Source organism: Christiangramia fulva, assembly GCF_003024155.1.
GTDB lineage: Bacteria > Bacteroidota > Bacteroidia > Flavobacteriales > Flavobacteriaceae > Christiangramia > Christiangramia fulva.
In genome coordinates this window covers 3,399,584-3,514,926 of the sequence record NZ_CP028136.1, presented here as the reverse complement: position 1 = coordinate 3,514,926, position 115,343 = coordinate 3,399,584, and the positions used below count along the sequence as shown (strand labels likewise).

Here is a 115,343-nt window from a genome sequence, read left to right as displayed (position 1 = left end):
AAGCATTACTTTATTTAGGCTGTCCTTTATTGTTGGTCAATACGGTATTTTACGTTTTTCGGCATAAACCGGATTTAAAGCAAAATACCTCTGAAAAATATCGGGTAACTTTTAAAACAGACAAGAAAAGTTTTAAAATTGAAAACATCAGACGCGGTGCATCCATTATTGGGTCTGCCGGAAGCGGAAAAACCGAAAGCGTCGTTTACGGATTTTTAAAACATTTCCAGGAACATAACTTCTGTGGGGTTATTCACGACTACAAGGATTTTGAACTTACCGAAATGGCCTACCCGCTATTTAAAAATCCGGATATTCCTTTTCGTATTATCTCCTTTGACAAAATTATTCATAGGGTCAATCCCATTGCACCCCGGTATCTTGAAAACGAAGAAAGTGTGAATGAGATTTCGAGAGTACTTATTGAAAATCTTCTGGAACAGCGGGAATCGGGAACTACGGGAACCTCTAAATTTTTTAACGATGCAGCTGAAGGACTGATTGGCGGATTGATCTGGAAACTGAAAACATCCTATCCTAACTTTTGCACTTTACCCCATCTAATCGCTATTTACCAATTTTTGGATACCGATAGTCTCATAAAATTTTTAGAGACCAACACAACATCCAGGGCAATGGCAGACGCGTTTATTAGCGGCAAAGATTCTGAACGACAGACTGCTGGAGTGAAAAGTACTCTGGCCAATGCTCTGAAACGCATAAGCACCCAAAATATTTTTATGGCCCTGTCTGCAGATGAAGTGCCATTAAATATTAATAATCCGGAAAATCCTGCTGTAATTTCAGTCGTGAACAATCCAAAATTTGAAACATCCTATTCTCCTGTTATTGCCGCGATTATCCATACGGTTATTAAACAAATGAGTGTGCGCAATTCTAAGCCGTCTTTCTTGTTGATGGAAGAAGCACCAACCATTCGGTTATTGAATATGCATCGCATTCCGGCTACCTTGAGAAGTTACGATATAGCGACCATTTACGTAATGCAGGACAAGATTCAAAACGATATGATGTATGGTGATAAAGCTAGTAAAGCAATTTTAAGTAACCTTTCCTATCAATTTTTCGGGAAGGTGAATGATCCAAACACGGCTAAATATTATGAACGCTTCTTCGAAATAGTGAAAAAAGAAACTACCAGTATCAACCGAGGATACAGCCTTGATTTTGATACCCGAATTACTATCGGGGAACGGGAAATTCCTAAAATAAGGGCAGATGCCTTTTTTCGTTTAAAGCAGGGAGAGTTTATTACCTATGCGGATGGGGAGGATAAAAAGGTCCAGTTCAAACTTCCTGATATTTCAAGACAGCTTCCTGAGAAATATAGAATATTTTCGCAGGCTGAACTAAAGGAGAATTTTAATAAAATTTATTCTGAAGCAAAGTCTATTTTTGGTGAATGAAGACTTGCCTAAAGATTCCTTCTTCCAAAATTCCCGGACTGGAGCAAAAGAAAAGACATGAAATTGGCCCTAAAGTCGGACTTTTTATTGCCTGATCAACATGGTTATCCACCGATAGAACGAGATGAGATTTGTGAGGAAATCTTTGAACAAGTGGAAAATTTTAAAAAAAATAGAGCGGTGTAAACGAGTCTTTAAATTGTAGTTTGACTGTGCTTAAATTGACCGATCTCATTCTATTAAATAGGATAAATAATCTATATCGATATAATAAAAAGTGAAAATTGTAAAAAGGAGTAATAACATTATTAGTACAAAGTATAACACACCAATGATAAACCGAAGGTTTAATATTTTATGCTTAATTTTTTTAAAATCTGATTTGAACCCCTCATAAATTACTCCATAAGATTTTTGAATCGTTAGTTCTTCGTCGTTAACGTCTTTACAAAGGCATTTTACATTATAAGCGGTCATTCTTAGGATTAGAAAAGCTATAATTGTATAGAGTAAATATGCCGCAAGTATGAGAATTAAAAATTCAGGTTGATCCTTTACCTTATAACTTGCGAATACGGTCGCCCCAAACGTAAGAGGGAATGATATTACTTGCTTACCAATCGAATCTATATTTCGATCGATAGTTTCAAAATATTTCCCTCTCTCTTCTTTAAATTCTGATTTGATTTTATCAAAAGCAAAATTTGAGACGTAGGTTTCATAATCTCTTTTAGCGAGATTCAGAAGACTATTATGTTCTCTGATAATTTCATTATACCGTTTTTCTTCAGGAGTATTATGTACTCCTGCTATTACAATCTCCTTAAAAAATTGTATAAATTCTTTCTTTTCAAATTGTTCTTGGAATCGGCTGAATAAGCCGTTTAGATTCACGTTCTGAAAGAAAGTAACATCAGGCAAGTTGTATCCTACATTAAATACGCCGTGGGTTTTACTTATCAGGGTAAATTGATTATCTGTATCGCTCTTATATGGAGTAAATTCCGGGGTACGTAAGAAGTAGTCCAAAATCTGATGATACTCATGAATATTGTAAATGACAGCATTGCCTTCGTCATAGGTGTCATATTCTTTCTTCAGGATATGATGTCCGCTACTATTTAATATAATTATATTTTGAAGAATGAAGTTCTTTTTTATGCGGTCATATTTTTGAGAAAAATCATTCGTGCCAAAAAAAAAGCTGACATTGGTAATTTTACAAGAAGATAACTTAATTTCAATTGAACCTGCCACCAGCGTGTTCACCTCATAAAAAACATTTTCAATATTTGATATTGCTTCCTGAAAATCAGACTTAATATTTAGTATCAATCTACTACCATCATATCTGGGTGAACCAGATTTAAGGTTCTTATTATAACATTCTAAAAATGTATCAATATTTTTATTTCCGGTCTTAGTATTGATCATATTGCTCCTGCATAGAGTTAGCCAGTTCTTCGGAATTTATAATCACCTTACCATTTTTTATTTGCACTCCATGTTGCCCAAATTGATCAAAGTCAACATTTATATTAATTCCTGGAACTGATGCCTTTATGGAAATCAACGATTTCCATTTCGGTGCGTCTCTTTTGAATTCAGAATCTATAGTTATCCCGTTAGAATCGGCAAAATCTCGAAGAGAATTTCTGTTTTCTTCGCCATAGAAAGTAGCCCCTAGTTCAAATAAATTAACACGCTTATCTTTTCTATTGTTTACCTGCTCAAATATAGCTTTATTGAATTCTCCGCGACTAAAAAGTTCTTTGCCCTCTTCGTCCACTGGTAAAGGAATTGTTTTAATTAGCTTAATCATGTTTTCAGTATTTACAGAATTCTTAATTAAGCCTGCTGCAAGTACCCAATCTTTAAAATAACCTGACACTTCCCCGTCTTGTTGAGTGGTTATTAAAGCTAAATAATTGCGATCATCTGATTGGGAATTGTAGATACTGAAGTTAAGCCTCACTCCCATCGCTATTTTCTCAATATTTATGTTTTCAGTACTATCTAAAACGTAAGCCCCTTCCTTTTTAATAATGTTTATCCCGGATTTTTTTCTAAGCAGTATTACTGAAAGATATCTGACTTTTTGAATAGTATAATCCGCGAAGAGATAATATCCCCCTACCGCAAAAGGTTCTTTGGCAACCTTTTCTCTCAATATATCTAAAGAATGTGTAAATGAGGAAAAATTATCATCTGATGGATTTTCTATATAATCCTTTAGTGTGAGGGTAAATTTATTTTCTTCATCTTCCTTAAAGGATGCATTTTTTAAGCTTGGACTGATATTTACTGCCTTATGGACTTGTTCAATAAGATTTAAAGCAAATTCATTTTTTTCCAACGGCTGGTCGGAGTAATCAATATCAGCCATCGTTTTTTTAGCTTCTTTTTCTAAATAATGTATGGCAATTTGTCGGATTTCTAATTCCATAAAGTGGAGGGTTTCTATCATTTAGGGCCACTAATGTAATTTAAAATCACAGCACTCGAAAATCGGATAGCAAAATGTTAAATTAAAATGGTTCTTCCTCCCGCGGTTTCTGCTCTGTTACCTTCCACTGCCCATCTTCTTTAACTAACTTGAAAATGCTCGGTTTTTCTTCGAACGAAGTAGAATAGCGCACCCAGGCTACGTCACTATTAATGGATCCTCAATGACTTCAAAGTTGATTTCGGATTTTTCATCTTCAGCAAATAAATCCTGGAGGCTTGATAAAATGGCATAACTTTCGGTGGTGGTATGTTTTTTCAGGGTAGCATTGTCCTTGTAGTAGAAACTTTCTGCAACAATTTTAGCGGTCTCTGTGTGGGCCATTTTCTTTTCATTACAACCTACCAAAGCTAGAATGACAGAATAAAGGAGGATTCTTTTCATGACGCTTTTTAATTAGGATTATTGATATGTTTATGTGGTACTTTTAATTTAATATTTCTCCCGCCATTTTTTTCATTCAGTTCCAGTACTACCCTACGGTCATCTCCCAAAGAAAATTTTGGTAGCACATAGATCAGTTTCTCTGTTTCACCTTCTTTGACTCTAGTGGGCAGACCATATGTAAATATTGGTTCTTGATAAATGGTCTGAGAAGATTTCTTTTTACCTTTTTGCCTGGTCTCAATTCCCACATTCAGAAAATTTAAATCATAATCCAGGGACGATTTATTTTCTATATGGATAACGAAATACAGTTCTTCTTTATCAAATACAATATTTTCAACAGTTAAGACGATATCCTGATTCCGTTTTTTTAGCCCCCCTATTTTCTGTTTGCGTTCAACCAGAAAGGAGCAAAATTTGTCGTAGTAGTAGGTTTTGTCGCTTTCTTTAGGCTCTTCCTTGGTTACCCGCGATTCACCGATGACCTCAGGTTTTTCATTGCCTATGGTGTCAGATTTTAAAACAAAATAATTCAGCTGATCAAGGTGTTCCTTATATTTTAAAATATAAGAAAAAATAGAGCCGTTTGAGTTGATTACCAGAAGATTACTTTCTTTTCCGGGTTTGGCCTGTAAGAGTCCAAAATGCTGTTCCGCTTCCCGGTTATATGTAAAAACAAAATTGTCAGAACCTGTTATTCCCTGCCTTATAGGTTTCGGAAAGAACAGAGCCACATTCTTTTGGTCATTTGCAAAAATGGTGTCGAGGATTTTTCTTTCTTGTGCCAAACTGGGGTGAAATGCACAAGCGGTGAGGAACAATAGAAATAATACATTTGTTTTCATAAACCTGGTTTTAAAATGAGTTTGTAATCATTGAGTACGGTTACTTTTACGTTCCGGTTGTTGCGCCTAAGTACCTTGGTTATTCCACTAATTTGTGGCACACTTGGAATGTTTATGTCCTGAATAATATCATCCAGGACTTCACTGGTTGCCTCGGCGCGGAAACTGTTTTCCACGTAAATACCTTCGCTGCCATCCTGGAGGTCGAACGACTTCAGGTTTACCGGATGATGGTCTATATTTTCAACTTCGACCAGTGTCCTGTTCGGCTGAAAACTGATAAAACCATAGACAACAGTATTTTTGGGAATCCATTGATCATTGATCTTTGCAGTGGATGTCAAGCGCATCCGGAGTCTGGAATTGGCTTTTACGACCTGGTTTCCATCCACCACAGCATATACAACCGAAGGGATATCCGAAGCAATAAGCTTACTATCTGAAGTAGGGGAGGAGGCAAAGAACAGTTGATGCTCCAATCCCATCTCTTTGGTCTCGATTTTCTGCTCTTTCTCTGTCTCCTCACTTGCCACTCGAGCAGTGGGGGTATCTAATTTTTGTTCTGGACTGAATTCCTGGTGTATTCCTTCTGAATATTTTATACGTCCGGATTCATAGATACTGTCAACAATCCTTTCCTTTTCCTTTTCGGTTAAATCTGAGTCATAAAAACCCAGGGAATCTATCAGCTTCTCATCGTAGATACTGGGAGCGTTGGTTTCCCGCACTTCCCTCAAATCATTTATGGCATCAAGTTTAGAATCGTATTCCTTCGATTCCTGTTCTAGTTCAGGCACCAAGGTTTGTTTCAAATTTTGGCTTTCACTTTTGTCATCGCCAAGAATCATAAGCGAATAGGAAATTAGAAATATGAATATTACTGCGATTACAGTCCCAAACACTATTTTATTCTTCTTAATTTTCATTATCTAGTTTCTTTAAAGTGTTTTCAAAGTAGTTGGTGATAAGCAACCCGTGTGGGTTGTTTGGGAAATTTCGATCTACAGTGATCAGGTTTCCTGTGGAAACCAGCTCATAAGTGTCAATTACAGATCCGCGGTTGATCTCAAAAATTGTTGTGGTTTTAAAGCTGTACTTTTCTTCTTGTTCCTCCAGTTCAGAGTTAACACTAAGTACCTTTTGAACCAGTGAATATTGAATTAATCTGTTGTAAACACCATCAGCTTTCTTCTGACGGTATAGATTATCGACAGAGCTATTTCCCAGCCAAAGTGCTTTTTCAAGATTTTTCTCATAATTGCTGGCATCGATGTTATAGAAGTAATTGTGAAATAACTCCAAATGTGCCAGTGCTTCCACCTTGAAGTTTTCTTTTTGGGAAACCAGTTTTAACGGGATTACCTCTCCGTTTGTATTAACCGCAAAGGCACTGTTTAGTGCTTTTTTATTGATTGAAAATGCTATCCATCCCGAAAAGATGCTCGAAGAGAATGCGCAAATAACTACAGCAATAATTACAAACCTGTTTAACTTTAACACGGAATATATATTTTGATAAGGTGTTTTCATGATGTAAAAAGTCTTAGTGTAAAAGAAGTTGCCCGCCTGTAAAGTTTAAACTTCAGGAAAAAGATAAACCCGATGGATCCCAGTTCAACTACCGGGGCAAAAAAATCACTACCCACGTCAGTACCGAAAAGGTTCGTCCAAAAATTGGTATTAATTTCCGTGTATATGGCATTAATAAAAACGTTTACCAGGAAAAATGCCGGAACGAGCATATATTTACGTGCTGCTTGTATTATTTTCCACAAGTGGGATGCAGGCGCAACATGAAAACCACCAGGCCGAAAAGGTGGCAACACAAAAAAAAAGGTGTTAAGTCCGCATACCAGTACCATGGCCATAATTGATGGCGCTCATATTCATATAGATTATTCTTCACCACGCGTGCGTGACAGGATAATTTTTGGCGGACTGGTTGGCTACAACACAGTTTGGCAAGCTGGGGCACACAAAGCTACCTGGATAGAAACCAGTAAGGATTTGCTAATTGGTGATAAAATATTGCCTGCCGGGAAGTATGCTTTTTTTACAGTTCCCGGAAAAGAAAATTGGAAAGTCATGTTCAATTCCCGTTGGGATCAGCATGGAAAGGATGAATATGATGAAAAAGAAAACGTAGTTGTTTTGGAAGTTCATTCTGAGACGCTGGAGAATGTCCAGGAGGCGCTGACTTATGAAGTTGAAAAAATAGAAAGTGATGAAGGAGCAATTTCTCTCACCTGGGAAAGAAAGAAAATTAGTATTCCTTTTCAGGTCAGGACCGAGTGACAGTGAATGAATGACTAAGCGTACAACCTAAAGAACTAACTAACCAACCATCAACCATGAAAAAGGAAATTTTAATTGACAGGAATTCGATCAATATTGAAAATCATAGAGTTATTCAGATTAAAAATGTGGTTTGCCAGCGATGCAAGAGGAGCGTAAGAGAAATATTGACTGCATTAAAAATTCCTTTTAAGAGAGTGTCTTTGGGAGAAGCAGAGTTGGAAAGGGATCTCTCTGATCTTGAGTTCCCGTTGCTCCAGGAGCAATTGCACAAAGTGGGATTTGAGCTTATTTTTGAAAAAAATGAGCGACTGGTGAATCAGATAAAATCAATAATAATTGCGCGCATTTACAAGGAGGAAGATTTTGGAGAACAGAAGATTTCAGATCTGTTGATCAACCGTTTGCACTACGATTATAGTCATCTTACTCATATCTTTACCAAACTTGAGGGAAAGAATATTCAGAAGTTCCATAGTGAAGTAAAAATAGAAAGAATAAAGGAGCTATTGGAGTATAACGAGCTTACTATTTCAGAGATTGCTCATGAGATGGGATATAGTAGTGCTACTTACTTATCAACTCAGTTTAAAAAGCCTACAGGTGTAATTCCGTCAGATTATAAAAATAAAGAAGAAAAACGAAAAATAGATTTGAATAGGTTCTGAGGTAAAACTGAAATTGAACCGCTTGGATTATCTGAATTTGTAGATGCTGTTTTTTCAGCTTCAGAATCTTCATTCACCTATATTTCCCAGGAGCAACATTTTCCTTTTTTTCCTCTACACAGGAAATTGTGGTGAAGGCCAATAAGGATAAATAAAAAATACTAAATGTTTTTGTGAATTTCATTATTTGAAATTTTTATTATTAAGGTGCTTTGAAATCTTTTCTGGTGTAAATGGATAAATCCTGTGCTCAAATCTTTACTCAAATTAAACCAATCCAAAAAATAACTAGTTTCGTTCTATGGCGAACTCCCCTTTACAATTTTTTTCTAAAATTTTTATGAGGCATGTCCTATATGGTGATTTACGTTCACAGGCAGGATTTTGCACAAAATGAGAAAATTTTCTGCCATTCATTTCTCAAAACATGATATATGTCATGTTTTAAAGAGTAAAAAATATATAATTTTGGAAATATCGCTGGTAAAAAAGCCGGCTTTTAATTCATAAAGCAGTCAAAAATCTCTTTTTGGCGTAAAAGGAAGGAACATAGTGAAATCTTCACTCTACAAAATATCATCTTCGGCTCTGGCATTTTTAATGTTCCTGTCTACAATGTCTTTTACCGTACATCAACATTTTTGTGGTGATTTTCTTGTGGACCAATCAGTCTTTTTTGAAGCTGATACCTGCGGAATGGAACATGATTCCGGAGTAGCTGATGAGAAAGGTTGTTATGATGATTCTATAGCTATTGATGGTCAGAAAGATTTGAAGATACCCTTTTACGATCTTAGTTTTGATCAGCAAGTATTTCTTGTAAGTTTTGCTTATTCATTTAGCGGGCTTTTTGAAGAACTGCCTGCGAAAGATATTCCTTATACTAAGTATATACCTCCCTTAATCGTTCAGGAAATCCACATATTGAACGAGACCTTCTTAATTTGATTCTGAATTAATAATTAGGCTCTGGTGCTTTACCGCCGGAGCAGAGTTTTTTTTGATGTTGCAACCGTGCAGCTTCAAAAGAGTATTAATTCAGAATTAAAACGAAATGCTTAATAAAACTATAAAGTTCTTTTTAGAGAACAAATTGGTGACCGCTTTACTTACGGTTGCCTTAATGGCCTGGGGAGTAGCTACAGCACCTTTTAACTGGAACCTTGACTGGATGCCAAGGGATCCCGTTCCCGTAGATGCTATACCCGATATTGGTGAAAATCAGCAGATTGTCTATACGGAGTGGATGGGCAAATCGCCCCAGGATATTGAAGATCAAATCACCTATCCCCTCACTACTACACTTTTAGGAGTTCCTGGAGTTAAAACAGTACGCAGTAGTTCCCTCTTTGGCCTCTCTAGTATATATATAATTTTTGAAGAAAATGTAGAATTCTACTGGAGCCGGTCCAGAATTTTAGAGAAGTTGAATTCTCTCCCTGCCGGCACCTTGCCACCCGGCGTTCAACCTGCATTAGGACCGGATGCCACAGCCCTGGGGCAGGTTTACTGGTACACCCTGGAAGGTCGGAATCCTAAAACAGGAGAGCCAACCGGAGGATGGGAGCCTCAAGAGCTTCGCTCTATTGCAACAGGCTTAAATCACAAATAGCAGGAAAGACCATCAAAAATGAAGGTCTAGTCAATTGGCCTAACAGGCTGACTTAAGCTTCAGGGTGGAAGGAGATAAGAACTGGTTTTAGTTAGAAAAAAAACAGGTCCTAAATTATGTTCAGGAACGTGATATCTCTGAAGGTATCCTGAGAAGGGAGATATATTTCATCGATGAACAACAGCCTTTGGATGAAGTTGAATGTGATTTAAAGATTCAATTTAAGAATCAGTCTTTTACATTTTTCGATAAATCAATTAAAGTAATTGAATATTTATAAAACTAAGGTAAATAGATGAGAATACCCAAACCATACAGATGTAAAAAAATATTTAATTTTTAACATTAGTGAGCATTATCATATTTAAAAAAATAACATTTTAGTTAACTTGTTGATATACTATCTAAATAAATTGTTTAATAATTAAAAATAAACTAAAATGAAAAATCACCGGTTGTGGATGATCATCGGATGTGTTTTACCTCTTTTGCTCATCTTTCTGGCGCCATCAATAGGATTAGGTGGCGATGTCTGGCTGTTTACATTTATCATCGTAATGTTCGCCATTCATTTAATGATGCCTATGCGGCATGGAGATCACACTCACGGCTTATCTGATGAGAACTTAAGGGAAAAGAATAACAGCAAAGATCAGGTAAAAAAGGAACCTCAAAAAAAATAAAGCTATGCACGATTATGATGGATTTTGGGGAGGAATGCACCTCATTTGGTGGTTTATCTGGATAGCCTTTCTTATTTGGGTTTTCCTGATACCTACACAGTGGGGAAAAAGAACCAGAAGAGACGAACCGCTGGATATTCTAAAAAGGCGATTTGCACGGGGTGAAATTTCAAAGGAAGAGTTTGAAGAACAAAAGAAAGTATTAGAATCGAATGAATAAATTAAATTCCAATATTATGTATCAATTAAATGTAAAAAAATTCGGTTTGGCCCTTGGCCTCACAGGAGCGCTCCTTTATCTGGGGTGTATATTAGTGATGGCCACTATGGGCCGCGAAGGAACAGTACTATTCTTTAACAGCCTCTTACATGGCCTGGACACCTCCACTATAATCCGAATGGATATACCCCTTTGGGAAGCCGGTTTAGGTCTGGCTCAAACTTTCATTATTGCCTGGCTTATAGGGGCTTGTGTGGCTGGATTTTACAATGTGACAGTAAAGGCCAAATAATTCGGGAGCTACTTCAATAGCGACATGAGTAGGCTGCTTTTTATCAATTATTCGCAACAACAGCTCACAATGTGGAAGAGTTATAAGATATTAAGTACAGGTTTGACCATTATAGGGTTTACCAGCGATTTCTCCGGTTGGATGAAGTCGCCCGGACCCGATCTGCTGCTCCGGACATGCTGGTGAAAGGCAACAATCTCATAATTCTTCTATTAAATTCAAGGAGCATAAAAAAAGAAAGTTGAATAATCATTAAAATTTCGAACAATGGAAAGTATAACTCCTTTAAAAAATAGTCTTAGGTCGAAAGGGAATCTTGGGAGAGAGGTTGTGATTGTAACAGGAAGCAGTGGAATGATTGGCTCAGCTTTAATTCACAAGCTTGCTAAAAAATACGACGTCGTGGGATTTGATCAGGATGGTTATCCTTTTCCACCGGTAGAAGCCGAATGTGTTTGTGTGGATCTCACAAGTGATAGCCGAATGGCCTTTGCTTTTGAAAGGATCCGTTATGCCTACGGTAACAAAATCGCCTCAGTCGTACACCTTGCGGCTTATTATGATTTTCTGGGGAGACCCTCTGATCTGTACGACAAAGTGACTGTAAAAGGTACTGAGCGTTTGCTTAAATACCTGCAGGATTTTGAGGTTGAGCAATTTATCTTCTCGAGTAGTATGTTGGTGTATAAACCTTCATCTCCCGGGGTGAGAATAACAGAAGATTCGCCTCTGGAACCTAAATGGGATTATCCTAAATCGAAGGTTACAACTGAAAAAGTAATGCACGAAAAACGGGGTGAAATTCCTATAGTGATGATGCGTATAGCCGGAGTTTACAGTGAAGAGGGGAGTTCAATACCCATCACCAATCAGGTTCAGCGAATTTACGAGAAACAAATTACAGCAAAACTATATCCTGCCAATACAGCCCATGGCAGCACCTATGTACACCGGGATGATGTTATCGATGCGATGACTTTAGCTGTTGAAAAACGAAAAGATCTCCCAGCCGAAGTAATCCTGAATATTGGGGATGATGAAACCCTCACTTACCAAGAACTCCAGGATATAATAAGCACTGAAATCCATGGAAAAAAAATGCCCATTATCGGCATTCCAAAGTGGTTTGCCAAAGCCGGGGCATTTATGCAAAATCTGTTCGGCAAAGCTTTTATAAAACCCTGGATGATCGATCTCGCAAATGACCATTTTGAGATGGACAGCTCCAGAGCGCAAAAATTGTTGGGCTGGAAACCCGAACATAGTCTTCGTGATACTTTGCCAAAAATGGTAAAAAACTTAAACGACGATCCAAAGAAATTTTATCGGGAGAATCATTTGAATAAATGATCAGGAATGCAGATTCATTAACCAAAATTCAATCGTATTATGAAAAAAAATGATCCTTCCTCAATGGCCCACCCGGGTAATGATGATAAATCTTCAAAAAAGGTTCAGTACACCTGTTCTATGCATCCTGAGGTCCTGAGTGATGAACCGGGCAAATGCCCGAAATGCGGAATGACGTTGGTGAAAAAGGAGGAAGCAAAAAACGAAATGTCAGGCCACAAAATGGAAGGTATGGGTTCACGGGGCGTCACCCGTCCAATGATGCACATGGAAAGCCGCGAACACAAGGATATGGGTGGCATGAAAATGAGTACAGAAGATCGTATGAAAATGCTGGTGAATCACCACAAGCAAACGCTTTGGGTTTTTTGGGCGGTGGTATTACTGGGATTTTGGATGATCATTTCTCCCCTCACTTTTGATTATGGAAAGAATGTGGTTGAACCCAGTGGCGGAAGAGATGTATGGTTAACTCTTGCCGATAGGATAGCTGCAATGCGCTGGAGCGATATTATTAGCGGAATACTATTGGTGTATTTTGGATGGCGTTCTCTTAAACCAAACCGCCCCTACAGCGTCTGGATATGTTGTTTTATTGGGGTGTGGATCAGTCTAGCTCCCTTTGTTTTCTGGGCGCCAACTGCTATTGCTTATTATAACGGAACCATGGTGGGCGCCTTAATTATTGCGCTGACCATTCTTATTCCGGGGATGCCAAACATGATCACATTCATGAAAATGGGAGGCGATGTACCTATGGGGTGGAGTTATAATCCTTCAAGCTGGCCCCAACGTTCGATTATGATTGGGCTGGCGTTTTTAGGATGGTTAGCCTCCAGGTATCTGGGAGCCTTCCAGTTGGGATATATAGACTATGCCTGGGATCCCTTTTTTGATAACGGCACCATGACCGTTCTAAATTCTGATATGTCTCATTCCTTTCCTATATCTGATGCTGCCCTGGGGACCTTTGCATACACTCTGGAATTTCTGATGGGATTTATGGGCGGCACGTCCCGTTGGCGCACCATGCCCTGGATGGTAACTCTTTTTGGAATTTTGGTCATTCCACTTGGATTCGTAAGTATTTTTTTGATCATTTCTCAGCCGCTGTCGGTAGGCGCCTGGTGTGCTATCTGCCTCTTTTCAGCTATAGTTATGCTTCCAATGATCCCTTTGCAAATTGATGAGGTAATCGCAATGTGGCAACATATGGTTCAAAGAAAACAAAAAGGAGATTCCCTATGGAGGGTGTTCTGGAAAGGTGGTGAAGCATTATCCACAGAAACAGATGTACGCTCCCCTGAAATAGCAGAATTGAATGATAATCCCTGGAAGGTATTTAAATCTTCAATCTGGGGAATGAGCTTCCCCTGGAGGTTGACAGTATCGACCTTTTTAGGAATCTGGCTGATGGTCTTTCCTACAGTCTTCGGAATTGGAATAGAAACTCCGTTTGCCGATTTGAATCATCTGGGTGGGGCTCTTGTAATTGTATTTGCTGTGATGGCCATGGCTGAAGTTATTAGAAGCTTACGCTACTTAAATGTTTTACTCGGGCTGGTATTGGCCGTGATGCCGTGGTTTATTGAAAGTGTGAGTTTAGCGTTCATGTTAAGCACAAGTATAACTGGAATTTTAGTAATAATTCTCTCTTACTCAAAAGGAGAAATAAAGGAAACCTATGGACTTTGGGATAAATATGTTGTTTAAGACGGTTCACTGTGAAACGTAAATTAACCCACCATTCCGAAACAAAGAGATTTATAATCAATGATTAACCAGAAAATCTAAGATAATGAAAAAGATAGCAGTAGTAGGATACGGGGTTATTGGCAAAAGAGTTGCCGATGCCATTGACAAACAAGATGATATGGAGTTAACCGGCATTTGTGATATCATAAGTGACTGGCGCATAGAAAATGCGGTAAGAAAGAACTACGATATTTATAGCGCCACACAAGAAGCAGAAAAGGAAATGAAAAATGCCGGATTCTCCGTTAAAGGCGGAATGACAGAGCTTTTAGATCAGGTGGACCTGGTTGTGGATTGCACCCCTAAAAAAGTTGCCGCAAAAAACGTTGAACGATACAAAAGTCAAGGTAAAAAATTTATTGTACAAGGAGGTGAAAAGCATGAAACTGCGGGCCATTCATTCAGTGCCGAAAACAATTACCAAACCGCTCTAAACATAGATGCTACGCGGGTGGTTTCGTGCAACACCACCTCCATTTTAAGAACTCTTACGGCCCTCAAAAGAGCAGATCTATTACTAAGTGCCCGCGGTACTCTATTGCGAAGAGCAACAGATCCCTGGGAAAGCCATATGGGGGGAATCATGAATACAATGGTTCCTGAAAAAGATATTCCCAGTCATCAGGGTCCCGATGCTCAAAGTGTAGATCCCGAACTGGATGTTATTACTGCTGCAGTCAAAGTACCTGAAACCCTGAGCCACATGCACTATTGGAATGTAAAACTGAAGAAAAAGGCCTCAAAAGATGACGTTTTAAATGCTTTTAAAACCTCGACAAGAATAAAGATGATCCGGTATGACCAGGGTTTGGTTTCCAATAACACCATTAAAGAATTTTTTCTGGATATGGGTCGACCTTGGGGAGATATGTACGAAGTAGCACTTTGGGAAGATATGTTGAAGGTACAGGGGGATGAACTGTTTTATGCATATGTAGTAGATAATCAGGCGATTGTAATCCCTGAAACTATTGACGCCATAAGAGCACTCACAGGTCTTGAAAAGAATGCTCAAGATTCTATTATAAAGACTAACCGTATTTTAGGAATATAATTAATCCTTAACGGAATAAATAAAAAACTAAGATTATGAAAGAAATAAAAGCATTCATTCGGCCAAATAAAATCAAGGAGGTGATTTCTTCCTTGAGAAGAGAAGGACACTGCTGTTTAACAGTCTTCGAAGGAGAAGGAACCGGAGATTATACTGATCCCGAAAAAGAATGGCCTTCCCTCAAACTACCATTCCTCCACAGCAAGATGTTTAAACTGGAAATCGTTTGTGAGAATAGTAAAGTTGAGGCTATTTGTGAAATCATTCGTCAAAATGGCAAAACAGGAAAGAGTGGTGATGGTTTAATATATGTTTCTGATGTGCAGGATACATTTAAAATAAGAGATACCAAAAACGATAATGTGAAGTAACTAATAATGTGAAATTATGAACAATATACTCGTACCTACCAATTTTTCTGAAAATTGTCGAAAAGCAGAGGAGCTGGGGCTCAAAATGGCCGAATTTTATAACTCGGAAATCCATTTCTTCCATTTGATTAAAACTCCCGTAGACTGGGTTCGACTGGACAAACAGAAGGAAGATCGATATCCTGAAACAAAATTAGAGATTGGCAGTGCAAAAGCCGATTTGAGAGAGTTAGAAAAAAAAGCAGAGGGACAAGGACTCAAATGCAGGACCTTTTTGGAATTTAATGGTGAGATCAACAACATACTAAGCCACTGCGGTCATTTTGAACACGACTTTATAGTTACCGGTAGTAGTGGCACAAAAGGAGGAATTCGTGAATTACTTGGAAGCAACGTGGAAGAAATAGTGAGAAAAGCCGAGGTGCCTGTCATCGTAGTCAAAGATAAGGAAGTTTCTTTTCCTTTTAAAGATATTTTATTTGTCTCAGATTTTAAAGAAGATGTGACAGAAGAATTTCAACACGTAAAATCACTTGCTGAAAAATGTGATGCCCGCGTCCATTTATTAAAGGTAAATACTATAACCGATTTTAATAGTATTGAGCAGGGTCTGCAACCTATTAAAGATTTTCTTAAAAATTTTCCAGGGTTCACCGCTTACACAATGAATGTCTATAACGAATCGGGTGTAGAGGAAGGCATAAATGATTTTCTGGCATACAAGAATGTGGATCTTATTGCTATGTGTACTCACGGACGTACGGGATTTCTAAGCCTCTTCTCCAGTAGCACTGTTGAAAAGATAACCAACCATTCTGAATTGCCTGTAATGACTATAAAAATGTAACTATGAAAAAATCAGTCATGGTTCAAAAGTCTTCGGGTGAGTATGAGGAGTTCCGTATTGACAAACTCATCAATTCCCTGAAACGGTCTCAGGCAAGCGATAGTTTAATTCAGCAAATACTTGAACAAGTTGAAAGCCAGCTTTATGATGGAATTACCACAAAAACGATCTATCAGATGGCATTTAAAATTCTTAAGAATAAAGCAAGGGTAAATGCTTCAAAATACAAGCTCAAAAATGCCATTATGGAATTAGGGCCATCAGGATTTCCCTTTGAAAAATTTGTTGGTAAGATTTTGGAGATGGAAGGCTTTAGCGCAAATGTGGGAGTTATTGTTCAAGGTAATTGTGTACAGCACGAAGTTGATGTTATCGCCCAAAAAGGCGACAAACACTATATGATTGAATGTAAATACCATAGCGACCAAGGCAGGTTTTGCAACGTGAAAATCCCGTTGTATATCCATTCCCGTTTTTTGGACGTGGAAAAGCAATGGGAAAACCAAAAAGGTCACAGGGCTAAACTTCACAAAGGTGGGGTGTACACCAACACGCGTTTCACAACCGATGCCATTCAGTACGGAAAATGTGTTGGATTACTGATGACCAGTTGGGATTATCCAAGAGGAAATGGCCTTAAAGATAGAATAGACCAATCTGGCCTGCATCCATTAACAGCATTAACAACCCTTACCAAAGCTGAAAAAACAAAATTATTAGATGAAGGTATCGTGCTCTGCAAAGAGCTTCACGAAAATCCCGAATTACTAGATAAAGTAGGAATTCCCAACTCCCGACACAAAAGAATTCTGGAAGATTCACTTGAACTATGCAAAATCTAATCCTACAACAACCAATGAAAACTAATCAAATAAACATCCACTTTTTAGGGGCGGCAGGTACAGTAACCGGCTCAAAATATTTAGTGAATACGGGAGAGAGAAAGATACTCATAGACTGTGGCCTTTTTCAAGGTTTGAAGGAATTACGCCTTAAAAACTGGGAGTATCCACCATTTGAAGTTTCAGAAATTGATATGGTATTGCTCACACACGGTCATATGGACCACACAGGATATCTACCCAGATTGGTAAAACAAGGCTTCAATGGTCCCATTTATGGTACGAATCCTACTTTGGACATTGCAAAAATCATTTTGAATGATAGTGCAAAAATTCAGGAACAGGAAGCCGAACGTGCCAACAAAGAAGGTTATTCCAAACATAATCCTGCGGAACCGCTTTACGATTTAAAGGATGTAGAAAAAACCATTCCGCATTTCAAGGGCATTCCACAAGCACAATGGATTACGTTATTTGATGGTATCAGGGCTCGCTTCCAGTACAGCGGGCATATTCTGGGTGCAACTTATATTGAGTTGGATATTTATAGAAAACGCTTTGTCTTCTCTGGAGACATTGGTAGAACCAATGATTTATTGCTCTATCCACCCCTTAAACCAAAAAAAGCGGATATACTTTTCGTTGAGTCCACTTACGGAGGAAGGTTTCATCCTGATGAAGTAGAAGCGCTTCCAAAAATTGAAAAATTAATCAACGATACCATCAATAGAGGTGGCAGCTTATTTATTCCCAGTTTTTCGGTAGAGCGTGCCCAACTAATGATGCTTATCTTTTGGAAATTACTCAAGGAGAACAAAATCCCTAAAGTTCAAATGATTATGGATAGCCCAATGGGTGCCAACGTATTAGAACTGTTTCATAGAACTCGTGATTGGCACAGATTGGAAGAGAATGAATGCGATGAAATGTGTTCGCACTTTACAGTAGTAAGTAGTTATCGTGAAACAATGGAATTACGAACTGATAACAAACCAAAAATTGTAATTGCAGGGAGTGGAATGCTCACAGGTGGAAGAATGCTCAACTATCTTGAAACACAGGCACAAAATCCGAATAACACCTTGCTTTTTGTAGGCTATCAAGCTGAAGGCACACGTGGTAGAAAGCTGTTGGAAGGTGAGAAAGAACTAAAAGTCTATGGAATATGGGTGCCTTTCAATATGCAGGTCGCTGAAATTGAAGGTCTCTCGGCACACGGAGACCACGCAGAACTTATAGAATGGATGGGCGACATTAAAAATAAGCCCGAACGTATATTCATTGTCCACGGTGAAAAAGAAAGTGCAGAAGCATTACAAAAAGGTATCAAGGAAACCTATGGATGGAATACAGAAATTCCGCAATTATACACCATCGAAGAAATAGAATAAATCCCAGCAATCAATAAAATAATGGACCCACACTCAAACATACTAAAATACAAACATCTCGGGATTTACACCCAAAACGAATATGTAGTGTATATGCGTGAGGATTGCCACGTCTGTAGTTCTGAAGGGTTTGTAGCACTAACAAGGATCAGGATATCAAATGCAACCACCTCAATCGTCGCAAGCCTTAACGTTTTGAGTTCCGGCCTTCTTTTACCAAATGAAATAGGCCTTTCGGATGCTGCAGCAAAAAAACTGAATGTTTCCCAAAATGAAATGCTGTATGTTTCCCATTTGGAGCCTATTGAATCGTTAAGCCACGTAAGAGCTAAAATCTATAATCAAAAACTGGATTTTAAAGCCTATAACAACATCATCAACGATATCGTAGAAGGCAATTATTCTAACATTCACCTATCGGCATTTATTACAGCCTGTGCGGGCGACCGAATGGATATTGATGAGATAGCAGACCTTACTAAAGCGATGATAGCTTCAGGAAAACAATTGGATTGGAGTAAAGATATTGTGGTCGATAAACATTGTATTGGTGGTTTACCAGGCAATAGAACAACCCCATTGGTAGTAGCTATTGTTGCCGCTTATGGACTTACAATGCCTAAAACTTCGTCACGTGCCATCACTTCACCAGCTGGTACAGCAGATACAATGGAAGTATTGACCAATGTAACGCTCTCTTCCAAAGAAATAAAAGCTGTAGTCGAAAAAGAAGGAGGATGTTTTGTCTGGGGAGGTACAGCGCAATTAAGTCCTGCCGACGATGTGCTCATTAAAATTGAAAAAGCTTTGGATATCGATAGTGAAGGTCAGCTTATAGCTTCTGTACTTTCTAAAAAGGCTGCAGCAGGATCCACTCACGTTGTCATTGATATTCCAAGTGGTGAAACCGCCAAGGTTCGCAGTACTGAAATGGCTCTAAAATTAAAAAATCATATGGAAACCGTTGGCACTGCTGTTGGGTTGAAGGTAAAAGCTGTGGTTACTGATGGCACGCAGCCTGTTGGAAGGGGAATCGGTCCCACGTTAGAAGCTATTGATATATTAAAAGTTTTGAAAAATGAAGCTGATGCACCTAAAGACCTAACAGAAAGAGCATTGCTTTTAGCCGCTGAACTATTTGAGCTTTCTGGAAAAGAAGAAAAAGGATTGGGACTGGAAACAGCACGTCAAATTCTCAAATCTGGAAAAGCATATGAAAAGTTTATCGCCATTTGTAAAGCACAAGGTCGCTTTTCAAAACCAGTTTTAGCACCTCATAAAATTGAAATTACAGCCGAAAGATCCGGAATTTTAAAAAGAATTGATAACCGAAAAATCGCAAAGCTCGCAAAGCTTTCAGGAGCACCTCAATCTATTTCGGCAGGAATTCTATTAAACATCCATTTGGGAGAACAAATAGAAAAGAATCAATTGCTATATACTTTATATGCTGAATCCAAAGGCGAACTTAACTATGCATTGGAATATAAAAATAACCATAACGACATCATAACCATAATTTAAACGTGCTATGAAAACAATATTATTTAGCCTTCCCGGAAATGAAATACTTACAGAACTTTTAGCAAAAAAAATGGATGCTGAAATAGGGAAAGCCAACGTGCGTAAATTCCCTGACGGGGAGTCGTACACGCGTATATTATCTGATGTTAAAGAAAAATGTGTGGTACTAGTATGCACCTTGCACGAACCGGACGAGAAACTGTTGCCTCTATATTTTTTAAGCCACACAGCCAAATCATTGGGAGCAATGTGTACCTGTTTGGTAGCACCTTATTTGGCGTATATGCGCCAGGACAAAGTTTTTAATGAAGGTGAAGGCGTTACTTCCGGTTTTTTTGGAAAATTGATTTCAGGCTTTGCCGATAGCATTACCACAGTTGACCCTCACTTACATAGAATTAGTTCTTTGGGAGAAGTATATCAAATACCTAATAAAGTGATTCACGCAGCCGATGCCATTTCAGAATGGATCAAGGAAAACATCAAAAACCCGGTACTTATCGGACCTGATTCGGAAAGCGAACAATGGGTTTCCAAAGTCGCCAAAAATGCTGGAGCACCATTTATAGTATTACAAAAGATGCGCCACGGTGACCGTGATGTAGAGGTCTCTGTTCCAGATGTGGATAAATACAAAGATGCTACACCTATTTTGGTTGATGATATTATTTCCACAGCCCGAACAATGATTGAAACCGTACAACATTTGAAAAAAGCAGGAATGAAACCACCTATCTGCGTAGGCATTCACGCCGTTTTTTCAGGAAATTCCTATAAAGATTTATTGGGTTCCGGGGTGGAAAAAATAGTGACTTGCCATACCATCCCGCATCCTTCAAATGGAATAGATTTAAGTGATATTATGGCAAAAGAGGTGAAAAAATTAATGCACCAGATATGAGAAAACAAGGATTTATAGTATTATTTATCTTATTCAGCATCACAATGAATGGACAAACTGAAATGCTTATTGGACAGATTTCGGGCAGAGTTATCGTTCGGGAAAATTTTGATGAAAAAGGTGGTTTTCTGAACAAACAAACTTTTAAAGCTGAGGAAACAATAAAGAAAAATGGATCCTATGAAATTGAGGTAGTTACTGAGCTGTTTGATAAAGACAAAAAATTGACCGACAAATACACTACAACCTATCGCTGTAAGCCTGATGAAGCAAGTGTAATGGTAATGGCTTTTCCATTCTCGAATCCAAATTCAAAGGAGACCGAAATCAATACCACCTCTGAAAAATTTAAGGAGCTCTACGATTTGGACAATCTTCAAGATATAGAATTGGAAATGACTTTTGATTCAGGGCTGTTGAATTTTTTTGGTTCCAAAAGCATTATAAAGATTTATGACCGAAAGTTAAACGAAAACAAAAACATTATTACTTCAAAGATCAATATTAAGGCCTATGCGTGGGGGATTCGCATTAAGCAACTCAATTATACTGTTAACGAGAAATTAAATGCACAAGGTCTATTGAACTTTCAAAAATTTACCGAAGAAGACAACAGTTATTTTACAATGACTTATAAATAAAACGAAAATGAACAATTACGACACCCTTTCAGAAGCTGTGAATGGCCTCCAGGCCAGAGGTTACAAATACGATTTTAACCTAAAGACCCACTGTCTGGAGTGCCCCTCTTTAAAGCTGGAGATACACCCACAGGATTTTTTGGTCAATGAAGTATATAGATTCGAAGGGATGAGCAGTACAGATGACAGCAGTATATTATTTGCTATCTCTTCCCGTTACGGGGTCAGGGGGATTTTGGTAGATGCATACGGTATCTATTCAGAGAATATTTCGGAAACAATGAGAACCAAACTAAAACAAATTAATCAGTAAATTCAGGGTTATGGAACATCACGACGAACACAAGGAGCAGTCAAAGAATAAAGCGAAGCGGGAAGCCAGAAAAGAAGAAACCAACTTAAAGGATGATCTGACCGAAAAAACGAAACATGGGCATAATGAGGCGATGGACCGGGATGTGATGGATCATGACAAGGGTAAGCATGGCGATCATGAACCCGCTCATGGCCATGCAGGCCATGACCACCACAAAATAATGATTGAAGATTTCAAGAAGCGTTTTTGGATAACTCTTGTTCTAACTATCCCAATCCTCTTCCTGTCGCCAATGATCCAGGATTTTCTTGGGTACGAATTTCTTCTGCCTGGAAATAAGTACATCCTTTTTGCCCTCTCCACTGTTGTTTACTTCTATGGAGGCTGGCCATTTTTAAAAGGCTTTTGGTCCGAAGTGAAAAAAGCTGCGCCCGGAATGATGACCCTTATTTCTATGGCAATTACAGTGGCCTATCTTTACAGTTCTGCTACAGTCTTTGGTCTTGAGGGAGTTGACTTTTTCTGGGAACTCGCTACCCTTATAGCTATCATGCTGGTAGGGCACTGGATTGAAATGAAGTCTGTTTTGGGTGCTTCTAAAGCTTTACAGCTTTTGGTGAGTATGATGCCTGCGGAAGCGCATCGGGTAAACGGAGATCAGGTTGAAGATGTAAAGCTGGATACTTTAAAAAAAGGAGATATAATTCTTGTGAAACCCGGTGAAAAGGTGCCTGCAGATGCTATAATCGTAGAAGGCGAAAGCTACCTGAATGAATCGATGCTCACCGGAGAATCAAAACCGGTAAAGAAAAGTACAGATCAAAAAATAATCGGAGGATCCATTAATGGCAATGGGTCTTTAAAGGCTAAAGTAGAACACACAGGGAAAGATAGTTACCTCAATAAAGTGATCACTATGGTGGAGGAAGCACAAAAGTCCAAATCCAAGATGCAAAATCTTTCTGACAGAGCCGCAAAATGGTTAACCTACATAGCCTTGGGTATCGGTTTTGGCACCCTTGCGGTTTGGTTGATCTTAGGCTTTCCTTTTGTATATGCACTTGAGAGAATGGTCACCGTAATGGTCATTGCCTGCCCTCATGCATTAGGACTGGCAATTCCACTTGTAGTTGCAATTTCTACAGCAGTATCTGCTCAAAATGGGTTGTTAATTCGTAACAGAACGGCTTTTGAAGAATCCCGAAAAATTACCGCCTTACTTTTTGATAAAACCGGAACCCTTACCAAAGGAGACTTCGGCGTCACCCGTATCGAATCTGTGAATGATCAATTCTCCAAAGAAGAGGTTTTACGACTCGCCAGTGCGTTGGAACAGAGTTCTGAACACCCTATTGCTGTTGGGATCATCAAAAAAGTAAAAGATGATAAAGTCGCTATTCCTAAGCCCGAAAATTTTAATGCAATTACAGGTAAAGGGGTGGAAGCGATTGTAGAGGGAAAAGAGGTGAAAGTAGTAAGTCCCGGATACTTGCGAGATGAAAACATTAACATCCCAGAAGATGCCTATAGTGATGCAGCCGAAACCGTGGTTTTTGTACTGATCGACGGGGTATTAGCAGGGTATATAGCACTTGCCGATGAGATTAGACCGGAATCGGCAGATGCCATCAGGATATTTAAAAAGAATAATATTAAAGTGTTCATGGCCACAGGAGATAACGAGAAGACCGCTAAAGCAGTTAGTGATAAACTCGGGCTGGATGGATATTATTCGGAAGTCTTACCCCATCAAAAGGTAGAAATTGTCAAAGAATTGGAAAGTAAGGGAGAATTTGTAGCCATGACCGGTGACGGGGTTAACGATGCCCCGGCTTTGGCTCAGGCAAATGTGGGTATTGCCGTTGGTTCGGGAACAGACGTGGCCGCAGAAACTGCCGATATCATCCTGGTGAACAGCAACCCTCAGGATATTGCCAATCTTATCCTCTTTGGAAAAGCTACTTATGATAAGATGATTCAGAACCTGATTTGGGCAACGGGTTATAATGTAGTTGCCATTCCATTAGCTGCCGGAGTGTTATATTCCACAGGATTTATTTTAGGACCTGCTGTTGGAGCCGTGTTTATGAGCCTGAGTACAGTTATAGTCGCAATTAATGCGCAGTTACTAAAGAAAAAGATTGGAAAATAAAAAAAAGTCCTTAGAGAAGATCATTTTAAATACCAGAGAAACTGCTACGGCTAAAATGTCTGTATCTCAATGATTAAAAATTTTAAAATAACATTAGGAGTCCTATTTTTCCTTTCAAAAACAATATGTTTAATTTTAAATGATTGCGCGATTAAAAAATTGAACCTGATTAAAAGAAAGCTATGACGAGACACAGAATAATGATAGAAAAATGGAAATACGATGAGGCTGGTCAGGATGTAAAAAGAAGTACCTCAAGAGATCCTAACGAAATTTCTGCACCACTTGAGCATTTAGAAGAGCTTAAGAAGAGTGACTACAAGATTTCTGATCATCTGTCGGGAATTTACGGTTGGCAAGTCCTTTTAAATACAGGAGGTAAAGTGGGAAGACTGAAGGATTTTCTGTTCGACAGAAATCACAAAAGAATAAGATATTTAGTTGTGACCCTGGAGAAAGGCAGAAATACAAAAGAGAATAAAAACATTTTGATTCCTGTAGGAAAAGCAGAAATAAATCAACAGCCAGAAAAGATAATAATACAAAAAGAAATTACTTCAGAAGAACTATTGAACTTACCAGAATTCACAAACGTTAAAAGCCTGGCAATTGAAGATGAAAAAGAAACAGTAAGAGCCTTTGCTGGTTCTTCTACAAAAGAAATTCCGTACACCGAAGAGAATTTTTATGACCGTGAAGAGTTTAGGGAGGAAAACTTCTTTGGTGATTTACATGACAAGGGTTAGGATCGGTTTTCAATTTCTTTCCTCTATCTATGCTCTTAAAGTTTACAACAATTCATTCCATCACATCGAATCCTGCCTAAAGACGACAGAAGAAGACATTCAAAACTTGATGCCTGGCCTCATTCACTCATCATTTTACTAAGGATAAAAATTTTTACAGAACTCATACAGGTTTATGATAAAAGTTGTTGATGATTAATTAACAGTGATCAGAAAAAAAGAAGAAAGACGAATTTTACTTCTGATTTTTGCAGCAATTGTAATTGTGGAAATGGCGTGGTACATAGGTGGAGAAATACTCTGCCAGTCAATCACAACAGAGAATCAATCTGAAGAAATTTTAAGGGTAAACCCAGTACAAAGCCTTTTTTGTAGGTTAGCAGGTATTAAGGATACTTCTATTGAACAGACACAATAAAATTCGGGTGTTGTCAGCCAGACAGCAGAGGGAGAAATGCCTATAGATTCCTATACATCGCTTCATCCAGATGCCTATTTTTCTATAGAGGAAAAAAGCCGAGATCATAAGTTATACAACCGGGCTGAAAAAAATTTGAACTGTCTCTTTTGGAATTGATAAAAGCTGAAGATCTGAAATCTTCGGCTTTTATTTTTCGTTGTAGAACCCATTCCAAAAGATTACAAAAATATTTCTTAGCTTCAATGACCGGATGAATCTTCGTCCTCATCTGTCCCCTTTCCCTTTAAGAACAATTTTTCTCCCACAAACGTGATCAGGATGAGTGCTAAAGAGACAAGGATCACGGTGAGATTGGTTTGAATTTTCACCCACACAAAACCGATGAGGACCACCGCATCTAGTACAATAGCAGTTATTACCACAAATCGATTCGCCTGCACTTCCTCTCGCATGCGATTTAAAACCCCCACGTGGATAATCATATCCATGATCAGGTAAAAAATGGCACCCATTGCCGCAATTCCCGAGAGGTCAAAGAGCACGGTCAGTGCAATTGAAATTACAATAACATAAATCAACATATGCTGTTGGATATTACCTTTCATTCCAAAATGAGAATGTGGTACCAGTTTCATGTTAGTCAGCATAGCGGTCATACGAGATACAGCAAAAACACTAAATATCACCCCTGTTATTGTTGCAACCAGTGCTATTCCTACTGTAAAATTAAGTCCCCAATTCCCAAACAAAGGCCTTGCTGCTTCGGCCAGGGAGTAGTCTTTCGCTATTATGATTTCTGATATCTCCAGATTGGCACCCACGGCTAATGCGGTAAGAAAATATACTACCCCACATATTATCAGCGAGTAAATAATTGCCTTCCCGATATTTTTCTTCGGATTCACAATTTCACCTCCACTGTTGGTGATGGTGGTAAAACCTTTGTACGCAAGAATCGAAAGCGCTAAAGAAGCAATGTAATCAGTCAAGGAATTAGTGGGTGCAGAAGAGGGCAAGGCTGAACCTACGGCAAAATCTGCTGCCCAAAGTGCTCCAATTGCAAAAATCAGGATTCCTCCAATCTTTATTGCAGCAGTAGTCATTGCGGTTTTTCCGATGACTTTGTTACCTAAAATATTAATAATAAATGCAACCACTAAAAGAGCCACAGCTAATACCGGCACCCAAAAACTGTCTTCGCCACCATCGAATAGCTGCATTGCATAAGATCCAAAGGTTCTCGCCACAAGACTTTCATTAAGGATCATTGAAAAAGCCATCAAAAGTGCTGCGGAAGCTGTGATAGTGCCTTTTCCGTAAGCTTTTTGAAGAAACATAGCAATACCCCCTGCAGACGGATATGCCTTCGCCATCTTCACATAGGAATAGGCGCTAAAACCAGAAATTATACCGCCCACTACAAAGGAAAGAGCAAAATATTCTCCCGAAAGTTCAGCCACCTGCCCCAGTAAAGCAAAAATACCGGCACCTATCATTACACCTGTTCCCATGGCTACGGCATTACCAAGACTTAAGCTGTTTTTCTTATAATCATTCATTCTAAACAGATTTTGGATAAATAGTGGAGAAATTCGCAACAGGAAAAAGAAAACCCATGGAATTAATCTCCCTCATTCGAAATTACAATTAGTGAACAATTATTTTCTTAAGTTTATTGTAAAAGCACCTCCTTTCATTGCTGGCGTTCAATATCTAAAAGGCATCATAATCTTCTGTGAAAACTTGTTAAGGCTTTTGTTCAGCTTCTGCTTCGTCCTTACCTTTAAATAGCGAACCAATCATTAAAGACAATGAAGAAATTTTCCCCATTTTTTTTCATTCTTCTTTTCCTGGTTTTTTTTCATTCTTCTTTTCCTGGTCTTTTCCTGTAAAAAAGCCGAAGAAGAAAGAGGAGACGAAGAGGAAGTTATTTCTGAGATTTCCCAGCCTGGACAACGAGAAGTAAATGCAACAGATATTGCCGTACCCGAGGGATATAAGATCGAAGCGCTCGTAGAAGGTCTCACCTATCCTGTGGACATCACTTTTGATGAGAATGGAAATTACTATATCGCCGAGGCCGGCGGCCACACCTATGGCACCAAACCACCAAGAGCTCCCGAAGCGCGAATTTTAAAGGTCGCCCCCAATAAAAAACCCGAAGTGTTTTTTGACCAGGTGGTACCCATGACAGAGATTAAGGAAGAAGATTCTTCCGAAGACATGGAAGAAGGGTTGATCCCTCCTGTCACCGGAGTTACCTTCTACAAAGGAAACCTGTACGTTTCCCACCGCAGTAGATATTCAGTTTATAATCTTGAAACAGGAGAATTTGAAACGATAATTAACGGTCTGCCTTCCTGGGGAGAATTCCTCAACGCCAAGCCCATATTTAAAGACGATAAAATGTACTGGTTCCTTTCCACCCAGGGAAATAGCGGAGTTATTGAAGCCCATTGGGTGCGGGTGATCGACCAGTTTAATAAGCCCGAAGCAAGGGAAATCCCCGGAGAGGATGTTACCCTTACCGGACAAAATTTCTGGGTTCCTACCTCTAAAGTTAAACTCACTGAGGCCGATTCGATCAGGACCGGCGCCTATTCCGCTCTGGGGGATACGACCACAGCCGGACAAGTGGTACCGGGAGAAAAAATAGCTAATGGAGCTTTCTTTGTAAGCAACCTGGATGGATCTGACATAAAGAGAATTGCCTGGGGCTTGCGCAGTAGTTTTGGTTACCGTTTTAGCCCCGACGGCAGACTTATTACAACGATGAACAGTGCAAACCCAATGCCGCCAAGAGGGCTAATGTTTGACTGGGAACCTATTTATGAGGTAGTACAGGATGAGTGGTATGGCTGGCCCGACTTCTATAGCGGGCTTCCTATTACCAATGAGCGCTTCGGCGTGAAAAAGGAGGAAAGAAAATTTGTACTTACACCCGAAACCCATAAAAAGTTGTTAAAGGGGAAAGACAGACCAAGACAGCCCCTCGCCAAGTTATCCTCACATTCGGCGACACAGGGAATGGTCTTTGGCCGTGGAAATATGAATATTCCTGAAACAAATATACTTGTAGCCGAATTTGGTACCATAGTACCGGTTTTTAAAGGTGAGAAATTCCACCCCAACCGGCCTCCAGGAGTACCACCTGAATCTGAGGCGCCAGAAGATGTCAAATACAACTGGCCGGGTTTCAAGGTACAGCAAGTCAATCTTTCTACAGGGAAAGCTACAGACTTTATCTACAACAAATCAGGGCTGCCGGCCTCGGCTGATCAAGGAGGTGGCCTGGAAAGGCCCATTCAGCTGGAATGGGACAAAGAAGGCAATCTTTATATAGTCGACTTCGGCGTTGTTGAGTTTGACGATACGGGTATGAACGCACATCCTTTTACCGGCGTAATTTGGAAAGTAAGCAAGAAATAATATGGAACTAACCGCTACGATCTTATTATTCATAGGTGTAGTATTCGGCTTTATGGCCTTTACCCACCTCAGCATGAACATGAAAGTACCCAGGATGACCTGGATGATCCATTTGATCATGGTTATTCTGGGAGTAGTCGCCCTCATCATTTACGCATTGGCCACAGAAAAAGTAGAAAAACATTATAACATACTCGTCATCTTTGGAATAGCAATGATTCCGGGCCTTTTGATCCTGTTCGGTAAAAGAGATATGGCCACCAAAAAAGCCCTCGCCATGATGTACGGGCTAATTGGTCTGTTCGGATTTTTCTGGCTGCTAACCTACGTATTACCTTAAAACAAAACTATGAAGTGGACCTATCCTGTAGTAGCTTTTATTGTCGTTTTCGTTCTCGGCTTTGGATTGACCAACCTGATAAAGGAAGAGCTGGAGGTCTCTCCCTGGTCTGAATCTGGCGCTGAAGAAGGAAGGTTAATGGCTCATACCAAAAATGTGACCCGATTGGTCAATGCCGGTGCCGCAGATCTTCATGCTTACCTCAAGACTGCGATTCCCTATGAAGAGGCCAAGACGGCAGAGATGTCCCCTTCTGAAAAGAACTGGCAGACCTTTTTTTCTCAATCCCTGCAAGTGGACCCTGAAGCAAAAAATGTGATCATTGTACCCGGAGGGGGAAAAGAAGCCCTGGAATGGGCGCTTCCGGCACTCTACTACGCCTACTTCAATGGCTCCCCGGTTCTATTCTATGAAAATGGACAACTCTCCGGAAGTAAAGAGCACCTGGAAAACAAAAAAGCCTTCGTTATAGGTTCTACAGATATAATTCCTGAACTCGATGATTTTGCGGAAGCAGAGAGGGTCACAGCCAGCTCGCCTCAACAACTGGCGCTAAAACTTGCCGAATATCGTGATGAAGAAGCTGAATTTGGATGGGGTCGGGAAGTGGATCGTGACAACGGATATTTTCATTACGTGCTCACTACACCCGATGATGCCTTACTGGGACTGGCAGCTCTTAGTTACGCACGGAGTAATAACGCCACTTTATTATATGCCGAGGAAGATGGCGGTATTTCAGGAGAGTTGGATCGTTATGCTTTTGCCCAAAGATCTGACTGGTTTGTCACTCCGTCTGAAGGACCCTTTCGTCATTTTTGGATCGTAAGTAACCGGATTAGCTATGCAGCCCAGGGGCGTATGGATTTTGCCGTGGAGAAAGCAGAATATGCGAGTATGGGCCCTGTAGCTTTAGGTGATATGGAAGCCTTATTGGTGATATTGGTGATATGGGGAATTGCCTCGGCCCTTTTCGTGTGGATTCATTCAATGTATACCCTCCCCATGGTCAAAATGCCGATAAAAATATCCTGGGCCCTTGCTTCTTTACTACTCCCAATTCTTGGTCCCGTACTATATATAAACTCCTACAGGAGACCCGCCAAAGAAGTCGAAAAAGGAGACTGGAGATGGATCAGGTCTCACAACCAGCAAAGTGCCACAGCAACCGCTATGGGATTTGGTTATGGAGCCAATTTAATGATCGTGGTAGGTTTTATCCTGGTATGGTTCGGCTTTCCACTTTTCTTTGGAGAGGGCATGGAAGGTCCGTTCTTTTGGCTGGGGGCGGGAATGCCAATCATGATGATCGCCATGTACGTTTTTGCCGTACTTATTGCCTGGGCACTTGTTCAATATCCGATGAAGAAAAGCATGATGCCGGGTATGTCAAATAAACAGGTCTCAAAAATGGCCTTTATCACTACTGCCCTCAGCATGCTGGCAGTGAGTTTAGGAATGATGACCACTTCCTGGTTCATGCTCATGAACAAAATCCCCATGATGCCTAAGGAAGATGATGTCCTTTGGTTCGCCAGTATGTGGCTCGCATCTTTTGTTGGATTCCTTATTGCCTGGCCCATCAATTGGCTGCTGATTAAAAAACAATTAAAACCGGGAAATGTATGATAAAATATATTTGTAGCATCTTAATAGGAAGCCTGTTGATCTCCTGCGGAAATACCGAAGGGGGACCTGGCGGTGGCAGCCATCCTTTACAACAGGAAGCTACGGCCACTGCGTATACAGTTCGACTGCCGGGAAGTAATCCGGAAGAACAGGCAATTCTCTTGACTCAAACGGTGTATCCCGCCACCAGGGAAGATAATGCAGTTGGAGCCATTATTTTAGTTCCCCAGGACGAACAGATAGCTTTTACTGCTATGCACCGTATCACTCATATGCCTGTCAATGCCCCTATGCTATACCTTTCACAGGACAATACAGTCTCAGAGCAAACGCTGCGGGAAATGAAGCGGCTTAAACCCGATGGTGTCCTACAGGATGAACGAACAGATGTCTATGCTGTCAATGTTCCGGCGAAGGAGGTAGAAAAAGTAAGGGAAATCCTGGGCTATAGGGTGCGTACCTTTTATGAAGAAGACCCTATACAACTTGCCTCTGTGCTTGACAGGTGGCAGGCAGCATTGAAAGCCGATCATCCCGATGAGGTGATCATTTCGGCCATAGACCATCCTAAAGGAATTGAGCACGGAATTGGTGCAATGGGCTGGAATGCCCATATGGGAAAAGGTTTTGCCTGGGTGTATAAAGATTCCATTCCCCAGGCTACCAAAGATATTCTGGAGAGAAGGTATGGGGATTTTGGCGCTTTCATGTATTTGACCGGAGGTTCTGATGTCATCTCAGACAAGGTCGCCAAACAATTGGGCCGCTACGGACTGGTTCGAAGAATTGCGGGCAAGAATGTCTTCGCCTCCAATTCAGTGAACGCCGGGTACAAAGACTTTGGCCGCAACTGGGGCTGGTGGTGGGACTGGTCTCCCAGATCCCTTGGTTGGGGAATTGCGCAGGCGGGCCACAACTACATTATCGGAAATCCGGATGATATGCTGTACATGATCCCCGCAGCTGTCCTGGGACACATGGGAAAACACGGTCCTATCCTACTGGTAAAACCCGATAGCGTGCCAAAGCCTACAGCAGATTATTTAAAAATGGTAAAACCTTTTAAGACCGGGCCTCAGGAAACAATTCTAAACTTTGCATGGATCATTGGTGACACTACCTCTGTTAGTACAGCTACCCAGCAATCGGTAGATAGGTTGCTATCTCCCTTTGATATTCCCGTGGACACTACAGCATATTTACCCAAAGCCCCTATACTGCAGGAAAAAAAAGATTAATATGGAACACGAAAAAAATCAACATAAGCCGCATAAAAAACCGGGTCCCGATCTCGTACTGGAAACCACAGACAGGGATCCTCACGGCAAGCTTTTTTATCACCCCTCCATTTTCACTTTTGCCGTAATAGGCGCTATTGTGGGAGGGCTTATTGTTGCTTTTCTTGCCTGGATGGTTGCCGATGGCAGCTGGGCAGTAGTGGGCCTCGGGCAGATGTCTTCAGGCAATCGCGGGCCGGGAGCTTTCTTCGGATTCGTCGTGGGAAGTGGGATAGGTGGTTTGTTAGGAAGTGTAATGGGAATTCGAAAAATGTTGCGCCTGTCGCCTCCGCTTCATAAGGAGAATCAGCAACACAAAAAAGAAAAAAATTAGATTATCCTAAATAGCAAAAAGTGAAATTTCTTAATGCATTCTTTGTAATCATCTTCACTATTTCTGCCGTTATACAATATAATGATCCCGATCCTCTCTTGTGGATGGTTATCTATGGGTATGGAGCCCTTGTTTGTCTGCTCGCAATATTTAGAAAGGACAACAGAATGCTGCACTACGCAGGAATTCTTATTTTCCTTGCATATGCCCTCTATCTTTTCTTTATACCTGATGGAGTTCTCTCCTGGATAACCAGGCATGGTGCTGAAAATATTACCGGATCAATGTCAGATGAAAAACCGTGGGTCGAGTACACCCGGGAATTTTTCGGATTACTCATCCTGAGTTTCGCCCTTTTTTTAAACCTGATCTTCCGTAAAAATAAAATTGAATAGAAGTTAAAAGCCATGTAATGAAACACTGTCTACTCTTCAGCATATTTTTTTCTCTTATTTCTATGACCGCAGGCGCACAGGAAAGAGGGCGCTTAACGGGAAAAGTTCTTTCAGAATCTGGAGAACCGCTTGAAAATGTAGAGGTCAACCTGCTGAATTCCTCCTTCCAAACCAAAACTTCCGGAGACGGAACCTTTTCATTTTCGGCAGTGCCTTATGGTTCTTACATCCTTAGTGTAAGCAAACGCGGATATTCAGAAACTACCCGCACAGTAAAAATTGATTCCGAAGAAATTGAGCTGGAAATCATTCTCTCTTCCGAAGGGGAGCGTTTAAAGGATGTAGTTGTAACTGCTCAGAAAAGGGAAGAGCGCATCCAGGAGATCCCATTGAGTATTATAAGCCTGTCCTATGAAAATGTAAAGCAGAGCCAGATCCAGAATGCAAATGATCTCACCGCTGTTTCGCCGAATCTGTACGCCAGTGATCCCGGAGATAGAAGAACCGTGACCTCAATCAGGGGAATTGTTACTACCTCCTATGATCCTGCCGTTGCAACTTATATAGACGGAGTAAATCAGTACAACCTTGACACCTATATCACCCAGCTCTTTGATATTGAAAGAATAGAAGTGTTGCGGGGACCGCAGGGAACTCTTTACGGAAGAAATGCTATGGGCGGGGTAATCAATATTATTACCCGGGAGCCGCAAAAAGAAACGACAATTTTTGGAGAGGCCAGTTTGGGAAATTATAACCAACAGCGATATATGGCAGGAATAAGAACGTCCTTAACTGATAAGTTATTTTTTGGTGCAGCCGGATTGTATGAGGAAAGGGAAGGATTTTACACTAATGAGTTCACCGGTTCCAGTTATGATGATCAGCAAAATTTTTCCGGAAATTATTATTTAAAATACCTTTTTAGCCCTACCTGGAATGCTACCTTAAACCTTAAACATTTTTCAGCCGAAAATGAAGGAGCTTTCCCTTTGAACATGGGGATCGAGGCCGCGCGGGAAAATCCTTATACCCTCAACCAGAACCAGCTTTCAACAATGAAAGACAACACCTTTAATACTTCTTTGGTCATCGACAATAAAGGGGAAAACCTCAACTTTAGCTCACAGACTGCCTACCAGCAGAATTACAGATATTACCAAAATCCTATTGATGCAGACTTCTCTCCTTTGGACGCGATGTCGATCATCAATGACTACGGAAAGGACTGGAATACGGTGAAAGTAGCGACCCAGGAGTTCAGGCTCTCCTCTGCCAGCGGACCCGGCAGGGACCTGGAATGGACTGCTGGAACTTATATGTTCTACCAGGAAAGTCCGGTGAAACAGGCCACCCATTTTGGGGAGGATGCTGCGGTAATGGGATCTGAAGAAACAAATTATTCCCTCATCAATATAAGTGAGGCAACAGGAAAAGGAATTGCCTTTTTTGGACAACTGAATTATCAGGTTGTAGAAAAACTGGGTCTGATCGCCGGTTTAAGGTATGACCACGAATTTAAGAAGCAGTCTGTGCTTGGGGAATACCAGTTGGATTCTGATACCGAACCGCTTTTCGAATATCAGCCGGATACTACTGCCACTGCCAGCTTCAATGCCTTCTCGCCAAAAGCCGGGCTCACGTATGATCTTTCAGAAGAAAACCTCATCTTCCTTACCTACAGTCGCGGTTTTAGGGCGGGAGGACTCACTCCTTTAAGCGCAGATCCTACACAACCACCGCTGTACGAATACCAACCGGAGTTCAGCGATAATTATGAAATAGGTACTAAAAATTCCTTTTTGGAGACTAAGCTGCTGGTGAATGCCACTGTTTTTTATACCGAAGTGACCGACGTACAGGTGCCGACCCTGGTCATGCCCGATGGAGTTATCGTTACCCGAAACACAGGAAAGCTAACCAGTAAAGGTCTGGAAGTAGAACTAAAAGCTTTATTGACCACCGGCCTGGAATTCAGTTATGATCTTGGTTTTACAGACGCTGGTTATGAATCACTCCTCATTGCACAAGATGGCGAGGAAGTCAATCTTGAAGATAACAAGCAGATCTATACTCCGGAAGTAACTTCAATGCTCGCTCTACAATACCGGTCAAACCTCGGCCTGAATGAGAATTGGGAATTCACGGCCCGTGCAGAATGGAAGTACCTGGGGGAACAGTATTTCGATCTTGCAAATAATCTAAAGCAGGAGCCGTACAGCCTGTACAATGGCAATATTGGTGTCTCTTACCGGGATATTAAGCTCATGCTATGGGGCCGAAATATTTTTGACACAGAATACATTAGCTACGGCTATAACTTTGGAGCAGTTCACCTCGGAAATCCCGCTACTACGGGAGTGACTTTATCATTCAAGATTTGATTGAAAAATCCAGGATCTTCGTCAACCTGTCCCGAAGCTTCGGGAGTTTCAGGTTCTATTAAGACTAATGCCAATTTCAAAAAGATTCTGAAATAAATTCAGAATGACGTTTACTCCGAATTATTTGCCCGCAACCATTTTAAAAACTTTCCCGGTGTTCCCTGTAGGTCCTTCTTCATCGGTTGTAAGCACGAACATTTCTTCTTCGTTGTTCTGGCCAAAAGACAACAGATAGTGACCAATAGAATTGGAATTAGTCTGAATTATTTTGAGCTCTTTAAAATCCCACATTCCGGTTTCTTTCGGAGTTGCCACAAACACTGCCCCCGCAGGTTTTCCATGGTGCTGTGTCCAGGTTCCAAAAATGTATTTCCCCGACAGATTTCCAATCATTTCAGCTCTGTAGACATAACCCCCTATTACCACCAGGCCTTTTCCTCCATGGTCAAGTCCGCCTTGTTTAAATTCGATGACGGGATCTATCAGAGGGTTGCCCATCTTATCTTTTTCGGGACATTCCTTTTTCTCTTTATCATTGTTGTAGGAATTGAAACAATGAGTTCCTTCTTTCACATTCCACCCGTAATTGCCGCCTTTAGTAATTACATCAATTTCTTCCCACAAAACCTGCCCGGCATCTCCGGCTATGAGATCATTAGTTCCCTCCAGATCAAAGGAAAATCTGTATGGGTTCCGAAGCCCATAGGCATAGATCTCATCCATTCCGTCTTTATCTACGAAGGGATTATCTTCAGGAATTCCATAGGGAGAATCTCCGTTGACATCTACTCTTAGAATACTCCCAAGCAAATTTTGTTCTACATCCTGCCCGTTTCCGCCCGCATTCTTGTCATACCAATCGGGTACATGGCCCCTATCAATATCGTTTGCACCTCCACCGTCGCCAAGGGCAATGTAGAGGTAATTGTCCGGACCGAATGCCAAAGTTCCCGCATTGTGATTATCCTGCGGCTGATCGACCTTCAGAATGATCTTTTCTGAAGCCTTATCAGCTATATCGGGATTATTCGGAGAGACTCTGAATTCTGAAATGTGGCTGGTGTGATCCCAGTTTTTTGGACCATCCTCACTAAGGGGTGCACTGTAGTACACGAAAAATCTGCCGTTCGTGCTGTAGTCGGGATGAAAAGCCAGACCAAGAAGTCCCCTCTCCTCATGAGCGTCCTTAAGAGAAACTATTTTATCCTTAAGGTCCAGGAAAGGCTCTTGCAGAAGACCCTTTTGAGGAGTATGTAGTCGGATTACCCCTACCTGATCAACAATGAAATACCTTCCCGACTCATCAGGCGATTCTACCAAAGCCACAGGTGAAACCAGGTTATCAGCTACTACTTCCAATCCTATCGATTCCTGTGAGGAACCCGTTAGCACCCAACCAAGACTAAATAATACGAAGAGCAATTTTAATTTCATAACTATAGTTTTTAGATTTTTTCCTAAGGATCTATAAGTTAAGTAATTTAGCCAGGCTAACGGGTTAAATACCTGTTAATCAGTCATAATACGACAGGTTATATTTGGATTTTTTCTTATGCTCCGGATACTTTATACCCGGCTGAATTTTAACAGTACTTTCATACAGAAAACGGTAGAAGCTGACTAACTTGTAAGTAATCGCTTTTCCTGTAATCCTGAAGAAATTGTAATGAAAAATCTTCTCTTCACCCTTTTTTTCACTGCCACCCTTTCTCTTCCTTTACTTGCTCAACGTCCTCAATCTGTTGAAGGTAATGTCGATAACTGGCCGGTACACGAATATGAACTGACCATAGATGAAGAAATGGTCAATCTCACCGGGGATCCGGTAAAGGCCATGACCATCAATGGCGGTATTCCGGGTCCCATCTTGGAGTTCACAGAAGGAGAGTATGCGAAGATCCATGTTACCAACAAGATGGACGTAGAGACTTCAGTACATTGGCACGGACTTTTGCTTCCCAATTTCTATGACGGCGTGCCTTACCTCACCACACCTCCCATAAGACCGGGAGAGACCTTCACTTACGAATTCGCCCTGAAACAGTCAGGTACTTACTGGTATCACTCCCACACCGGGCTTCAGGAGCAACGTGGGGTATATGGGTCTATCCAGATCAATCCGCGGGTGCAAACTATGGAATACGATAAAGATCTTGTGCTGGTACTTTCAGACTGGATGGATGAAAAGCCTCATGAACAGCTTCGGAATCTCAAAAGAGGGAATGAATGGTACCTGATCAAGAAAGGGCAGGTGCAAAGTCTGAACAAAGTGCTGGCGAAAAATGCCCTGGGAGCCAAGCTGAAAATGAGCTGGCAACGTATGCCCGATATGGCCATTTCTGATAATTACCACGATCTTTTCCTGGTCAACGGCCTTCCTGAAAAACAGTACCCGGATTTCGAAAATATTCTGGTAAAGACCAACTATTGGTAAAAGTACTGAAAATCAATAGATTACAAATTTTTAATAAATTTTGATATCATATAATATGGCTTAAAATCAACGGATTCTGTACTTATTCTGTACTAGTTTTTGGAGGTAATTTATTATATTACAAGGTGTTAAATTTTAAATGAATGGCAAATTTGAAGATTGTTTTGAGAAAAAACATGAAAAAGAAGGATGGAAGAATACCTCTAGCCTTGAGAATTAGCGAAAATTATAAAACGAATTATGTCTGGCTGGGACATTCTGTTTTTGAAAAGGATTGGGATGAGACTGCTGGTAAGGTAAGAAAGACTCATCCAAACTTTAAAAAGTTAAATCATTTTTTGATGAAAAAAATGATTGAGGTCAATGATATTTATTTCAATTCAGAGACTAAAATTACTCCGAATCAAATAAAGCAAAAATTAAAAGGTCCAGATGGTTTAAAATCATTCTTTGCTATTGCTACTGAACATATACAGAGTAAATATGATACAAGGGTGTTTTCAGTTGCAAAAGCACAATTATCAATACTTTATAATATTGAAGAATTTATAAATCTAAAGAGTTCCAGAAACAAATCAAAAGCCATTCGAGAGATTAAACAACGTCGTTTAAAGCGAATTAGTGATGCACGAAAGTCTAAATATCATTGGATGGATGGAGTTGCCTATTTTAAAAAAAATGATAACCTGAAATTCCGGGATATAGATGAGTCATTTATAAGAAAATATAAAACATTCTGTACTTCTTATCTGAATCAAAAACCAAGAACGATAACCAACCAGCTTATTTTCATAAGAACTCTCTATAATATTGCTATTAAAGAAGGAATAATTGCGCAGAAGTATTACCCTTTTGCTGGTGAAAAGGAAAAAATTAGAATATCCTCAGGTAATAAAATAGGATTGAATGTAGAAGAAATTGAGAAGATTGAATCACTCGAGCTAGAGGAATATTCAACTATATGGCATACTCATAACATATGGTTGTTTTCATTTTATTTTGCTGGGATGCGAATTTCAGATGTAATTAAATTAAAATGGTCTGATTTCAGGGACGACCGGTTATATTATGTCATGGAAAAAAATGGAAAACCATTAAGTTTAAAAATACCGGATAAGGCTAAGGCTATTATTGAATATTATAGGCCTGATAAGAAAATCAATAATGGATATTTATTTCCTTTCTTACGGGAAGTAGATAAAACCCAAGCCGAACAAATTTATACCCGGACAAAAAGCACTACTAAACTTCTCAATAAATATTTAAAAAGGATAGCTAAACTCTGTGGTATTGATAAAACATTATCGAATCATATAGCCCGACATAGTTTCGGAAATATTGCAGGTGATAGAATTCACCCTTTAATGCTACAGAAATTATATAGGCATAGTGACTTAAAAACAACGCTAAATTATCAGGCCAATTTTATTCATCGCGAGGCTGATGAAGCCTTGGATAGTGTAATTAATTTTTGAGATTGCATAGAAATTAAAAAGCAGTTCATTGCCTTTTGCACACCCTATGCATCACTATTTTGTTATCTTTGCAACGTGAAATTATTAGCATTCATATTCGGTCTATATGTTTTAACACTCAATGCGTTTCCCTGTACTGATGTTAATGCGGATGTGGTTTCCGATAATTCTCAAACTGAGGTCATAGTCGCGTCAAATTTGAATCACGAACATAGCGCTTTAGACCTTTGCCCTCCTTTTTGTACCTGCCATTGTTGCCACGTACATACGGTGGATTTTGGCTCTGTTATCTTTAAGCCAATTAACCAGCAAATTTCTTCAAAAGTATTCCTTCATTTTGACAGTATAGGTGAAGAACCTATTCTCTCCCTTTTAGATCCTCCAAGGGTTTAATTCAGTTTTTATAGGATAGCTATATCCTATTTTCTTTAGGTCAATACTGTTTTGACCCCATTTTCATTATCAAAAACTGAATTAAATTTTTCTTTTCTATGATTAATAAAATCATCGCTTTTTCCATACGGAATAAGCTTATCGTTGGACTATTGGTACTTGCACTCGTGGGGGTAGGCCTGTATTCGATGTCCACCATCAATCTGGGCGCTCAGCCCGATATTACCAATAACCAGGTACAGGTAATTACCCAGTCCCCCAATCTGGCCACCGAGGATATTGAGCAATTTGTAACCTATCCCGTAGAACTAGCAATGGCCAACCTGCCGGGAGTTACAGAGATCCGCTCCGTTTCCCGGTTCGGGCTTTCTGTGGTGACCATTGTCTTTAAGGACGATATGGGTACCTATTTGCCCCGCCAACTCATTTCTGAAAAACTGAATGAGGTTAAATCTGAAATCCCCGAACAGTTCGGTAGTCCCGGGATGGGCCCGATTACCACAGGCCTGGGGGAAATCTATCAATATTCCCTGGTGCCACAGGAAGGCTATGAAAATGAATATTCCCCTACCGAACTGCGTACCATACAGGACTGGATCGTAAAGCGGCAACTGGCGCTTACCCCAGGAGTAGTGGAAGTAAACGCCTTCGGTGGGAAGATCAAGCAGTACGAAATAGCAATCGATCCTGCAAAACTCAATGCTATGGATGTTACAATGACGGAGGTTTTTGACGCCCTTCAGGAAAATAATGTAAATACGGGTGGTGCTTATATTGAAAAGAACAAAATGGCCAATTTTATCCGTGGGGAAGGCCTGGCACGTTCGCTGGATGACATCCGACAAATTGTTATCAAAAACGAAAACGGACTGCCAATTTTAGTAAAGGACGTGGCCGAACAAGTACATTTTGGCAATCAGGTACGTTACGGAGCTTTTACCCAGGATGGTGAGGAAGCCGTGGGGGGAACAATTATGATGCTACGGGGAGATAATCCTAATTCCGTTGTCAATACTGTTAAAAAACGTATTAAAGAGGTACAGAAATCCCTGCCGGAAGGATTGAAGATCGTGCCCTTTTTAGATCGCAGCGAACTCATAGGAAGGACTACGGCAACTATTGAAAAAAACCTTATTGAAGGGGCACTAATCGTAATTTTTGTACTGGTATTCCTCCTGGGAAGCTTCCGTGGCGGACTGGTTACCGCATCTTTGATACCACTCTCTTTATTGTTTGCCTTTATTTTGATGAAAGCCTTTGGAGTCTGGGCCAACTTGATGTCCCTGGGGGCCATTGACTTTGGGATCATCGTGGATGGGGCCGTGATCATTGTGGAAGGAACGGTGCACGAAATAGAAAAACGCATCAAGGCCGGAAAACAGAAATTCGATCAGCCACAAATGGACGAAGTGGTGTATGATGCAAGTAGTACGGTAATGAATTCTGCTTTCTTCGGCCAGATTATTATACTAATCGTATTTACACCGATTTTGTTTTTAACAGGGATCGAAGGAAAAATGTTTCGTCCAATGGCCTTTACCTTTGGTTTTGCTGTATTGGGAGCGATCATTTTGTGCCTTACTTATGTGCCAATGATCACTTCACTTACGATGAAACCGGCAACCAAAAAGAAAAACTGGTTTCATAAAGCGGAAGATAAAATTTCCAGCTTCAGTAACGGGATGATGAACCGCATCAATAACGGTTACCGACCGGTTATCCTGAAATCACTGAACCACCGTGTCATCGTTTTGGTCATAGCTGTCCTGCTGTTGGTAGGTGCAGGTTATTCCTTTAGCAGAATGGGAGGTGAATTTATCCCCAGCATCGATGAGGGAGACATCGCCATGCAGGCTTTATTGAGGCCAGGTAGCTCGCTGAGTGAATCCATTGAAACTTCCAAAAGAATTGAAAATATCGTTTTGGATAATTTCCCCGAAGTGGAAACAATGGTGGCCCGAATAGGGGTAGCAGATATACCTACCGACCCGATGCCGATGGATATTGCCGATACGTATATCATTTTGGATAAAAATAAAGACAATTGGGTCTCTGCAGAAACCAAAGAAGAACTGATTGCAGAAATAAAAGAAAAATTATCAGTGGTGCCCGGGGTGAATTTTGTGTTTAGCCAACCTGTAGAACTACGGTTCAACGAACTCCTTACCGGTGTTCGTGAGGACGTAGCCATCAAATTATATGGTGAGGATCTGGATGTACTTACCGAAAAAGCCTCCAAAATGGCAAATATCATTAAAACCGTTCCGGGAGCTGGTGACGTGAACCTGGAGGCCACTTCAGGATTGCCCCAGATGACGGTTCGCTTTAACAGGCGGAAAGTGGCCCAGTACGGCCTAAATATTCAGAAATTAAATCAATATGTGAGTACCGCTTTTGCCGGGGGTACCGCGGGGGTCGTTTTTGAAGGTGAAAAGCGCTTTGATATGGTGGTACGCTTGGATCAGAAACACCGCCAGAGCATCGATAATTTAAAAAACCTGTTGATCGACCTACCGGGCGGAAACCAGATTCCCATTAAAGAGGTGGCCGACATCAGTTATCAACCAGGCCCGATGCAGATTTCCCGGGACAATACATCGCGTAGAATTTACGTGGGAGTTAATGTCCGCGGACGGGATGTGGAATCGATGGTAAATGATATTCAAGCCAAACTGGATGCTCAGTTGGATTTGCCGCCCGGCTACCATATTGAATACGGCGGGGCTTTTGAAAACCTGCAACGTGCAAAAGACCGGTTGACCATAGTAGTACCGATTGCTTTAGCGCTTATTTTCCTATTGCTGTATTTCGCCCTGGGCTCATTCTCTCAATCCATTATGATTTATATGGCAGTACCCCTTGCAGCGATCGGTGGCATTTTTGCCTTGGCCATTCGGGGGATGCCCTTTAGTATCTCCGCAGGCGTTGGTTTTATAGTGCTCTTTGGGGTTGCGGTTTTAAATGGTCTGGTGCTCATCAGCAGGTTGAATTCATTGAAAGAAGAAGGAGTTATGGATATACAAGAACGTATTTTAATAGGAACACAGGAACGGATTCGTCCTATTTTACTGACGGCACTAGCCGCCATAATGGGGTTTTTCCCAATGGCGCTTTCTCACGGGGCGGGAGCTTCGGTACAGCGACCGCTGGCAACGGTAGTGATTGGAGGCTTAATAACGGCGACCTTGCTCACGCTTATCATAGTTCCCATTTTATACAGTTTTGTTGAAAAAACGGGAAAAGACAACAATGGAAAAACGGATAAAGTTGCCATAAACCCTGCACTCATTGCCGTCTTACTGGGTCTTGGATCAATGGCTATCCCTACAAGTGCTAGTGCACAAACGCGGGATGGTCTACAACAAAATGAGGTCCTGCAGGATACCCTTCAGGTTGAACATGGCTTTACCCCGATTTCCTTAAAGGAGGCGGTGGAAAAAGCCAAAGCGAACTATCCGAGGTTAAAGTCGGCCCAATTGGAAATAGAAAACCAGGAAGCCCTGAAAAAAACCGCTTGGGATTTAGGGACTACCCAAATTTTTACGGGGGGCGAAGAACTGCCGGACAATGGAACAAGTGATGAAGGTGTTTATCAAACTATCGGAGTCCAGCAACAAAATATCGATGTGTTTGGTATTGGCGCTAAAAACAAGCTTCAAAAGGAGAAAATAGCTTTGAGTGAAACGGCACTCGACCTTACTTCCCTTCAGGTGAAACGTGAGGTGAGCAAAGCTTGGGGCGATGTATATACATCCAAACGGAAATACCTTTTGTATGTCGAGCTCGATTCTATCTTTAGCGATTTTGAACGCGCGGCTCGTATCCGTTATGAAACTGAGGCTTCTTCAAAACTGGAATATCTGGCGGCCACGAATCAGGCTCGCCAGGTAACGCTCCAGAGGAATCAGGTGTACCGGGATTACTTGGGCAACCTGCAAAAACTGAACCTCTGGTTAGTGAGCGATTCACTTTATACGGTGACGGATGAAAGCGTCGATGCAATTGACGATCCCATCCTCCAACGCAAGGATTCAATAAGCGACCACCCGATGCTCAATTATTATGAAAGGCAGATCGAGGTGGCCGATGCCGAGCATAATTTGCGTACCAAGGCATTTTTCCCAAAATTCAATGCACAGTATGGACGGCAGAAAATAGCTGGGCAGAACGGTTTCTTCAATTTTCAGGTTGGAATATCTATTCCGCTATTTTTTAGTCCTGAACTGGGGCAGGCGCAATCGGCCAAAATACAGACTGAGATTGCCGAGCAGAATTTCAGAGAAAAACAGCTCCAGGTAAATTCCGAATATCAGGATCTGCAACAGGCCTATTTAAAATGGCTGGAATCCTGGCAGTACTATTTACAGGAAGCCCTTCCATTGGCGAAAGAGCAGCGGGACGGGGCGGTATTTGCGTATAAGGAAGGAGGGATCGATTATACAACTTTCCTTCAAACGGTACGGGATGCCATCGGTATCCAAAGCAAGTCCTGGGATGCGCTCAACAATTATTTGCAATCAAAATACGAACTGGAATTTTTCCTCAATTCCGCTAAACAATAAAAAGAGAAACTATGAATTTCAATATAAAATCGATTTTTTTCGCAGCCCTGGTCATATTCAGTTTAAATTCCTGTAAGCAGGAAAAAACGGCTGATGGGCATGACGAACCGGAAGCTTCCGAAAATGGTGGGGAACATCAGGAACAAAACGCAGGCCTGGAGGGCAAAAAACTGCACTTATCGCAACAAAAATTTGATGCAATGGGATTAAAGGTGGACAGCCTGCCCACCAAAAGCCTGACTGGGCTTGTAGAGGCCAATGGACAACTGGAAGTACCCCCACAGAATGAAGCTGCCGTTACCGCCATTATTGGAGCCAACGTTACGAGCATAAAGGTGATTGAAGGGGATAAGGTAAGCAAAGGGAGTGTGTTGGCTTATTTGAGCCACCCGGACCTTGTCAAGTTGCAGACCGAATATTCCAATGCCTACAACAGGATGCAATTCTTGGAAAAGGAATATAACCGGCAAAAACGCCTGTACGAAGAAGAAGTTGCTTCCGGTAGAAAATTTCAGGAAACGGAATCGGAATACAACAGTATAAAAGGAATGGTGAACGGGTTGGAATCGCAGCTCAGGTTACTGCGCCTTAACCTGGACCGCCTCAGGAACGGGAATGTGTATAACCAGGTTCCTGTAATCAGCCCTATTGATGGCTATGTAGAAAAAGTGAATATCAAGGTAGGGCAATTTGTCCAGCAACAGACCGAAATGTTCGAGATCGTAAATACTGATCATATCCACGCCGACCTGATGGTATATGAAAAAGACGTAAGTAAGGTTAAAGAGGGACAAACGGTACAATTTAATGTTGAATCCCTGCCAGAATCTGATCTGACTGCCAAAATTTATTCCGTAGGGAAAACATTTGAGCAGAACCCCAAAGCGGTTCATGTGCACGCCGAGATCGAGAACAAGCAGGGCAATCTGTTTCCTGGTATGTACATTACGGGTAAGATAGCCACTTCAGAGAATCAGGTACCCGCCCTTCCGGAAGAAGCGGTCATTACCGAGGATGGGGAGCCTTATATCTTCACGGCCAAAAAAGTAATGGAAGGCGGCAAGGAAGAATGGGCCATAAGCCCCTTAAAAGTCGCAACCGGTCAGGAAGATGACGGCTGGGTGGAGATCAAATTGTTGCAGCCTCTGGAAAAAGGACAAATAGTAGTTTGGAATAAAGCCTATTACCTGATCTCCGAAATGAAAAAAGGGGAAACCGAGCACGGCCATTAAGCCCCTGAAGTATAATTGAACTATGCCGGGCTTGCCAAAGACTGTTTGTCAATTGGTTGTTAAAGATTTTGGTAAGTCCGGTTTTTTACAAAAAAGTTTAACAGATAAAATCATAAAAATGAAAGAAATAAAAGCATTTATAAAGCCAAAAAGAGTTCAAAAAGTAATCGAAGCACTTGGTAATAGTGGTTTTAAGAGTATGACCCTATCACAAGGCGAGGGAACGGGCAAGTTTAAAACTAAGGGGGCATCACCATCCTTGGATTTTCACGTAACGGATAGCCCAGTGGTCAAATTGGAACTGGTCTGCCAAAATGAAGAAGCAGAATCGGCCATCGAAATCATCCTTGAAAACGGGAAAACCCCTACGCCCGGAGACGGGATTATTTATATCTCCAGTGTAGAGGATGCTTTTCAGATCAAAACAGGAGAGTCCCTAAAAAAACTCCGGCAATAAAACCAATTTAGGATGAGCGATATTGAAAAATTATTAAACAAGCACAAGGTTCGCCCCACTGCGATGCGTATTCTTATCTACAAGTTTATGGCCAAAAAAGAAAGGGCCGTAGCATTGACCGAGATCGAAAATGCCTTTGTAAAGGCTGATCGTGCCACATTATCCCGTACCATTAAGACTTTTGAAACGAGCGGAATCGTACATCAAATACACGATGGAACGGGAATACCAAAATATGCACTTTGTGAAGTAGGATGCAATTGTGAAATTGACCAGGATCTCCATATCCATTTTCATTGTACCAATTGTGATGAGACGGGTTGTTTGACCGAACATAAAATTCCACATATCAACTTGCCGGAAGGTTATATGGCCGAAAATGTTAATTTGGTGGTTAAAGGAATATGCGAAAAATGTAGTGCCGTTTGATTATTTACAGATGATAGTAGCTGAAAAAATACTTGCTGGTAAAGGAATTAGACCTACCGAAACAAGGTCAACTATTTATAAATACCTTAAAAGGAAGTTTTATGCCATAACATTAAGAGAAATAGAAAAGGCACTCATCAAGAAGAACAATTACACCGGAGACAGAACAACAATATATAGAACTATAAAACTATTTCAAGAGAAGGGCATCGTCCATCAAATAGATGATGGAACAGCTATTGCTAAATATGCTCTTTCCGATGGGAAAAACCTGGATTTACATCTGCACTTCCATTGCACCCATTGTAGCAATACATTCTGTTTACCCAATAAAGTAGGTCAGGATAGCCTACCGGATAAGTACGAAATAAATGATGTGAATCTGGTTTTAAAAGGGGTATGTCTAAAATGTAGAAAAAAATAGTCAATACTTATAACAATTTAAAATTATGATACAGATATTAAATTCAGGAAATGAACAGGTTATCGCGGTAAAAATCACAGGTACCATTAATGAAAAAGATGTTCAAAAGATTCATCCACTGATACATAATATTCGGAATAAGGGATTGAAGGTGCGTTGGTATTTGGAACTGGAAAATTTTACAGGATATACATTAAGTGGCCTGTGGGAAGATTTAAAAGTGGATGCCGCCCATTCTAAAGAATATGGAAAAATGGTAATGGTGGGTGATAAAAAATGGCAGGAGCTCGCTACGGGAGCTACCGAATTTTTTACCAGTTCAGAAGTTCGGTTTTTTGAACCGAGACTAAAAGAGCAGGCTAAACAATGGATAAATAAATAATTATGGCACACGATCATTCACACGGTTCACAGAACTACGGAAAAGCCTTTGGTATAGGCATCGCCTTGAACACTATTTATGTAGCAGTAGAGCTCTACTACGGATTTGTGGCAAATTCATCTGCGCTCTTGGCGGATGCAGGCCACAATGCGAGCGATGTATTTAGTCTGATCCTGGCCTGGGCGGCAATTAAAATAGCTACAAAAAGACCATCAAAACATTATACGTATGGCTTACGGAAAACGACCATTTTGGCCTCGCTGATCAATGGGCTTATCATCATTGCAGCTGCGGGAATGATTGCCTGGGACGCCATCCAAAAAATTCAAAATCCGGCAGAAATTTCCGGTAACATCGTAATGATCGTAGCGGCCATTGGCTTAGTGGTAAACACCGGTACGGCTTTCCTATTTTGGAAAGGTTCAAAGGGCGATTTGAACATTCGCGGCGCATTTTTACACATGGCCGCCGATGCCGGGGTAACTTTAGGAGTGCTTCTTGGCGGGCTTGCCATTAAATACACAGGATTGACATGGATAGATCCTGCGCTTAGTTTGGTCATTGTACTGGTCATTTTATATAGTGCATGGGGACTTTTGAGGGATTCCGTAAAAATAGCGATTGATGCCGTTCCCAAAAATATCGACATTGATGAAGTGGAAAAATTCTTAATGGATATCGAAGGGGTCGAAGAAGTACACGATCTGCATATCTGGGCGATGAGCACCACCGAAACCGCACTTTCCACACATTTGGTCGTTCCCGATGGGCACGAGGATCAATTTTTATATGATATCCGGGAACAATTGCACGAAAAATTTGAGATAACCCATACCACGTTGCAAATCGAAAAAGAATTTGGGGACAAAGAATATAAACCTTATCAAGGCCTGGAGGAATAGAATCAAAATGAAATAATCCTAATGGAGAAAGGGCAACAACCAGGAAGATATGTTAATAAGCAATTGAATTAAAACTGTTCAAATTTTTAGTGGTTTTATGAAAAAACTATATCTATTCATTGGCCTAGCATTGATAGCGGTAATTTCCGGTATTATGTTATCGCTCTTCAAAATTCAAATATCGGTCGGATTAAAAACGGCGATTTTTGTGATAGCTTTTATTGCTGTGGGTTTTATGCTTTCTTGGGCTGCAGATGTTGCTAAAAGATACATTTCCCAAGGCATTACAGTAGCAATTTTGGGATTTATTGTGGTACTGCCCGAATATGCTGTGGATATTTACTTTTCTTATCAGGCCGGCCTAAACCCCGGTTCTGAATATACCAACCTGGCCACCGCCAATATGGCCGGTTCCAATCGTCTGCTCATAGGAATAGGCTGGTCACTGATTGGCTTACTGTATTGGTTTCGTTTTAAGAAAAAGCAGGTGAAACTGAAACCGGAAAATACAGTGGAAGTTGTATTCCTGACCTTGGCTTCACTTTATTCTTTTGTCATTATTCTGAAGAACAATATCAGCCTGCTGGATATGGGTATTTTGTTTGCCATTTATGCAGGGTATATTTGGCGCCTGAACCGCCTTCCGCAAGCTGAAGAAGAGGAAAAAGAAATTGGTACTGCAGCTCTTATCCTTCAGCTTAAAAAAAACAAACAGATATGGCTGATGACCGGATTAGCGATATTTTCCATTGGAGGCCTGCTCCTTATCGCCCAACCCTTTTCCGAATCATTAAAGGCAACCGGAAAAACATTGGGCATAAACGATTACCTGATGGTGCAATGGGTTGCCCCGCTGGCAAGCGAAACGCCGGAAATAATCATTACCATTATGTTCGTGCTCAACGGCAGGCCAACTACCTCCTTAGGCACTTTGGTAACCTCAAAAGTCAACCAATGGACCTTGTTGATAGGGATGATCCCATTGGCTTTTTCCATTGGTGCCGGGAGTTTTGCTTCTTTGCCGCTGAACAATTTACAAGATCAGGAATTATTCCTTACGGCGGCACAATCGCTCTTTGCCTTGGCACTTATTTATAATTTAAAGCTGGGGGTGAAAGATGCCCTGGCCATATTAATGCTTTTTCTTGTTCAGTTTGTGCTTGGTTTTATTTATCAGGACGACAAGCAAACCACCCTTTCAATTTTGACAGTTATTTCCTGGGTGTATCTATTCTTAACGCTAATAATGATCTTCAGGCACCGAAAAGACCTGATAAAGCTTGTTAAAAACGGGTTACTCAGAGTACCTGAAAAGGAAGGCAACAAATCTCAAAAACCTATGTAAATACTACAGTTTACTATAACAAAAACCATAAATGCTAAAAATTGAAAAAGAGTTCCGGGACAAAGAGTATAAGCCCTATCAAGGATTAAAATAATAAAATCAAGATGAAGAAAAAACAAAATTTAAGAAATCTCAAGGCAACTTCAATTGAAAATAAGGTTTCATCACGGGCGAGCTTCAGGGAATACATTCCGTCCATATTCAGCTTTATAATGCTAATTACGGGTATCGTCATCGATTATTTTGATGCCTTGGCATTTTTCGGGGGATGGGTTCGGATAGTTTGGTATGTTGTAGCCTATATCCCTGTTGGGTTTCCCGTCATTATTGAAGGCTGGAAAAGCATAAAAAACGGCGACTTTTTTACCGAATTCCTGTTGATGTCCATCGCTACCTTAGGGGCATTTGCCATAGGCGAATATCCTGAAGGTGTGGCCGTAATGCTTTTTTACGCGGTCGGTGAACTCTTTCAAAGTGCGGCCGTCAAAAAAGCGAAGGGCAATATAAAAGCGCTGTTGGATGTGCGCCCAAATGAAGCCTTGGTATATCGTGAGAACGGTTATGTTTCTGTGGATCCTGAAACGGTAGCAATAGGCGAAAAAATTCAGGTCCGAGTGGGCGAAAAAATTCCTTTGGACGGTATTTTGTTATCGGAAAAAGCATCCCTGAATACGGCTGCCATTACGGGCGAAAGCAAACCCGATACCATTTCCCAAGGCAAAAAGGTATTTGCAGGGAGCATAAATCTCGATGGCGTAATTGAAATCGAGACCACAAAAGAATTCAAGGATAGCTCCATTGCCCGTATTCTGGATCTGGTACAAAATGCCACCGCCCGTAAATCTAAAACTGAATTGTTCATCCGAAAATTTGCGAGGGTGTATACGCCTATAGTAGTTATCCTGGCAATTGGCCTAACCTTCCTGCCTTACTTATTTGTCGAGAATTACGTTTTTGAAAATTGGTTGTACCGGGCCTTGATCTTCCTCGTTATTTCCTGCCCGTGTGCCCTGGTAGTATCAATTCCGCTTGGTTACTTCGGCGGATTAGGAGCAGCTTCTCGAAATGGAATATTGTTCAAGGGAGCATCCTTTCTTGATGCAATGACCAAGGTAAACACGGTGGTAATGGATAAGACCGGAACGGTTACAAAAGGTGTATTTAAAATCAGGGATATAGTTAATAATGACGCTTTTACGGAAGTGGAATTTCCTGCATTGAGCCAAGACGAAATGATGAAGTACCTAATGGCGATGGAAGAACAATCGACCCATCCTATTGCCAAGGCTATTTTGGAATATAAAACCGAAGGTTCGGATTATGAGGCGACCGATGTTTCAGAAGTTGCAGGAAAGGGACTTAAGGGAAAGGTCCACGGAAAAACCGTGTTAGTAGGCAACAAAGCTTTAATGACCTCAAACAACATACAGGTTCCTTCAGAAACAGACGATGTTGTAGAATCTATTGTAATGGTAGCCATCGAAGGAACATTTGCAGGTTATGTGACCATTGCCGACGAACTGAAAGAAGATGCCCTCGAAGCAATCAAACAAATTCACAAAGCGGGGATTTCGAAAATCATAATGCTCTCAGGTGATAAGGATTCCATAACCAAGGAAGTTGCCCGGGAAATGGGTGTGGACAGTGCAATGGGGGGACTGTTGCCGGAAGATAAGCTCAATGAAGTGGAGCGGCTCAAAAAAGAAACCGGCACTACGGTGGCATTTATTGGTGATGGTATAAATGACGCCCCTGTTTTGGCTACGAGCGATGTAGGTATCGCTATGGGAGGTCTGGGCAGCGATGTAGCCATTGAGACCGCCGATGTCATCATCCAGACCGATCAGCCCTCTAAAATTGCAAGGGCCATTAAAATAGGACGTTTCACCAGACGAATCGTTTGGCAGAATATCACCCTGGCATTCGGTGTTAAAATTGCCGTTATGGTATTAGGTGCTTTTGGAATGGCGACAATGTGGGAAGCCGTATTTGCGGATGTTGGTGTCGCATTTCTGGCTATTCTAAATGCGGTACGGTTACAGAAAATGAATTGGAAATAAAAAAAGACAAAATAACTTTCATACTAATATTAGCCAATTTTAATAAAACTAATTACCTTTGTTTATATTTAGTCTAAATAATAATTGATAATTATTTTTGTAATAATGCGATTTCATTCCATCCCGTCATATCTCCTCTGCTTTTTTATATTTTTTGCCTCCCTTCAAGTTTCTGCCAGGGAAAACGACAAGGTTGTCCAAAGTGTAATCCATCTTCTGGATTATCTTTCAAAAGATTATCCAATGGCCGTAAGCGATGGCGAAATACTCGATGAAGCCGAATATGCAGAAATGCAGGAGTTTAGCGCAAAGATTTATGATTTGGCAAAATCATTAAACCTATCTTCTGAATCCGGTGAGTCAATTCTTTCTGACTTAAAAAATTTGAAATCCCTTGTTCAGTATAAAGCACCCGGTAATAAAATCAATGACTTGGCAGAAAAAGCAAAATGGGCGATCATTAAGGCGACCGGCTATGAAGTTGCCCCCTTAAATTGGCCGGATAATGCAAATGGCCAAAGCCTGTATTTGCAGAACTGTGTTCAATGCCACGGACCAAAAGGCGCTGGAAATGGAAGTTTGGCAAATGGTTTAAAACCGGCACCCGCAAACTTTTTAAATGATTCCCTAATGGCGGACCTATCCCCGTTTGAAGCCTATAATACGGTAAAACTGGGCGTGGAGGGAACAGCGATGCGGGCATTCACTGAACTGACCGATAAGGAGGCCTGGGATTTGGCCTTTTACGTAAAATCATTGCGGTTTCAAAAACAAAAAACAGATTCCGTATCCCTGAAAAAAATAATCGATCAAGAATATGGTAACATCTCCCTAAAAGATGTTGCCACCCTATCTGATAATGAATTATTGAATAAGCTCGGTTCAGATATACAGGGACAAAAAAAGCTGAAAGCTTTAAGGATTTTTTCCCCTTCGGGAAAACTATCGCAGTCCAGCCTGACTATCGCAAGGGATTATCTTCATCAAGCATTGTCCAGCTATAAAAATGGCAATAAAAACGAAGCCCGACAAAAAGCCCTGGCCGCCTATTTAGAAGGGATTGAACCTGTAGAAGTGCGACTAAAAGCCAATGATCCCGAATTTACTTCTCAACTAGAGCAAAAAATGATGGACGTAAGGCAGGCGATCGAACAAGGTAAAAACACAAATGAGGTCGAAAATAAAATAAATAAGGCTCTCTCAAAAATTGGCACTGCCGAAAAGATGATGAATGATGAAAAGCTCAATTACTGGCTGTCCTTCTTTTTAGCCGCATCCATTATGCTAAGGGAAGGACTGGAAGCATTTTTAATCATTGCACTTATCCTGGCACTCATCCGTAGTACACCAGGGGCAAAAAAAGCTTTGACTTATATACACGGTGGCTGGATAATCGCTATTTTAATGGGGGTAGCAGGATGGTTTCTTTCAGATTGGATTATTGATATTAGCGGACAGAACAGGGAGGTAATGGAAGGAATGATTTCCTTGATAGCGGTAATTGTTCTTGCCTTTGTTGGCTTTTGGCTTCATAACCATTCCCACTCAAAAAAATGGAAAGGGTTTATTGAAAAAAAGGTGGGTGCACAATTGAAAGAGGAAAGAATGATCGGGCTGGCATTCTTTTCATTTATGGTGGTTTTCCGCGAAGCTTTTGAATCCATCCTTTTTCTCCAGGCGATTGGATTGGAAACCCAAACCGGAGACCAATCATCTATCGGATTTGGAGTGTTGGCGGCTTTCGTACTGATTGCATTGCTTGCCTTTCTTTTCCTAAAATATTCAAAAAAAATACCGGTCAGGCAACTTTTCAGATATTCTTCCTGGGTAATTACCCTTTTGGCGGTAATCCTTATTGGCAAGGGCATACACGCCATTCAGGAGGCTGGATGGATATCCATTACGGGGTTTTCCTTTTTTCCAAAAATAGAATGGCTCGGTGTTTATCCTACGAGCGAAACTTTAGTTGGACAATTAATTTTATTTACGTTATTATTGATTTTGTATTTTATCAGCAATCACAAAAACAAGGCTACAATAAACTTAGGATAATCAATTAAAGTAGGCAATTTATGCAGAAAAGCACCTTTAGGATAATCAAAATGGATTGTCCATCCGAAGAGCAGATGACTCGGATAAAACTGGAACAATTCAATGATGTAAAACACCTTGATTTTGATCTTCCCAATCGTAAATTGGATATATACCACTCTGGCAAAACAAAGGAAAGTAAAAACTCCATACATCAATTTTGCCAGTTCAAAACTTTAGAAAATATCTACATTTGTAAAAATGTTCAATATCAAATATTTTGTGGACAGCTCTTATCATAGCTTGGTTGATTTTTAGTTTCCTATTTTTTTATCGTAAAACAGATGATAAAAATTATTTCATAGTTTTTATTTTATGTTTTAGTACCATTTTATTTATCTTTTATTTTACTTGGGAAATAATTAAACATCTTATTTTTGGGAATTTTAACTTTACCGTTGAAGTTTTCATTGACACCTGGATTTTTTCTGTAATTAATCTGGTTATAGGAATGAGTATTTTGTTCTGGTTAGGATTTATCTTTCAGGATATATATTGGGGTCTGAAATGGACATTAGTAAAAATTATGTGGATATTCATAGTGGCAGCATTAGTGACATTTCTGTTTCATTCCGAACCTTCTCTCTCCAATACAATGAGCCTTCTTATATTCTTTCAATTTACCTTTTTTCCTGTTCTTACTTTTTATTTAGCCCGTAATATATCGAGGGTTGTAAAATGATTGGATTTTGTATCGCATATGGTATAAGCTTGAAAGATTTTAAAAGCAATAAAGGTTTATTAGAAGGAAGAGTTTAATAAAAGTGAAAGTTTTTCACAAAAAATTAAAGTTTTGATTTTAATATTAATACTATTTTTGTATCTATTATTAATAACTTCTTGTGCTTAAATTATTTAAAAACATAATTAATTTTTTATTAGCTGTTGCGGTTGTCTTTTCAACCCTGTCTTTTTCTGTTAATAAGCATTATTGCGGAAAGGTATTAGTAGATAAAGCTGTTTTCAATAAAGCTAAGGCTTGTTGTTTCGAAACACCTGGACAAGAAAATAGAAAAGAATCATTTACAAATAAGAATTGCTGTAGCAATACACAGGTATTTATAAACGGGCAAAACGAATTAAAGAACTCTTTCCCAACAATTTATCCTCCTGTTTGCCTGGTACCTTCATTATCTCTTTCTAATCTGGAATTTAAATTGAATTTTTTTGGGATCCCCGGAAAGAAAATAGCTATAGATTATCCGCCACCTGGATTAAAACACCCTCTTTTTGTTTACTTTGATACTTTCCTTATTTAGAAATAGTTTTAGGTTTCCTTTTAAAGTTTATCAGGGCTATAGCTGATGTTTTACCAATCTAAAACAATTCTAATGAGATTAAAATTAACCATATTATTATTACTGATATTAACACACAAGGTATTCGCTCAAACGGCAAATCCCACAGAAGAGAATATAGACAATTGGCCGGAACATGAATATAATCTTGAGATAGCTTATGAATCCGTAAATTTTACGGGTAAGGATGTGAAGGCAATGACCATTAACGGTGGAATTCCCGGCCCTAACCTTGTGTTTACTGAAGGGGAGTTCGCCATTATTAACGTGACCAATAAAATGGACCACGAAACCTCTGTTCACTGGCACGGGATCATTCTTCCAAATTTTTATGATGGTGTACCTTATTTAACAACACCACCAATAAGGCCCGGGGAAACCTTTCAATATAGGTTTGCAGTGAAACAGTCCGGTACATACTGGTACCATTCCCACACAGGTTTACAGGAACAACGTGGAGTGTATGGTTCTATACAGATAAATCCTAAGGAAAAGACTTTAGATTATGATAAAGACCTTGTACTGGTCTTATCAGACTGGATGGATGAGAATCCGCTAAACCAGCTCAGAAACTTAAAAAGGGGAAATGAGTGGTACCTTATCAAAAAAGGACAGATTCAAAGCTGGGATAAAATCATCAAAGAAAAAGCTGTTAGTGCAAAGCTAAAAATGATCTGGCAGCGCATGCCGGACTTTGCGATTTCAGATAACTTCTATGACCGCTTTCTTATAAATGGAAAATCAAAACAGGAATACCCGCAGTTCAACCCTGGAGAGAAAGTGCGGCTGAGGTTTGTAAACGCATCAGCGGCTTCTTATTACTGGTTAACCTTTGGAGGGGAAGATCCTTTGGTGGTCTCGGCTGACGGCAAGGATGTGGTGCCCGTGGAGCATAACCAGACGCTGATAGGAGTAGCCGAAACATACGATTTTATAGTTACCATACCTAAAAACGGACAGCTGGAAGTAAGGGCAATGGCACAGGACGGTAGTGGCTTCGCTTCTGCCTATCTGGGAAATGGCCCGGTTTTTAAAGCACCGGTACTACCGGAACCGGACCTCATCGAAAAAATGAAACGCATGATGTCTATGGACATGAAAATGGGAGCCCCGGCTTCGAAATTTCGTCCAGGCAAAAACGATTCCATTAAAGTAATGGAAAAATATAGCATGGATATGGGGGAAATGAATATGGAGGAAATGGATATGAACGGAGCGAAAAAAGACATGGCTCAAATGAATATGGAAGGGATGTCCGGTATGAAAAAAGATACTACAAAAATGGCGCATGCCAATATGGATCATGGGCAGATGAAAATGGCGAAAGATACAATGGAGGCTGATAGTGATATGGAAGGCATGAAACTGGGCTATGTGGTTCCCGCAGATAAAGTGATTGGTAATAATATGAAAACCGGCGCAAATCCACAGTTTAATTACAACTTTTTAAAGTCCCCGGTCAAAACTTCGTTTGATGGAAAGAAACCGGTAAAAGAAATGCTTTTCAATCTCACAGGCAATATGAATCGCTACGTGTGGAGTATCAATGGAGTGCCGCTTTCAGAAACCGATAAGATTAAAATTGAACAGGGCACGGTAGCCAGGATTACTTTAAATAATCTCACAATGATGCACCATCCCATGCACCTACACGGACATTTCTTTAGGGTGTTGAACAAAAATGGGGAATACTCCCCCTTAAAACATACGGTAGATGTTGCCCCCATGCAAAAGGTGGTTATAGAGTTTGATGCAAGCGAAACGGGAGACTGGTTTTTTCACTGCCATATTTTATACCATCTAAACAGTGGAATGGCCCGTGTTTTTAGTTATGATACCCCACGTGATGAACGGTTAAAGGAATATCCGCTGGCCAATTTAACCACCGAGGCAAATCATATGTACACATGGGCTGAAGTGACAGCAGCAAGCCATATGACCGAGCTTTATGCGACAGCTACTAACATAAGGAACCAGTTTATCTTTAGGGGGGAGTATGGCTGGAACCAAAACCTAGAGGCCAATTTAACTTACGAAAGGTACCTCAACGATTACTTTAGGGTGTTCGGCGGGATCAATGTGGAAAATGTTTACGAGGATAATGTGGATGAATTGAATACCGTAGCGATTGGAGGGGTGCGCTACCTGCTACCCCTGCTCATAGATTCTGAACTTCGAATTGATAGTGAACTAAGGCCTAATATCAGTTTCTATAAAGCAACTATGATTTTTCCGCATATCGCCTTATATGGTGAATATGAATACGAGATGGATTTTGGATGGTCCAACGATCTTGGTCCCGATAAAAATTATGTATCCGAAACTACCTGGCAGGTAGGCATGGAGTATATCCTTGGAAAAAACCTTTCCCTTATGGGAAGTTATGATAATCGTTTTGGGGCTGGGGCCGGATTATCTGCAAGATTTTAAAAAGAGTAAAAATATTTTAAATTTAATAATTATGAGATACCCAAGAAAAACAACAAAAGTATTGCTTCTAACATTACTTAGCTTTGCCGCAATCTCCTGCAAGAATGCAAAAGAGGACGAACCGGCTGAACCTATGTCCAACGAAATGCACCAGCAGGATAATCAGGGACAAAATGGTTCTAAAACTAATGAAAACCAGGAGGTGGCCATGACATTGGAAAATTATCTGGCTATTAAAGATGCCCTGGTAAAGGATGATCAGGAAGCGGCGGCGGAAGCCGGCAGCAAACTCGCTAAAGAATTAGAAGAGTTTGATAAGGAGGAATATTCCTCCACCGAGCAACAGGAGCTAACAGATATTATTGAAGATGCCAAAGAACATGCGGAACATATTTCTGAAAGCCCTATAGCCCATCAGCGCGAGCATTTTGATATTTTGAGCAAAGATATGATAGACATGATTGCCATTACGGGAACCAACAGAAAACTTTTTCAGGCATATTGCCCTATGTACAATGACAATAAAGGGGCACAGTGGCTAAGTAGTGAAGAAGAAATACAAAACCCGTATATGGGCACAAAAATGCCGGGCTGTGGAAAGGTGCAAAAGGAACTATAAAAACTATCCAGACCTTGAAAATTCTTAAAATCACCTTAGGTGTTTTTTTGGTAATTATGCTGGTAGTTCAATTTGTACCGAGGCATCCCAATAAAAGTTCTGAAATACCCCCAACAGATTTTACGAAAGTCAACGAGGTACCTCAGCCGGTAAAAGGAAAATTGTTCGAATCCTGTTATGATTGCCACAGCAATAATACCAGGTATCCCTGGTATAACAGGGTACAGCCGGTGGCATGGTTCCTGGACGACCATATAACCGCAGGAAAGAAGGAACTTAATTTTAGTGAATGGGCAAATTATTCAGACAGGCGTAAGAACAGCAAGTTACGCTCCATAATAAGCCAGGTGGAAGACGGAGAAATGCCCCTAGATTCTTATACTTTTCTTCATAAAGAGGCGGTTTTTTCTGAAAAGGAAAAAAAGGAATTTCTTGATTATATGAGACGACTGAAAAAGGGACTGGAACTATAATAAAGGAATGGGATTCTATGTAAGTGAAAATGATTTTTTCATTGTTAATTGGTTAATTTTATCTTACATTATCCCTTTAAAAGTCCTGAAAAGGGAAGGGTTTTGCCCTTCCCCTCTCAGGCACAAAACCAGTCTATCCTATAAATTGCTTCCTGATATATTTTTACTATTTTAATAGTTAGACTATCTTTTCGACAAATGATGGTGATAAAATATTTACAGACCTGGGTGAAAAAAACTAAATTTTATAAGATTATGCGAAAAATTATATCATTTCTCCTTCTTACATCATTTACAGTGCTTCTGGCTTGTGGGGATAACAATAAACCTTCCGCATCGGCTTCCGGTAATGTGGATATAAAAAAGGAAAAAAAAGCGGTAGAACAGGTACTTAATAAATTTAAAGAAGCCCTGGTTTCCCAAAATTTGGACAGCACCCTAAGTTTATATTCCCGCGATTCTCAAATATTTGAATCAGGGGGAATGGAAGGGTCCTATAACCAGTATTTGGAACAGCATTTAAAACCAGAATTCGAAGAATTTGAATCCTTTAACTTTACCAATTATTTTATGGATGTGAGAATTGCTTATCCGTATGCCTTTACCACAGAAACCTATAATTATTCAATAGATTTGAGGGATTCTAAATCTGATAATCCTGAAAAATTTGATCTTAAAGGTGTGGCCACTTCAGTATTAAAAAAGGAAAAAGGAGCCTGGAAGATTATCAAAAGGCATTCATCCTCCCGAAAAAGGCCGTAAGGGTTTACAAAGAAAGGGATTTTATGGAAGAAAAGGAACTCTTTGACAGCATTAAAAGCCTGTTGCTTAAGAATATGGAAAAGGGAGGAGGGCGAAAAAAATCTTACTTTCATTTTACCCGTCCCTCACCCGGCACTTATCCCTACCAATATTTCTGGGATACCTGTTTTCATGTTTATATTTTGTGCGCCCTGGGAGAAGCCTCCATGGCTAAGAGTCATATAGAAAGCCTTATGGCGCTCCAGAAAGAGGATGGTTTTATTGGACATATGATTTATTGGGACCGGTTGAAACCTAATCGCCTGCCCGACCTGCTACAATCACTTCCCCGTTTTCGAAACCTCTATAAAAGCCACATGAGCGCGCTCATCCAGCCGCCCCTGCTTGCACAGGCAGTACAAAGAATTTATAATATTACCGGTGATAAGGCTTTTGTTGAAAAATTAATGCCCGGTCTAAAAAAATATTACCAATGGCTGGCAAAAAACCGGGATTTTGATGACACCTTCCTTTTGACCATTATTTCACCCTATGAATCGGGAATGGACTGGAAACCCAGCTTTGATATTCCGCTTGATTTTACTGAAGGAAAAGCAACTAAAAAGTTATTCCGAAAAGTAACCTGGGTTGATTTCAGGAATTTTTTAAATAATTATAAGCTGGAGCGTATTTGGGAGCAGGATTATTTCCTGGTAAAAGATGCTGGTTTTAATACCATTTATGCCCAAAACCTCGAAACAATGGCTTGCCTCTGTGAATTAACAGGGGATGGGGAAATCACTTATTTTAAAGAGCTGTCAGAGAAAGTAACTCAGGCCATCCTGAAGTTAATGTACCATGAAAAAGATGCGGCATTTTATGACCTTTATGGGAAAAATAATGAACCTATACGGATATTAACACCTACTATCTTCTATCCTGTAGTTTTAGAGGGGATCCCGGCGGAGATTAAAACCTCTGTAATTAAAGAACATTTTTTTAACAAAGACGAGTTCCAGTCAAAATATCCAATTCCCTCGGTGGCTATGAAAGAATCAGCTTTTAATCCTAATGAATCTGTGTATATCTGGAGAGGGCCTACCTGGATCGTCAATAACTGGTTCCTGCATAAGTTTTTAATGGAAAATGAATACAGCCGGGAAGCAAGAAGTATGGTAGAAAGCATAAAAACGCTAATCGCGAAAAGTGGCTTCCGGGAATATTATAATCCTTTTACCGGTGAAGGCTATGGGGCGAAAGAATTTACATGGGCCGGTTTGGTGGCAGATATGATGTTGATGGAGCAGGGAAGGTGGAATGATATCGAGAAAAATAAGAAGGACTGAACCTGTTTCTTAAACCAGGAACCTTAACAATATTCCAACCAGTACTGTAACGATAAAGCAAACTGTGAAAACGGATGTTATAATCCCTGAAGTCGGAAAACTATAGATAGGCTCTTTTCTATAGAACATCGGGAAAATTATTCTTAAATATACCGCTAAGGATATTACGCTGTTTAAAATCGCGGCAACGGCCAGCCATGTATAACCGGCATCCATGGCAGAACCGAATAAAAGGAATTTTCCGGCAAAACCGGCCAGCGGCGGGATACCTACCAGTGATAATAGAAAAACTAACATGGCTACTGCCATAAAAGGCCTTTTTCTTGCAAGGCCTTCAAAATAGATAATATTGTTTCCTGTGCGTTGTATTACTGCAAAAGCGCCAATGTTCATGGCAGCGTAAGCAAGGCTAAAAATTATCAGTCCGGATAATGCAAGTCCACTTTGATTGATGGCCACAATTCCCAAAAGGAAATATCCTGCCTGGGCCACTGTGGAATAGGCCATTAGCCTTAGCATATTTTTTTGCCAGAGCGCTACAATATTTCCGAAAGTCATTGAAAGCACCGCCAGGATCCCAAGGATCAGGTTCCAGTCAAGTAGAGGAGGCAGGTCTTTCATGACCTGTGCCAGTGCGAAAAAAGCCCCAATCTTTGGTGTTACGGACAAGAATGCCGCTACAGATACCGGGGCCCCTTCGAAGGTGTCCGGGGTCCAGAAATGGAAGGGGAAAAGTGAAGCTGCATAACCCAAACCGGTGATCAATCCTCCAAACCCTATCAAAAGGACGAAAGCCTGTGATGTAATCCCCGTGAGGTCTTTAATGAAAGTTGTTCCGGTTATCCCGACCCAGTAAGTGAGGCCAAAAAGCATTACCGCGCCTGTTACTGAGCCATATACAAAATATTTGATGGCCCCTTCAGTAGCCTTATCTGTTTTAGGATAGGCAGCCATGGCAAATCCACCCAGACTGTTTATAAGCACCCCCAGGACGAGGAACATAAGATCGCCACTTCCCGCCAACAACAGGGAGCCGAGAGTGGAAAAAGCCACCAGGCTGTAGAGTGTACCTTCCCTGTTAGTACCCTTTAGTTCCTGTCGCATTAGTAGCGCCGATAGTATTCCCGTGCCACATAGTATTATTACCGCCCATAAACTGAGGTCATCGATTCGAAAAGTTTTAGAAAAAGCGGTTCCTACTGTTCCAAGCCGGGAAATGGCAAGTCCTGATGCCCCGGCCAGACCTATAATCAGGGTAATGAGACTTCCGGAAGCTTTCCGCAGCATTTCAAAAATAAGAGAGGCCATGGCGGTAAGCAATACGATAATTTGCGGGAGAATGCTTAACAGGTCTTTGATCATGGCATGAAGGCTTTTGTGGTTTCATGAATAAAGCTCAAAATGGTGTCAGGAAAGATACCCACCATGATAATTAAAATAATCAACGGGATAAAAGCCAATAATTCAGAGGTATTTAGATCTTGCATTTTTTTTAATACCGAAGAATCCATAGGTCCCATAAAGGAGCCCTGTATTGCTCTTAAATACAATGCGGAAGTTATGACAAGGCCCAGGAGCATGACTCCTACCGCCCAGGGATAAATCGCATACCCACCCAGGAATATCTGAAATTCAGCCGGAAAATGCGCTAAACCGGGAAGGCCAAGAGAAGCGGAAGCTGCCAGGACAAAAAAGCCGCTTAATAGGGGATAAGCCTTTAAGAGACCTTTTAAGGCCGGCATTTCCCTGGTGGTAGCCCTGTCCTGGATGCTTCCGCATAAAAGGAACAACAATCCCGTAACTATCCCATGGCTAAAGATTTGAAGGCTTGCGCCGTCAAGGGCACTTACCCCGCTATCATCGTATTGTAAGGCGGCTATGGCAACACCAAATGCAAGATAGCCCATATGATTGATACTGGTATAGGCCACCATTCGTTTGATATCCGTTTGGGCCATTGCTACCAGGGCACCGTATATAACCGAGATAACGGCAATAATAATTACCACCCAGGCATATTGCCGAAAAGCCTCCGGGGTCATTTGTAACATAAAGCGGATGAACCCGTATGCCCCTAATTTTAGCAAAATTCCGGCAAGGATCGCGCTTCCGGCTGCGGGGGCTTTAGTATGCGCCAAAGGTAACCAGGAATGAAAAGGAAAAAGGGGGGTTTTTATAGCGAATGCTATTAGTAAACCCCAAAAAATTGCCATGCCAATCCATCCCGTTGGCGGGTTAGCGATGATTACGCGCATATCAAAGCTATGAGGGTCAGTATTTAGGTAGAGCCCCAATAACGCCAATAATAGGGCAAGACTTCCCACCAGTGTATATATAAAGAACATGAGCGCTGCTTTTTTCGCATTGCCATGGCCCCAGCCGGCAATGATAAAATACATTCCTACAAGTGTAATTTCGAAAAAAACATAGAACAACAACAGGTCCAGTGACATAAAAACCCCCAGGCAGGCGGTTTCAAGCAGAAGGAACAAGGCCATATATTCAGATTTTCTACCTATGGTCTTTGTGGAAAAGGTGATACTGCTCATAAAAAGTACCGTAGTGAGCAGAACAGCTATATAGCTTATTCCATCCACTCCAAGACGGTATGCGGCACCAAGCGAGGGTATCCAATTTACCTCTTCTATATGTGAAAAACCTTTCCCAATACCCTCAATCCCCAGGAATATAGCTGTTATCAGGCTTAAAAAAGAAAATATCACAGCGACCAGATTGGCAATTTTGGGTCCGGATGATCGAAAGAGGGTCACTAAAAATGCCCCCGCCAGGGGCAGGAACAAAATAATACTGAGCAATGGTATAGATGTGTTCATACGGTAAAAATACTAGCGGTTAAAATAAAAAGCAGGACCAGCAACACCCCAATGGTTATAGCCAGTTCTTTATGTACCAGGCCTGATTGCCATTTTTTTCCGGTTCCACCGGCATGTTTTATTCCTTTTCCAACTGTCTCTACGCTTTGAAGCAGCTCATCATCAAAATGGCCGTTAATCCTCGAATAATTTATGCTGATATTGCCAATTTTCCAGATAAGTTTTAACAACATCTTATCTAACGAATAGGTCAGGTCGGCAAGCTTTAAAATGGGTAAGGCTATTAGTTTTTGATAGCCGCCGGCGATTTTATAGTTAGCCCGGATCCCTTCCCGTACAGTGTCGGGAAGCCAGGAATCTTTATAGAACCAACCTGTTATTATACCCAAAAAGGCCACGCTTAAACCCAGTATCTTGCTAATTTTATCCTTTGGGAATTCATAACCGGCGGTTTTTATTAGTTGTTCCAGTACGAAACCACCTGCAAGGACTACGGCAATCAAAATGGTCACCCCTGCCAATAGCCACAGTTTTTTATGTAGTGTTTTTCCTTTAGTATTACCATTCCATAACCTGTAAATGGCTTTAGCGATATAGGCCCCTGTAAAGAAGGCACCGATAAGTGCAATGATAATATAGAAAACATCTGAAGATTTAAAAGAGGAGGCCAAAATACCATCTTTAGAAAAGTAACCAATCAAGGGAGGGATTCCGGCCAGACTAATTCCGCCAATAACAAAAGCTATGAAAACGTATTTGAATTTTTTTCCGCCTCCCCTCATTTTTTTATAGCCTGTTCCCCCGTATGCATGTTGAAACACTCCCGCTTCCAGAAAAAGGCTGCTTTTCATAAAAGCGTGTGCCAGCCAATGACCCAATGCCGCACCGGGATAACCTAATCCCACTGCCAATAACATAAATCCGAACTGGCTTGAAGTGGAAGCTGCCAGCATTTTCTTGATATCTGAAGTTGCTATGGCCGTGAGACCGGTAAGTACGATTGTAATGCTCCCTGTAATTGCGATATAATTGAGGGCAGTTTCCGGAAATAAAGGAAAGATCCTTATAAGTAAGAAGGCACCTGCCCCTACCATCGTGGCAGAATGAAGAAGTGCCGAAACGGGGGTGGGCCCTGCCATGGCTGCCGGCAACCAGCTTTGCAACGGTACCTGCGCCGATTTGCCTATAACGGCAAAAAGCAGGCATAAAGAAACGAAGAGGCTGATTTTTTCCTCTCCTTCAAATGGAATCGCAAGACCACCGTATTGACCGATAATTAGAAAAACCCCCAGATAAAGGCCAATATCACCCACACGGGTTTGAAGAAAGGCTTTAACTGCACCCCTGCGGGCCTTCTTCTCTTCATGCCAGGTTCCAATAAGCAGGAAGGAAGCGAAGCCCATCACTTCCCAGGCAGTAATGAACATAAACCAGTCGCCCGTTAGCACTAATAACTGCATGGCGGCCAGGAAAAGGGAAATAGCAGGCCAAAACCATTTTTTGCCTTTTTCTTCATGCATATAGCCTTTTGCATAAATAAAAATGCCAAAACCCACCAGAGCAACCACCATACTCAAGAGACCAGTTTCAGAATTGGCCAAAAGCTTAAAAGGGTCCTGATTTAATCCTCCATAATCAAAAATAAATTCTTTCTTTTTTCCTATTTGAAATACCAGATACATTGTGGCCAATAACGAACTTCCCGCTCCTGCCAGATGAGGCCAGGCTTTTTCGCTGCGAAAGGCATATCCTGCGACTGCGGCGAGAAAGGGGAAAAGGATGATAGCTATAAGGAGGACGTCCATACCGATTTAAAATTTCTTAATATTACTCTTTCATATCACTTGCTTCTTCCATTTCTACAGATCCTTTGGTCCTGAAACGCTGGGTGGCAATAGCAAATCCTACGGCAGCTTCCAATGCCATTACTGTCATTCCCACAAGAACAAATACCTGTAGCGAAAAATTTTCCGGATGAAGGTACCTCCAGAATGCTACGAGGTTGAGCATGGCTGCCCCCAACATAAGTTCTACACCCATCATGATCATTACCAGGTTTGTTTGACCGAGAGCTCCATAAAGGCCTATTCCAAAAAGAATGGCACCAATAATTAAAACGCTTATGAGTTCTATCATTTTTTTCTGTTTTTAAAAGGCAATGCAGTAGCCGCCGCCGCAACCATCGCAACAAGAATGGAAGTACCGGCGGTTTCAAAAATCATCATGGAGCGTTTCATCAATTCCATACCCAAATCATAATTTTGCTGGGCGGTGGCGGGTACCTTTTCAATAGGCGAGTCCCATTGGGAAAAGCCTACGATCAGGATGACCGCCATACCGGCTACTACAGCCATACTTATTGAAGCTTTTTTCTGGTGGGACATATCCATATCACCCATTCCTCCGGGATCCATCATATACATCATCATAAAAATAGCCATGATACTCATTTCCGTGGCCATCATCATTATTTGCAGCACAGCAAGAAATTCGGCACGCATCACCAAAAACATCGCACCCAATATGGCCATGGCCGCTAACAATGAAAAGGCCGAACGTACCATGCTGCTGGTCATGAATACCCGCCAGGCGAACCATATGGCCCCCAGCCCCAGCAGGATGAGTATTATTAATCTAAAAGTGCTCATAACAACAAAAGTATTCCCACCCAAAGGATGTTGATTAATGCCAATGGGGTACCGTATTTCCAGCTCCACTCAAGTGAGTGGTCATGTCTCAGCCGCGGCATAAGCCTTCCGAAGAAGAAATAGGAAATTGCAACAGCCCCTGTTTTTAAAAATATCCAAACGAAGCCCGGGAGAAACGGTCCAAACCATCCTCCCAGGAACAAATTGGCCGTGGCAAGGGCAAGGCTAAATATAAGTATGAGCCTTCCAATTCTAAAGATTAGGAGTTTTTTCCCGGTATATTCTGAAAAAACTCCGCCGGAAAGTTCCCCTAAGGAATTGGGAATATCAAATGGTGGTAAAAACGCCAGCGCCAGGGAAGCCAAATAAAAGAGGATAAAACCCAGTGGTTGATAAATAATATTCCACAATTCATATTGCGATTTCACAATTTCTGTCATGTCCATAGATTCGGCCCTCATAACTGTCGAGGTGATGGCCATTACTATGGGCATGGAGTAGGCGATGAGCTGACCAAGAAAGCGCCAGCCGCCAACCATAGAGTATAACCCGTTAGGAGCCCAGCCTGCAAGTACCATAGAAACCATAATATAGGCGAAGGCCGCGTTTATGAAAAGCGCTGCCGTACCCAATTTTACCAAAATAAATTCTTTCGCAAAGGGAAGCACGCTTACTGAAAGGACTGCCGCCACAATAAAAAGGATTGGTGCCGTTTGCAAAAAAGTCCTGTCATGCATCCTTGGCTTTACATCTTCCTGTACAAAGGAGGAGGCAAATGCCGAAAAAGGGTACATAAAATCCCAATGCCGGTAAATGGACCAGTGTTCCACTACCGAAATAGCATAGATACTAACGCAAAACAGACATAATATAAGTATCCACATCATCATTGTTTTATTTATCTATTTCCCAGGGTGAAATTCCCAGGGAGGCTATGCCTGCCAAAACATCTGAAAGTTCCTCCTGCATGCTTATCCTGGGGATCATTGCGGCCAGACCCAAAGAGGGAGTGCTCAACTTTATTTTTATTATACCTCCGTCCTTAATTTTTAAACTTAAACAGGCCGTTCCCGTAGCCGTTTCTATTTTTGCTGTTCCTTTATGGTCACCAAAGCTCTTTAATCCATTTTTATCTGATTTTTCTGTGTTGTCCTTCCCTGAAAATGTACCGATAAGTTCAAGACTGTGTTTGATTTCTTCAAGCCGCACCAGCAAATGTCCCCAGGCGTTATTCTCGTTCAATACAATAGCTTCAAAATGATCATAATTAGGGTCTTCCAATCTGTGATCGTCCATTTTGCCTGCGGCCCTCGCTATGGGACCGGAAATGTGGTGCAGGAACATTTCAGGTATCCTGGCGCAGTTTTTCAGTCTGGTTTTAAGATAAAGCCGTTTCTTAAGCTGTTCTATATTTTTTTTGATCCCTTTTTCGGAAGAATTCTTCAGAAAATCAATCAGGCATTTATGAATCCTGAAACCCATTTCCCGGTCACCTATATTTTGCAATAACGTTTGGATTTGGAGAAGGTGGTAAATAAGCCTCTCCCTTTCCAGCACGGCTACATTGCAATAGGCGGAATTATCTGCGGGGTTTTGGAGCGCCCTTCGGGCAAGTTGCCTGTATGCTTCGGGTTGAAGGGGATCTATCTGGCTTAAAAATTCCGGTAGATCAGCGGGATTTTCAGGAATATTCTCGAATAAATTCCGTGAAAGAAGGCCTTTTTCATAAGTGGCCATTTTTACAGTATCTCCATCCAGCATCATTTTTATACGAAGCCCGTCCTGTAAGCCGGGATGGAAGGGGTCAAACCGGCCTTCGTTCATATCCATAGGAAGCCCGTCGGCAGCACGGGGCATATCCTTGGTCATCATGACCATAGACATGAAACCGTTGCTATCATCATTTTTTCCTCCTTCTTCTTTCTCATCACCGCTTTCTTTTTCATCTTCATTTTGATCATGGTTTTCATGCTTGTGTGAATTTTTATGATCGTCGTCCTGCTCTTTATGGTCATGATTACTATGGCCAGTACTTTCCTCTTCATCTTCAAGTGCTTTTACAAGAAAGGAAGGTTTATAAGTTTTAGAATGCCCTGACCAAAGATTGATTTTTTTGAGTTTGGCAGGTAATTCATTGAGTTCATCAGCCGAGATTACCAGATCGGGATTAGGTAGCGGATCTATATCCTGCAAATCAATACTTACCAGAATTCTGGGACGAGGCATTTGCGCATAGCTTATTGCGGCTGCCTCTCTAAGGTTTTTTGAGAATGGCGCACTCACCAACAGGAGGTTAGCATGTCTTGGGCTTGCAACAATTTTGACCCCTTTCTTATAAAAATCAAGTCCCTGTAAGGCCAGAAGGTTCTGTCCCGGAACCGGAAAAATCTTTAGCTGATTCAAAATAAATTTGGAGAAGAATTTACTTCTTATAACTTTATTCCCTGATCCGCCTCCAAAATTTTGTATCGCGTTTATCATTGCCGTCTAAGCCCTCCCTGGCTCCATGTGTACAACAACCCCAGAAAAAGGATTAGCAGGAAAACTCCCATATCCAGGAGGGCGGCGATACCCAATTTTTTATATACAACAGCCCATGGGTACATATAGGCCATTTCCATATCAAAAGCCAGAAAAAGCAGGGCATAGCCGTAATAATGTATATGGTATCTTCCCCATACCGGTTTTTTGTGTAAATGCCCACTTTCAAAAGGGATATTCTTTCCTGGTTCGTTCTTCGTCTTTACCATAGCTTTTTTTGCCAGATAAAGACAGCCAATGAAAGCGACTGTAAAAAATAGTATTAAAAAAAGTATGATATATTCCTGCATATTCATGTGATATTTGTCGCTTTACTAAAATAACATCAAATAATCTGCATAAAAAAAACATTGGAAGATTTTGACTTTTTTTTAGCATATAGTATTAGTTTAAATATAGAAAATCACATCATCGCGAGAAAGTTGTATAAAACAGTATTTTGCATGATTTTCAATGTCAAAAGAAAAGTTTTTTAGTATAGAACTTTAAGGACTATGGGCGTTTAAATTACACTCCCTTAAAAAGGGGCTGGTCCTTTTAAAGAAACCAGCCCTTTTATTTCTGAAATTATATAGAAAATCCTGTTCGACCTTCTACTTTTTGTTATTGAGGGTTTTTTGTTTGCTTTCAAATTCCTCTTTAGTTATTTCGCCTTGGGCATACCGCTCTTTTAATATATCCATTGGATTCCCATTCCTGCTTTCTCCCGGTCTGTTTTTGGGTTTACCAGAATACCAAAATACCATAAGTAAAAGCAGGCCTAAACCTATTATCCACCACCACATCATCATCATTATTCGTTTTTATGGTCCTCTGGTTTTTGCTTCATTTGATCTTGCATTTTTCGCCTCATTTCAGGGTTCTCCATTATTTTCTGCATCATTTCCTTTTTCATTTCTTCGTTTTTCTGGATTTGCTGCATAAGCATCTTCCTTCCTTCTTTTTTCTGTAGCATTTTTTCGATCATCATCTGCTGCATTTTCTCCTTCATTTCAGGATTTTCCTCCATCATTTTTTGCATATGCGATTTCATTTTTTCTTTCATTTCGGGATTATTTTCCATCATCCCTTTCATTTTTCCCGATTCCATCATTTGCATGTGTTCCTGCATCATAATTTTTTTAGCCTCTTCATTCTGCCTGGCCTGGGCGATAAATTCCCTGAAATTATCGGGGTCTGAAATGATTTCCTGGTACACTGCATCACGGTTCTCTTGTAAATTCATGGTTTCCGTAGCGTTAAAATGGGATTTGCAACTAAAAATTGAAAAGGTAATCACTAATAGCATTAATATTTTTACTGTTGGTCTCATAATGTTGATTTTTTTAATTTAGTTCGTTATTTAAAATTTTTTATACTGTTCGATTTACGGTCGTCCTCTATTAGAAAATTTCTCATCATCCCCATATCCTCATGTTCCAGGTTGTGGCAATGATATACAAAAAGGCCTTTGTAATTTTTGAATTCCATAATCACACGTACTTTCATTCCGGGCATTAACAGGACCGTATCCTGCCATCCTTCATCTATAAATCCGTCTTTTATGGAATTCCATAAAGCCGGTTCTACCCGGGAGACATCGCGATCCAGGATATTGAATTGCACCTGGTGTATATGGATGGGGTGGGGCATCTGCATCATATTTCCCATTCCACCATTTTTATTCCCTCGCCCCATCATACCGCCACCGCCCATCATGCCGCCACCGCCCATCATTTCTCCACCTTTGTTGGAAAGTTGCCATATTTCGGTAGTATTTAGTTTTACGGTTTCCTCTTCGGCTACTTCTGTGCCTTCCCAGGTCCGGCCGTTTATGGTCCATTGCATACGTTCCATAAAGAAATTGAATTCCCTTGGATTGTTTTGATTCACCGCCTTGGCCGGATCCAGTTTTTTAAAGGCAACCAGGTTTTCCGGGAGGGAATAATCATTAGATCCTTCTTCATCAAGGTTAATTGTAAAGAGCCTGTATTCAGAGCCCAGTGGCAAACGAGTGTTGCCGCCACCCATCATACCACCATCCATCATTCCTCCCATGCCACTTTCAAAGGCGAGGCTTTTCAACTCCAGTTTATCTCCCTGCTTTTTGTTTCTTAAATCCAGCCATATATCAATTCTTTTAGCAACAGAAAGCATTACATAAGGCAATTTTTTGGGACTCTCCAGGATACTGCCGTCAATTCCAATTACCGTGACCGGATCTCCATTGCTCCATGCGAGTTTATAAAATCTCGAATTAGAACCGTTTAAAAATCTTAGGCGATAACTGCAGCCAGCTTTTAAATCCAGTTGTTGATTAGCCCGGCCATTAATGCAAATCCTATCTCCCAGAAATCCCATCATCTTATCCATTCTACCCCCATCGAGATATACCAGTTGATTATCATCGTTAAAACTGCGGTCCTGGATAACCACCGGTAAATCAAATTCGCCTGCCGGCAGGTTCAACTTCTTTTCTTCTTTATCTGATACTAATAGAAGCCCGGCGAGTCCCATATAAACCTGCTCCCCGGTTTCACCATGGGGATGTGGGTGGAACCAGTAGGTCCCGGCCCTGTTCATAACCGTATATTCATATACGTAGGTTTCCCCATTAGATATCACGTCATTTGGATGGCCATCATATTCTTCCGGCACGTGCATTCCGTGCCAGTGCACAATACTTTCCTGGGGTAAACTATTGGTAAACCTGATCCTTATTTTCTGGCCTTTATCCACCTTTATTATGGGGCCAAGGTAACTCCCCGCTATTTGCTGAAGGCTTTCCGGATTTCCTTTTATTAACTCACTTTCAAAAGTCCAGCACCTGGTTTTTTTTCCTTCCAATAGTGCCATATCCCTTTCTACCGCGTTTAATTTAATATCCAGGTGCGGTTGAAAATCGGGACTTAATTTTAAGGGATCGTTATCATACTTATTATTCCCATTTACACAGGACTGCAAAAAGGGCCAGGCAATAAGCATGGAAGCACCTGAAAAACCTAATTTTATGAATTTCCTTCTATCATTATTTTTCATAATATATTTTTAAAGCTTCATTCCCGGCTGTTCAGCCTCGGGTAAAATCCCCTTTAAGGTTTCAGTAGTTTTTCTTGCAATTTGGGTTAGTTCCTTAGACGGTGACCAGGTAATACCGGTATCTTCAATGGAAACTTTTATATTTCCCTGTTCAATTTCTTTTACAGTTACAGAACAAGGCAGAAAAATACCCGTTTGTGGATCTTTTGAAAGTGCACTGAAAGCCGTCTCCGGATTACAAACGGATAATATAACCTGTGAGGGCATATCTTTTAAGTGGTTTTTTAAATAATCTTTTAGGTTTAATTCAAAAAGAATATCAAACTCCCTTCTTTTTAAGGCTCCCTTTATGTTATCTAAAATTTCAGAAAATGGTTGGGAACCATACCGCTGGCTTATACAAAAAGCAGTATGCTGGCTTTCAGTATAATTCTGGTTTTTCATCCCTTTCTTTTTGGCTGGATTTTTTCTCTCCATCTTTCTATAATTGAAAAATTATAGCCTGGCTATTACTTGCTTTAACTTATCTCCAATTTCTGTGGCGACCTGTTCCAAGTCTTTGTTTTTTACCGCCTGCATAGATGATATTGGATTTACTGCAGCGACTTCAATTTTTCCATTTCCCATTTCCTGGACAATAACATTACAAGGTAACATGGTGCCAATCTTATCTTCTGCTTTCAATGCTTTGTGAGCATAAGGGGCATTGCAGGCTCCCAGAATACGATACTTTTTAAAATCGATATCCAGTTTTTTCTTAAGGGTTTCGGTGACTTTTATTTCAGTTAGTACCCCAAAACCTTCCTTTTCCAGTTCATCTGTAACTTTTTCAATTACTTCTTCAAATTCTCCCGTAATAGTCTTGTTAAAATAATATTCCATAACTGATGTTTTTTTATTTCTCATAAAGATAAGAAGATATAAAAACTCTTAACGTAACGATTGTTACATAAAATTGAGGAATTCTCCAGTGTAACAAAGGTTACATGTAGAAGTAACGAAATCTTATATATTTGAAAACTTCTATGCTAGCAAAGCAATATATAGCGATATTTCTAGTGATAGTTTTTTCAGGCAAACTAATCACGGTGGATTCTGATATATTTAGTTTTATACTGAATAATAATCAGGTAATTCTGCTAAATCCCTTCTGTGAAAAAAAAAGTAGCAATATAACAGTATTGGATAGTCACTTTGGAACCTCCTCTTTGCTGCAAATTTTGAAATTAGCCAGGATCTGTTCAAATAATTATCAGTTTACAGATGAAATTGAAATTCCTGAAATTCGAGATCAGAATCTTAGGGAATTTGTTTATGTTAGGCCATTAGTTATAAGCGTTCATCCCAGAAAATTATATCCGCCTCCCAAAAATTCATTAATCTCATAGGATTTAAAATGGTTTGGAAAAATATATTTTTCAGCCTTAATTATTCACAAATTTTATTGAATTATATGAAAGCAACTATTTCTGTATCCTACAGATCGGTACAGCTATTTCGCATTTTACTTAGCGGAATATTTTTAGTAGCGAGTTTTAATCATATTTTGAATCTGGAAAAAACGCTAAATCGGATTGATCAGGCGAGGTTTAAAGGCATTGCCTACTTCTTTGGTAATCCTGAATATTTGGTGATCATGTCGGGAATTGTAATGATGATGGCTGGATTTTGCTTGCTTATCGGCTATAAAACCCGATGGGCAGCAGTAGCCCTGGCAGCAGTGATAATACCAATAACTTTAACCGTCCAGGTAGGACAGATTCACACTTTAGGTCCTCTTTTTAAAAATATAGCCATATTAGGAGGGCTTCTATTTTTTATATTAAACGATATTCAAACTTTTAAAAAATAATGATTATGAAAAAGCTAATTTTAGGAGTATTTCTTTTAACACTCGCATTTTCGAATGCACTAATTGCACAAACATCCACACACGAACATCACTCACATAATTATGTGGTGCTTACGAAAAAGATTCCCCAACTTCAGCCAATTATTTTAACTGCTGAGGCGCTGGCGGAAGAAGATGGGGAGAGTTTCGGGGATTTCCAGGCGATTATCTGTGGAAAAACCGTACAGGAACTTACAGATAAAGAAATGATGAAAAGCTTTATTGAAAAAGCTGAAGAAGCCCACGTAAAAATTGTGGTATGTGGGTTCTCCTTAAAAAAGTTTAAAGTCAATAAAGAAGATATCCCAGAGGAACTTGAAGTTGTGGACAATGGTATCTTGCATGATTTTCAGCTGCAAAAGAAAGGTTATTTGAGTATAGAACTCTAAGTAGTTGGTAATCTAATTAGTTGAAGTATAAACCATAGGAGCTAAGGTTCTTATGGTTTATTCTATTTCACCTCGAATCTCTGTAATAATTTTCTATTTTTGTAACCTGTGCAATTAAAAAATCAAATAAAAGCCTTATTCCTTCTAGGTATATTCATGCTGATGTCTTTTCATCAGGTAATACCTCATGCACATCATGAACATGAGGAGGAGAAGAACGAGGTTGCACACCAGCATTCCGGGGAAGATCATCACCACGAAAAGAAACAGAAAGATGAGCAGGGCGGATTCTTGTCTTATTTGCTGGCTATTCATTCCCACACGAGTACTTCTAATGAAATTCCGGTTTTAAAGGAATATTCTGAGGATGTCAGGGTTCAAAAGTCTGAGAATAAAAAGAAAGCTTCAAATAAATACTATTCAGAGAGTTGGGTTTTAACTGATCAGGATTCAGAAAATTTTGAAATTTATCAGCCTCCCAACGAATATTTTAATCCCTATTTATCTTTACTCTCACTTCGGGGACCTCCCGACTTAGTTTGATCAACCAGTCAGGCCACTATTTAAAATAGCAGGCCGACCTTATCGTAGAGATTAAACTAAAATCAATATTTATGTACAGAAATATAGTTTCCGCTGTATGCGGAATACTAATCTCCATAGGCTCATTTGCCCAGGATGCCGGGATGGATGGTATTTTGCAGCAGATAAGCCGGAATAACAGGCAACTCAAGGCATATCAGTCGTATATGGCAAGTCAGAATCTAGGTAATAAGTCAGAAAATAATCTACAGGATCCACAGGTTTCAGCCTTTTATCTTCCATTCGGTGAGCACCAAACCGGTGATTATAGTGAATATCAAGTTTCTCAGCAATTTGAGTTTCCTACAGTTTATGGAGCGCGGAGTAAGCGAATTGAAAAGCAAAAGGAATTATTGGAACTGGAATATGAAACTGTGCGTCAGGAAGTATTACTGAATGCCAAAAAGCAGCTTTTGGAATTGCAGACTTTGCAAAAACGAAAAGAGCTGGAGGAAAAAAGAGTGGAGCAGGCCAAACAGGTGTATGATCAAATTCAGCGTTTATTCGATGCAGAACAAATTGGTATCCTGGAACTGAATAAAGCTAAAGTAGCCTGGTTACAGGAGCAGTTTGAACTGGATCAGGTCAACATCAGGATCAGGAACACGTTGCTGGAAGTTCAGAAATTGAACGGTGGAAATTCCATTGAGGCAGAACCGGTCCAATTTTTCACAGATCCTGAGTTGGCCGAAATGCAGACGCTTTGGGAAGAAAAGCTTTCCGCAGATGCCGAAATTCAGCAGTTAAAAGCTCGTGAGAATCTTGCCCAACAGCTGGTAAAACTGGAAAAGAATAAAATTCTTCCAGACCTAAGCATTGGTTATAATTACCAGGGAGTGAATTCCAGTAATTATTCCGGTTTCTTAGGAGGACTATCCATCCCGCTCTGGAACAGCAAGAACAAAGTAAAAGCTGCTGAGGCAAATTTGCAATATAACCAGGCGAATACTGGCGCTGAAACTGCGGAGCTATACACCAGGTTTCAGGAAAATTATCAGCAGTATCAATTATTGAAGAGAAAATACGAGGAATACCAGGAGACTTTTAAAGACCTGAATTCCGAAGAACTTTTATTTAAAGCCTACGAACTTGGGGAATTTTCATTTCTGGATTATTACCATGAAGTGGAGTTCTACCGGCAGGCTTATAACAATATGCTGGAGATGGAGAAAGAACTCCTTCAGCTTAAAGCAACACTTTTAAAACATCAATTATAATTAAATAATATGAATTTCAAGAATTTATTTTTCGCAACAATACTAGTATTTGGTTTTTCAGCTTGTAGAGATACAGCAAAAGAAGACCACGGCCATGAACATGAAGAAGGAGCGGAAGCTCACGCCCACGAGGAAGAAGAGCATGGTCATCCACATGATGAAGACGGCAATCATATGGAACAGGAAGAATTCAAAGTTGGTGAAGATTCACTCGATATGCATGAGGATTCCGATCACCATACGCATGATGACGGAACGGAGCATGAGGATCATTAAAAAATAATATTAGACATGAAATATATTTATATAGTATGTATCTCGCTTTTCCTTTTTTCCTGCGGAAATAACGAGGAGGAAGGCCATGCGCATGATACAGAAGGAAATCATGTAGGTTCAGAAGTTCCTACGATTAGCAACACCATCTGGACAGACCAGACGGAGCTTTTCGTTGAATTTCCGGCTTTAGTGGAAGGGAAAACCAGCAAATTTGCAGCTCACTTTACTGTTCTGGATAAACATCAGCCGGTTAGAAATGGTTCGGTTACGGTAAGTCTCATTCAAGGAGATAGTGGAATTCGGCATAAGGTAGACTCACCTTCTTCACCTGGAATCTTTTCTCCGGCCTTACAGCCAAAAGAACCGGGAACTTATGACCTCGTTTTTGATCTGAAAACCCCTGAATATTCAGACAGGATCGTAATAGAAGACGTTCAGGTGTATGCCTCGGCTGAAGAAGCATCAGAAAATGTAACGGAAGCAGAAGATGCGGGCATTAGCTTTTTAAAGGAGCAGGCCTGGAAGATCGATTTTCAAACCGAGCCTGTTACAGATGGTGAAGTTTATGACATTGTGCAAACTTCCGGAGTCTGGCAAGCCGCTCCGGGAACTTATAAAATCCTTGCGGCAGGAGCCAATGGAATGGTGAATTTCGTTGCAGAAAACCTGACGGAAGGTAGTGAAGTAAAAAGAGGTCAATTGTTGATGAACTTGAGCAGTGAAGGACTTTCTTCCAATAATATTCAGGCAGAGATAGCCCAGGCCAAAGCCAGATATGATCAGGCGAAAGCTGAATATGAGCGGAAAAAAGAATTGTTTGAGGATAAGATCGTTCCCAGAGCTGAATTTGAAAGGGTGGAAAGCGATTTTCGTGTAGCCGAATCTAATTACCGTGCACTTGCCTCCAATTACGGAGCAGGCGGGAAGCAGATCAGGGCTCCATTTGACGGATTTATAAAATCCATCAGCACCTCAAACGGGGATTATGTAGAACAGGGAGCTAATCTAGTTTCTATTGGAACTGATAAGTCCCGTTTGCTTAAAACGCAATTAAGTGCCTCTCATAATCCGAGTAAAGAAGCTATTGCGAGTGTCTGGTACAAAAATGATGAAGGAACCTGGAGTGAAGTGGAAGAAGGATCTATTGTTTCCGTAGGCAAGGAAGTAGAGGATCGCAAACCTATGATCCCAGTATATATCAAAGTGAACGATGTAGTTGAAATGCCTGAAGGCAGTTTTACTGAAGTACAGATCGCTCTTGGAGAGGCTGAAACCGGAATTGTAGTGCCTGAAGCTGCATTACTGGAAGATTACGGTAATTTTTCTGTGATCGTACAAACCGGGGGTGAAAGTTTCGAGAGAATACCGGTGAAGATCGGGAAACGAAACGGAAAGAATGCGCAGGTCCTTAGCGGACTTGATGCCGGAGAGGTTGTCGTAACAACAGGAAATTACCAGGTTAAGATGGCTTCAATGTCCGGACAAACACCCGCACACGGTCATGATCATTAATAAAGAAATAGAAATTAGATGTTAAATAAAATATTATCGATTTCGCTTCAAAACCGGCTTCTGGTTCTTCTGTCGGCTGTGGTACTGAGCGTCACCGGGTTTTACCTCGCACGTAATATGAACGTGGATGTATTCCCAGACCTTACCGCACCTACCGTAACCATACTAACGGAAGCACACGGAATGGAAAGTGAAGAGGTAGAGAAACTAGTGACCTATCAGCTCGAAACCGCGATGAACGGCTCGCCAAATGTAAGAAGGATTCGTTCTTCCTCAGCAGCCGGGATCTCCATCGTTTGGGTTGAATTTGACTGGGGCACCGATATTTACAAGGCAAGACAGATTGTAAGTGAACGTATTCCAATGGTTCGTGAAAACCTGCCTACAGGAATAGGAGCGCCTACCATGGCACCCATCTCCTCAATTATGGGGGAAGTAATGCTGTTGGGGGTAACCTCGGATAGTCTAAGCCCAATGGAATTAAGAACCCTTTCTGACTGGCAGATCCGTCCACGGATAAAGGCCATCGGAGGGATTGCAAACGTGGTAGTGATTGGAGGAGATTATAAACAATACCAGGTTTTCGCCGATCCCGGAAAAATGAAATATTACGATGTAAGTCTCGAAGAATTAATCGAGAAGGTTAAAGAGGCGAATACGAATGCTCCCGGTGGTTTTCTGAATCAATACGGAAATCAGTATATAATCAAAGGAAGTGGTAGGGCTTATGCGATAGATGATCTGGAGGAAGCTGTGGTAAAACAGGTGAACGGCCAGAGTATTAAAATAAAGGATCTTGCGGAAGTTCAGATAGGCGCTGCCGATAAGATCGGGGATGGCTCCCTGAATGCGGAACCTGCGGTTATTTTGACAATTTCCAAGCAGCCCGATGTCAATACGCTGGAACTCACGGAAAGACTGGATGAGGCCATTGCTGAACTGGAAACCAGTTTGCCGGAAAGCGTGGAGATCAAAAGTCAGATCTTCCGACAGGCAGACTTTATTGATGCTTCCATCAGCAATCTGAATATGACTCTGCTGGAAGGTGCATTTTTCGTGGTCATTGTATTATTCATATTCCTGATGAACTGGCGTACCACTCTAATTTCACTATTAGCGATCCCAATTTCGTTACTGGTATCGATTATCGTATTAAAAATGCTGGGCTATACCATCAATATCATGAGTTTGGGTGGAATGGCAATTGCAATTGGAGCACTGGTAGATGATGCTATTATTGATGTGGAGAATGTTTATAAACGCCTGCGCGAAAATATTCGAAAACCGAAAGCTGAAAGGCAGTCGGTGATCACCGTGGTAAGGGATGCGTCGGTGGAAATTAGAAGTTCCATCATCATAGCAACCCTTATCATTATTGTCTCTTTTGTGCCGCTGTTTTTCCTTGGCGGAATGGAAGGCCGATTGCTCAAACCTCTGGGAATTGCTTTTATCACTTCAGTATTGACGTCGCTGATTGTAGCGGTAACCGTTACTCCGGTGCTGTGTAGCTATCTTCTGAAAAAGGAGAAAATGCTGAAAAAGCAGTCCGAAGGAACAAAAGTGGAAAGATGGTTACAGAAGGCTTACGCCGATATTCTAAATCGAGCCTTAAAGATCCCTAAGACCGTGATCGCGGTAACAGTGGTTGCTTTTTTACTGAGTATTGCTTTATTTACGCAATTAGGAAGAAGTTTCCTTCCTGAATTCAACGAGGGATCACTCGTGATAAGTGTGGTAGGGCCTCCATCCATGTCGCTGGAAGAAAGTAATAAGACTGGAAATCAGGTAGAGCAATTATTGCTTGAAATGCCCGAAGTGGATGTGGTTACCAGAAGGACCGGTAGAGCTGAACTGGATGAGCATGCCCAGGGAGTAAATGCCGCCGAGATCGATGTACCATTCACCCTGGAAGATAAATCGAAAGAGGAATTCTTTGAGGACGTACGGGAAAAACTAAGTATTGTTCCCGGCGTTAATATTACTTTGGGGCAGCCTATAGCTCACCGTATCGATCATATGCTTTCGGGAACCAGGGCCAATATTGCAATTAAGATCTTTGGACCCGATCTTCAGCAGCTATATGAAATTGGTAAAAACGTGGAGGAGAATATTACTCCTATCGATGGGCTTGCGGATGTAGCTGTTGATCAGCAGATTGAAGTACCACAAATCAAAATCACTCCAAAACGCCAGATCCTTTCAGCTTATGGAATGACCGTAGGACAGTTAATGGAGCAGGTGGATATCGCTTTTGCCGGTCATGAGGTAGGTGAGATTTATGAAGGTCAGAAGTATTTTGACCTGGTAGTTCGTTATAAGGAGGATGTTAGAAACAGCATAGAAAAGATCAAAACCGCTTTGATAGGATTGCCAAATGGTTCACAAGTACCATTGCAACAGCTCGCGAACGTTTCCTCGGTAAGCAGTCCCAATACCATTAGCCGGGAAGATGTGCAAAGGAAAATTGTTGTTGCTGCCAATGTGCAGGGTCGGGATTTGAGAAGTGCGGTAGAAGAGATTCGCGAAACTGTGAATTCTTCCGTTAAAATTCCAGAAGGCTATAGGGTGCAATATGGTGGGCAATTTGAAAGTGAATCGAGAGCTTCACAAATGCTTTTGATCACTGCAATTATTGCAATCTTCGTGATCTTTCTCTTATTGTATTTTGAATTCAATAATGTGAAACTCGCTTTTGTGGTTCTCGTAAATCTGCCATTGGCATTAATAGGTGGAATTCTGATCGTTTATTTTACATCAGGAATTGTAAGTATAGCTTCCACGATAGGTTTTATCAGTTTATTTGGAATTGCTACTCGAAACGGAATTTTACTGGTTTCGAGATATGAAGATCTTCGGAAAGAAGGCCTTGGTGGATATGAGCTCATTAAATCTGGTGCGCTCGACAGGTTAAATCCAATTCTGATGACAGCCTTTACCACTGGATTGGCACTTATCCCACTTGCTTTAAAAGGAGGTGAGCCGGGAAGTGAGATCCAAAGTCCAATGGCTGTTGTAATTCTTGGAGGATTGCTTTCAGCAACGGTACTGAACCTCGTGGTGATACCTTGTGTGTATGAATTAGTTACGAGGAAAGATTAATCCATTTCTAAGTTTTAAAAAAAAAAATGGCGGGCTCGATGTAGAGTCCGCCATTAATTAATGTTCTTTAAAACTCCCTTTTTCCGGCTAATAAACCTGGGTGATATTTAATTTCCATTTATTAGTTAAATTACCGTCTTCTTCATCCTGAACTATCCCTTTCACTTTTACAATTCCAGGTTTTAACCTGGAACGTAAATTGGTAGAAGTTGCTTCAGCTATCGTAAAAGTTTCTTTCCCGGTTTGTATTGCATAAGTGCCATCCTGCTCAACGAAGTTGCCCTTTATAACTATTTCGGCATTCTTAGCTGAAAAACCATTCTTTTTTACTTCCTCCTGAATTTGCCTAAGGCTCAATTTATTGTTATTTGCCAAATCAAGATAAGCTTTACCGTCATTCAGGCTAACCTGCACTTTTTCCAGGCCGTCCATTTTTTTGAGTCCGCGTTCCAACCCATAGGCACAGGGAGCACAGTCCATTCCAAAGACTTCCTGATCTACTTTCTGGATTTGGGCATTGGTGCTAAAACTTCCAAGAACCACAACTACGATTAACAATGCTAGTTTTTTCATTTTTCATTTTTTTAAATTCATTTATACTATAACCAATAACTTAAATTAAGGGATACCCGATAGTTTTCTTTAACAGCCGCAGGGGTTAAATCCTGTACCACGGGAAACAAAGCCCCGAAAGAAATTCCCCAAGCCCCGTAAAGTCCCAAAAAGGAAGGCCCCACTAGTACTTTTTTGCTACGTTCGTCTGTAAAATCTAGTTGTCCGGTATGTTTATTGTCTCCGGGGAATTCTGCAAGGGATTCTATAAAAATCCTCCAATCCGGTTTAGGGTAATCGCCCATAAAAATATTGGGGCGATATCCAACTACGGCACTTGCGTAAGGCAGGTCGCCCAGTTGTTCATTGTTTTTCTCAAAATAATACTGATAGCCACCGCCTAACCACGCGTACCAGGTACGTGAGGCGTATCCTGTAGAAATTGCCCCGTGGATGGAGTTCCCCACATTTACCTGTCCCCGAATATCCTCAGTAGGAGCGGATACTCCTAAAATCGCTGTGGACTCAAATCTTTTCCCTACACCAAAAGCATTTGAAAAAAACCGGTACCAAAGGGAAGCTTCTATGTCTCCATTGGCAGGCATCATACTATTCCCACGGGTTCGTGGAGCTTTTTCTAACCGCTCAATCATTGTAGGAGTGGTAAGAGTAATCTGTAAATCTTCTGTAAGGCCATAGAAAAGTGTATGTCGAAGCATATAAGAGGTCTCGTCTTCGGTAGCTATGCTCATTCCGGCAACGTTCATGTTTATACCCCCTTTTGCCAGGGTGGGGGTTTGCAAACCATAAATCGGGCCATGTCCTTGGGCTTCTACTTGATACAACGTCAATAATCCTATACCCAGGATCAAAAAATATTTTTTCATTTTAATTATATTATAATTCTAAAAATTTTTGAATGGGAAAAAGTAAATAGGCTGCAAAAAGTCCAAAAAGATATAATACAAAGGAAAACCAAAGTATCCTTTTGCTCCATTTAGCTGCCGTGTCACAGGCTGTTTCATTTCCGTTTTCGTCTATCTCACAGCTTTGCTCTCGTTTCCTTCCGTAGAAAAGCCAGAAGTTAAAGCCAATCATTACCCCGGCAATCAAAAAAGTCCAGCCTTTGTAACGGCTCAGGCTAAACAACCAGGGAATATCCGAAGCCAGACCGGCTACCACCGCTCCCATTCCCAAAGCTACCAGTAACGAAGGTAACGCGCAACATAAGAGTGTGGAAACCGAGGTGAACAGTGATCCTATACTTACAAAATCTTCTTTTATTTTAGCAAACATCTTTATCGTTTTTTAAAAAGGGATCTCTATGATTTTACAGAAGTTCCTTTTTCGGTTACAACTTCCACTTCAAACCCACGGTCTTTAATAAGGGAGAGTATCTTTTCTTCTGAAATCTGCTTTGAGTCATATTCAATAATCGAGGAGCTTTTATCAAAACTTGTCTCACTTTTTATAATGCCTTTTTGCTCTTTGAGCATCGCATCGATACCATTGGCACAGCCGGACTGGCAATGCATGCCTGTGATTTTTAAGTGTAGGGTTTTTGCCGTCATCTGCTTTTGGGTTTTAACTTCAATTTGATTTTTATTTTCCTGCTCCATAGCGCTTGCGGGATTCCCGGAAAACACAAGTACCGTTCCGGTCAACAATACCGTGAAAATTTCTTTTTTTAATCGTATCATATTTTTATTTTTAATAATTAACTATGCCAAAGATAGGGTTGGCGAGGGGGTGGTGTACAAATTGAATTTTATTTTTTTCTTTAAAAAAATCCTACTGCTTAACCTTCTAAAAATCTGAAATATTCTTTTTTCATTTTTTCTTTCGGATAGTATAATGAATGGTCTGGGCAATTATCAGCCCCTCGCGCACTATGTAGGAATCTGCTCCGTCATCTATTTGTGAATTGTCTGAATTTGCAGTCCATTCCAGAAAAGCTATTTCATCTTCAAAATGAAAATTGATATAGTTAAAATCCGCTTCGGGGAAATCTTTGATCAGCATTTTATTTAATTCCCTTAGTCCTTCATGTCCTTTATAAATACCATGCGTAGTAAGCAGGATCAAATCTTTGGAAAAGTTTCTATGCAGGTCCTCTTCTATAGATCCCTTTTTAGAAAGTTCCAGATGATCTTTTAATACTTCTTCTGTAGTTCTCATAGGCTAAAAATTTTATATTTAAACTAGGCTTTAAAAAATTGTTTGCAGATCATTCTATTTTTTGGGATCATCCCTTATGGGCACCATTTTTCTTGTTGAAATCCAAATACTGATCCCTGCTGCCAGTATGATTATATTTTTCATTACATATTGACCTTTCATAGTTAATACAAATGGGAAATGGGAAAACATTTGTTCGGGAAAAATGAAGAAGGTTGAAAAAGTTCCTAACATATGCAGGAAAAGTAAGCCTAAAGCCCATTTCAAAAACTTCCCCGATAATAAGGATATGCCAATAAGGCTTTCAAAAATAGCCAATACAGGCATACAACTTGCTTGGGGAAAGATATGAGCTGTCAGGGTGCAAATGGTTGAGGAAGCCAAATCTTCCGCCGGGCTCAGGCCAACAAAAAATTTAACCATCCCAAACCAGATGAAAATTACGCCAATGCTCCGCCTTAAAATAGTTATGGCCTTAGCAGAACCAAAATGGATTTTGTATTTTATCATTTAGTTGATAATTTTATTTCTGTTTTTAAAAGTTGTGCGGCTACAATTGTAAATACTACCTGTACGCCCGCAAAAATAATTAACGTCCGGTTTAACCCTAGTTTCAATAATTCCCCAAACAATAAGCTCCCAAGGCCAAAACCTGTAAACAATGCAAAAACGTTGAGCCCCATGGCCTGGCCTCCCTTTGTTTTACCACCCAATTCGGTTACTATACCTGCAAATAAAGGTTGCGTGAGGTCGTATCCCAAAGAAATCAAGGTGACTGCAAGGGCGGCAACAAGAACTGGTATTTCCAGAGCGAGAGTGGCGGTTGCTATGGCCGCTGTTGCCAAACCTATTAAAATAATCGGGTAACGCCCCCGGCTATCAGCTGTGCGCCCTATAAGGGAACCAAAGAAAAATCCTGGCAAGCCATAACCAAGAATGGCCAAACCAATTTCTATTGGGCCCAGATCATACTTTTGTACAAAATAGACCCCTAACCAGGTATAAATACCTGAATGGAAGATCCCATTCCAGAATACGAATAAATAAGTCCTTAGCCCCCGTGGGAAAGCGAGTAGCCGGTAAAACCCACCTAACATTTTTTTTAATGAATGGCCGGATTTATGAGGTTCCTGTTTCCAGCCCATTCGGGCTACCAGTATCCATAATGCCAAAGCAGCCAAAGGTGCAGTTGCCAAAAATAACATGCGCCAGCCTGTATAAGGTTCCAACATTACCCCGGCGGTAGAACCTAAAGCCATTCCTCCTTCCATAGCGGCAAATAAAAGTCCCAGTGGCCTCCCTCTTTCCGAAGGTTCGAATATATCCCCTACAAGTGCCAGGGACATTGGCACCACACCGCTTGCACCTAAACCCGTGAGCAATCGTAACAGTATGAGTTGTGAAGCCGATTGCGCCAGGGCGGTTATCGCTGTTAATACAATAAAAGCCAGTAGGGAAATTTGAAGAATGCGCTTTCTTCCAAATTTATCGGATAGGAAACCATAAAACAGGACTGAAACTCCATAAGCCAGCATATAAGCGGGTACTATAAGACCAATCCGCTGTTCTGATACATTAAAAATAGTTGCCAGTTTAGGAATAAGTGGCGCTATCATATACGCCTGAAAAAATATTAAACCTGCTGCCATGGCCAGGGGAGCGAAAATAGTGCTTAAAGTTTTTTTTGGATTTGGATTGTCCATAATTCTACATTATGACTATTGGAAAGTTTTTAAAGCTGTTATATCTATTTGGCTTTTTGAATAAACCGCCATCTCACAATTAGCAGAACAATCCCAATGATCCCAAAAATAATATTCAGATAAAAAGTATGGGAATTGGTATCAAAGCTCAGCATATTTTGTAAGGATTCAGGGCGTGCCGTGGGAATGGCATTAAAAACAGCAAAAAGATAATGTACGGTTATCCCGGCGGCTACCATACATACGTATAGTAAAAGGGACATATAAATGGTAAATTTCCAGCCATAGTACTTTGCATTAAGATATATCACCGTAGCCGCTACCAGGTCTGCTCCCAGGAAAGCCATTACCCCGGCAAAAGAAGCATTTTTTGACCATAAGATAGCCGCCAATGGGATATTGCCCAGGGAACCCACAAACGTAAAGACAGCCAGGATAGGAGCTACCAAAGCATGCTCCACTATTGCGAGGAAAGACTGGGTTTCGGCACCGCTTTCAATAAAAACTGAATTCCAAAAACTATCGGGAACAAAAGCCGATACAATTCCTGCAATGGTAAAGCCTATCAACACTTCTTTGTAGGCCATTTTCCATTCTCCCAAAAATTTAAAGCTGATGATTTTTATACCTTCTTTAGAAACAAGCTTTTCATACCATTTCATCCCCTCTGGGGAAGGATGTTTTAATTCTTCGGCTTCCAGTTTTTCAGCATGTTCTTTTCCTGCCAGGGCTACTTTTTTTGATATAAAAAAGCGGTACAATAAATAAGCATAACTAATCATTATAAAGCCTAAGGCGAAATTGGCTAAAACAAATTTCCATCCTACCAAAAGCCATAATACTATACCTGTTTCTATTATAAGGTTTGTAGTGGCTATTAAAAAGGAAATAGCATTTTTAGGATGGGCACCCTTCACCATTACTGATCGTGTGGCCGCCAGTGAAGCGAAAGAACAGGAAGAAGATATAAAGCCAAAGAACCCGGCAAGGCTCATTTGCTTTATCCCGGTTTTACCTAACAGGTTCGACATTTGTTCCCTGGTGACCAAAGTTTGGATGGCAGAGGAAAGGATGTAGCCTAAAATAAAGGCCCATAAGGTGTACCAGATTAATAATCCGGTAGTTTTTAAAGATTCGAGAAGGAGTTGTAAAATATTTGATTCCATAATGGGTTGGTTTTGGTAAATATTTATTTTAAAAATTCATTAACTTAAGATTATAAAGGCGCCAAATATATAATCCAGCATAGGGTGGTAGCCTAATGTTAGCTTCCATATTTATAAAAAAGGAGCAACTTTTTAGCCGCTCCTTTTTTGGGAAAAAATTGTCCCGTCCTGAAATAGCGATACACTAAAACCTTAGTGTAATGAAAACATCAGCAAACACTGGTAACCCCAAACGTACCCAAAAAGATTACTCACTCCCTTTTAAACTTCAATTAGTTGCAGAAATTGAACATGGACTATTAACCAAATCTCAGGCAAAGCTCAAATATGGCATTCAGGGAGATTCTACAGTGACTAAATGGTTGCAGAAATATGGTAACTTTGATTGGGAAAACCAAGCCCACACAACCATGTCAAAAACACCTGAACAAAAAATACTTGAACTAGAAGCAAAGGTCAAGTTGCTTGAAAAACAGAAGGCAAGAGCTGAACATCTCGCAGAACGTGCTGATAAGAAGGTGATCATCTTCGATATGCTGGTAGATATGGCTGAAAAAGAATATGATATCCAGATCAGAAAAAATTACACACCCGAGTTATCAAAAGCTTCAAAGAAGAACAAAAAGAGACTATAATCTCTTCCTGTGAATTACTCGGGGTGAATAGGCAGGTATATTACAGAGCTATAAAATCCAAAACACACAGACAGCTAATAGCCGGGCAGGTCCTTTCCTTGGTGCGCTCCATTAGAAATCTTATGCCCAGGCTGGGCACAAGAAAACTGTATCATATGCTCAGGGCTGAATTGAGCAAAATCAATGTCGGGAGAGATAAATTATTCAGAATTCTAAAAGCAAACCACATGCTTATAACTCCAAAAAAGCGCTATCACATAACAACGGACTCGCACCACAGGTTCAGAAAGTATAAAAATAGTGTAAGTGAGATCGAATTTAAGCGCCCAGAACAAGTATGGGTAAGCGATATAACCTATACAGGCAATAGGAAAAACCCATCATATCTTGCCTTGGTTACAGATGCCTACTCAAAGAAAATAATGGGGTACGATCTGTCTGCAAGTTTAGAAGTGGGAGGATCTCTACGAGCTCTTGAAATGGCTTTTAAAAAAAGAAGCTATGAAAATCGACCACTGATACATCACTCAGACAGAGGTTTACAATATTGCTCGAATGAATATCAGCAGCTATTGAAAGACAGATTTGTGAGTACAAGCATGACCGAAAAATACGACCCTTATGAAAATGCAATTGCTGAGCGCGTAAATGGAATCTTAAAACAAGAATTTTCAATAGCAGCCTTCGATACAAACCTAGTAACAAAAAAATTGATAGTTAAAGATGCCATCAACCTTTACAACTCGTTAAGGCCTCACTTATCTAATCATATGCTCACACCAGACAAAATGCATAAGCAACAAAAATTAAAAAGAAAACAATACAAATCAAAAAAGCTGAACAATGAAAGTCACTGTTCAGCTTAATTAATAAATTTAATCCTTTAATAATCTGTATCGGTTATTTAGGACTAGACAAATCCTAAAACTGTTTTTTAAGCTGCCATTTCTTTACAACTCTCGGCACAGGCACGACATTTTTCTGCGCATTGCTGACAGAATTCACTGTCAAACTTCGCGCACTCATCTGCACAGGCTTTACATAAGTCGGCACAAATGCCGCAAACACGGTTTGAATAATCAGACTGGCTGGCCAATAGCTGAACGCACGCACTGCATAGGGCAATACAATCCAAACAGAACTGATGGCATTTTTTCATTTCCGGCTCCCCCAGGTGTTGATCCAGGCAGATCCTGGCTGCCGTGATACAGGCGTTGCAATCATCAATACATTTTTGGGTCTCTGAACTTAATGGTTTCATAATTTAAAATGGTTTTAGTTACTTCCTGACCTGTTCGGAAATCAGAAATAAAAGATTAAGAGCCGAACCTCTTTTCAAAGATCGGGACACAGGACGGGGGGTAGGCAAGCTGATTAATAAAGATTTAACAACTTAATTTGATTAAAAACAAAAATGGCAGCCAAAAATGGCTACCATTATAAAAGTTTCAGGTTTTTATTTTAGTACGAGGGTTTTCTTAGCTGGCTTTTCCTATTCCTGCGTCGATAAGCTTTTCTTTGCTCACCCCATTGTTTGTACAGCATTCTAACAATTTCCCATCAACTGCCACCGCGGGGATTCGTTTTACTCCATACTCCTGCATCTTGTTTATACAGATCTTATCATCACATTGTTCCACCAGGTTATAGGTGGTAATCTCGCAATTATCGCAGGACAATTCTTTTACCATTTTCACTACCGGATCACATACCGGACAATTTGCCGTAAATATTTCTATTTGTCTTTTCATTTTTTTGAATTTAAATTAACAATCGGTTTTATCGCTCTTTTAAAAGAACAGTCCAAAGATAAGAGTGGATTGGGGGTGGTCTCCAACTTAATTTTAAAATTGCTAAGGATAAGGGAAAGCGGGGGAAATAAGTGTGGATGGCAGAAAGATACTAATTGCAACAAATCTTTAATCAAAGAATATGGTTATTAAACCAAAATATTCCGGTTTAAAATTATCAGAACTAAAAAGAAATTTAATTCTCCTTACAAGTTTGCAGGAAACATTAAAGTAAAAAAAGAAGGTCAAAGCAAAGAACCAGGAAATAGACAATCTAAGAATAAGGTGCACTGATCATTTTCGGATTAACACAGCGAGCGCAGCAAAACCTGCTGCGCTCGCTGTGTTAAAATTAAAAATTCAGTTTCTAAAATTTATAAACGATTCGCCTTTAAAAATGAAATCTTACATAGACCTGTGGTTGGAAGCACGTTTTTCCATGGAATCATACATAGACTTTACCTTTTCGTCAAATCCTTCTGGATCTTCAAAATTTTGTTTACTGTCCTTAACGCGTTGTTCGCCGCCCATTATTACGTTGATTTCCTGTTTCTCCAGACCTGCAATGGTTTTTGAAGCAACAAGCTGGGGACTGTCCATATCTTTGGAAGAAGCGGTTTCCATCATAGGAGTATCGGTTGCCGTGGGATAGACGGTCATAACGTGTATGGGAAACGGTTCCAATTCACGGCGAAGAGATTCCGAAAATTGCCTTACTGCCGCCTTACTTGCAGCATAAGGCGCATAAAAAGGCATGCCTATTAATCCTAAACCAGAAGAAATGTTGATTATTGCAGCCTGTTTACTTTTTTTAAGGTAGGGCAATGAATGCTTAGTGAGTAAAATAAGACCGGTAGTATTTATATTTTGTTGGGCTATAATATCATCATCGCTTATTTTTTCCAGGGCACCTGCACTTACAACCCCTGCAGAGTTAATAAGAATGTCCATAGATTTCCACTCTTTAATTAAAAATTTGGTGATCTCTTTAATATCTTTAAGCCTGGAAACATCTGCTTTTATAAAAAGAAAATTTGCTTCGGGAAATTGCGATTTTAAATCCTCCATCTTCTTTAAATCCCTGCCAACTACGGCTATTTCTTTCGCCCCTTTTTTATAAAATTGTGAGATTATGGCTTTACCTATTCCGCTTGAACCTCCTGTGATAAGGATTTTTTTGTTTCAAAATTCATATTTTCAAAATTTCTTGTGATTTAATTTTTGAGCAACAAAAGCCTCAGTTTAAACATTTTTCTGCAACTCTATTTATTAGTTTCTTAGAGTCTATAATTTACTAAATGCCATATATCCTAAGTTAGCTAAAAAGGAAGGCGGTTTTATATTATTTGTAAAATTTTAACCTCATTTACCTTTCAAAGATGCGCTCGATGTAAGAATCTACGTATTTGAATTTTCATTAATACGTGCTCTCAAATCATCAATTTCTTTCATTCTGGCGGTGAGAGTATCCAGTTCTAAATCCGGGAATTGTTTTCGTATAAATTCAATGCGATCCTCATTTCCGCAATCTCCCGGGCAGGCTTCGGCAGTTTCAGAAATTTTTATGGCCAGAGCTTTTCTGTACACTTCATCTAAAAGGAGGAAATGAGCTTTATCCAGCCCTTTTTGCGCTGCTTTGAACTGGATCAGGATTTTTTCAGGATCTTTATCCTCGTCCAGCATTTTTATAAGTCCGTTAAGCTGGCCGCTGATGCTCTGCAAACGGGTTTTTATATCCTTACTTAAATCTCGTGGTATCATATTTTAATTTTCAACAAGATACATCTGGAGTGGGGGAGGTCTCCAAAAGTATTTTAAATTTTTAGCAGCAATTTGTGCCTTCCTGTATAGGTGGGCAGGCAACAGTACCATAAGAGCAATAAACGCAGCAATCACCTTCCTTTGGTTTCAATAATTGACTGCAATTTTTACATTGGTAAAAAAACTGACAGGCGGTTGTGGGCATTTCTTCATCTTTTGTATGTCCGCAATCAGGACACGTAATGGCAGATATTAGCTGTATTTTCATAATCTACTTTTTGCTTAGAGCATATGAGGGATATCCGAGGAAAGAGTGGGATACGTAAATATCATTGTCCTTAACTCATTGATTTTTATTTTCGTCTTTATCGCCAATGCGAAAAAATTGATGGTTTCTTCAGCGTTCGGACCTATTAAATGTGCGCCAAGAATAGTCTGATTTTCTTTATCAATAATCGTTTTATAAGCATATTCCTTAACATTCAGCCGTTTTGCATTGAACCAGTTTTCCACACTGTTATAATTGACCTGATAATTAATTTCTTGTGATCTGGCTTCCGCTTCGGTCAATCCTACTGATGCCAGGGTAGGCAAAGTAAAAACTACAGAAGGCATTGGTGGATAACTGACTTTTTTCTTGTTCCCTTTGATGATATTTGATGCCACAACATGCCCTTCCATCACCGCAACAGGTGTAAGAGGTAGACCACTTGAATCTGCCGAATCTCCCGCTGCATATATATTGGCGTTAGAGCTGCTTTGGAGGTATTCGTTGACCGTGATTCCTTTTTTTGAAAAAACGATGCCTGCATTTTCCAGACCCAAATCAAATATGGCAGGAGGACGACCGGCTGAGTTAAAGACAGATGCTGTCTTAAAAGTTACCTCTCTTCCATTTGATTTTCCTGTTACTACATAATGGTCTTCTTTCTTTTCAATTTTAGAAACTTCGGTTTCAAGAATAAGTTCAATTCCAAGGTTTCGCGTTGCATCCACAAGATGTTTTACAATGTCACGGTCAAAATTTTCCAATGGATATTCACCACGATGTAATATGGTTACCTCGGCACCGGCCCGCGCAGCGATATGGGCAAATTCAAAGGTAATGTAGCCACCTCCAATAAATAACAGTGATTCAGGTAGTTTTTTCAGGTTAAGGAAATCTGTACTTGAAAGTGCCAAATTTCCACCCTCAAAATCCAGTGCCCGTGGTTTTGCTCCTGTTGCGATCACAAATTTATCGGATTCAATAACTTCATCTCCTACCTGCAAGGTGTTATCAGATACAAATTTAGCTGAAGTGTGATAAGTGTCTATATTCTTATTCTTATATCCTTTTTCAATTTTAGGAGGCATTGCATCCACAAAAGATTGCTTAAAAGCCATAATATCTTCCCAATTGACTTCAGGAACATTATCTATTCCATTTCCTTTAAGCCTTTGGGCAAAATCACGTACTTCTGTTGCTCCTATGATCACCTTTTTAGGATCACAGCCTCTTAGGGCACAGGTTCCACCGTAGGGAAGTTCATCGGTAATGCCCACCTTAAGGCCTTTGGAGGCACATTTATTGGCAGCGGTCATACCGGACATACCGGAACCTATTACAAATACATCATATTTTTTCATCTACTTCTCTATTTTATTTTCAGTAGCTATTACCTTATAACCAGTTTTATTTATTGCTTCTCGGATTGCGGCCAAATCGACTTTAGTTTTATCATATTCCACCACGGTATTGGCATTTTCGTAACTCGCTTTTACAGATAAAATACCATCCAGTTTACTTACCTCGTTTTCTACGTGGGCTTCACATCCTGCGCAGGTCATTCCCTGAACTTCAAAGGTGTGCTTTATTATGTTTGATTGAGAAACATACACTATATCCTTGCTGGGCTGTGCATAAAATATATTGGAATAATAAGGGAAAGCCAGCATCAATCCCGTAAATACTGTAATTATAAATAGAAAATTTTTGGACTGCCAAAAAGAGGGTTTTGCTTCCTCGTCACAGGCACAATCTATTTCTTCTTGTGTTTTAGGTTTTAATTTTAAATACCAGGCGAAACCAAGAATTCCTATAGTAAGACCCATCAAATACGGACGAAAAGGTTCTATCCAGGAAAATGTGGTTACAAGTCCACTACTACCTGCTAAAATTGCCAGGAGGGGAGTAATACAACATACGGAAGCAGTTACTGCAGTAAGTAAGCTAACAAAAGCTGTGCTATTTGACTTATTGGAAGATTTCATTTTACGCAGTTTTTTTTACCATTTTGATAGTAGTGAAAACAGCATCAAGTACAGCTGTTTTATCCTTCACTAATGAATAATACAACGTTTGCCCATCTCTTCTTGAGGAGATAAAACCTGCATCTTTAATTTTACGGATGTGTTGGGATATTGCAGGTACACTCATTTCTAAAATATCAGCAATATCACAAGGGCATAATTCGTCTTCCATGTTCAAGAGGAATAAAATTTTTAAGCGTACCTCGCTACCAGCAATCGATAGTAGTTTGGTCATATCCTGAAAATTATCATCCATTCTTTCCAAAATGTTTTTACAATTAAGAAGTTGTTGATGATCAGCTTGGGCTCTTGTACAGGTAATTTCCATGGTTAATCTATTATTTAGAGATCAAAAGTATAATAAAATACGTATTTAAGCAAATACTTAATTAATACTTAGTACAATATTCTGCTTTATACATTTAAGAGATTCTGACCATTAATTTCAATGATTCTATGAGTTGTATAGCAGTCAGCACATTACCGCTTCATTTCGCTAAATGCTACATTTTGGGTAAAGAGCTTTCTAAAGAATATCTTGAGAATCCTTTTCATATTTTCTCTTGATGTATTCGATAAATAATAAATTGTGCTAACCCTATAGCCTTATTCTATAAACTAAGTAATAAAGGACGCCTGCTTAATAGGAATTCCATTTATTCATTTACTTCGCTTCCGGTTGTTTTTTAATTTCAGCATTTCCATTTCCTTCCCGGCCGTTGCTGTCCCTTCCTTTTTTGTAATGCAAAATACCAATATTTAGAAGTTAGTCCAGACTGCATAAGCCAGTCGCATACTCCTTTTTATAAGTCTTCCCTAATTCTAATTCTTGAAAATGTATCAGCATCAAAAAAGGTAACAGCACACGGCTCTATAGGAAGTAAATCAAATAAAAATCTCATGAAATCATTTCAAAACAACATACCCGGAAGCGAAGTAAAAAAAATCAAAAACAGGAAAACGCCCCGGATATAATAAGTAAATCAATTATTAATTTTTAAATCTTTTAATTATGAGTACGCTTAGAAACAAAGTTCAGTTAATCGGAAATGTGGGTCAAACCCCGGAAATCAGGAATCTTGAAAGTGGCAAAAAAGTAGCCAGCTTTTCAATTGCAACCAATGAATTTTATAAAAATTCAAAAGGAGAAAAAGTACAGGACACCCAATGGCACAATGTTGTCGCATGGGGGAAAACCGCTGAAATCGTAGAAAGTTATGTAGGAACCGGAAAAGAAATTGCCATTGAAGGTAAATTGACCACTCGATCCTATGAGACCAAAGAAGGAGAGAAGCGATATGTTACCGAAGTGGTAGCCAGTGAAATTCTTCTGTTAGGCGGTGGAACTGCTAAGGCAGAAAGCCAGCAGTAGTTAATTAAAAGAGGGCGGGTACTTGCTCACGGTAACGCCCTCTTTTTCAATTTTAACCTTAAATCAGATTAAAATGAAAACGAAAGTTAATGAAATATCGATAAAATATCAGGGGAATTTTAAAATCTCTCAGGCGCCTAAAATAAGTTCATCTCTTACTGCTGCTGAACTATTATATAATACCTGGAACAAAGATCAGATCGGTCTGCAGGAAACTTTTAAAGTTATGCTGCTTAATAACGCAAATAAAGTGAAAGGCATTTTTGAAGTTTCTACCGGTGGAATTACAGGTACTTTGGTAGATCTACGCATCTTGTTTGCGGTTATTCTCAAGAGCCTTAGCTGTTCCGTGATCCTTGCACATAATCATCCGTCCGGAACTTTGAAACCGAGCGTAGCAGATAAACGCCTGACACAAAAAATTACCAAAGCAGCGGAACTGTTAGATATTAAAGTCCTGGATCATTTAATACTGACACCAGATGGTGATTATGTAAGCTTTGCGGATGAAGGTATCCTGTAAAATATTTTTTAATTCCTTATAATATACCTCTAAAAACTTTAGGGGTATTTTTTTATTCTACCCCTTAAATTTTTATTAGTTACCGGTAGTCTGAAATTTTAGAAAAGGAAAATTGCTGTTATCTAAACCTTCCTTTTTATTTTCCAAGTATGGAAATAAATGAATAATAAAATTAAAATTTTCACCATTCTATAGCATATTAATTTCCTTTTGAAAAAAAATATGGTATATTTAATTAGCTGAACTTCAGCACATAATTTTATGTAAGGTATCCCAATTTTTGACTTTCGCTGATATCCTTACCGATCATAATTTTTTACATAATGGAATTTTATTCCTCAAAATGCAACTGGACATTGGTCCAATTTGTATGAGATTTTTGTCCCGCCTGGCGGGACGAAAAGGAATAGCAAGAGGGTAACGGGCAAAGCCGCGTTATATATTTCACCTAAATTTTAAATAACTGAATATCAGTTGTTTAAAAATTAAATTATTTAAATTCTGGGAATTCGGAAATCATTTTTTACTAAAAACCTTCCGCAGCCCCTTAAAAATAGTCAGTTTTTTACTAAAAAATGGATGAAGAATATAAAAAAGAGCAATTTGAGACTTTAAAGATCAAGTCTTCTGTAGCTAAAAAATTTAGACGGTTTAGCCGTGCTATGTCAAAATCTCAATCGATAAGCCTGCTGTTGATGCTGGAGTTTTTTGAGGATAATGGAATTTCTCCAACGGAATCTATGGGCCCTAAAATGCAAACCCTGGAAAACCTGATCAAGAAAAGGATCAATGGAGTTATCGCTATCTTAAAAGATATTGAGAAAGGACAAACCAAACCAACGGTAGCCATGATGCAATCTTTGTTTCAGGAAGCGGAACCTAAAAAACAACCCCTGATCCTGGAGAAGAAAAATACGGAAGAAAAGCAACCCAAATATCAAGAACGAAATCAACAAGACTCATAAATTATTAAAGATGTATATCACCATCACAGCACAAAAATTAGGTGGGAATTATTCTCAGGGTTCAGCCGACTTTGTGGACTATCTGGAAAAGGAAAATCAAGGATTGGATCCGCAGGATAAGGAGTACTTTTTTAATCAGTATAATGATCAAATTTCGGCAGAGGAAGTAGTTCGGGAAATTGATGCCAATACCGCTAAACTGGAAAAAACGGAACCCAGGTTTTATTCCATTACGATAAGCCCTTCAAAATATGAATTGAACAGGTTGAAAAACAACAGCGAAGATCTAAAAAAATATACTCGCGAAGTGATGAAAGATTATGTGGATTCTTTTAATCGTGAACTCAATGGCCGACCGGTCAATATTGATGATATAAAATACTACGCCAAAATTGAACATCAACGATTTTTTAAAGGCACCGATACACAGGTACGGGAAAATCAGCCCTTTGCTACCAAAATACTTCAACTAAAAAATGATATCCAAAAAGTTGAACGCGGAGAACAACCTGGGAATATTGCCCAGATGAAACGGGAGATCAATAAACTGGAAAAAGCAGCTCCCCATAAACAAGAGTGTCAACGAATTGTACAGGGAATGCCCAAAGAAGGGAACCAAAGCCATATCCATATTATAGTGAGCCGCAGGGACGCTTCGAATAAGTATAGCTTATCTCCCGGTAGCAAATACAAAGCATCGAAGGTTGAGTTGAATGGGAAAACAGTCAAACGGGGTTTTGATCGTGATAAATTCTTTGGAAAAGCTGAAAAAACATTCGATAAAAACTTCGGATATCAACGGAATTTTGTGGAAACCTATACTGCCAGGAAAGAGTTCATTAAAAACCCTAGAAGTTATTTTTCAAATTTGATGAAACTGCCAAGCAGTGAAAAAGCAATTGCCATGAAAATGCTAAAAGAAACCGGAATGCCTATGATGCCAAACATCCCAACCAATAAAGCCCAGTTGGCTTTAAAAGTTTTTAACCGGTTGAGAAGGGGAGTGGATACCGCAGTTAAATCAAGCTCTATCGGAATTTAAATGAAATAATATAAATGATATGGAAGAATTCAACATTGTAAATACCACCATAATCGTCATTTTTTGTAGTCTGCTTTTCTACGGTTTATACCGTATTTCCAGATATGCATTTTTGATCAATTCCCTTTTGCTAATAGGGTTTATTCTTTACTACTTTTATCCCCAGTTGATTATAGAAGGCCTATTGTATGTGGGTTGCCCCTTGTTACTAATCAATACAGTTTTCTATGTTTTCTATCATTCCACAGAAATAAAGGATAAGGTTGCAAGGATGTACCAGGTAAATTTTAAAACCAGTGGCAAAGATTTTAAGATTGCCAATATTAAACGCGGTGCTTCCGTCATCGGGTCTGCCGGTAGTGGAAAAACGGAAAGTGTGGTCTATGGTTTTCTAAAGCATTTTCAGCAATACAATTTTTGTGGAGTAATCCATGATTATAAGGATTTTGAACTTACCGAAATGGCTTATCCGCTTTTTAAGGATTCAGATATTCCTTTTAAGATCATTTCCTTTGATAAGATTATCCACCGGGTCAATCCGATTGCACCCCGCTATCTGGAAAATGAAGAGAGCGTCAATGAAATTTCCAGAGTTCTCATTGAGAATCTATTAGAACAGAAGGAGTCAGGCACAAGCGGAACCACAAAATTCTTTAATGATGCTGCAGAAGGTTTAATAGGAGGGATGATCTGGAAATTGAAAACATCCTATCCGCAATACTGTACATTGCCCCATTTAATAGCGATTTATCAGTTTCTGGATACTGAGAGTCTTATAGCTTTCCTGGATTCGAACAGGACCTCCAGGGCGATGGCAGATGCCTTTATTAGCGGTAAAGATTCAGAAAGACAAACTGCAGGGGTAAAGAGTACCCTGGCCAATGCCTTAAAACGAATTAGTACCCAAAGTATATTTATGGCCCTGTCTGCAGATGACGTTCCTTTAAATATAAATAATCCCGAAAATCCCGCAGTAATTTCCGTTGTGAATAACCCTAAATTTGAATCTTCCTATTCTGCGGTAATTGCAGCCATCATCCATACCATTACCAAACAAATGAGTGTACGTAATTCCAATCCCTCATTTCTATTGATGGAAGAAGCACCTACCTTACGATTACTGAATATGCACCGCATTCCGGCTACTTTAAGAAGTTATGATATTGCCACGATATATGTGATGCAGGACAAGATCCAGAATGACATGATGTACGGGGATAAAGCCAGTAAGGCTATACTAAGCAATCTATCTTACCAGTTCTTTGGGAAGGTAAACGATCCTGATACCGCGAAATATTATGAACGTTTCTTCGAGATTATAAAGGATCCTACTAAGAGTGTGAGTAGTGGCCATAATCTGAATTTCGATACACGAGTGATTACCGGGGAAAATGAAATTCCAAAAATTAGAGCAGATGTTTTCTTTCGATTGAAACAGGGTGAGTTTATTACCTATGCTGATGGTAAGGACAAAAAAGTACAGTTTAAATTACAAAAGATTTTAAGAGAGCTTCCTGGAGCAGCTAAAGAGTTCTCTTCAACCGATTTGGAAATGAATTTCGAAAGAATTTATCAGGAAGCTAAATCAATTTTTAAATAATTACAATAAAAAATATTTGTCAAGTAAAAACCAGAAAAAACTTGACATATTTTAGTTTTAAGATTATCTTTGCGGTACTATGAATATTGCAGCATCCATTAAAAGTAAAATTAATAAGTTAGATTCAGGAGAGGTTTTTAACTATGATACCCTTGGAATTCCTCCAAATGAATTCCTTGCTGCTGCAAAGGCATTAAGCCGATTAGTTGAGGATGATGTAATCAGGAGATATAAAAATGGGGTATATTACAAACCTAAACAAACTGCTTTTGGGGAATTAATGCCCAGAGAAACTACACTTCTTGACTTGTATCTCTTTGAAAAGGACAAACAGATTGCTTACGTTACCGGATTGCGACTATACAATGAACTGGGATTGACAACTCAAATCTCGAATGTGGTAAGGGTAGCAGGTAATAAAGAGATCAAAGCCAAAATAGGTAATCTTGTCATTAAACCTGCAAAAGCGTATGTGCCGGTTGAAGAAAACAATGTATCGTTACTTCAATTATTAGACGTTATAAAAGATTTTAAAAATATTCCGGATATGGATAAAAAAAGAGGAATCACCTTTTTAAGGAAAAAAATTCAGGAGCTTACTGATGTAGAGAAAAATAGACTGATTGCTATTGCCAAAGCATATCCTCCAAAGGTGAGAGCACTGTTAGGTGCCATCCTTGAAGCTCTTTCTTTAAATTCCCTCAGTACATCACTAAAAGACAGTATCAATTATCTGAGTACTTATAAATTTGGCTTATCTAAAAGCATCTTACCTACGATCTCAAACTGGAATATTTCTTAATGAAATTACATCACTATAAAGCCGCTTTTGAAGGTGCCATCGTGGCCACTGCCCAACATTTCGGAATTTCTGAAATCTATGTAGAAAAAGATTATTGGGTGACCTTTGCCCTTAAAATTATCTTTAGGGATCCCAACTCCAAAGATATTGCCGTTTTCAAGGGAGGAACTTCACTCTCTAAATGTTACGGTATCATTCAACGGTTTTCTGAGGATATAGATCTCGTTGTCATAAAAGAGGATGGAGAAACGGATAACTCTTTAAAAAGAAAACTTAAGAAAGTCACCAGTGTGTTGGAATCAGAAATGAAGGTTGTTCCTGATCACCCCCTGGAAAATAAAAAAGGCAAAATCAGGAAATTGGTGTACGGTTATGATAAAGTCGGGGTAAAGGGTATATATGGTCAGGTCAGGGACCAGATTGTTTTGGAAGTTTCCAGCTTAGGCAGATCTTACCCATCGCAAAAAGTCAGTGTACACTCTATGATCACACAGTTTATTGCGACCACCAACAATCAGGACCTTATAAAAGAATATCAACTCGAACCTTTTAATTTAACGGCAATAAGCATCGAACGAACCTTTTGCGAGAAAATCATCAGCCTGGTAAGATTTTCATATACGGAGAATCCTTTAGAGGATTTAAAAAATAAGATCCGACTCACCTACGATTTACACCAGTTATTGCAGGAGTATAAAATTTCGACATTCCTAAAATCAGATGCTTTTGAAGCAATGCTTTTGCAGGTGGGTAAAGATGATGATAAAGCTATTCTCACAGATAAAGAATGGTTATCAAAACATCCGTCAGAATCCTTATTTTTTAAAAATACCGGGAAGGTTTGGGAAAGTTTAAGCCCAACTTATAATGGTCAATTCAGGGAATTACTAACCGGAGAACTACCAGACGAAAAAGAAGTATTGCAATCTTTGATGAATATCGGATCAAGACTAAAAGGAATAAAATGGACTATTTGAAAATTCAGATTTCGTGTAGCCAAATTGTTTTTAATTAGGATTATTTATAAACCGATGAGAGATTTTTAAAACCACATCCCTTTCACCCTTTGCTTCGTTAAGCTCCAGTAATACCTGCCGGTCGTTACTCAGAGAAAACTTAGGAAATACATACACCATTCGAGCAGTGTGGCCTTCTTTAATTTTCATAGGAGCTTTATAGGCGAATACAGGGGCTTTTTTAAGTGATTGCATCGATTTTTTCTTTCCCTTTTGCCTGGTAGTCACAGATAGATTCAGAAAATTAACATCATAATCCAGGCTGGATTGGTTCTCAATCTGAATTACAAAATACAGTTCGTTCTGGTTAAACACTATATTTTCAACACTTAATATGATGCCCTGGTTTCTTTTCTTTACCCTACCAATCCGCTCCTTTTTACGCAAGAGATAGGAACCAAAACTTTGATAATGAGTATCTCTATCGAACTGATTTCTTTTTGGTTCTACTTTCTTAGCAGGGCCTGGTCGATCAGGCTTTGCATTGCCTATACGTTCTGTACCCTGGATAAAATAGTTTAATCTGGAGAGATCTTTCTTATACTTAAGGATATAAGAGTACACTGAACCTCCGGCATCTATTACCAGAAGATTACTCTCTGTCCCTGGTTTGGCCTGTAATAAACCGAAATATTGTTGTCTTTCCCTGTTATGGGTAAAAACAAAATTGCTGGCACCTGTAATACCCTGGCTGATAGGTTGCGGAAAAAATAGAGCTACGTTTTTGTGCTCATTGGCAAAAATCGTGTCCAAGCGTTCTGCCTTTTGAGAATAAAGTTGGATGCCTGTTAAGAGCATCGCGGAAATAAGAAGATATGTTTTCATGACAAAGAGTTTAAATTATACCAGAAATTTATAAGCCTGGTTTTAATATGAGTTTATAGTTATTCAGGATCGTAACTTTTACATTACGATTTTTGGTTTTTAAGAGCTTGCCTATACCACTTACCTGTGGCACACTGGGAATATTGATCTCTCCTAAAAGATCATCCAGGACTTCGGTAGTGGCTTCCTCACGAAAATTATTTTCCACATAAATACCTTCACTTCCATCCTGTAGATCAAAAGCTTTTAATGCGGTTGGTTGATGTTTTAAATTCTCTATTTCGATAAGCACCCGGTTAGGCTGAAAGCTTACAAAACCAAAAATGGGAGTATTCTTTGGGACCGGCTTATTGCCGATAGTAGCATCCTGGTATAGCCGTAAACGGATCCGGGAATTAGCCCTGACCACCTGGGTACCATCGACTACAGCTAAAATTTCCGAATCGGTAGTTTCAGAAGTAGCAATGTTGTTTGATTTAGGATTGGATGCAAAGAAAAGCTGGTGCTCCAGTCCCATCTCTTTAGCCTGGATCTTCATTTCTTCCCGAGTTGCTGAAGTATCTGTACTTTGCACTTTCCTGGGAATTGATTTTTTAGACCGGGCAGCCACCGTACTTACTTCCGCATATCTTCTTTCTCCCAAAAAATAAATACTATCAATAACGTGCTGTTTTTTCTTTTCGGGAAGTTCTGCATCGTAATAACCCAGAGAATCCATCAGTTTTTCATCATAAATACTCGGGACATTGGTCTCTCTTACCTCTTTTAAATCGTTGATGGCATCCAGTTTCGAATCATAGGATGGTGGATCTTCCCGCAGCTCTGGAACCGTCGTTTGTTTTAGGTTATTGTCCTCTTTTTGATCATCACCTGTGATCATGATCGTATAAGAGATCAAAAAAATGATGGTGATAGCGATGATACTCCCAACCACGATCTTATTCTTTTCTATTTTCATCATAATATGTTTTAAGATTCAGGAACGATTTTTCTCAGACTGTTTTCAAAGTAATCCGCGATCAGGAGGCCATGAGGATTATTTGGAAAATGCCGATCTACCGTTATAAGTTTTCCTGTAGAAATAAGTTCATAAGTGTCTACAATAGAGCCTCGGTTGATTTCAAAAGTGGTAGTTGTTCTAAACCTATAATGATCATCCATTTCTTCAATGTCCGATTCGATACTGATGACCTTTTGTACTAAAGAATATTGAAGCAGACGATTATAAACACCCTCGGCTTTTTTCTGGCGATATAGATCGGCAACAGAACCATTACCCAACCATAATGCCTTTTCAAGGTTTTTCTCATAATTGGTGGCATCAATACTATAGAAGTAGGTGTGGAACAAATTCAGATGTGCTAATGCTTCCACCTCGAAATTTTCTTTTTGGGTGACAAGTTTCAAAGGAATAATACTCCCGTCATTGTTAATGGCAAAAGCAGAATTCAATGCTTTTTTATTAGTTGTGAAAGTGACCCAGAGGGCAAAAGCACTAAATATTTGTGCGCTTATAACAATAGCTAATACTATAAATCGGTTGAGTTTTAAGACGGTATAAATATCTTTATAAGGAGTTTTCATAGTTTTTGCGTTTGTTTATTCTGATCTATCTTTTCCATAACTGGCAAAGGTTTTAGCTGGTAAATAATCTCAGGGTAAAGGAGATGGCGCGGCGGTATAATTTGAATTTTAAAAAGACGATAAAACCAATTGATCCAAGTTCCACCACCGGAGCAAAGAAATTACTCCCGAAATCGGTTCCGAAAAGGTTCTGCCAGAAGTTGGTATTAATCTCCGTATAGAGCGCGTTAATAAATACATTGACCAGAAAAAAAGCAGGAACAAGCATATATACTCCCGCATATAATCTGAAAAAGCTATATGCCATCGAACGGAATTTTTCAAATACCGAAAGACTAAGGATCAAAGGGAAGAAAGCCTGCATGATTCCCAGGATAAAATAGCGCTCCGCAAGGAAAAGGGGATAAATGAACAGATCCAGGATCCATAAAAACAGGCTGATCAGAAAGGCAAAAGTTTTAAAACCATATAATGGAGTGACCAGTGCTTCATATAATAAGGCCATGGCTTTGCGCATTGCGTCCAGTGCGGATACATCTTCTTCGATCGGGATCTCCTGCATTTGTAAGGGGAGGAGGGCAGGAGCAGTTTCACGGTATTGGTTCTCTATGGCTACCAGGATACCATCAAAAAATCCTAAAATCTGAGTAGAGAAAATAACCAGCAATACCACGGCAAAGTTCTTAGCCAGTTCACCAGGACCAAGCCCCCATGTATATCCATCCTTTTCCGCTACACCCTCATTATATTTTTTCAGAATGTTGACCAGGAAGAATAAAACAGCTAAGGTTTTCATTCCTACTATAGTGTATTGCGAGAACTCACTACTCTGAATCGTCTGGAACACAGTATCAATATATTCCAGACCTACTGCGGATATGATGGCACCAGCTGTCATTAAAAAGCAGTTTCCCGGTTATTGATCCTGTCCTGCATCTTCCGAAACGAGATGATGTCCTGGTAACGCCTGGTTTTCAAGCGCACATCATTCACCATTTCCTGGCTTTCCAGTTCTTTTTGTTTTAATACCTCGGCTCGCTCGGCATCACTCATTTTTAAATGGTCACTGGATAAGATCTCATCGATAAAATCCATGGTTGCCAGGGAATTTTCTACCACGGCATCAAAGGATTCTGTGACCCTGGTTACTTCATCGGGTTCGATATACGGAGAATCCAGAATGTCTCGAAGGTCATTCTGCATGACGCTGATCAATCGCTGATTATTTCGTCCGATCTCCCGAACAGCCTGTAGATCCTGAATGACACTATTGACCTTTTCTATATTCTCTTTTTGAGCTTTTAGAAAATTAACCGTCTTTACCAGGTTTGCTGTCTGTTTTGCTGATTCTACAAGGGATTTTACCAGACTGATAAAATTGGTATTATCATAAACGGGCATTCCCTGGCACGCAGCGCGTGCAGGCAATAATAAGGCTATAGCCATTACTAAAATCAAAGTTTGAGTTTGCTTTTTCATGATTTCCTGTTTTTAGGATTAATAAATTCTGTAATTGCTTTTTCCATGGAGTTATGTTGGTCATAAAGCGCCATTATTTTATCATTTTCTGACCCATCAGTCAGATATGCCGCATAAACTTCCATGGGTACTTCGAGACGGAACACATTGCTTTGTTTTCCAATCTTTATAAAGATCTCTGTGTATTTTCTGGATCCGGTAAGGTTGTTCTTAATAGATTTTAACTGGTTAAGATCATGTTTGGAGAGGTTTAAACGTCTTACCAGCTCTTCATATCCTTTTTCGTTATGGAGGCTGTAAATCACCTGTGTGTTCTCCAGAATACTCGCTGAAGTGGAATTATTGGGAAGCTGGTTGATCGATTGTAAAATGATTCCGATAGCACCGTTCTGTTTACGAATAGCCTGATAATAAAATTCTACGCTCTCCAGTACGTTTTCAAATTTTAGCTGTTTGGCAAACTCATCAAAAAGTATGATTCCTTTTTCCGAACGATTCTTCCATATGGTTCTTTGTATAGCCGACTTGATCAGCTTCAACATTACCGAAAGGATTTCCTTGTTATCCTTTACTTCATCCAGTTCAAAAACGATCAGACGTTTATCTTCGATTTTATAGGTCTGATCTTCGCTCACTTCAAATAGGAAACTATATAGACCATCGCCAACATACTCCGACATGATATGTAAGAAGTTCGTAATGTTGAAGTAGTCGGGATGGATTTTGAGTTTGCTCAACAGCTCTTTTTGGTTGCTTTCGATGAAGTGATAAAAGCTATCCAAAGAATGATTCCCAGGTGTGTTTATATAATAGTGGCGTAATATCTTTTTGATGGAAACCGACTGCGCTTTGGTTACTTTCAGATCAGAAGCAAATAATTCGAATAGGAATACCGACAAATCTTCCAGACGTTCCGGGCTTAGATCATTTTTATTATTGATGTAGAAAGGATTGATACCTAGACTCTTTCCACTCTCATAGCGAAGGACAGTATATTGTCCCGGATATAGTTTAGCAAATTTAGTGTAGGATCCTCCCAGGTCAATAATGACCAGGCGTATCCCACTTTCAAAATATTGTCTCAGGATGTTGTTAGCCAAAAAGGATTTGCCTTCACCAGTGGGAGCAAAAATGGCAAAATTCCGAGCTTTGATCCGTTTCTTTTTCTCGTCCCAGACATCTTTAAGTACAGGGATATTATGTTCCCGGTCATTAAAGATGATACCTGTAGGATCAGTCTTATAATTTGTATTATTAATAAACAGGCACAGGGCATGTTTTAAATCAGTTACATAGAGATCTTCATTGGAGAAATTGGGCGAAAAACAGCAATAACTGTTTAGTATATAATTTTTACGTTCTTCACCTCCGGGATAGTAGGGTATAATGTCCAGCTCTTTGAATTCGGTCTTTATTTTGGAAGTAATTCTATCCAAATTTTTAGCGTCCCGATCCCAATAGATGATGTTTAGATGACCGCGTATGATTCTGGAATTTTCATCCCCATTGATCCGATCCAGAGTATCCTGTATTTTCCCCAGGACTATTTTGTTTTGAGATCCGAAATTGGAACTCTTTTTTAATTCCTCCACTTTTTTATCCAGCAGCCTGCGCCATTTATGTTTGTCGTCCAGGTATATGATCTGGTTTATCATATGATTTTCATTCAGGGTGAGCCCTAAACCATCAATAAATCCCTGATGGAACACAAAATCATCCGAAGTGAATTTTTCATTGGTCTTACTACTTTGTACGCTTTCGCCAAAGCAGAGTTCGCTGTTGATGGCCATGGTGTCAAAATAGTTTTCGCCAATATTGACATTTTTCTTATCCAGTAAGATATCGGTGTCAAAGCCTTTATTGAAACCATTGAAATAGCTGTTAGTCAGGCGCTCTATACCTTTCCTTCCTAGTGGGATGAGATCTATTTTACGACTGTTATTGATAAATGAAACCGAATCGCTAATTGCAGCTGTAAAGCTGTGTACACTTTCATCTAATTCCCTGACAATGCCCTTTGAGATATTTCTAAATGGATTGACATATTTGGAGTTATTAAGGGCTTTATTTTTGGGCAGGATAAAAAAGAGAAAACTGCGATGCTGCATATATCCTCTTCCTTTGAAATGATCATGGGTGGCTTTTTCTAAAAAGGATTCGCCTGGTAATTTCTCACACGAATAGGCTGTCTTTAAATAAATATCTTGCTTATAGACCACAGTTCCTACCGGTAGTGATTTAAGTGCCTGAAACCATGCTCCATGTATATCTTCAAAATCTTTTTCAGATAGGGAGTATATCTCTGGTAAGGTCACTTCATAACACAAAACCACATTACCATTATTGGCAAAAATGATATTGTCTCGAATATCTACAATAGGATTATGGGCTGATAGGTTAATCTTTTTCATAGTCGAAGCCGGAATTTTTTTTATTACTTATGATTTTTGGGAATAATTTGGCCACATGAAATATTTGAGGATTATTCACTGACCTGATCAAGGCGATGTATAAAACCGAATTGAAAAGGAATACCCCACTAATATTCCCAAAACTGAAAGAAAAGATGACGACCAGAAGAGAAGCTATTATGGATACCATCATCAGTGCGAACAGGGATAAAGGCAATCCAAAAATGATTGCCTTCTTTCTCATATTCCTATAAACCTCAAATTTTTTCATAACGCTTAGTTCCTTATTACTTCAGGATCTTATACCACAATGGTTATCAGATAGGAAAAAATACCTACGACAGCGCCGGCAATGAGAACAAAGACCAGTACCCTGGTGATTCCTTTTTTGAGATCGGAATTTTCTCCAAAGAAATGACCGGCATTAAAAAGAAATCCAATAAGGAAGATGACCCCCAGGATAATAGGGAAGATGCTCCTAATAGTATCAGAAACATCATTAACGGAATCTTCAATTCCACCAATCTGTGCAAAAAGTGATGTTGAAAGTAGGGAAGCAAACGTTGCCAAAAAGATTGATTTTTTCATAACGGAAAAGTTTAGATTTTTGATGTTGTTTTCGTTAAAGAAAAATTACACATTAATAGTTTTAAATAATTGAAAATCAGTTATTTGTGAATAAAATATTATTTGGTTTTATTTCAATTTCGTTGCTATTATTTGACATTAAATTCTATGAATATCAATAGGTAAGTTGTTGATAACCTGAAAACTGAAAATGAAAAGACCACTCAAAAACGTCAGTTTTGTGATTTTGCTCCTGAAAATGTGTATCATTTTCGGGCAGGGATCTCAGAATCAAAATATAATTATCATTGATCCGGGACACGACGGGAAAGATTCAGTTGCCATTGGAATTAATGGTATTCAGGAAAAGGATGGGGTGTTGAAAATTGCCCTGGAAATTCTGAGATTTAATGAAATATCCGAATCGCCAATCGATATTTATTTGACCCGGTATAGTGATACCTTGATTTCCTTATCGGATAGAACTAAGCTGGCCAAGGGTCTAAATGTGGATATGTTTATTTCACTGCATTGCAATCATTCGAACAATCCAAATGCTAGAGGGATGGAAGTTTATGTGGCGAATGCTACATCTAATTATTCAAATGAGTCCACTTGGCTTGCTTTTCAGTTGCAAGATGACCTAAATAAGAAATTGGGTTTTGAAAGTAGGGGAGTGAAGTTTGCAAATTTTCAGGTAAAACGGGAAACGGTAGATTATTGTCCTTCTGTGCTGTTAGAATTGCGGTTTTTGAGTATTGGGGATGAGAATAATTTTCCCAAAAGGCAGAAGCTATTACGGGGATGGCTTTAGCTGTATGGGAATTTTTAATTAAAAATTCAAAGGTTACTAGAGAGTTATATGAGAAATATTAAAAGAGATTTTGATAGCGACTGTTAACCCTATACCTACCTATATCAGAATGTCTATTTGATTGAGAATAGGATTGTAAAGGTCAACTGTGTCATCCGGGGACTCTATCGATAAAATTAAGCTGTAACGAACTTGATTGTTGTACCTCATTAGTTTTTTTCGTGTTCGCCACCATCCATTAACCGGAAAAATAGCAATCACGTTTCTTGTGGCCAGGTCGGCAGCAGTTCCTTTCCAAATGTCTTTATGGATTGAACCTTTGTCTCGAACTTTATTACCGAGAATCCAACTTTCACCAGAATACGAGCCACCTTGGTCTTCCAATCTCGCTTCTCTGTTTACTCTTTCACGAAAATGCCCAACAGATTCACCGGAATCAATCATTTTAAACCTCAAACCGTAGGATTGATAGTAGTATGATTTGCTATATTGTTTGTTTCCGGGATTAGGTTCTATAAAATAACATAGCGTGGCGGTAAGAGTTACTTCACTATCAAAAAGACCAGTCAATACTTCTGAGGGCCAAGGCAAATCATGCAAATGCATTTCATTAGTTTTGACTGTTCCCTTGTCAAGAATGTACGGGCTTAAAGTTTCCTGAGCAATTAGCGTAAGTGAGTTGTTGGCGCTTCGAACCGCCTTCTGAAAGTCAGGTACGCCATAGCCAAAAGTTCGTAGTAAATCTCGTTGCTCTGCGTTATTTAACTCTTGGATTTTTCTATTGCCAAGCATTTCATTTGTCCAGTCTGCCGAATGTACTAGAAGCCCTTTAATAGTTTCAGGCCATAGTGTCGGATATTGCGAGGTTAACATTGCAGCATATCTAGATGCCAGTGCAGTGGCACCGCTTGTATCGCCAAAGCTATGCAATGGTTCAGTTCTAAAGTTTTTTCCAACCGAAAGCACTCTTAATGAATCTGGATCTATGAGTCCATCATTATGAACCCCATAATTACCACCTTCCATAACCAATTCAGGTTTTAAAGCCCAACTGTTTTCCCACATCAGGGAAGTGCTATTGCTTGGCGACATTCCGCCAGTTGGAACAAGTGGGGTTGCCCCTATAAATTGGGCTTGGTCAATAATGGTCTTTTGGGTAAATGAGCCAATTGTCAAAACATTAAAGGCTTGGGCTGGGTCGTGAATGGATTCTTCAAAATTTCTTTGGGGATATTCGTTAGGGTTGAATATAATAGTATTGCCACTAGAAATACAGAATAGAAATTTACCATTTGATGTTCCCGATTCTCCAAATGCTATTTTATCTACCGAACTTGACCAAGAAGAAGGTTTTCCCTTGTCTCGCCCATCCGTAGCAGTAACGGCCATAGTAAGAATCCGTTTATTTTCTGAATTTAAGATAATCGCTCTGGCAACTGCTTCTTCAGTTACCGCACCATACAATTCTGGTTGATGAGGATTGTTCGGATGAATTAGTTTTATGGATTCCAGACGATGGAAAATTTCAATGTTTGAGGTGTCTTGTAGTAAATCTGTTAGGTCACCATATAATGCTGTTCCGGCCATTGGTGTTCCGTGTCCGAGACTATCGGTGTCGGCATTTCCCCATTCAGGATTTACCGAGTCCATATTTCCATCTGGTAAAAAGTCTTGCAAAAGAGGGTGTCCTCGGTTAACCCCAGTGTCCATAATGCAGATAATTACGGAATTATCTGTAGTTCTATTGATTGTCCGGTTTTTTAGGTCTTCTATCCAGTCATTAGCATCATCACTGTTAAGACCTGTAAAAAAATCGGCAGCTTCTTTAGGCTTCCTTAACTCTGCCAATTTATCAGTATATAAAATAGTAGTCGATAATTCCCTAGCTGTGCATCTTACCAAACGCACAATGTGTTCTGGGAACAGTAACCTTCGTTCAGCTACAACGATGACGTTATCTGTAAGCATATTCATTACGTCGTCATCTTCACGGGCATCGTTCTGGGTATCTTCGCGACGTAACCAGACTTCCCACCAGATTTCTTCATCCAGGTGGGGAAATTCAATTTCATCTTCTTGCCAAAAACTGACTAATGTGGCTTGCTGAATGTTGCTGATGTTGTTGAGTAGAGGAGCATTTTTAGGATTCCCCTTTGGGGTATCTTTATCAGGATTAAGATATACTTCAATTTTATTTAGAAATTTCGATATTCCTTTTGTGTTTAAAAATACACAAGCTCGATATTGCTCATATTCATGACCATCTATTACAACTTTTTCCAATTTTGATGAAACAAAGCGATGGTCGCCGGCTCTTCCGTCCTCAAAACTATCAAATGCCAACAAACAATTTTTTTCGGAAATGAATTCTAGATATACAAAATCAGTATTGGAATCATCTCTGAAGGACCTTACGGCCATACCAAGTTGAGCACGTAGAGAATTACCGTGAGCACCTCTATTTCTATCAATAGGATTCACTTGGTTTCGTCCAGTATCTGGGCTTGTGTAAGACTCGGTAGATACATACCCAGAAAGAATTATGTGTTCTAAGTTTCTAGGCATCTACGATTTAAAACTGGGTCTTTTTGTTTTGAATAAATTTATGAAGTGTGGCTGATGAAACTTTATCGGAATTGTTCACAATCATTTCCTTAATAGCATCTTTACAGGCATTGGAAATATCTGCAAAGCTCAATCCAACTGCTTCCTTTGCCAAAGCATTTATGGTCTTGCCTTTAGTGAGTGAATACCCTTTAAGCTGAACTTTAATAAGTTCTGCAATTTCTTTATCGCTTGGTAAAGGATATTGTATAATGTCATCAAAGCGTCTGAATAAAGCTTTGTCCAGAGCTTCCGGTATATTGGTTGCGGCTATCAACAAGCTATTCGATTCATCTTTCTCAATATTCATCAAGAAGCTGTTCAAGACTCTTTTAATTTCCCCAACGTCGTTGCCGTAACTACGATTAGAACCTATGGAATCAAATTCATCAAAAAGATACACAGCTCTATGTTGATACATAGAATCGAAAATTAATTTGAGTTTAGCAATAGATTCACCCATATAACGACTAATCAAACCATCCAATCGGATAATAAACAATGGAATTTCCAAATCGCCTGCGAGAGCCTTGGCCGTCATAGTCTTTCCACAACCAGGTGGACCAACTAGCATTAGTTTACGTCTTGGTTGTAAATTATGCTGTAAGAGTTGGTCAAATTTTCTTTGTTCAGATAAAATACGCTTAATAGCCTCAGATACCTCTTTAGTCAAAACCATATCTTTGGTTTTGATATGAGGCCGAAAAACTTCAAGTAAATCTTTTAATTCTCTTTGGGCTTCATTAACAGGAAGAATTCTTGTTTTTGAAACTGAATCTACCTTTCTTTTAGTCTTGATTTTATCAATCAAATGTTTCAGTTCCTCAGCAAGTTTGGTGTGCCCTTGTTTGGCTTCAGCAGCCGCAATCTGCATTGCAGTGGTGTAAAAACGGTTGTCGTCTTCGTCACCATAGCTCTGTAATAATGCCTTTATTTTTTCTGCTGCTGCCAAATTGTTTTTAACAAAAGTAGTGAAATTAAAAAATTATTAGATGTGAAAACTTGTAATCCTTATAAAAATTAGTTTCAAATTAAGATTTACATAATAAACTTCTACTTCCTCTTATCCCCAGCCTTCTCGTCAAAAGCAATCAAATTAAACAATTCCCGCATCCGGCTGCGTACTCTATTTCCATAGCGTTCTTCCAACTCCTCTGCATTTAAATTAGTAGTAGCATGGGTTTTCATTTTGGTCTCCAGAAAAAGATCATAGCGAGAGAGCAGGATTTCCCCAATCACATTGCAATCTTTTCCATAATGCCGCCCGATAGGTTCTACACCCATATCATCAAAACAGAAAAAACTACTTTCTCCATAATCTTCTATGGTTTTATATCCTAAATGATTGAAGGCAAAAACAATATTGCGGCAGGGCATCACTACATATTTTCGTTGGTGTGGTACTAAAAAATGTAAGAGTTTCATAAGACTTGTTTTACCACATCCTACGGGACCGGTAAGTAAGAGTCCCTTATCTAGGTCAATATCAAATTTTTTGCAATTTTCCTTATCCTTGATGAAGTAGGAGCATAGCTTTAATAAGATATCTTTATCCTTTTTGTAAATTTTAAACTTTTCACCAAAGAGGATCTTACCTTTCGCATTCAGATACACCAGGATTTTCGGAAAATCATACTGCACGGATTTTCCATCAAACCTGCCTAAAGAATATTCTACGCCGCCTTCGATTATTTTAGAGGGGTTGTGCATAATCCTTGGTTTTAGTGGTCTTGAGGTTGTCCTGATGATGGGACACTTCCTCTTTTATTTCCTTGCTATCTTCGTTGAATAATTCGGTTCTATCCATCCAATGGATCGCTAAGGCTTTCCAGTCCCTTACCTCGTTTCCATCACTTGTTTTCCAATTATTGGACTGGTAATGATCAAAGAATTTTTTTCCTTCATCAGCATTAAATCTTTTTTCTTTAAAAAAAATTAAAACGTCCTGCCTGCCCTTTGGCTGTTTATGAATGTTTATTTGTTTAGTATTGTTTATATAAGGTACCAATGCTTGTCCACTGGCGGGACGGTGTGGGTCCACAGCTTGTCCATTGATGGGATGGTGCTGGTACACAACTGGTTCTTCTTTGGGATAGTACTGTTCCGCAAGCTGTTCCAATATGGGATCGTAGTCGCCCGTAACCGGTTCATCTGTTGTCCCGATAATGGACATCTTAATTTTACTTCCCTTGTAAGGATTGTTTGATGGAAAATACGAGAGATAATTCCAGGAGTCAAGATCGGTTATACAGCGATGATAGGTAGATTTTGAACCTATCTTGGCTACGCGCATCAGTTCTCTGCGGTTGACAAAAAATACATCTGCAAACCGACTACTATTCCATTCCTGAAAAAGAGCCATATACAAACTAATATGCGTTGGGTTTAGGCGCTCGTCAAAAAAGAATTTTTCAAAAGCTGCATTGAGTTGCTTAATATAATTCATCTTTTATAGATCAAAATTGTGTTTTACTCTGTTTTCATCCATCACCCGGTGGATCTCCTGGACATCATAGTAAATAATCCCGCCCACTTTGGTGTAGGGCAACGTGCCATTGATTCGAAGGTTTTGTAAAGTTCCCGGACTAATTTGAAGCAGATCCATAACCTCTGAGGATTTAAGATAGCGTTTCAGTATCCCGGAATTTTGTTTGGAAAAAAGGGTTTTTAATTCTTCGAGTAATTCCATTTTGAATTCTCGAAGATCGTCTGTGGTAATAATACTTGTTGGCATAATAGAACATTTTTAATAGAAAGGGACTACCAAATGGTTAAAGCTTTTTAATTGATAGCCCCTATCATAGTTTGACTTTCGTTCTACTAAATTGGTACAGTTTGATGGATATCTTTCCCTATAGGTTTCGTAGTTACGAGAAAATTTAACATTTAATATCTATTGCTATAGTATGGTCTTTTTTGGGAAAGTATTGCTTAGAATTATAAACCAAACTATTAGAAAATTGATTTTATACGGCAATTCTTGGACTTTTCGTAGTAACTCGTAACTACGAAAAGTTCATTTTTCATCATCCTGGTTCATCTTAGCTTCCAAACGCAGGATAAGATTATGAAGATATTTTGCTCTGGGACCTTTTCGGGACTTTATTTCAGAGTAGGTTTTGTAGATGTTCTCCAGTTTGATATTGAAGAAATCCTCAAAAGAAGAAGTGATTGTGCTGATATCTACAGTACCATGGTTAAGATCTCCATTGGCGTATAAGGCATAGATAAGTTCTACCAGTGAAGTTTTTGACCCTGACCACAGCATGACCTTATGTTTTTTATCCATCAAACCACTTTGTTTTCCTGGTCGTAGAGTTTCCATTGCTTCTCTAATGAAATGGATGAGCCGATACATAGCCTGGATCTTTGCCCATAGCATATCATGAGAGCTTGAAAATTCAGGATACTGGTAGTAATTGATCATGGGAGTGAAAGGATAGTTCTTACGATGGTTCCTAGTAAAAAGCTGGTGATCCAGGTATTCATGCCCTTGTTCCATATATTGGACAAAATCATTATTCTTATAAAAGAACTTATTGATCTTACGTAGTTCCTTTTCAAAAAATCGAAATTGAAAATTCTTACCTGCTTTAGGTTTACGAGTCTCACAGGATCGTACTTCTGAGAAATAGATGAGATAGCTCATAGGACAGGGTTTGATTTTTTTAAAGAATTCGATCTCGTCCGGGGTGTTTTCAAAATCCTCTTTTTCCACAATCTCTTTTAATTTAGAAAGGGTGTGATTTGAAATATCAATCCCTTTATCCGCTTTTTTTAAGGGATGAGGGATTGGTACCACCTTAGTGTTCAAACTATTGTGAAACTCATGTATTACGTCATCAAACATCTTATTATTACCTTGAATCATTAAAAAATAGTGTGGTAACGGGATCTTCAAATTGTTTGGTTTTAAAGACTAGGTAAGGACCGCGATTACAATATCAATTATGAAATCTCATTTCTCATCATGTCCAATTGTTCTAACAGGAAATTATCGGAAGTTTGAATAAAAGCCTGTTTCTCAATTATGGTTGCACCAAATTTTCGTTTTTCAAAGGAGGCGCTAAAACCTAAATCTATTTTCTGTAAGTTTAAATTCTTAGCCCTTTTTATGGTCTGATATAATAATTGACGATATACCTGATACTCCCTGGCATAGTCATAATCCATTCCGATTAAATTGGGGACGTATATACCTTCTTTATTTTTGTAACAGAACATAACGCCTACAATCTGGTTTTCTTTTTGAAGTTTTAATTCGATGAACTCCCAGTTTTTATCGGATGCCATATTTTGAAATACTTTTTTCGGATAGGTAAAGGTGTTTAATCCAAAATTTTTTGATTTCACATTTTTATAGAGTTCATGATAGGTATCAATTTTTTCAGGAGTAGGGGAGTCTAAAATTGATATATGGAACTTATCTTCAAACGGCAGTACCTCTTTTCTGAAATGTTTTCGAGACCGGGAGCTTAATGTTTCCAGAAATTCTTCTTCACTGTTCCAATCTAAATTATTAATTACACAGGAATCTGGCATGGAGACGGGAATATAACCTTCCTTTTGGAAAACTTCTGCTAAGGCTGTAGATTTCTTAAAATCGCGCAGAACGCACATTCCAGTTCTTAGTCTTTCTCCCAGCGCTTCGATTCTTAATAAGAGTTCTTTGATAGCTTCCTCAGATTGTGAATGCTTGTGGTCTAAATACAAATGACTACCTTCGGTAAAGAGACATCCCATAGACAGTACTTTAGTAGTCATCGCATAGGGATTGGATTCCCTGTCTTGCTCTATGGCTTTGGATACCGATTCCGGTGCAAGCATATCATTCTTCCATAAGCCGCTGGTTAAAAATGTAGCTAAAATTGGATCATCCTTCTGATCGTTAATTATAAAATAATGGAAGTTCCAGTTATGCTCTTTTTGGTCATTATGGGAAAAACATTTTTCCAGAAATTGAAGACCATTTTTATTAAGCATATTTTGACTTCCAAGAAGTTTATTCCATAAATCTGTATCTATGTTCTCAATACTTTCGGCATAAGTCACTGATATATTTGAATCTGATTTTTCTTTTATTGTAGTAGGCTTCACGTTTATATTAAAAGCTTTGCCAACCCTTTCCAAAGTGTTATTCGTTGCATTTAGCGCTTTTTCATAATGATACTCCAGGGCATTCACCAGGGCTTTAATATCTTCTAATTCATTGTGGCAGGAAATCGTAATTCTTACCCCGGTATTTTTCACAGGAACCGCTGGAAATAATCCCAGGTTTACAAAGAATCCTTCATCCAGCATTCGTTTCACAAAATTATAGCCGGTGGCGGGTAAGCCCGTACCAATATAAAAAACCGGGGAGTCGTTCTTTGAAATTAAGGGCATGTTGGTTTTTGAAAGCAATTCATTAAAATAATTTATCCGGAGCTGTAGTGCCTTTTGTAGTGAATATATTTCGGTAGAAAGATGAATGTTTGCCGAAGCACTTGCCGCAGCAACAGCGCTGGGTTCCAGTTGGGCAGAAAAGG

At 39.8% G+C, this 115,343-nt stretch carries 114 protein-coding genes and 4 pseudogenes (2 of these 118 running past the window's edge); 66 read left to right on the top strand and 52 right to left on the bottom strand.

Annotation, left to right across the window (positions count from 1 at the left end; all coding sequences use genetic code 11):
- Together C7S20_RS15760 and C7S20_RS19970 are read left to right on the top strand one after the other, a co-directional pair.
- On the top strand, nt 1-1,427 hold the 3' portion of the coding sequence (locus C7S20_RS15760) for a type IV secretory system conjugative DNA transfer family protein (RefSeq protein ID WP_107013371.1). 157 nt of this gene lie to the left of the window's left edge; 1,427 of the gene's 1,584 nt are visible here — the last part of the coding sequence; its start codon lies beyond the left edge, outside the window; its stop codon occupies nt 1,425-1,427.
- A 48-nt stretch (nt 1,428-1,475) separates the two neighbouring features.
- Nucleotides 1,476-1,613 (top strand): annotated as a pseudogene (locus C7S20_RS19970) (hypothetical protein); the annotation flags it as partial.
- A gap of 45 nt (nt 1,614-1,658) precedes the next feature.
- Here C7S20_RS19970 and C7S20_RS15750 read toward each other — a convergent pair.
- The 7 genes and pseudogenes from C7S20_RS15750 to C7S20_RS19815 all read right to left on the bottom strand — a co-directional run.
- Nucleotides 1,659-2,861 carry a hypothetical protein gene (locus C7S20_RS15750; protein ID WP_107013369.1) on the bottom strand — a complete coding sequence of 401 codons (1,203 nt, stop codon included), beginning with the start codon at nt 2,859-2,861 and terminating at the stop codon, nt 1,659-1,661.
- Entirely contained in the window at nt 2,848-3,873 is a 1,026-nt protein-coding gene (locus tag C7S20_RS15745; RefSeq protein ID WP_159039955.1) for a nucleoid-associated protein, read from the bottom strand. Before C7S20_RS15745 ends, C7S20_RS15750 begins: the two co-directional genes overlap by 14 nt.
- A 198-nt stretch (nt 3,874-4,071) precedes the next feature.
- A complete protein-coding gene (locus tag C7S20_RS15740) occupies nt 4,072-4,317 on the bottom strand; it encodes a hypothetical protein (RefSeq protein WP_227009034.1) in 246 nt (81 codons plus the stop codon).
- 8 nt (nt 4,318-4,325) lie between these two features.
- A complete protein-coding gene (locus tag C7S20_RS15735; protein WP_107013367.1) occupies nt 4,326-5,165 on the bottom strand; it encodes a DUF4138 domain-containing protein in 840 nt (279 codons plus the stop codon).
- Nucleotides 5,162-6,091 carry a conjugative transposon protein TraM gene (gene traM / locus C7S20_RS15730; RefSeq protein ID WP_107013366.1) on the bottom strand — a complete coding sequence of 310 codons (930 nt, stop codon included), beginning with the start codon at nt 6,089-6,091 and terminating at the stop codon, nt 5,162-5,164. The genes C7S20_RS15735 and traM (C7S20_RS15730) overlap by 4 nt, the downstream gene beginning before the upstream one ends.
- Nucleotides 6,081-6,695, bottom strand: a complete 615-nt coding sequence (locus C7S20_RS15725) for a conjugal transfer protein TraK (protein ID WP_107013365.1) — start codon at nt 6,693-6,695, stop codon at nt 6,081-6,083. Before C7S20_RS15725 ends, traM (C7S20_RS15730) begins: the two co-directional genes overlap by 11 nt.
- A pseudogene (locus C7S20_RS19815) lies at nt 6,692-6,919 on the bottom strand (hypothetical protein); the annotation flags it as partial. The pseudogene C7S20_RS19815 and the gene C7S20_RS15725, both read right to left, overlap by 4 nt.
- Before the next feature lie 106 nt (nt 6,920-7,025).
- Between C7S20_RS19815 and C7S20_RS15715 the strand changes: the two are divergent.
- The 21 genes and pseudogenes from C7S20_RS15715 to C7S20_RS19585 all read left to right on the top strand — a co-directional run bounded on the left by C7S20_RS15715 (nt 7,026) and on the right by C7S20_RS19585 (nt 25,243).
- On the top strand, nt 7,026-7,460 hold the full coding sequence (locus C7S20_RS15715; RefSeq protein WP_107013364.1) for a DUF2911 domain-containing protein: 435 nt from the start codon (nt 7,026-7,028) through the stop codon (nt 7,458-7,460).
- A gap of 56 nt (nt 7,461-7,516) precedes the next feature.
- Nucleotides 7,517-8,128, top strand: coding sequence for a helix-turn-helix domain-containing protein (locus C7S20_RS15710; RefSeq protein ID WP_107013363.1), 612 nt, complete (start codon nt 7,517-7,519; stop codon nt 8,126-8,128).
- Between the two features lie 552 nt (nt 8,129-8,680).
- Nucleotides 8,681-9,076, top strand: a complete 396-nt coding sequence (locus C7S20_RS15705; RefSeq protein WP_227009032.1) for an HYC_CC_PP family protein — start codon at nt 8,681-8,683, stop codon at nt 9,074-9,076.
- A gap of 106 nt (nt 9,077-9,182) precedes the next feature.
- Nucleotides 9,183-9,716 (top strand): annotated as a pseudogene (locus C7S20_RS15700) (efflux RND transporter permease subunit); the annotation flags it as partial.
- A 464-nt stretch (nt 9,717-10,180) separates the two neighbouring features.
- Nucleotides 10,181-10,423 carry a hypothetical protein gene (locus C7S20_RS15695; RefSeq protein WP_107013362.1) on the top strand — a complete coding sequence of 81 codons (243 nt, stop codon included), beginning with the start codon at nt 10,181-10,183 and terminating at the stop codon, nt 10,421-10,423.
- 4 nt (nt 10,424-10,427) lie between these two features.
- Nucleotides 10,428-10,643, top strand: coding sequence for an SHOCT domain-containing protein (locus tag C7S20_RS15690; RefSeq protein ID WP_107013361.1), 216 nt, complete (start codon nt 10,428-10,430; stop codon nt 10,641-10,643).
- A 16-nt stretch (nt 10,644-10,659) separates the two neighbouring features.
- On the top strand, nt 10,660-10,935 hold the full coding sequence (locus C7S20_RS15685) for a DUF5676 family membrane protein (RefSeq protein WP_107014271.1): 276 nt from the start codon (nt 10,660-10,662) through the stop codon (nt 10,933-10,935).
- Nucleotides 10,936-11,202: 267 nt separating this feature from the next.
- A complete protein-coding gene (locus C7S20_RS15680) occupies nt 11,203-12,285 on the top strand; it encodes an NAD-dependent epimerase/dehydratase family protein (RefSeq protein ID WP_107013360.1) in 1,083 nt (360 codons plus the stop codon).
- Nucleotides 12,286-12,324: 39 nt separating this feature from the next.
- Entirely contained in the window at nt 12,325-13,998 is a 1,674-nt protein-coding gene (locus C7S20_RS15675) for a vitamin K epoxide reductase family protein (protein WP_107013359.1), read from the top strand.
- An 85-nt stretch (nt 13,999-14,083) separates the two neighbouring features.
- Complete coding sequence (locus C7S20_RS15670) at nt 14,084-15,094, top strand: type II glyceraldehyde-3-phosphate dehydrogenase (protein WP_107013358.1); 1,011 nt, start codon at nt 14,084-14,086, stop codon at nt 15,092-15,094.
- A gap of 35 nt (nt 15,095-15,129) precedes the next feature.
- A complete protein-coding gene (locus C7S20_RS15665) occupies nt 15,130-15,465 on the top strand; it encodes a P-II family nitrogen regulator (protein WP_107013357.1) in 336 nt (111 codons plus the stop codon).
- A gap of 16 nt (nt 15,466-15,481) precedes the next feature.
- Entirely contained in the window at nt 15,482-16,312 is an 831-nt protein-coding gene (locus tag C7S20_RS15660; RefSeq protein WP_107013356.1) for a universal stress protein, read from the top strand.
- 2 nt (nt 16,313-16,314) lie between these two features.
- On the top strand, nt 16,315-17,154 hold the full coding sequence (locus C7S20_RS15655; RefSeq protein ID WP_107013355.1) for an ATP cone domain-containing protein: 840 nt from the start codon (nt 16,315-16,317) through the stop codon (nt 17,152-17,154).
- Nucleotides 17,155-17,168: 14 nt separating this feature from the next.
- Complete coding sequence (locus C7S20_RS15650) at nt 17,169-18,545, top strand: MBL fold metallo-hydrolase RNA specificity domain-containing protein (RefSeq protein WP_107014270.1); 1,377 nt, start codon at nt 17,169-17,171, stop codon at nt 18,543-18,545.
- 21 nt (nt 18,546-18,566) lie between these two features.
- Entirely contained in the window at nt 18,567-20,069 is a 1,503-nt protein-coding gene (locus C7S20_RS15645; protein ID WP_107013354.1) for a thymidine phosphorylase family protein, read from the top strand.
- A 7-nt stretch (nt 20,070-20,076) separates the two neighbouring features.
- The gene (locus tag C7S20_RS15640; protein ID WP_107013353.1) at nt 20,077-20,970 is read left to right on the top strand and encodes a ribose-phosphate pyrophosphokinase; all 894 of its coding nucleotides are present in this window, start codon (nt 20,077-20,079) and stop codon (nt 20,968-20,970) included.
- The gene (locus C7S20_RS15635) at nt 20,967-21,611 is read left to right on the top strand and encodes a hypothetical protein (protein WP_107013352.1); all 645 of its coding nucleotides are present in this window, start codon (nt 20,967-20,969) and stop codon (nt 21,609-21,611) included. The genes C7S20_RS15640 and C7S20_RS15635 overlap by 4 nt, the downstream gene beginning before the upstream one ends.
- A 7-nt stretch (nt 21,612-21,618) precedes the next feature.
- Complete coding sequence (locus tag C7S20_RS15630) at nt 21,619-21,924, top strand: phosphoribosylpyrophosphate synthetase (protein WP_107013351.1); 306 nt, start codon at nt 21,619-21,621, stop codon at nt 21,922-21,924.
- A 10-nt stretch (nt 21,925-21,934) separates the two neighbouring features.
- Entirely contained in the window at nt 21,935-24,079 is a 2,145-nt protein-coding gene (locus C7S20_RS15625) for a copper-translocating P-type ATPase (RefSeq protein ID WP_107013350.1), read from the top strand.
- Between the two features lie 182 nt (nt 24,080-24,261).
- Nucleotides 24,262-24,825, top strand: a complete 564-nt coding sequence (locus C7S20_RS15620) for a PRC-barrel domain-containing protein (RefSeq protein ID WP_107013349.1) — start codon at nt 24,262-24,264, stop codon at nt 24,823-24,825.
- 205 nt (nt 24,826-25,030) lie between these two features.
- On the top strand, nt 25,031-25,243 hold the full coding sequence (locus tag C7S20_RS19585) for a hypothetical protein (RefSeq protein ID WP_159039954.1): 213 nt from the start codon (nt 25,031-25,033) through the stop codon (nt 25,241-25,243).
- A gap of 242 nt (nt 25,244-25,485) precedes the next feature.
- Here C7S20_RS19585 and C7S20_RS15615 read toward each other — a convergent pair whose 3' ends face one another.
- Entirely contained in the window at nt 25,486-26,805 is a 1,320-nt protein-coding gene (locus C7S20_RS15615) for an APC family permease (RefSeq protein WP_107013348.1), read from the bottom strand.
- Nucleotides 26,806-27,280: 475 nt separating this feature from the next.
- On the opposite strand from C7S20_RS15615, the gene C7S20_RS15610 reads away from it, so the two are divergent.
- From C7S20_RS15610 to C7S20_RS15580, 7 genes are read left to right on the top strand one after another with little or no spacing between them, the layout of a single operon-like run.
- Nucleotides 27,281-28,675 (top strand): PQQ-dependent sugar dehydrogenase family protein, encoded by a 1,395-nt coding sequence (locus tag C7S20_RS15610; protein ID WP_107013347.1) that lies wholly within the window; start codon nt 27,281-27,283, stop codon nt 28,673-28,675.
- 1 nt (nt 28,676) lies between these two features.
- Nucleotides 28,677-29,015 (top strand): hypothetical protein, encoded by a 339-nt coding sequence (locus C7S20_RS15605; protein ID WP_107013346.1) that lies wholly within the window; start codon nt 28,677-28,679, stop codon nt 29,013-29,015.
- 9 nt (nt 29,016-29,024) lie between these two features.
- On the top strand, nt 29,025-30,644 hold the full coding sequence (locus tag C7S20_RS15600) for a DUF4396 domain-containing protein (protein ID WP_107013345.1): 1,620 nt from the start codon (nt 29,025-29,027) through the stop codon (nt 30,642-30,644).
- Entirely contained in the window at nt 30,641-31,882 is a 1,242-nt protein-coding gene (locus tag C7S20_RS15595; protein WP_159039953.1) for a hypothetical protein, read from the top strand. The genes C7S20_RS15600 and C7S20_RS15595 overlap by 4 nt, the downstream gene beginning before the upstream one ends.
- A 1-nt stretch (nt 31,883) precedes the next feature.
- Complete coding sequence (locus C7S20_RS15590) at nt 31,884-32,255, top strand: hypothetical protein (protein ID WP_107013343.1); 372 nt, start codon at nt 31,884-31,886, stop codon at nt 32,253-32,255.
- A 20-nt stretch (nt 32,256-32,275) separates the two neighbouring features.
- The gene (locus tag C7S20_RS15585) at nt 32,276-32,650 is read left to right on the top strand and encodes a transmembrane 220 family protein (protein WP_107013342.1); all 375 of its coding nucleotides are present in this window, start codon (nt 32,276-32,278) and stop codon (nt 32,648-32,650) included.
- 17 nt (nt 32,651-32,667) lie between these two features.
- Nucleotides 32,668-35,034 carry a TonB-dependent receptor gene (locus C7S20_RS15580; protein ID WP_107013341.1) on the top strand — a complete coding sequence of 789 codons (2,367 nt, stop codon included), beginning with the start codon at nt 32,668-32,670 and terminating at the stop codon, nt 35,032-35,034.
- Nucleotides 35,035-35,154: 120 nt separating this feature from the next.
- Here C7S20_RS15580 and C7S20_RS15575 read toward each other — a convergent pair whose 3' ends face one another.
- Nucleotides 35,155-36,468: a PQQ-dependent sugar dehydrogenase gene (locus C7S20_RS15575; protein WP_107013340.1), complete on the bottom strand. Its 1,314-nt coding sequence runs from the start codon at nt 36,466-36,468 to the stop codon at nt 35,155-35,157.
- A gap of 232 nt (nt 36,469-36,700) precedes the next feature.
- On the opposite strand from C7S20_RS15575, the pseudogene C7S20_RS15570 reads away from it, so the two are divergent.
- The 19 genes and pseudogenes from C7S20_RS15570 to C7S20_RS15470 form a co-directional block, all read left to right on the top strand.
- Nucleotides 36,701-37,438, top strand: a pseudogene (locus tag C7S20_RS15570) (multicopper oxidase domain-containing protein); the annotation flags it as partial.
- Nucleotides 37,439-37,611: 173 nt separating this feature from the next.
- The gene (locus tag C7S20_RS15565) at nt 37,612-38,943 is read left to right on the top strand and encodes a site-specific integrase (protein WP_107013338.1); all 1,332 of its coding nucleotides are present in this window, start codon (nt 37,612-37,614) and stop codon (nt 38,941-38,943) included.
- A gap of 75 nt (nt 38,944-39,018) precedes the next feature.
- Nucleotides 39,019-39,336, top strand: coding sequence for a DUF6660 family protein (locus C7S20_RS19965; protein WP_423738321.1), 318 nt, complete (start codon nt 39,019-39,021; stop codon nt 39,334-39,336).
- Between the two features lie 98 nt (nt 39,337-39,434).
- Nucleotides 39,435-43,898, top strand: coding sequence for a CusA/CzcA family heavy metal efflux RND transporter (locus C7S20_RS15555; protein WP_107013336.1), 4,464 nt, complete (start codon nt 39,435-39,437; stop codon nt 43,896-43,898).
- Between the two features lie 11 nt (nt 43,899-43,909).
- Nucleotides 43,910-45,130 carry an efflux RND transporter periplasmic adaptor subunit gene (locus tag C7S20_RS15550; RefSeq protein ID WP_107013335.1) on the top strand — a complete coding sequence of 407 codons (1,221 nt, stop codon included), beginning with the start codon at nt 43,910-43,912 and terminating at the stop codon, nt 45,128-45,130.
- A gap of 31 nt (nt 45,131-45,161) precedes the next feature.
- Nucleotides 45,162-45,587, top strand: coding sequence for a P-II family nitrogen regulator (locus tag C7S20_RS15545; protein ID WP_227009031.1), 426 nt, complete (start codon nt 45,162-45,164; stop codon nt 45,585-45,587).
- Nucleotides 45,588-45,599: 12 nt separating this feature from the next.
- A complete protein-coding gene (locus tag C7S20_RS15540) occupies nt 45,600-46,016 on the top strand; it encodes a Fur family transcriptional regulator (RefSeq protein ID WP_107013334.1) in 417 nt (138 codons plus the stop codon).
- A 10-nt stretch (nt 46,017-46,026) separates the two neighbouring features.
- On the top strand, nt 46,027-46,440 hold the full coding sequence (locus C7S20_RS15535; RefSeq protein WP_107013333.1) for a Fur family transcriptional regulator: 414 nt from the start codon (nt 46,027-46,029) through the stop codon (nt 46,438-46,440).
- 25 nt (nt 46,441-46,465) lie between these two features.
- Nucleotides 46,466-46,822 carry a SpoIIAA family protein gene (locus tag C7S20_RS15530; protein WP_107013332.1) on the top strand — a complete coding sequence of 119 codons (357 nt, stop codon included), beginning with the start codon at nt 46,466-46,468 and terminating at the stop codon, nt 46,820-46,822.
- A 2-nt stretch (nt 46,823-46,824) separates the two neighbouring features.
- Complete coding sequence (locus C7S20_RS15525; RefSeq protein WP_107013331.1) at nt 46,825-47,724, top strand: cation diffusion facilitator family transporter; 900 nt, start codon at nt 46,825-46,827, stop codon at nt 47,722-47,724.
- 97 nt (nt 47,725-47,821) lie between these two features.
- A complete protein-coding gene (locus C7S20_RS15520; protein WP_107013330.1) occupies nt 47,822-49,069 on the top strand; it encodes a sodium:proton exchanger in 1,248 nt (415 codons plus the stop codon).
- Nucleotides 49,070-49,173: 104 nt separating this feature from the next.
- Entirely contained in the window at nt 49,174-51,129 is a 1,956-nt protein-coding gene (locus C7S20_RS15515; protein ID WP_107013329.1) for a heavy metal translocating P-type ATPase, read from the top strand.
- 243 nt (nt 51,130-51,372) lie between these two features.
- Complete coding sequence (locus C7S20_RS15510; protein WP_227009030.1) at nt 51,373-53,181, top strand: FTR1 family protein; 1,809 nt, start codon at nt 51,373-51,375, stop codon at nt 53,179-53,181.
- An 881-nt stretch (nt 53,182-54,062) separates the two neighbouring features.
- Nucleotides 54,063-54,479 (top strand): HYC_CC_PP family protein, encoded by a 417-nt coding sequence (locus tag C7S20_RS15495; protein ID WP_107013325.1) that lies wholly within the window; start codon nt 54,063-54,065, stop codon nt 54,477-54,479.
- Between the two features lie 72 nt (nt 54,480-54,551).
- Nucleotides 54,552-56,948 carry a multicopper oxidase domain-containing protein gene (locus tag C7S20_RS15490; RefSeq protein WP_107014268.1) on the top strand — a complete coding sequence of 799 codons (2,397 nt, stop codon included), beginning with the start codon at nt 54,552-54,554 and terminating at the stop codon, nt 56,946-56,948.
- A gap of 31 nt (nt 56,949-56,979) precedes the next feature.
- Nucleotides 56,980-57,567 (top strand): DUF3347 domain-containing protein, encoded by a 588-nt coding sequence (locus C7S20_RS15485; RefSeq protein WP_107014267.1) that lies wholly within the window; start codon nt 56,980-56,982, stop codon nt 57,565-57,567.
- 14 nt (nt 57,568-57,581) lie between these two features.
- The gene (locus tag C7S20_RS15480) at nt 57,582-58,040 is read left to right on the top strand and encodes a heme-binding domain-containing protein (RefSeq protein WP_107013324.1); all 459 of its coding nucleotides are present in this window, start codon (nt 57,582-57,584) and stop codon (nt 58,038-58,040) included.
- Between the two features lie 255 nt (nt 58,041-58,295).
- Nucleotides 58,296-58,802, top strand: coding sequence for a YybH family protein (locus tag C7S20_RS15475; protein WP_159039952.1), 507 nt, complete (start codon nt 58,296-58,298; stop codon nt 58,800-58,802).
- A 23-nt stretch (nt 58,803-58,825) separates the two neighbouring features.
- Nucleotides 58,826-60,127, top strand: a complete 1,302-nt coding sequence (locus tag C7S20_RS15470; protein ID WP_107013322.1) for an MGH1-like glycoside hydrolase domain-containing protein — start codon at nt 58,826-58,828, stop codon at nt 60,125-60,127.
- Nucleotides 60,128-60,136: 9 nt separating this feature from the next.
- Here the strand turns inward: C7S20_RS15470 and C7S20_RS15465 are convergent, their stop codons facing one another.
- The 13 genes from C7S20_RS15465 to C7S20_RS15405 all read right to left on the bottom strand — a co-directional run bounded on the left by C7S20_RS15465 (nt 60,137) and on the right by C7S20_RS15405 (nt 72,050).
- Nucleotides 60,137-61,489, bottom strand: coding sequence for an NADH-quinone oxidoreductase subunit N (locus C7S20_RS15465; RefSeq protein WP_107013321.1), 1,353 nt, complete (start codon nt 61,487-61,489; stop codon nt 60,137-60,139).
- A complete protein-coding gene (locus C7S20_RS15460; RefSeq protein WP_107013320.1) occupies nt 61,486-62,961 on the bottom strand; it encodes a complex I subunit 4 family protein in 1,476 nt (491 codons plus the stop codon). The genes C7S20_RS15465 and C7S20_RS15460 overlap by 4 nt, the downstream gene beginning before the upstream one ends.
- Nucleotides 62,958-64,766 carry an NADH-quinone oxidoreductase subunit 5 family protein gene (locus tag C7S20_RS15455; RefSeq protein ID WP_107013319.1) on the bottom strand — a complete coding sequence of 603 codons (1,809 nt, stop codon included), beginning with the start codon at nt 64,764-64,766 and terminating at the stop codon, nt 62,958-62,960. The genes C7S20_RS15460 and C7S20_RS15455 overlap by 4 nt, the downstream gene beginning before the upstream one ends.
- Before the next feature lie 22 nt (nt 64,767-64,788).
- A complete protein-coding gene (gene nuoK, locus C7S20_RS15450; RefSeq protein ID WP_107013318.1) occupies nt 64,789-65,097 on the bottom strand; it encodes an NADH-quinone oxidoreductase subunit NuoK in 309 nt (102 codons plus the stop codon).
- Nucleotides 65,094-65,609 carry an NADH-quinone oxidoreductase subunit J family protein gene (locus tag C7S20_RS15445; RefSeq protein WP_107013317.1) on the bottom strand — a complete coding sequence of 172 codons (516 nt, stop codon included), beginning with the start codon at nt 65,607-65,609 and terminating at the stop codon, nt 65,094-65,096. Before C7S20_RS15445 ends, nuoK begins: the two co-directional genes overlap by 4 nt.
- Nucleotides 65,606-66,499, bottom strand: coding sequence for a complex I subunit 1/NuoH family protein (locus tag C7S20_RS15440; RefSeq protein ID WP_227009029.1), 894 nt, complete (start codon nt 66,497-66,499; stop codon nt 65,606-65,608). The genes C7S20_RS15445 and C7S20_RS15440 overlap by 4 nt, the downstream gene beginning before the upstream one ends.
- Before the next feature lie 4 nt (nt 66,500-66,503).
- A complete protein-coding gene (locus C7S20_RS15435) occupies nt 66,504-68,012 on the bottom strand; it encodes an NADH-quinone oxidoreductase subunit D-related protein (protein WP_159039951.1) in 1,509 nt (502 codons plus the stop codon).
- A gap of 74 nt (nt 68,013-68,086) precedes the next feature.
- A complete protein-coding gene (locus C7S20_RS15430) occupies nt 68,087-68,440 on the bottom strand; it encodes an NADH-quinone oxidoreductase subunit A (RefSeq protein ID WP_257791339.1) in 354 nt (117 codons plus the stop codon).
- Between the two features lie 303 nt (nt 68,441-68,743).
- Nucleotides 68,744-68,944 (bottom strand): SHOCT domain-containing protein, encoded by a 201-nt coding sequence (locus C7S20_RS15425; protein ID WP_227009027.1) that lies wholly within the window; start codon nt 68,942-68,944, stop codon nt 68,744-68,746.
- Nucleotides 68,944-69,375, bottom strand: coding sequence for a hypothetical protein (locus C7S20_RS15420; RefSeq protein ID WP_227009026.1), 432 nt, complete (start codon nt 69,373-69,375; stop codon nt 68,944-68,946). Before C7S20_RS15420 ends, C7S20_RS15425 begins: the two co-directional genes overlap by 1 nt.
- Nucleotides 69,376-69,488: 113 nt before the next feature.
- Complete coding sequence (locus tag C7S20_RS15415; RefSeq protein WP_107013312.1) at nt 69,489-71,168, bottom strand: multicopper oxidase family protein; 1,680 nt, start codon at nt 71,166-71,168, stop codon at nt 69,489-69,491.
- 9 nt (nt 71,169-71,177) lie between these two features.
- A complete protein-coding gene (locus C7S20_RS15410) occupies nt 71,178-71,612 on the bottom strand; it encodes a DUF302 domain-containing protein (protein ID WP_159039950.1) in 435 nt (144 codons plus the stop codon).
- A gap of 51 nt (nt 71,613-71,663) precedes the next feature.
- Nucleotides 71,664-72,050 carry a DUF302 domain-containing protein gene (locus C7S20_RS15405; protein WP_107014265.1) on the bottom strand — a complete coding sequence of 129 codons (387 nt, stop codon included), beginning with the start codon at nt 72,048-72,050 and terminating at the stop codon, nt 71,664-71,666.
- Between the two features lie 571 nt (nt 72,051-72,621).
- Here C7S20_RS15405 and C7S20_RS15395 point away from each other — a divergent pair.
- The 7 genes from C7S20_RS15395 to C7S20_RS15365 all read left to right on the top strand — a co-directional run bounded on the left by C7S20_RS15395 (nt 72,622) and on the right by C7S20_RS15365 (nt 80,134).
- On the top strand, nt 72,622-73,020 hold the full coding sequence (locus tag C7S20_RS15395) for a DoxX family protein (RefSeq protein ID WP_193510772.1): 399 nt from the start codon (nt 72,622-72,624) through the stop codon (nt 73,018-73,020).
- A gap of 5 nt (nt 73,021-73,025) precedes the next feature.
- Nucleotides 73,026-73,448: a DsrE family protein gene (locus C7S20_RS15390; RefSeq protein ID WP_107014264.1), complete on the top strand. Its 423-nt coding sequence runs from the start codon at nt 73,026-73,028 to the stop codon at nt 73,446-73,448.
- A gap of 162 nt (nt 73,449-73,610) precedes the next feature.
- On the top strand, nt 73,611-73,991 hold the full coding sequence (locus C7S20_RS15385) for a hypothetical protein (RefSeq protein WP_227009025.1): 381 nt from the start codon (nt 73,611-73,613) through the stop codon (nt 73,989-73,991).
- 71 nt (nt 73,992-74,062) lie between these two features.
- Nucleotides 74,063-75,247, top strand: coding sequence for a TolC family protein (locus C7S20_RS15380; protein WP_107013307.1), 1,185 nt, complete (start codon nt 74,063-74,065; stop codon nt 75,245-75,247).
- Nucleotides 75,248-75,256: 9 nt separating this feature from the next.
- A complete protein-coding gene (locus C7S20_RS15375; RefSeq protein ID WP_107013306.1) occupies nt 75,257-75,523 on the top strand; it encodes a hypothetical protein in 267 nt (88 codons plus the stop codon).
- Between the two features lie 15 nt (nt 75,524-75,538).
- On the top strand, nt 75,539-77,035 hold the full coding sequence (locus C7S20_RS15370; RefSeq protein WP_107013305.1) for an efflux RND transporter periplasmic adaptor subunit: 1,497 nt from the start codon (nt 75,539-75,541) through the stop codon (nt 77,033-77,035).
- An 18-nt stretch (nt 77,036-77,053) separates the two neighbouring features.
- On the top strand, nt 77,054-80,134 hold the full coding sequence (locus tag C7S20_RS15365; RefSeq protein ID WP_107013304.1) for an efflux RND transporter permease subunit: 3,081 nt from the start codon (nt 77,054-77,056) through the stop codon (nt 80,132-80,134).
- An 87-nt stretch (nt 80,135-80,221) separates the two neighbouring features.
- Here the strand turns inward: C7S20_RS15365 and C7S20_RS15360 are convergent, their stop codons facing one another.
- From C7S20_RS15360 to C7S20_RS15325, 8 genes are all read right to left on the bottom strand, one after another.
- Nucleotides 80,222-80,707 (bottom strand): heavy-metal-associated domain-containing protein, encoded by a 486-nt coding sequence (locus C7S20_RS15360; protein WP_107013303.1) that lies wholly within the window; start codon nt 80,705-80,707, stop codon nt 80,222-80,224.
- A 26-nt stretch (nt 80,708-80,733) separates the two neighbouring features.
- Nucleotides 80,734-81,573: a hypothetical protein gene (locus C7S20_RS15355; protein ID WP_107013302.1), complete on the bottom strand. Its 840-nt coding sequence runs from the start codon at nt 81,571-81,573 to the stop codon at nt 80,734-80,736.
- A 10-nt stretch (nt 81,574-81,583) separates the two neighbouring features.
- On the bottom strand, nt 81,584-81,982 hold the full coding sequence (locus tag C7S20_RS15350) for a hypothetical protein (protein WP_107013301.1): 399 nt from the start codon (nt 81,980-81,982) through the stop codon (nt 81,584-81,586).
- A gap of 26 nt (nt 81,983-82,008) precedes the next feature.
- On the bottom strand, nt 82,009-82,386 hold the full coding sequence (locus C7S20_RS15345) for a heavy-metal-associated domain-containing protein (protein ID WP_107013300.1): 378 nt from the start codon (nt 82,384-82,386) through the stop codon (nt 82,009-82,011).
- 130 nt (nt 82,387-82,516) lie between these two features.
- A complete protein-coding gene (locus C7S20_RS15340; RefSeq protein WP_107013299.1) occupies nt 82,517-82,864 on the bottom strand; it encodes a nuclear transport factor 2-like protein in 348 nt (115 codons plus the stop codon).
- A gap of 54 nt (nt 82,865-82,918) precedes the next feature.
- Nucleotides 82,919-83,374 (bottom strand): hypothetical protein, encoded by a 456-nt coding sequence (locus tag C7S20_RS15335; RefSeq protein WP_107013298.1) that lies wholly within the window; start codon nt 83,372-83,374, stop codon nt 82,919-82,921.
- On the bottom strand, nt 83,371-84,567 hold the full coding sequence (locus tag C7S20_RS15330; RefSeq protein WP_107013297.1) for an MFS transporter: 1,197 nt from the start codon (nt 84,565-84,567) through the stop codon (nt 83,371-83,373). The genes C7S20_RS15335 and C7S20_RS15330 overlap by 4 nt, the downstream gene beginning before the upstream one ends.
- Before the next feature lie 44 nt (nt 84,568-84,611).
- A complete protein-coding gene (locus C7S20_RS15325) occupies nt 84,612-85,733 on the bottom strand; it encodes a permease (protein ID WP_107013296.1) in 1,122 nt (373 codons plus the stop codon).
- A gap of 200 nt (nt 85,734-85,933) precedes the next feature.
- Between C7S20_RS15325 and C7S20_RS19810 the strand changes: the two genes are divergently transcribed.
- The gene (locus tag C7S20_RS19810) at nt 85,934-86,368 is read left to right on the top strand and encodes a hypothetical protein (protein ID WP_227009024.1); all 435 of its coding nucleotides are present in this window, start codon (nt 85,934-85,936) and stop codon (nt 86,366-86,368) included.
- 23 nt (nt 86,369-86,391) lie between these two features.
- Complete coding sequence (locus tag C7S20_RS15320; RefSeq protein WP_236994919.1) at nt 86,392-87,234, top strand: IS3 family transposase; 843 nt, start codon at nt 86,392-86,394, stop codon at nt 87,232-87,234.
- 68 nt (nt 87,235-87,302) lie between these two features.
- Here C7S20_RS15320 and C7S20_RS19990 read toward each other — a convergent pair whose 3' ends face one another.
- The 8 genes from C7S20_RS19990 to C7S20_RS15275 form a co-directional block, all read right to left on the bottom strand.
- The gene (locus C7S20_RS19990; RefSeq protein ID WP_107013295.1) at nt 87,303-87,629 is read right to left on the bottom strand and encodes a four-helix bundle copper-binding protein; all 327 of its coding nucleotides are present in this window, start codon (nt 87,627-87,629) and stop codon (nt 87,303-87,305) included.
- Between the two features lie 217 nt (nt 87,630-87,846).
- The gene (locus tag C7S20_RS15310) at nt 87,847-88,119 is read right to left on the bottom strand and encodes a thioredoxin family protein (RefSeq protein WP_107013294.1); all 273 of its coding nucleotides are present in this window, start codon (nt 88,117-88,119) and stop codon (nt 87,847-87,849) included.
- Between the two features lie 444 nt (nt 88,120-88,563).
- On the bottom strand, nt 88,564-89,325 hold the full coding sequence (locus C7S20_RS15300) for an SDR family NAD(P)-dependent oxidoreductase (RefSeq protein ID WP_227009164.1): 762 nt from the start codon (nt 89,323-89,325) through the stop codon (nt 88,564-88,566).
- Nucleotides 89,326-89,556: 231 nt separating this feature from the next.
- Nucleotides 89,557-89,919: a metal-sensitive transcriptional regulator gene (locus C7S20_RS15295; RefSeq protein WP_107013291.1), complete on the bottom strand. Its 363-nt coding sequence runs from the start codon at nt 89,917-89,919 to the stop codon at nt 89,557-89,559.
- A 61-nt stretch (nt 89,920-89,980) separates the two neighbouring features.
- The gene (locus tag C7S20_RS19805; RefSeq protein ID WP_107013290.1) at nt 89,981-90,187 is read right to left on the bottom strand and encodes a GDCCVxC domain-containing (seleno)protein; all 207 of its coding nucleotides are present in this window, start codon (nt 90,185-90,187) and stop codon (nt 89,981-89,983) included.
- Nucleotides 90,188-90,201: 14 nt separating this feature from the next.
- On the bottom strand, nt 90,202-91,548 hold the full coding sequence (locus C7S20_RS15285) for a dihydrolipoyl dehydrogenase family protein (protein WP_107013289.1): 1,347 nt from the start codon (nt 91,546-91,548) through the stop codon (nt 90,202-90,204).
- Nucleotides 91,549-92,172 (bottom strand): mercuric transport protein MerTP, encoded by a 624-nt coding sequence (gene merTP / locus C7S20_RS15280; protein ID WP_107013288.1) that lies wholly within the window; start codon nt 92,170-92,172, stop codon nt 91,549-91,551. It lies immediately after the preceding gene.
- Nucleotide 92,173: 1 nt separating this feature from the next.
- Nucleotides 92,174-92,539: an ArsR/SmtB family transcription factor gene (locus C7S20_RS15275; protein ID WP_107013287.1), complete on the bottom strand. Its 366-nt coding sequence runs from the start codon at nt 92,537-92,539 to the stop codon at nt 92,174-92,176.
- A 684-nt stretch (nt 92,540-93,223) separates the two neighbouring features.
- Here C7S20_RS15275 and C7S20_RS15270 point away from each other — a divergent pair.
- From C7S20_RS15270 to C7S20_RS15240, 7 genes are all read left to right on the top strand, one after another.
- Nucleotides 93,224-93,583: a single-stranded DNA-binding protein gene (locus C7S20_RS15270; RefSeq protein WP_107013286.1), complete on the top strand. Its 360-nt coding sequence runs from the start codon at nt 93,224-93,226 to the stop codon at nt 93,581-93,583.
- 73 nt (nt 93,584-93,656) lie between these two features.
- On the top strand, nt 93,657-94,106 hold the full coding sequence (locus C7S20_RS15265) for a JAB domain-containing protein (RefSeq protein WP_107013285.1): 450 nt from the start codon (nt 93,657-93,659) through the stop codon (nt 94,104-94,106).
- Nucleotides 94,107-94,681: 575 nt separating this feature from the next.
- On the top strand, nt 94,682-95,071 hold the full coding sequence (locus C7S20_RS15260) for a BfmA/BtgA family mobilization protein (protein WP_107013284.1): 390 nt from the start codon (nt 94,682-94,684) through the stop codon (nt 95,069-95,071).
- A gap of 10 nt (nt 95,072-95,081) precedes the next feature.
- Entirely contained in the window at nt 95,082-96,113 is a 1,032-nt protein-coding gene (mobB, locus tag C7S20_RS15255) for a MobB family relaxase (RefSeq protein WP_107013283.1), read from the top strand.
- A 19-nt stretch (nt 96,114-96,132) separates the two neighbouring features.
- Nucleotides 96,133-97,713: a type IV secretory system conjugative DNA transfer family protein gene (locus C7S20_RS15250; RefSeq protein WP_107013282.1), complete on the top strand. Its 1,581-nt coding sequence runs from the start codon at nt 96,133-96,135 to the stop codon at nt 97,711-97,713.
- 79 nt (nt 97,714-97,792) lie between these two features.
- Nucleotides 97,793-98,515: a DUF6088 family protein gene (locus C7S20_RS15245; protein ID WP_107013281.1), complete on the top strand. Its 723-nt coding sequence runs from the start codon at nt 97,793-97,795 to the stop codon at nt 98,513-98,515.
- Complete coding sequence (locus C7S20_RS15240; protein ID WP_107013280.1) at nt 98,515-99,492, top strand: nucleotidyl transferase AbiEii/AbiGii toxin family protein; 978 nt, start codon at nt 98,515-98,517, stop codon at nt 99,490-99,492. Before C7S20_RS15245 ends, C7S20_RS15240 begins: the two co-directional genes overlap by 1 nt.
- A 30-nt stretch (nt 99,493-99,522) precedes the next feature.
- Here C7S20_RS15240 and C7S20_RS15235 read toward each other — a convergent pair whose 3' ends face one another.
- The 7 genes from C7S20_RS15235 to C7S20_RS15200 form a co-directional block, all read right to left on the bottom strand.
- The gene (locus C7S20_RS15235) at nt 99,523-100,356 is read right to left on the bottom strand and encodes a DUF4138 domain-containing protein (protein WP_107013279.1); all 834 of its coding nucleotides are present in this window, start codon (nt 100,354-100,356) and stop codon (nt 99,523-99,525) included.
- A 28-nt stretch (nt 100,357-100,384) separates the two neighbouring features.
- Entirely contained in the window at nt 100,385-101,314 is a 930-nt protein-coding gene (gene traM, locus C7S20_RS15230; RefSeq protein WP_107013278.1) for a conjugative transposon protein TraM, read from the bottom strand.
- Nucleotides 101,315-101,325: 11 nt separating this feature from the next.
- Nucleotides 101,326-101,940 (bottom strand): conjugal transfer protein TraK, encoded by a 615-nt coding sequence (locus C7S20_RS15225; protein ID WP_107013277.1) that lies wholly within the window; start codon nt 101,938-101,940, stop codon nt 101,326-101,328.
- Between the two features lie 52 nt (nt 101,941-101,992).
- A complete protein-coding gene (locus tag C7S20_RS15220) occupies nt 101,993-102,838 on the bottom strand; it encodes a hypothetical protein (RefSeq protein ID WP_107013276.1) in 846 nt (281 codons plus the stop codon).
- Nucleotides 102,838-103,419, bottom strand: coding sequence for a conjugal transfer protein (locus C7S20_RS15215; protein ID WP_107013275.1), 582 nt, complete (start codon nt 103,417-103,419; stop codon nt 102,838-102,840). The genes C7S20_RS15220 and C7S20_RS15215 overlap by 1 nt, the downstream gene beginning before the upstream one ends.
- A complete protein-coding gene (locus C7S20_RS15210) occupies nt 103,416-105,830 on the bottom strand; it encodes a TraG family conjugative transposon ATPase (RefSeq protein WP_107013274.1) in 2,415 nt (804 codons plus the stop codon). The genes C7S20_RS15215 and C7S20_RS15210 overlap by 4 nt, the downstream gene beginning before the upstream one ends.
- Nucleotides 105,831-106,130: 300 nt before the next feature.
- Nucleotides 106,131-106,418, bottom strand: coding sequence for a hypothetical protein (locus C7S20_RS15200; RefSeq protein ID WP_107013272.1), 288 nt, complete (start codon nt 106,416-106,418; stop codon nt 106,131-106,133).
- 190 nt (nt 106,419-106,608) lie between these two features.
- On the opposite strand from C7S20_RS15200, the gene C7S20_RS15195 reads away from it, so the two are divergent.
- Nucleotides 106,609-107,211 carry an N-acetylmuramoyl-L-alanine amidase family protein gene (locus tag C7S20_RS15195; protein ID WP_107013271.1) on the top strand — a complete coding sequence of 201 codons (603 nt, stop codon included), beginning with the start codon at nt 106,609-106,611 and terminating at the stop codon, nt 107,209-107,211.
- Between the two features lie 99 nt (nt 107,212-107,310).
- Here C7S20_RS15195 and C7S20_RS15190 read toward each other — a convergent pair whose 3' ends face one another.
- The 7 genes from C7S20_RS15190 to C7S20_RS15160 all read right to left on the bottom strand — a co-directional run.
- A complete protein-coding gene (locus C7S20_RS15190) occupies nt 107,311-109,776 on the bottom strand; it encodes a S8 family peptidase (protein ID WP_107013270.1) in 2,466 nt (821 codons plus the stop codon).
- Between the two features lie 7 nt (nt 109,777-109,783).
- Nucleotides 109,784-110,767: an AAA family ATPase gene (locus C7S20_RS15185; protein ID WP_107013269.1), complete on the bottom strand. Its 984-nt coding sequence runs from the start codon at nt 110,765-110,767 to the stop codon at nt 109,784-109,786.
- A 101-nt stretch (nt 110,768-110,868) separates the two neighbouring features.
- A complete protein-coding gene (locus tag C7S20_RS15180; protein WP_107013268.1) occupies nt 110,869-111,525 on the bottom strand; it encodes a P-loop NTPase family protein in 657 nt (218 codons plus the stop codon).
- The gene (locus tag C7S20_RS15175) at nt 111,509-112,261 is read right to left on the bottom strand and encodes a hypothetical protein (protein ID WP_107013267.1); all 753 of its coding nucleotides are present in this window, start codon (nt 112,259-112,261) and stop codon (nt 111,509-111,511) included. The genes C7S20_RS15180 and C7S20_RS15175 overlap by 17 nt, the downstream gene beginning before the upstream one ends.
- A 3-nt stretch (nt 112,262-112,264) precedes the next feature.
- Nucleotides 112,265-112,549 carry a helix-turn-helix domain-containing protein gene (locus tag C7S20_RS15170; protein ID WP_107013266.1) on the bottom strand — a complete coding sequence of 95 codons (285 nt, stop codon included), beginning with the start codon at nt 112,547-112,549 and terminating at the stop codon, nt 112,265-112,267.
- Nucleotides 112,550-112,831: 282 nt separating this feature from the next.
- Entirely contained in the window at nt 112,832-113,665 is an 834-nt protein-coding gene (locus C7S20_RS15165; RefSeq protein ID WP_035716285.1) for an RteC domain-containing protein, read from the bottom strand.
- Nucleotides 113,666-113,763: 98 nt separating this feature from the next.
- A protein-coding gene (locus C7S20_RS15160) for an aminotransferase class I/II-fold pyridoxal phosphate-dependent enzyme (RefSeq protein ID WP_107014263.1) crosses the window boundary here: on the bottom strand, nt 113,764-115,343 show its 3' portion. It continues 829 nt past the right edge of the window; the window shows 1,580 of its 2,409 coding nt (coding positions 830-2,409); its start codon lies off the right edge, out of view; it ends in the stop codon at nt 113,764-113,766.

What these genes read in the sequence shown, in the direction of transcription:
- C7S20_RS15600 (WP_107013345.1), top strand. Translation starts at nt 29,025, where the DNA reads ATGAAGTGGACCTATCCTGTAGTAGCTTTTATTGTCGTTTTCGTTCTC.
- C7S20_RS15695 (WP_107013362.1), top strand. Translation starts at nt 10,181, where the DNA reads ATGAAAAATCACCGGTTGTGGATGATCATCGGATGTGTTTTACCTCTT.
- C7S20_RS15640 (WP_107013353.1), top strand. Translation starts at nt 20,077, where the DNA reads ATGAAAACAATATTATTTAGCCTTCCCGGAAATGAAATACTTACAGAA.
- C7S20_RS15520 (WP_107013330.1), top strand. Translation starts at nt 47,822, where the DNA reads ATGAAAAAACTATATCTATTCATTGGCCTAGCATTGATAGCGGTAATT.
- C7S20_RS19990 (WP_107013295.1), bottom strand. Translation starts at nt 87,629, where the DNA reads ATGAAACCATTAAGTTCAGAGACCCAAAAATGTATTGATGATTGCAAC.
- C7S20_RS15195 (WP_107013271.1), top strand. Translation starts at nt 106,609, where the DNA reads ATGAAAAGACCACTCAAAAACGTCAGTTTTGTGATTTTGCTCCTGAAA.
- traM (WP_107013278.1), bottom strand. Translation starts at nt 101,314, where the DNA reads ATGAAAATAGAAAAGAATAAGATCGTGGTTGGGAGTATCATCGCTATC.
- C7S20_RS15285 (WP_107013289.1), bottom strand. Translation starts at nt 91,548, where the DNA reads ATGAAAAAATATGATGTATTTGTAATAGGTTCCGGTATGTCCGGTATG.
- C7S20_RS15340 (WP_107013299.1), bottom strand. Translation starts at nt 82,864, where the DNA reads ATGAGAACTACAGAAGAAGTATTAAAAGATCATCTGGAACTTTCTAAA.
- nuoK (WP_107013318.1), bottom strand. Translation starts at nt 65,097, where the DNA reads ATGATAGAACTCATAAGCGTTTTAATTATTGGTGCCATTCTTTTTGGA.
- C7S20_RS15555 (WP_107013336.1), top strand. Translation starts at nt 39,435, where the DNA reads ATGATTAATAAAATCATCGCTTTTTCCATACGGAATAAGCTTATCGTT.
- C7S20_RS15325 (WP_107013296.1), bottom strand. Translation starts at nt 85,733, where the DNA reads ATGGAATCAAATATTTTACAACTCCTTCTCGAATCTTTAAAAACTACC.
- C7S20_RS15165 (WP_035716285.1), bottom strand. Translation starts at nt 113,665, where the DNA reads ATGTTTGATGACGTAATACATGAGTTTCACAATAGTTTGAACACTAAG.
- C7S20_RS15550 (WP_107013335.1), top strand. Translation starts at nt 43,910, where the DNA reads ATGAATTTCAATATAAAATCGATTTTTTTCGCAGCCCTGGTCATATTC.
- C7S20_RS15740 (WP_227009034.1), bottom strand. Translation starts at nt 4,317, where the DNA reads ATGAAAAGAATCCTCCTTTATTCTGTCATTCTAGCTTTGGTAGGTTGT.
- C7S20_RS15295 (WP_107013291.1), bottom strand. Translation starts at nt 89,919, where the DNA reads ATGATACCACGAGATTTAAGTAAGGATATAAAAACCCGTTTGCAGAGC.
- C7S20_RS19810 (WP_227009024.1), top strand. Translation starts at nt 85,934, where the DNA reads ATGAAAACATCAGCAAACACTGGTAACCCCAAACGTACCCAAAAAGAT.
- C7S20_RS15235 (WP_107013279.1), bottom strand. Translation starts at nt 100,356, where the DNA reads ATGAAAACATATCTTCTTATTTCCGCGATGCTCTTAACAGGCATCCAA.
- C7S20_RS15200 (WP_107013272.1), bottom strand. Translation starts at nt 106,418, where the DNA reads ATGAAAAAATCAATCTTTTTGGCAACGTTTGCTTCCCTACTTTCAACA.
- C7S20_RS15310 (WP_107013294.1), bottom strand. Translation starts at nt 88,119, where the DNA reads ATGAAAAGACAAATAGAAATATTTACGGCAAATTGTCCGGTATGTGAT.
- traM (WP_107013366.1), bottom strand. Translation starts at nt 6,091, where the DNA reads ATGAAAATTAAGAAGAATAAAATAGTGTTTGGGACTGTAATCGCAGTA.
- mobB (WP_107013283.1), top strand. Translation starts at nt 95,082, where the DNA reads ATGTATATCACCATCACAGCACAAAAATTAGGTGGGAATTATTCTCAG.
- C7S20_RS15660 (WP_107013356.1), top strand. Translation starts at nt 15,482, where the DNA reads ATGAACAATATACTCGTACCTACCAATTTTTCTGAAAATTGTCGAAAA.
- C7S20_RS15360 (WP_107013303.1), bottom strand. Translation starts at nt 80,707, where the DNA reads ATGAAAAAACTAGCATTGTTAATCGTAGTTGTGGTTCTTGGAAGTTTT.
- C7S20_RS15470 (WP_107013322.1), top strand. Translation starts at nt 58,826, where the DNA reads ATGGAAGAAAAGGAACTCTTTGACAGCATTAAAAGCCTGTTGCTTAAG.
- C7S20_RS15455 (WP_107013319.1), bottom strand. Translation starts at nt 64,766, where the DNA reads ATGGACGTCCTCCTTATAGCTATCATCCTTTTCCCCTTTCTCGCCGCA.
- C7S20_RS15210 (WP_107013274.1), bottom strand. Translation starts at nt 105,830, where the DNA reads ATGAAAAAGATTAACCTATCAGCCCATAATCCTATTGTAGATATTCGA.
- C7S20_RS15605 (WP_107013346.1), top strand. Translation starts at nt 28,677, where the DNA reads ATGGAACTAACCGCTACGATCTTATTATTCATAGGTGTAGTATTCGGC.
- C7S20_RS15665 (WP_107013357.1), top strand. Translation starts at nt 15,130, where the DNA reads ATGAAAGAAATAAAAGCATTCATTCGGCCAAATAAAATCAAGGAGGTG.
- C7S20_RS15460 (WP_107013320.1), bottom strand. Translation starts at nt 62,961, where the DNA reads ATGAACACATCTATACCATTGCTCAGTATTATTTTGTTCCTGCCCCTG.
- C7S20_RS15745 (WP_159039955.1), bottom strand. Translation starts at nt 3,873, where the DNA reads ATGGAATTAGAAATCCGACAAATTGCCATACATTATTTAGAAAAAGAA.
- C7S20_RS15190 (WP_107013270.1), bottom strand. Translation starts at nt 109,776, where the DNA reads ATGCCTAGAAACTTAGAACACATAATTCTTTCTGGGTATGTATCTACC.
- C7S20_RS15395 (WP_193510772.1), top strand. Translation starts at nt 72,622, where the DNA reads ATGAAAGCAACTATTTCTGTATCCTACAGATCGGTACAGCTATTTCGC.
- C7S20_RS15530 (WP_107013332.1), top strand. Translation starts at nt 46,466, where the DNA reads ATGATACAGATATTAAATTCAGGAAATGAACAGGTTATCGCGGTAAAA.
- C7S20_RS15420 (WP_227009026.1), bottom strand. Translation starts at nt 69,375, where the DNA reads ATGAATTTACAAGAGAACCGTGATGCAGTGTACCAGGAAATCATTTCA.
- C7S20_RS15675 (WP_107013359.1), top strand. Translation starts at nt 12,325, where the DNA reads ATGAAAAAAAATGATCCTTCCTCAATGGCCCACCCGGGTAATGATGAT.
- C7S20_RS15425 (WP_227009027.1), bottom strand. Translation starts at nt 68,944, where the DNA reads ATGATGATGATGTGGTGGTGGATAATAGGTTTAGGCCTGCTTTTACTT.
- C7S20_RS15670 (WP_107013358.1), top strand. Translation starts at nt 14,084, where the DNA reads ATGAAAAAGATAGCAGTAGTAGGATACGGGGTTATTGGCAAAAGAGTT.
- C7S20_RS15750 (WP_107013369.1), bottom strand. Translation starts at nt 2,861, where the DNA reads ATGATCAATACTAAGACCGGAAATAAAAATATTGATACATTTTTAGAA.
- C7S20_RS15385 (WP_227009025.1), top strand. Translation starts at nt 73,611, where the DNA reads ATGTCTTTTCATCAGGTAATACCTCATGCACATCATGAACATGAGGAG.
- C7S20_RS15540 (WP_107013334.1), top strand. Translation starts at nt 45,600, where the DNA reads ATGAGCGATATTGAAAAATTATTAAACAAGCACAAGGTTCGCCCCACT.
- C7S20_RS15715 (WP_107013364.1), top strand. Translation starts at nt 7,026, where the DNA reads ATGGCCATAATTGATGGCGCTCATATTCATATAGATTATTCTTCACCA.
- C7S20_RS15410 (WP_159039950.1), bottom strand. Translation starts at nt 71,612, where the DNA reads ATGAAAAACCAGAATTATACTGAAAGCCAGCATACTGCTTTTTGTATA.
- C7S20_RS15330 (WP_107013297.1), bottom strand. Translation starts at nt 84,567, where the DNA reads ATGGACAATCCAAATCCAAAAAAAACTTTAAGCACTATTTTCGCTCCC.
- C7S20_RS15615 (WP_107013348.1), bottom strand. Translation starts at nt 26,805, where the DNA reads ATGAATGATTATAAGAAAAACAGCTTAAGTCTTGGTAATGCCGTAGCC.
- C7S20_RS15490 (WP_107014268.1), top strand. Translation starts at nt 54,552, where the DNA reads ATGAGATTAAAATTAACCATATTATTATTACTGATATTAACACACAAG.
- C7S20_RS15465 (WP_107013321.1), bottom strand. Translation starts at nt 61,489, where the DNA reads ATGATCAAAGACCTGTTAAGCATTCTCCCGCAAATTATCGTATTGCTT.
- C7S20_RS15375 (WP_107013306.1), top strand. Translation starts at nt 75,257, where the DNA reads ATGAATTTCAAGAATTTATTTTTCGCAACAATACTAGTATTTGGTTTT.
- C7S20_RS15655 (WP_107013355.1), top strand. Translation starts at nt 16,315, where the DNA reads ATGAAAAAATCAGTCATGGTTCAAAAGTCTTCGGGTGAGTATGAGGAG.
- C7S20_RS15685 (WP_107014271.1), top strand. Translation starts at nt 10,660, where the DNA reads ATGTATCAATTAAATGTAAAAAAATTCGGTTTGGCCCTTGGCCTCACA.
- C7S20_RS15710 (WP_107013363.1), top strand. Translation starts at nt 7,517, where the DNA reads ATGAAAAAGGAAATTTTAATTGACAGGAATTCGATCAATATTGAAAAT.
- C7S20_RS15525 (WP_107013331.1), top strand. Translation starts at nt 46,825, where the DNA reads ATGGCACACGATCATTCACACGGTTCACAGAACTACGGAAAAGCCTTT.
- C7S20_RS15335 (WP_107013298.1), bottom strand. Translation starts at nt 83,374, where the DNA reads ATGATAAAATACAAAATCCATTTTGGTTCTGCTAAGGCCATAACTATT.
- C7S20_RS15590 (WP_107013343.1), top strand. Translation starts at nt 31,884, where the DNA reads ATGGAACACGAAAAAAATCAACATAAGCCGCATAAAAAACCGGGTCCC.
- C7S20_RS15170 (WP_107013266.1), bottom strand. Translation starts at nt 112,549, where the DNA reads ATGCCAACAAGTATTATTACCACAGACGATCTTCGAGAATTCAAAATG.
- C7S20_RS15380 (WP_107013307.1), top strand. Translation starts at nt 74,063, where the DNA reads ATGTACAGAAATATAGTTTCCGCTGTATGCGGAATACTAATCTCCATA.
- C7S20_RS15365 (WP_107013304.1), top strand. Translation starts at nt 77,054, where the DNA reads ATGTTAAATAAAATATTATCGATTTCGCTTCAAAACCGGCTTCTGGTT.
- C7S20_RS15260 (WP_107013284.1), top strand. Translation starts at nt 94,682, where the DNA reads ATGGATGAAGAATATAAAAAAGAGCAATTTGAGACTTTAAAGATCAAG.
- C7S20_RS15430 (WP_257791339.1), bottom strand. Translation starts at nt 68,440, where the DNA reads ATGCAGGAATATATCATACTTTTTTTAATACTATTTTTTACAGTCGCT.
- C7S20_RS15595 (WP_159039953.1), top strand. Translation starts at nt 30,641, where the DNA reads ATGATAAAATATATTTGTAGCATCTTAATAGGAAGCCTGTTGATCTCC.
- C7S20_RS15575 (WP_107013340.1), bottom strand. Translation starts at nt 36,468, where the DNA reads ATGAAATTAAAATTGCTCTTCGTATTATTTAGTCTTGGTTGGGTGCTA.
- C7S20_RS15225 (WP_107013277.1), bottom strand. Translation starts at nt 101,940, where the DNA reads ATGAAAACTCCTTATAAAGATATTTATACCGTCTTAAAACTCAACCGA.
- C7S20_RS15180 (WP_107013268.1), bottom strand. Translation starts at nt 111,525, where the DNA reads ATGCACAACCCCTCTAAAATAATCGAAGGCGGCGTAGAATATTCTTTA.
- C7S20_RS15405 (WP_107014265.1), bottom strand. Translation starts at nt 72,050, where the DNA reads ATGGAATATTATTTTAACAAGACTATTACGGGAGAATTTGAAGAAGTA.
- C7S20_RS15355 (WP_107013302.1), bottom strand. Translation starts at nt 81,573, where the DNA reads ATGAAAAAATATTTTTTGATCCTGGGTATAGGATTATTGACGTTGTAT.
- C7S20_RS15220 (WP_107013276.1), bottom strand. Translation starts at nt 102,838, where the DNA reads ATGACAGCTGGTGCCATCATATCCGCAGTAGGTCTGGAATATATTGAT.
- C7S20_RS15650 (WP_107014270.1), top strand. Translation starts at nt 17,169, where the DNA reads ATGAAAACTAATCAAATAAACATCCACTTTTTAGGGGCGGCAGGTACA.
- C7S20_RS15690 (WP_107013361.1), top strand. Translation starts at nt 10,428, where the DNA reads ATGCACGATTATGATGGATTTTGGGGAGGAATGCACCTCATTTGGTGG.
- C7S20_RS15475 (WP_159039952.1), top strand. Translation starts at nt 58,296, where the DNA reads ATGCGAAAAATTATATCATTTCTCCTTCTTACATCATTTACAGTGCTT.
- C7S20_RS15635 (WP_107013352.1), top strand. Translation starts at nt 20,967, where the DNA reads ATGAGAAAACAAGGATTTATAGTATTATTTATCTTATTCAGCATCACA.
- C7S20_RS15370 (WP_107013305.1), top strand. Translation starts at nt 75,539, where the DNA reads ATGAAATATATTTATATAGTATGTATCTCGCTTTTCCTTTTTTCCTGC.
- C7S20_RS15680 (WP_107013360.1), top strand. Translation starts at nt 11,203, where the DNA reads ATGGAAAGTATAACTCCTTTAAAAAATAGTCTTAGGTCGAAAGGGAAT.
- C7S20_RS15270 (WP_107013286.1), top strand. Translation starts at nt 93,224, where the DNA reads ATGAGTACGCTTAGAAACAAAGTTCAGTTAATCGGAAATGTGGGTCAA.
- C7S20_RS15630 (WP_107013351.1), top strand. Translation starts at nt 21,619, where the DNA reads ATGAACAATTACGACACCCTTTCAGAAGCTGTGAATGGCCTCCAGGCC.
- C7S20_RS15215 (WP_107013275.1), bottom strand. Translation starts at nt 103,419, where the DNA reads ATGAAAAAGCAAACTCAAACTTTGATTTTAGTAATGGCTATAGCCTTA.
- C7S20_RS15725 (WP_107013365.1), bottom strand. Translation starts at nt 6,695, where the DNA reads ATGAAAACACCTTATCAAAATATATATTCCGTGTTAAAGTTAAACAGG.
- C7S20_RS15620 (WP_107013349.1), top strand. Translation starts at nt 24,262, where the DNA reads ATGACGAGACACAGAATAATGATAGAAAAATGGAAATACGATGAGGCT.
- C7S20_RS15440 (WP_227009029.1), bottom strand. Translation starts at nt 66,499, where the DNA reads ATGATGATGTGGATACTTATATTATGTCTGTTTTGCGTTAGTATCTAT.
- C7S20_RS15275 (WP_107013287.1), bottom strand. Translation starts at nt 92,539, where the DNA reads ATGGAAATTACCTGTACAAGAGCCCAAGCTGATCATCAACAACTTCTT.
- C7S20_RS19805 (WP_107013290.1), bottom strand. Translation starts at nt 90,187, where the DNA reads ATGAAAATACAGCTAATATCTGCCATTACGTGTCCTGATTGCGGACAT.
- C7S20_RS15240 (WP_107013280.1), top strand. Translation starts at nt 98,515, where the DNA reads ATGAAATTACATCACTATAAAGCCGCTTTTGAAGGTGCCATCGTGGCC.
- C7S20_RS15350 (WP_107013301.1), bottom strand. Translation starts at nt 81,982, where the DNA reads ATGTTTGCTAAAATAAAAGAAGATTTTGTAAGTATAGGATCACTGTTC.
- C7S20_RS15735 (WP_107013367.1), bottom strand. Translation starts at nt 5,165, where the DNA reads ATGAAAACAAATGTATTATTTCTATTGTTCCTCACCGCTTGTGCATTT.
- C7S20_RS15175 (WP_107013267.1), bottom strand. Translation starts at nt 112,261, where the DNA reads ATGAATTATATTAAGCAACTCAATGCAGCTTTTGAAAAATTCTTTTTT.
- C7S20_RS15265 (WP_107013285.1), top strand. Translation starts at nt 93,657, where the DNA reads ATGAAAACGAAAGTTAATGAAATATCGATAAAATATCAGGGGAATTTT.
- merTP (WP_107013288.1), bottom strand. Translation starts at nt 92,172, where the DNA reads ATGAAATCTTCCAATAAGTCAAATAGCACAGCTTTTGTTAGCTTACTT.
- C7S20_RS15250 (WP_107013282.1), top strand. Translation starts at nt 96,133, where the DNA reads ATGGAAGAATTCAACATTGTAAATACCACCATAATCGTCATTTTTTGT.
- C7S20_RS15245 (WP_107013281.1), top strand. Translation starts at nt 97,793, where the DNA reads ATGAATATTGCAGCATCCATTAAAAGTAAAATTAATAAGTTAGATTCA.
- C7S20_RS15415 (WP_107013312.1), bottom strand. Translation starts at nt 71,168, where the DNA reads ATGAAAAATAATGATAGAAGGAAATTCATAAAATTAGGTTTTTCAGGT.
- C7S20_RS15515 (WP_107013329.1), top strand. Translation starts at nt 49,174, where the DNA reads ATGAAGAAAAAACAAAATTTAAGAAATCTCAAGGCAACTTCAATTGAA.
- C7S20_RS15645 (WP_107013354.1), top strand. Translation starts at nt 18,567, where the DNA reads ATGGACCCACACTCAAACATACTAAAATACAAACATCTCGGGATTTAC.
- C7S20_RS15580 (WP_107013341.1), top strand. Translation starts at nt 32,668, where the DNA reads ATGAAACACTGTCTACTCTTCAGCATATTTTTTTCTCTTATTTCTATG.
- C7S20_RS15445 (WP_107013317.1), bottom strand. Translation starts at nt 65,609, where the DNA reads ATGAGCACTTTTAGATTAATAATACTCATCCTGCTGGGGCTGGGGGCC.
- C7S20_RS15510 (WP_227009030.1), top strand. Translation starts at nt 51,373, where the DNA reads ATGGCCGTAAGCGATGGCGAAATACTCGATGAAGCCGAATATGCAGAA.
- C7S20_RS15390 (WP_107014264.1), top strand. Translation starts at nt 73,026, where the DNA reads ATGAAAAAGCTAATTTTAGGAGTATTTCTTTTAACACTCGCATTTTCG.
- C7S20_RS15535 (WP_107013333.1), top strand. Translation starts at nt 46,027, where the DNA reads ATGATAGTAGCTGAAAAAATACTTGCTGGTAAAGGAATTAGACCTACC.
- C7S20_RS15565 (WP_107013338.1), top strand. Translation starts at nt 37,612, where the DNA reads ATGGCAAATTTGAAGATTGTTTTGAGAAAAAACATGAAAAAGAAGGAT.
- C7S20_RS15485 (WP_107014267.1), top strand. Translation starts at nt 56,980, where the DNA reads ATGAGATACCCAAGAAAAACAACAAAAGTATTGCTTCTAACATTACTT.
- C7S20_RS15625 (WP_107013350.1), top strand. Translation starts at nt 21,935, where the DNA reads ATGGAACATCACGACGAACACAAGGAGCAGTCAAAGAATAAAGCGAAG.
- C7S20_RS15345 (WP_107013300.1), bottom strand. Translation starts at nt 82,386, where the DNA reads ATGATACGATTAAAAAAAGAAATTTTCACGGTATTGTTGACCGGAACG.